The 115343-nt window shown below is 71.2% G+C and carries 101 protein-coding genes and 2 pseudogenes (1 of these 103 only partly in view); 54 read left to right on the top strand and 49 right to left on the bottom strand.

Translation table 11 applies throughout. The features are described 5' to 3' along the window. Window positions 1-384 carry the 3' portion of a transcriptional regulator gene (locus ACFW5B_RS09275; RefSeq protein WP_386435644.1) on the top strand. Its footprint begins 342 nt before the window's first position, so the window shows 384 of its 726 coding nt (coding positions 343-726); its start codon lies off the left edge, out of view; its stop codon occupies window positions 382-384. Between the two features lie 90 nt (window positions 385-474). On the opposite strand, the gene ACFW5B_RS09270 is transcribed toward ACFW5B_RS09275, so the two are convergent. Then, entirely contained in the window at window positions 475-2100 is a 1626-nt protein-coding gene (locus ACFW5B_RS09270) for a nucleobase:cation symporter-2 family protein (RefSeq protein ID WP_386435641.1), read from the bottom strand. Window positions 2101-2491: 391 nt separating this feature from the next. Here ACFW5B_RS09270 and ACFW5B_RS09265 point away from each other — a divergent pair, with 391 nt between their 5' ends. Genes ACFW5B_RS09265 through ACFW5B_RS09255 form a run of 3 tightly spaced genes read left to right on the top strand, consistent with a single transcriptional unit; the run spans window position 2492 to window position 6670 of the window. Further along, window positions 2492-4894, top strand: a complete 2403-nt coding sequence (locus ACFW5B_RS09265) for an FHA domain-containing protein (protein WP_386435638.1) — start codon at window positions 2492-2494, stop codon at window positions 4892-4894. A gap of 16 nt (window positions 4895-4910) precedes the next feature. Then, window positions 4911-5636, top strand: a complete 726-nt coding sequence (locus ACFW5B_RS09260; protein WP_386435636.1) for a hypothetical protein — start codon at window positions 4911-4913, stop codon at window positions 5634-5636. Continuing rightward, the gene (locus ACFW5B_RS09255; protein ID WP_386435634.1) at window positions 5633-6670 is read left to right on the top strand and encodes a serine/threonine-protein kinase; all 1038 of its coding nucleotides are present in this window, start codon (window positions 5633-5635) and stop codon (window positions 6668-6670) included. The genes ACFW5B_RS09260 and ACFW5B_RS09255 overlap by 4 nt, the downstream gene beginning before the upstream one ends. 13 nt (window positions 6671-6683) lie before the next feature. Here the strand turns inward: ACFW5B_RS09255 and ACFW5B_RS09250 are convergent, their stop codons facing one another. Continuing rightward, the gene (locus ACFW5B_RS09250) at window positions 6684-8069 is read right to left on the bottom strand and encodes a streptophobe family protein (RefSeq protein ID WP_386435631.1); all 1386 of its coding nucleotides are present in this window, start codon (window positions 8067-8069) and stop codon (window positions 6684-6686) included. A gap of 378 nt (window positions 8070-8447) precedes the next feature. Here ACFW5B_RS09250 and ACFW5B_RS09245 point away from each other — a divergent pair, with 378 nt between their 5' ends. Both ACFW5B_RS09245 and ACFW5B_RS09240 read left to right on the top strand, forming a co-directional pair. Further along, a complete protein-coding gene (locus ACFW5B_RS09245; protein WP_386435628.1) occupies window positions 8448-9713 on the top strand; it encodes a DUF6777 domain-containing protein in 1266 nt (421 codons plus the stop codon). Between the two features lie 230 nt (window positions 9714-9943). After that, complete coding sequence (locus ACFW5B_RS09240) at window positions 9944-11119, top strand: Ig-like domain-containing protein (protein ID WP_386435625.1); 1176 nt, start codon at window positions 9944-9946, stop codon at window positions 11117-11119. An 80-nt stretch (window positions 11120-11199) separates the two neighbouring features. Here the strand turns inward: ACFW5B_RS09240 and ACFW5B_RS09235 are convergent, their stop codons facing one another. After that, window positions 11200-12258 (bottom strand): aldo/keto reductase, encoded by a 1059-nt coding sequence (locus ACFW5B_RS09235; RefSeq protein ID WP_386435622.1) that lies wholly within the window; start codon window positions 12256-12258, stop codon window positions 11200-11202. Between the two features lie 216 nt (window positions 12259-12474). Continuing rightward, window positions 12475-14532, bottom strand: a complete 2058-nt coding sequence (locus ACFW5B_RS09230; RefSeq protein ID WP_386435620.1) for a phosphocholine-specific phospholipase C — start codon at window positions 14530-14532, stop codon at window positions 12475-12477. Window positions 14533-14758: 226 nt separating this feature from the next. On the opposite strand from ACFW5B_RS09230, the gene ACFW5B_RS09225 reads away from it, so the two are divergent. Then, window positions 14759-15661, top strand: coding sequence for a class I SAM-dependent methyltransferase (locus ACFW5B_RS09225; RefSeq protein WP_386435617.1), 903 nt, complete (start codon window positions 14759-14761; stop codon window positions 15659-15661). Window positions 15662-15751: 90 nt separating this feature from the next. Here the strand turns inward: ACFW5B_RS09225 and ACFW5B_RS09220 are convergent, their stop codons facing one another. The 8 genes from ACFW5B_RS09220 to ACFW5B_RS09185 form a co-directional block, all read right to left on the bottom strand. Continuing rightward, entirely contained in the window at window positions 15752-17047 is a 1296-nt protein-coding gene (locus ACFW5B_RS09220; protein ID WP_386435614.1) for an MFS transporter, read from the bottom strand. Next, entirely contained in the window at window positions 17044-18276 is a 1233-nt protein-coding gene (locus tag ACFW5B_RS09215) for a PLP-dependent cysteine synthase family protein (protein ID WP_386435774.1), read from the bottom strand. Before ACFW5B_RS09215 ends, ACFW5B_RS09220 begins: the two co-directional genes overlap by 4 nt. A 675-nt stretch (window positions 18277-18951) precedes the next feature. Continuing rightward, on the bottom strand, window positions 18952-19407 hold the full coding sequence (locus tag ACFW5B_RS09210) for a hypothetical protein (protein WP_386435611.1): 456 nt from the start codon (window positions 19405-19407) through the stop codon (window positions 18952-18954). 125 nt (window positions 19408-19532) lie between these two features. After that, on the bottom strand, window positions 19533-20093 hold the full coding sequence (locus ACFW5B_RS09205) for an ATP-binding protein (RefSeq protein WP_386435608.1): 561 nt from the start codon (window positions 20091-20093) through the stop codon (window positions 19533-19535). Window positions 20094-20233: 140 nt separating this feature from the next. After that, window positions 20234-22387, bottom strand: coding sequence for a xanthine dehydrogenase family protein molybdopterin-binding subunit (locus tag ACFW5B_RS09200; RefSeq protein WP_386435605.1), 2154 nt, complete (start codon window positions 22385-22387; stop codon window positions 20234-20236). Window positions 22388-22414: 27 nt separating this feature from the next. After that, window positions 22415-23410 (bottom strand): FAD binding domain-containing protein, encoded by a 996-nt coding sequence (locus ACFW5B_RS09195; protein WP_386435602.1) that lies wholly within the window; start codon window positions 23408-23410, stop codon window positions 22415-22417. Then, on the bottom strand, window positions 23407-24000 hold the full coding sequence (locus tag ACFW5B_RS09190; protein ID WP_386435599.1) for a (2Fe-2S)-binding protein: 594 nt from the start codon (window positions 23998-24000) through the stop codon (window positions 23407-23409). Before ACFW5B_RS09190 ends, ACFW5B_RS09195 begins: the two co-directional genes overlap by 4 nt. Window positions 24001-24110: 110 nt before the next feature. Beyond that, window positions 24111-24497, bottom strand: a complete 387-nt coding sequence (locus tag ACFW5B_RS09185; RefSeq protein WP_386435596.1) for a hypothetical protein — start codon at window positions 24495-24497, stop codon at window positions 24111-24113. 240 nt (window positions 24498-24737) lie between these two features. On the opposite strand from ACFW5B_RS09185, the gene ACFW5B_RS09180 reads away from it, so the two are divergent. Further along, window positions 24738-25556, top strand: a complete 819-nt coding sequence (locus ACFW5B_RS09180; protein WP_386435593.1) for a lipase family protein — start codon at window positions 24738-24740, stop codon at window positions 25554-25556. A 52-nt stretch (window positions 25557-25608) separates the two neighbouring features. Here ACFW5B_RS09180 and ACFW5B_RS09175 read toward each other — a convergent pair whose 3' ends face one another. Then, the gene (locus ACFW5B_RS09175; RefSeq protein WP_386435771.1) at window positions 25609-25935 is read right to left on the bottom strand and encodes a VOC family protein; all 327 of its coding nucleotides are present in this window, start codon (window positions 25933-25935) and stop codon (window positions 25609-25611) included. After that, window positions 25899-26045 (bottom strand): annotated as a pseudogene (locus tag ACFW5B_RS09170) (isochorismatase family protein); the annotation flags it as partial. The gene ACFW5B_RS09175 and the pseudogene ACFW5B_RS09170, both read right to left, overlap by 37 nt. Before the next feature lie 348 nt (window positions 26046-26393). On the opposite strand from ACFW5B_RS09170, the gene ACFW5B_RS09165 reads away from it, so the two are divergent. The 3 genes from ACFW5B_RS09165 to ACFW5B_RS09155 all read left to right on the top strand — a co-directional run bounded on the left by ACFW5B_RS09165 (window position 26394) and on the right by ACFW5B_RS09155 (window position 29631). After that, window positions 26394-27587: a serine hydrolase domain-containing protein gene (locus tag ACFW5B_RS09165; RefSeq protein ID WP_386435591.1), complete on the top strand. Its 1194-nt coding sequence runs from the start codon at window positions 26394-26396 to the stop codon at window positions 27585-27587. A 281-nt stretch (window positions 27588-27868) separates the two neighbouring features. Next, a complete protein-coding gene (locus tag ACFW5B_RS09160; RefSeq protein WP_386435768.1) occupies window positions 27869-28120 on the top strand; it encodes a hypothetical protein in 252 nt (83 codons plus the stop codon). Between the two features lie 506 nt (window positions 28121-28626). After that, the gene (locus tag ACFW5B_RS09155; RefSeq protein WP_386435765.1) at window positions 28627-29631 is read left to right on the top strand and encodes a PP2C family protein-serine/threonine phosphatase; all 1005 of its coding nucleotides are present in this window, start codon (window positions 28627-28629) and stop codon (window positions 29629-29631) included. Window positions 29632-29687: 56 nt separating this feature from the next. Here the strand turns inward: ACFW5B_RS09155 and ACFW5B_RS09150 are convergent, their stop codons facing one another. Together ACFW5B_RS09150 and ACFW5B_RS09145 are read right to left on the bottom strand one after the other, a co-directional pair. Continuing rightward, window positions 29688-30581 (bottom strand): alpha/beta fold hydrolase, encoded by an 894-nt coding sequence (locus tag ACFW5B_RS09150; protein WP_386435588.1) that lies wholly within the window; start codon window positions 30579-30581, stop codon window positions 29688-29690. A gap of 192 nt (window positions 30582-30773) precedes the next feature. Further along, window positions 30774-32450, bottom strand: coding sequence for a CocE/NonD family hydrolase (locus tag ACFW5B_RS09145; RefSeq protein WP_386435585.1), 1677 nt, complete (start codon window positions 32448-32450; stop codon window positions 30774-30776). A gap of 217 nt (window positions 32451-32667) precedes the next feature. Here ACFW5B_RS09145 and ACFW5B_RS09140 point away from each other — a divergent pair, with 217 nt between their 5' ends. Further along, window positions 32668-33867 carry a hypothetical protein gene (locus tag ACFW5B_RS09140; protein ID WP_386435582.1) on the top strand — a complete coding sequence of 400 codons (1200 nt, stop codon included), beginning with the start codon at window positions 32668-32670 and terminating at the stop codon, window positions 33865-33867. 68 nt (window positions 33868-33935) lie between these two features. Here the strand turns inward: ACFW5B_RS09140 and ACFW5B_RS09135 are convergent, their stop codons facing one another. After that, window positions 33936-35054: a YihY/virulence factor BrkB family protein gene (locus ACFW5B_RS09135; RefSeq protein ID WP_386435579.1), complete on the bottom strand. Its 1119-nt coding sequence runs from the start codon at window positions 35052-35054 to the stop codon at window positions 33936-33938. Between the two features lie 18 nt (window positions 35055-35072). On the opposite strand from ACFW5B_RS09135, the gene ACFW5B_RS09130 reads away from it, so the two are divergent. After that, a complete protein-coding gene (locus ACFW5B_RS09130; protein ID WP_386435576.1) occupies window positions 35073-36716 on the top strand; it encodes an acyl-CoA dehydrogenase family protein in 1644 nt (547 codons plus the stop codon). Between the two features lie 67 nt (window positions 36717-36783). Here ACFW5B_RS09130 and ACFW5B_RS09125 read toward each other — a convergent pair whose 3' ends face one another. Then, entirely contained in the window at window positions 36784-37203 is a 420-nt protein-coding gene (locus ACFW5B_RS09125; RefSeq protein WP_386435573.1) for a hypothetical protein, read from the bottom strand. A gap of 291 nt (window positions 37204-37494) precedes the next feature. Here ACFW5B_RS09125 and ACFW5B_RS09120 point away from each other — a divergent pair, with 291 nt between their 5' ends. Next, window positions 37495-38787 carry a GAF domain-containing protein gene (locus ACFW5B_RS09120; RefSeq protein ID WP_386435570.1) on the top strand — a complete coding sequence of 431 codons (1293 nt, stop codon included), beginning with the start codon at window positions 37495-37497 and terminating at the stop codon, window positions 38785-38787. 266 nt (window positions 38788-39053) lie between these two features. Here ACFW5B_RS09120 and ACFW5B_RS09115 read toward each other — a convergent pair whose 3' ends face one another. From ACFW5B_RS09115 to ACFW5B_RS09105, 3 genes are all read right to left on the bottom strand, one after another. Then, window positions 39054-39842: a phosphotransferase gene (locus ACFW5B_RS09115; RefSeq protein WP_386435567.1), complete on the bottom strand. Its 789-nt coding sequence runs from the start codon at window positions 39840-39842 to the stop codon at window positions 39054-39056. Next, complete coding sequence (locus ACFW5B_RS09110; RefSeq protein WP_386435564.1) at window positions 39839-40750, bottom strand: radical SAM protein; 912 nt, start codon at window positions 40748-40750, stop codon at window positions 39839-39841. The genes ACFW5B_RS09115 and ACFW5B_RS09110 overlap by 4 nt, the downstream gene beginning before the upstream one ends. Before the next feature lie 782 nt (window positions 40751-41532). Continuing rightward, window positions 41533-41727, bottom strand: a complete 195-nt coding sequence (locus ACFW5B_RS09105; RefSeq protein ID WP_386435562.1) for a hypothetical protein — start codon at window positions 41725-41727, stop codon at window positions 41533-41535. A gap of 153 nt (window positions 41728-41880) precedes the next feature. Between ACFW5B_RS09105 and ACFW5B_RS09100 the strand changes: the two genes are divergently transcribed. The 15 genes from ACFW5B_RS09100 (at window position 41881) to ACFW5B_RS09030 (ending at window position 55326) form a co-directional block, all read left to right on the top strand. Next, window positions 41881-42987 (top strand): helix-turn-helix domain-containing protein, encoded by a 1107-nt coding sequence (locus ACFW5B_RS09100; protein ID WP_386435559.1) that lies wholly within the window; start codon window positions 41881-41883, stop codon window positions 42985-42987. Between the two features lie 220 nt (window positions 42988-43207). Continuing rightward, window positions 43208-44068, top strand: a complete 861-nt coding sequence (locus ACFW5B_RS09095) for an LLM class flavin-dependent oxidoreductase (RefSeq protein WP_386435556.1) — start codon at window positions 43208-43210, stop codon at window positions 44066-44068. Window positions 44069-44224: 156 nt separating this feature from the next. Then, a complete protein-coding gene (locus ACFW5B_RS09090; RefSeq protein ID WP_386435553.1) occupies window positions 44225-44896 on the top strand; it encodes a class F sortase in 672 nt (223 codons plus the stop codon). Between the two features lie 125 nt (window positions 44897-45021). After that, window positions 45022-45621: a GNAT family N-acetyltransferase gene (locus ACFW5B_RS09085; protein ID WP_386435550.1), complete on the top strand. Its 600-nt coding sequence runs from the start codon at window positions 45022-45024 to the stop codon at window positions 45619-45621. A gap of 92 nt (window positions 45622-45713) precedes the next feature. Beyond that, entirely contained in the window at window positions 45714-45797 is an 84-nt protein-coding gene (locus ACFW5B_RS09080) for a putative leader peptide (RefSeq protein WP_350257049.1), read from the top strand. A gap of 214 nt (window positions 45798-46011) precedes the next feature. Then, window positions 46012-47709, top strand: a complete 1698-nt coding sequence (locus tag ACFW5B_RS09075; protein ID WP_386435547.1) for a nitrite/sulfite reductase — start codon at window positions 46012-46014, stop codon at window positions 47707-47709. Continuing rightward, a complete protein-coding gene (locus ACFW5B_RS09070) occupies window positions 47706-47909 on the top strand; it encodes a hypothetical protein (protein ID WP_386435544.1) in 204 nt (67 codons plus the stop codon). The genes ACFW5B_RS09075 and ACFW5B_RS09070 overlap by 4 nt, the downstream gene beginning before the upstream one ends. Continuing rightward, a complete protein-coding gene (locus tag ACFW5B_RS09065) occupies window positions 47906-48595 on the top strand; it encodes a phosphoadenylyl-sulfate reductase (RefSeq protein ID WP_386435540.1) in 690 nt (229 codons plus the stop codon). Before ACFW5B_RS09070 ends, ACFW5B_RS09065 begins: the two co-directional genes overlap by 4 nt. 23 nt (window positions 48596-48618) lie before the next feature. Beyond that, the gene (gene cysC / locus ACFW5B_RS09060; RefSeq protein WP_386435538.1) at window positions 48619-49152 is read left to right on the top strand and encodes an adenylyl-sulfate kinase; all 534 of its coding nucleotides are present in this window, start codon (window positions 48619-48621) and stop codon (window positions 49150-49152) included. Continuing rightward, window positions 49149-50093 carry a sulfate adenylyltransferase subunit CysD gene (gene cysD / locus ACFW5B_RS09055; protein ID WP_386435535.1) on the top strand — a complete coding sequence of 315 codons (945 nt, stop codon included), beginning with the start codon at window positions 49149-49151 and terminating at the stop codon, window positions 50091-50093. Before cysC ends, cysD begins: the two co-directional genes overlap by 4 nt. Before the next feature lie 2 nt (window positions 50094-50095). After that, a complete protein-coding gene (locus ACFW5B_RS09050; RefSeq protein ID WP_386435533.1) occupies window positions 50096-51451 on the top strand; it encodes a sulfate adenylyltransferase subunit 1 in 1356 nt (451 codons plus the stop codon). A 212-nt stretch (window positions 51452-51663) separates the two neighbouring features. Next, a complete protein-coding gene (locus tag ACFW5B_RS09045) occupies window positions 51664-52773 on the top strand; it encodes an aliphatic sulfonate ABC transporter substrate-binding protein (RefSeq protein ID WP_386435531.1) in 1110 nt (369 codons plus the stop codon). A 41-nt stretch (window positions 52774-52814) separates the two neighbouring features. Further along, a complete protein-coding gene (locus ACFW5B_RS09040; protein ID WP_386435528.1) occupies window positions 52815-53645 on the top strand; it encodes an ABC transporter ATP-binding protein in 831 nt (276 codons plus the stop codon). Next, a complete protein-coding gene (locus ACFW5B_RS09035) occupies window positions 53632-54543 on the top strand; it encodes an ABC transporter permease (RefSeq protein ID WP_386435525.1) in 912 nt (303 codons plus the stop codon). The genes ACFW5B_RS09040 and ACFW5B_RS09035 overlap by 14 nt, the downstream gene beginning before the upstream one ends. Window positions 54544-54546: 3 nt before the next feature. Continuing rightward, a complete protein-coding gene (locus tag ACFW5B_RS09030; protein ID WP_386435522.1) occupies window positions 54547-55326 on the top strand; it encodes a sirohydrochlorin chelatase in 780 nt (259 codons plus the stop codon). A gap of 22 nt (window positions 55327-55348) precedes the next feature. Here ACFW5B_RS09030 and ACFW5B_RS09025 read toward each other — a convergent pair whose 3' ends face one another. The 4 genes from ACFW5B_RS09025 to ACFW5B_RS09010 all read right to left on the bottom strand — a co-directional run bounded on the left by ACFW5B_RS09025 (window position 55349) and on the right by ACFW5B_RS09010 (window position 60321). Then, window positions 55349-57016 (bottom strand): glycoside hydrolase family 13 protein, encoded by a 1668-nt coding sequence (locus ACFW5B_RS09025; protein WP_386435519.1) that lies wholly within the window; start codon window positions 57014-57016, stop codon window positions 55349-55351. A gap of 133 nt (window positions 57017-57149) precedes the next feature. After that, complete coding sequence (locus tag ACFW5B_RS09020) at window positions 57150-57998, bottom strand: carbohydrate ABC transporter permease (RefSeq protein WP_386435516.1); 849 nt, start codon at window positions 57996-57998, stop codon at window positions 57150-57152. Then, window positions 57995-58999, bottom strand: a complete 1005-nt coding sequence (locus ACFW5B_RS09015) for a carbohydrate ABC transporter permease (RefSeq protein ID WP_386435508.1) — start codon at window positions 58997-58999, stop codon at window positions 57995-57997. The genes ACFW5B_RS09020 and ACFW5B_RS09015 overlap by 4 nt, the downstream gene beginning before the upstream one ends. Continuing rightward, entirely contained in the window at window positions 58996-60321 is a 1326-nt protein-coding gene (locus tag ACFW5B_RS09010; protein WP_386435505.1) for an extracellular solute-binding protein, read from the bottom strand. Before ACFW5B_RS09010 ends, ACFW5B_RS09015 begins: the two co-directional genes overlap by 4 nt. Window positions 60322-60470: 149 nt before the next feature. Here ACFW5B_RS09010 and ACFW5B_RS09005 point away from each other — a divergent pair, with 149 nt between their 5' ends. Both ACFW5B_RS09005 and ACFW5B_RS09000 read left to right on the top strand, forming a co-directional pair. Beyond that, window positions 60471-61502, top strand: coding sequence for a LacI family DNA-binding transcriptional regulator (locus ACFW5B_RS09005; RefSeq protein ID WP_386435502.1), 1032 nt, complete (start codon window positions 60471-60473; stop codon window positions 61500-61502). A gap of 167 nt (window positions 61503-61669) precedes the next feature. Continuing rightward, window positions 61670-62920, top strand: coding sequence for a DegT/DnrJ/EryC1/StrS family aminotransferase (locus tag ACFW5B_RS09000; RefSeq protein WP_386435499.1), 1251 nt, complete (start codon window positions 61670-61672; stop codon window positions 62918-62920). A 56-nt stretch (window positions 62921-62976) separates the two neighbouring features. On the opposite strand, the gene ACFW5B_RS08995 is transcribed toward ACFW5B_RS09000, so the two are convergent. Next, window positions 62977-64149, bottom strand: a complete 1173-nt coding sequence (locus ACFW5B_RS08995) for an acyl-CoA dehydrogenase family protein (protein WP_386435496.1) — start codon at window positions 64147-64149, stop codon at window positions 62977-62979. Between the two features lie 78 nt (window positions 64150-64227). Beyond that, on the bottom strand, window positions 64228-65412 hold the full coding sequence (locus ACFW5B_RS08990; protein ID WP_386435494.1) for a CaiB/BaiF CoA transferase family protein: 1185 nt from the start codon (window positions 65410-65412) through the stop codon (window positions 64228-64230). A 136-nt stretch (window positions 65413-65548) separates the two neighbouring features. On the opposite strand from ACFW5B_RS08990, the gene ACFW5B_RS08985 reads away from it, so the two are divergent. Together ACFW5B_RS08985 and ACFW5B_RS08980 are read left to right on the top strand one after the other, a co-directional pair. Further along, window positions 65549-66601 (top strand): LysR substrate-binding domain-containing protein, encoded by a 1053-nt coding sequence (locus ACFW5B_RS08985; protein ID WP_386435491.1) that lies wholly within the window; start codon window positions 65549-65551, stop codon window positions 66599-66601. Next, window positions 66598-67434, top strand: a complete 837-nt coding sequence (locus tag ACFW5B_RS08980; protein ID WP_386435488.1) for an alpha/beta fold hydrolase — start codon at window positions 66598-66600, stop codon at window positions 67432-67434. Before ACFW5B_RS08985 ends, ACFW5B_RS08980 begins: the two co-directional genes overlap by 4 nt. Before the next feature lie 12 nt (window positions 67435-67446). Here ACFW5B_RS08980 and ACFW5B_RS08975 read toward each other — a convergent pair whose 3' ends face one another. After that, window positions 67447-68313: a dienelactone hydrolase family protein gene (locus ACFW5B_RS08975; RefSeq protein ID WP_386435485.1), complete on the bottom strand. Its 867-nt coding sequence runs from the start codon at window positions 68311-68313 to the stop codon at window positions 67447-67449. A gap of 345 nt (window positions 68314-68658) precedes the next feature. Between ACFW5B_RS08975 and ACFW5B_RS08970 the strand changes: the two genes are divergently transcribed. Genes ACFW5B_RS08970 through ACFW5B_RS08960 form a run of 3 tightly spaced genes read left to right on the top strand, consistent with a single transcriptional unit; the run spans window position 68659 to window position 71402 of the window. Next, a complete protein-coding gene (locus tag ACFW5B_RS08970; RefSeq protein ID WP_386435482.1) occupies window positions 68659-70242 on the top strand; it encodes a zinc ribbon domain-containing protein in 1584 nt (527 codons plus the stop codon). Window positions 70243-70268: 26 nt separating this feature from the next. After that, a complete protein-coding gene (locus tag ACFW5B_RS08965; RefSeq protein WP_386435479.1) occupies window positions 70269-70640 on the top strand; it encodes a hypothetical protein in 372 nt (123 codons plus the stop codon). Window positions 70641-70694: 54 nt separating this feature from the next. Beyond that, window positions 70695-71402, top strand: coding sequence for a hypothetical protein (locus tag ACFW5B_RS08960; protein WP_386435476.1), 708 nt, complete (start codon window positions 70695-70697; stop codon window positions 71400-71402). Between the two features lie 84 nt (window positions 71403-71486). Here ACFW5B_RS08960 and ACFW5B_RS08955 read toward each other — a convergent pair whose 3' ends face one another. Then, on the bottom strand, window positions 71487-72878 hold the full coding sequence (locus ACFW5B_RS08955; RefSeq protein WP_386435473.1) for an MFS transporter: 1392 nt from the start codon (window positions 72876-72878) through the stop codon (window positions 71487-71489). Between the two features lie 55 nt (window positions 72879-72933). On the opposite strand from ACFW5B_RS08955, the gene ACFW5B_RS08950 reads away from it, so the two are divergent. The 3 genes from ACFW5B_RS08950 (at window position 72934) to ACFW5B_RS08940 (ending at window position 74192) form a co-directional block, all read left to right on the top strand. Next, a complete protein-coding gene (locus ACFW5B_RS08950) occupies window positions 72934-73464 on the top strand; it encodes a CGNR zinc finger domain-containing protein (protein WP_386435470.1) in 531 nt (176 codons plus the stop codon). 106 nt (window positions 73465-73570) lie between these two features. Beyond that, a complete protein-coding gene (locus ACFW5B_RS08945; RefSeq protein WP_386435468.1) occupies window positions 73571-73705 on the top strand; it encodes a hypothetical protein in 135 nt (44 codons plus the stop codon). A 28-nt stretch (window positions 73706-73733) separates the two neighbouring features. Next, window positions 73734-74192, top strand: a complete 459-nt coding sequence (locus tag ACFW5B_RS08940; protein WP_386435465.1) for a hypothetical protein — start codon at window positions 73734-73736, stop codon at window positions 74190-74192. A gap of 189 nt (window positions 74193-74381) precedes the next feature. On the opposite strand, the gene lipA is transcribed toward ACFW5B_RS08940, so the two are convergent. Beyond that, window positions 74382-75344 carry a lipoyl synthase gene (lipA, locus tag ACFW5B_RS08935; RefSeq protein ID WP_386435462.1) on the bottom strand — a complete coding sequence of 321 codons (963 nt, stop codon included), beginning with the start codon at window positions 75342-75344 and terminating at the stop codon, window positions 74382-74384. A 515-nt stretch (window positions 75345-75859) separates the two neighbouring features. Between lipA and ACFW5B_RS08930 the strand changes: the two genes are divergently transcribed. Together ACFW5B_RS08930 and queC are read left to right on the top strand one after the other, a co-directional pair. Then, window positions 75860-78754 (top strand): AAA family ATPase, encoded by a 2895-nt coding sequence (locus ACFW5B_RS08930; protein WP_386435460.1) that lies wholly within the window; start codon window positions 75860-75862, stop codon window positions 78752-78754. Between the two features lie 202 nt (window positions 78755-78956). Beyond that, entirely contained in the window at window positions 78957-79673 is a 717-nt protein-coding gene (queC, locus tag ACFW5B_RS08925; RefSeq protein WP_386435457.1) for a 7-cyano-7-deazaguanine synthase QueC, read from the top strand. A 94-nt stretch (window positions 79674-79767) separates the two neighbouring features. Here queC and ACFW5B_RS08920 read toward each other — a convergent pair whose 3' ends face one another. The 8 genes from ACFW5B_RS08920 to ACFW5B_RS08885 form a co-directional block, all read right to left on the bottom strand. Further along, window positions 79768-80472, bottom strand: coding sequence for an HAD family hydrolase (locus tag ACFW5B_RS08920; protein ID WP_386435454.1), 705 nt, complete (start codon window positions 80470-80472; stop codon window positions 79768-79770). Further along, the gene (locus tag ACFW5B_RS08915; protein ID WP_386435451.1) at window positions 80472-80993 is read right to left on the bottom strand and encodes a phosphoribosyltransferase; all 522 of its coding nucleotides are present in this window, start codon (window positions 80991-80993) and stop codon (window positions 80472-80474) included. Before ACFW5B_RS08915 ends, ACFW5B_RS08920 begins: the two co-directional genes overlap by 1 nt. After that, a complete protein-coding gene (locus tag ACFW5B_RS08910) occupies window positions 80990-82045 on the bottom strand; it encodes an adenylosuccinate synthetase (protein ID WP_386435449.1) in 1056 nt (351 codons plus the stop codon). Before ACFW5B_RS08910 ends, ACFW5B_RS08915 begins: the two co-directional genes overlap by 4 nt. Then, complete coding sequence (gene purB / locus ACFW5B_RS08905; protein WP_386435446.1) at window positions 82030-83415, bottom strand: adenylosuccinate lyase; 1386 nt, start codon at window positions 83413-83415, stop codon at window positions 82030-82032. The genes ACFW5B_RS08910 and purB overlap by 16 nt, the downstream gene beginning before the upstream one ends. After that, window positions 83412-84560: an IMP dehydrogenase gene (locus tag ACFW5B_RS08900; RefSeq protein WP_386435443.1), complete on the bottom strand. Its 1149-nt coding sequence runs from the start codon at window positions 84558-84560 to the stop codon at window positions 83412-83414. Before ACFW5B_RS08900 ends, purB begins: the two co-directional genes overlap by 4 nt. A 53-nt stretch (window positions 84561-84613) precedes the next feature. Next, window positions 84614-85201, bottom strand: a complete 588-nt coding sequence (folE, locus tag ACFW5B_RS08895; RefSeq protein ID WP_386435440.1) for a GTP cyclohydrolase I — start codon at window positions 85199-85201, stop codon at window positions 84614-84616. A 17-nt stretch (window positions 85202-85218) separates the two neighbouring features. After that, window positions 85219-85869, bottom strand: a complete 651-nt coding sequence (locus tag ACFW5B_RS08890; protein ID WP_386435438.1) for a 7-carboxy-7-deazaguanine synthase QueE — start codon at window positions 85867-85869, stop codon at window positions 85219-85221. Between the two features lie 118 nt (window positions 85870-85987). Continuing rightward, window positions 85988-86353, bottom strand: a complete 366-nt coding sequence (locus ACFW5B_RS08885) for a 6-pyruvoyl tetrahydropterin synthase family protein (protein ID WP_386435436.1) — start codon at window positions 86351-86353, stop codon at window positions 85988-85990. Between the two features lie 555 nt (window positions 86354-86908). On the opposite strand from ACFW5B_RS08885, the gene ahcY reads away from it, so the two are divergent. Next, window positions 86909-88345: an adenosylhomocysteinase gene (gene ahcY, locus ACFW5B_RS08880; RefSeq protein WP_386435433.1), complete on the top strand. Its 1437-nt coding sequence runs from the start codon at window positions 86909-86911 to the stop codon at window positions 88343-88345. A 101-nt stretch (window positions 88346-88446) separates the two neighbouring features. Continuing rightward, window positions 88447-88980 carry a cupin domain-containing protein gene (locus ACFW5B_RS08875; RefSeq protein ID WP_386435430.1) on the top strand — a complete coding sequence of 178 codons (534 nt, stop codon included), beginning with the start codon at window positions 88447-88449 and terminating at the stop codon, window positions 88978-88980. 35 nt (window positions 88981-89015) lie between these two features. Here the strand turns inward: ACFW5B_RS08875 and ACFW5B_RS08870 are convergent, their stop codons facing one another. Both ACFW5B_RS08870 and ACFW5B_RS08865 read right to left on the bottom strand, forming a co-directional pair. Further along, a complete protein-coding gene (locus tag ACFW5B_RS08870; RefSeq protein WP_386435428.1) occupies window positions 89016-90302 on the bottom strand; it encodes a helix-turn-helix domain-containing protein in 1287 nt (428 codons plus the stop codon). Window positions 90303-91025: 723 nt separating this feature from the next. Continuing rightward, on the bottom strand, window positions 91026-92273 hold the full coding sequence (locus tag ACFW5B_RS08865; RefSeq protein WP_386435425.1) for an MFS transporter: 1248 nt from the start codon (window positions 92271-92273) through the stop codon (window positions 91026-91028). Window positions 92274-92392: 119 nt separating this feature from the next. On the opposite strand from ACFW5B_RS08865, the gene ACFW5B_RS08860 reads away from it, so the two are divergent. From ACFW5B_RS08860 to ACFW5B_RS08840, 5 genes are all read left to right on the top strand, one after another. After that, window positions 92393-93400, top strand: a complete 1008-nt coding sequence (locus ACFW5B_RS08860) for a LacI family DNA-binding transcriptional regulator (protein WP_386435422.1) — start codon at window positions 92393-92395, stop codon at window positions 93398-93400. 471 nt (window positions 93401-93871) lie between these two features. Next, window positions 93872-95140 carry an ATP-grasp domain-containing protein gene (locus ACFW5B_RS08855; RefSeq protein WP_386435419.1) on the top strand — a complete coding sequence of 423 codons (1269 nt, stop codon included), beginning with the start codon at window positions 93872-93874 and terminating at the stop codon, window positions 95138-95140. A gap of 315 nt (window positions 95141-95455) precedes the next feature. Continuing rightward, window positions 95456-96787 (top strand): helix-turn-helix domain-containing protein, encoded by a 1332-nt coding sequence (locus ACFW5B_RS08850; protein ID WP_386435417.1) that lies wholly within the window; start codon window positions 95456-95458, stop codon window positions 96785-96787. 166 nt (window positions 96788-96953) lie between these two features. Beyond that, the gene (locus tag ACFW5B_RS08845) at window positions 96954-97820 is read left to right on the top strand and encodes a fumarylacetoacetate hydrolase family protein (protein WP_386435414.1); all 867 of its coding nucleotides are present in this window, start codon (window positions 96954-96956) and stop codon (window positions 97818-97820) included. A 61-nt stretch (window positions 97821-97881) separates the two neighbouring features. Next, window positions 97882-98655, top strand: coding sequence for an SDR family oxidoreductase (locus ACFW5B_RS08840; RefSeq protein ID WP_386435411.1), 774 nt, complete (start codon window positions 97882-97884; stop codon window positions 98653-98655). A gap of 145 nt (window positions 98656-98800) precedes the next feature. Here ACFW5B_RS08840 and ACFW5B_RS08835 read toward each other — a convergent pair whose 3' ends face one another. Then, entirely contained in the window at window positions 98801-99835 is a 1035-nt protein-coding gene (locus tag ACFW5B_RS08835) for a hypothetical protein (RefSeq protein WP_386435408.1), read from the bottom strand. A gap of 345 nt (window positions 99836-100180) precedes the next feature. Here ACFW5B_RS08835 and ACFW5B_RS08830 point away from each other — a divergent pair, with 345 nt between their 5' ends. From ACFW5B_RS08830 to ACFW5B_RS08820, 3 genes are all read left to right on the top strand, one after another. Continuing rightward, window positions 100181-101071, top strand: coding sequence for a phytanoyl-CoA dioxygenase family protein (locus ACFW5B_RS08830; RefSeq protein WP_386435406.1), 891 nt, complete (start codon window positions 100181-100183; stop codon window positions 101069-101071). Window positions 101072-101294: 223 nt separating this feature from the next. After that, entirely contained in the window at window positions 101295-102401 is a 1107-nt protein-coding gene (locus ACFW5B_RS08825; RefSeq protein WP_386435403.1) for a histidinol-phosphate transaminase, read from the top strand. 152 nt (window positions 102402-102553) lie between these two features. After that, a complete protein-coding gene (locus ACFW5B_RS08820; RefSeq protein ID WP_386435401.1) occupies window positions 102554-103876 on the top strand; it encodes an MFS transporter in 1323 nt (440 codons plus the stop codon). Window positions 103877-103916: 40 nt separating this feature from the next. Here ACFW5B_RS08820 and ACFW5B_RS08815 read toward each other — a convergent pair whose 3' ends face one another. Then, on the bottom strand, window positions 103917-104531 hold the full coding sequence (locus ACFW5B_RS08815; protein WP_386435398.1) for a LysE family translocator: 615 nt from the start codon (window positions 104529-104531) through the stop codon (window positions 103917-103919). Window positions 104532-104681: 150 nt separating this feature from the next. Between ACFW5B_RS08815 and ACFW5B_RS08810 the strand changes: the two genes are divergently transcribed. Further along, the gene (locus tag ACFW5B_RS08810; RefSeq protein ID WP_386435395.1) at window positions 104682-105584 is read left to right on the top strand and encodes a LysR family transcriptional regulator; all 903 of its coding nucleotides are present in this window, start codon (window positions 104682-104684) and stop codon (window positions 105582-105584) included. A 35-nt stretch (window positions 105585-105619) separates the two neighbouring features. On the opposite strand, the gene ACFW5B_RS08805 is transcribed toward ACFW5B_RS08810, so the two are convergent. Continuing rightward, window positions 105620-106711 (bottom strand): glycosyltransferase family 2 protein, encoded by a 1092-nt coding sequence (locus ACFW5B_RS08805; protein WP_386435392.1) that lies wholly within the window; start codon window positions 106709-106711, stop codon window positions 105620-105622. Window positions 106712-106938: 227 nt separating this feature from the next. Further along, window positions 106939-108108, bottom strand: a complete 1170-nt coding sequence (locus ACFW5B_RS08800) for an FAD-dependent oxidoreductase (protein WP_386435389.1) — start codon at window positions 108106-108108, stop codon at window positions 106939-106941. Window positions 108109-108353: 245 nt separating this feature from the next. On the opposite strand from ACFW5B_RS08800, the gene ACFW5B_RS08795 reads away from it, so the two are divergent. Further along, window positions 108354-108959, top strand: coding sequence for a TetR/AcrR family transcriptional regulator (locus ACFW5B_RS08795; protein ID WP_386435386.1), 606 nt, complete (start codon window positions 108354-108356; stop codon window positions 108957-108959). Window positions 108960-109108: 149 nt separating this feature from the next. On the opposite strand, the gene ACFW5B_RS08790 is transcribed toward ACFW5B_RS08795, so the two are convergent. The 4 genes and pseudogenes from ACFW5B_RS08790 to ACFW5B_RS08775 form a co-directional block, all read right to left on the bottom strand. After that, a complete protein-coding gene (locus ACFW5B_RS08790; protein ID WP_386435384.1) occupies window positions 109109-110701 on the bottom strand; it encodes an MFS transporter in 1593 nt (530 codons plus the stop codon). Next, complete coding sequence (locus ACFW5B_RS08785) at window positions 110698-111282, bottom strand: TetR/AcrR family transcriptional regulator (RefSeq protein WP_386435381.1); 585 nt, start codon at window positions 111280-111282, stop codon at window positions 110698-110700. Before ACFW5B_RS08785 ends, ACFW5B_RS08790 begins: the two co-directional genes overlap by 4 nt. A gap of 179 nt (window positions 111283-111461) precedes the next feature. After that, window positions 111462-112667, bottom strand: a complete 1206-nt coding sequence (locus ACFW5B_RS08780; RefSeq protein WP_386435378.1) for a S8 family peptidase — start codon at window positions 112665-112667, stop codon at window positions 111462-111464. A 446-nt stretch (window positions 112668-113113) separates the two neighbouring features. Continuing rightward, window positions 113114-113434 (bottom strand): annotated as a pseudogene (locus ACFW5B_RS08775) (sugar ABC transporter substrate-binding protein); the annotation flags it as partial. 77 nt (window positions 113435-113511) lie between these two features. On the opposite strand from ACFW5B_RS08775, the gene ACFW5B_RS08770 reads away from it, so the two are divergent. Continuing rightward, window positions 113512-114402 carry an aminoglycoside phosphotransferase family protein gene (locus ACFW5B_RS08770; protein ID WP_386435376.1) on the top strand — a complete coding sequence of 297 codons (891 nt, stop codon included), beginning with the start codon at window positions 113512-113514 and terminating at the stop codon, window positions 114400-114402. 52 nt (window positions 114403-114454) lie between these two features. Here ACFW5B_RS08770 and ACFW5B_RS08765 read toward each other — a convergent pair whose 3' ends face one another. Next, complete coding sequence (locus tag ACFW5B_RS08765; RefSeq protein ID WP_386435373.1) at window positions 114455-115174, bottom strand: exonuclease domain-containing protein; 720 nt, start codon at window positions 115172-115174, stop codon at window positions 114455-114457. Window positions 115175-115343 lie beyond the last annotated feature (169 nt).

The following is a 115343-nucleotide window of genomic DNA, read 5'->3' as shown; positions in this document are numbered from 1 at the left end:
GACTACCGGCAGACCAAGGCGCTGGTGGAGGCGCTGGGGCTGTCGCTGCGGAAGCTGATCGGGGTGATGGGCCGGGACGAGGAGCTGTCCGGGCATCTGCGGGCGGCCATCGACGGGCGCTGGAAGTCGCATGTCGGGCCGGTCGCCAAGATCACCACACTGAACAAGACACGGGTGAGCGACGCGCTGCGCACGATGCACGCGGAGTTCGCGGAGTTCTCCGAGCGCTACATGGGGCATGTGGTGGCGCGGAACGACGACTCCCGGCTCAAGGAGGTCGCGGCCGAGCGCTCGGCGTATCTGCGGCGGCTGGTCGACCACTTCTGGGATCTGATCGGGGAGGCGGGCGAGGCGCCGCCGTTCAACACCGTGCCCACCTACTGACGGAGGCCGGTGCGGCACCGGCGAAAACGGGCGGGGAGGGAGCCGGATGTCCGGTTCCCTCCCCGCCCGTTGCCCTTGCCGTGGGCGGACTCAGCGGCCGGGGGCTCCCCAGTCCGGGCCGCCCTGCGGGTGCTGCGGGCCCGGAGCGTGCGGCGGGGCGGGACGGTGGGGCGCCTGCGGGGCGTACGGGTCGGCCGGTCCGGGTGCGCCGTACTGCTCGTGCGGGCCTGCCGCTGCGGGTGCGCCGTACTGCCCGTGCGGGCCCGCCGGTGCGGGGGCACCCGGTGCGGGGGCACCGAACGGCTCGTGGGTGTCCGCCGGTTCGTCGGCCTCGATCTCGTCCCAGTCGATCTCCATCGTCGTGCGGCGGGTGAAGACGTTGAAGAAGAGGTTCAGCAGGACGGCGGTCAGACTGCCGAGCGTGATGCCGCTGTTGAGGACCGCCCGGACGTCCTCGGGCATCCGCTCGAAGAACGGCGCGACCGCCTGCGGCAGCAGCGCGGCGGCGAGGCTGACCGCGAGGATCAGGGCGTTGCGCTCCTCGCGCAGGTCCACCTTGCCGAGGATCTGGATACCGACCGCGGCGACCATGCCGAACATCGCGATCGCGGCACCGCCGAGCACCGGATGCGGAATGGCGGCCACCACACTGCCCGCCTTCGGCAGCAGTCCCATGACGATCATGAAGCCGCCGGCCGCGACCACCACGAAACGGCTCATGATCTTGGACATACGCACCAGGCCGATGTTCTCGGCAAAGGCCACATAGGGAAAGGAATTGAGGATTCCGCCGAGGACGGTGGCGACACCGTCGGCGCGCAGGGCATTGGCGACCGTGCTGTTGTCGACCTTTTTACGGGTGATCTCCCCGATGGCGTAGACGTCTCCGGTGGTCTCCACCATGGTGATCAGCATGACGACGACCATGGCGATGATGGGGAAGACCTCGAACTTCGGCATTCCGTAGTGGAAAGGCGTGCTGACGCCGAACCAGTCGGCGCTCTGCACCCCGCTGAAGTCCACATCGCCGAGGAGCCAAGCGACGCCGGTACCGGCGACCAGGCCGAGCAGGACGGCGAGGCTGCTCAGGTAGGGCTTCCCGATCCGCACCACGACCAGGATGAAGAGCAGGGTGCCCAGCGCGTAGGCGAGGTTCTTGGTGTCGCCGTATTCGGGGTGCCCCTTCAACTGCGCACCGCCGGCCGCGTCCTGGAGCCCCTGGGGTATCAGGGTCAGGCCGATGACGGTGAGGATCGTGCCGATGACGATCGGCGGGAAGTACTTCACCAGCTTGCTGAAGAACGGCGCGAAGAGGAAGGTCGCGATGCCCGCGGTGATCACCGCGCCGTAGACGACGAGCAGACCGGCGGTGCCGCCGCCCGCGCCCAGCCCGATGGCGATCATCGGGGAGACCGCGGTGAAGGTGACGCCCTGGACCAGCGGCAGCCTGGCGCCGATCTTCCAGACGCCGAGGGCCTGGATGATCGAGGCGACACCGCAGGTCAGCAGGTCCGCGTTGATCAGATAGACGAGTTCCTCGCGGGAGAGACCCAGGGCGTTCCCGAGGATGATCGGGACGATCACCGCGCCCGCGTAGAACGCGAGGACGTGCTGGAATCCGTAGAGGGTGAGTTTGCCGACGGGAAGTACCTCGTCGACGGGGTGAGCCCGCTGCTGGGAGAACTGCTCGGGGTCGTGTCGGGAGACTCGTGCCATCTCTGCCTTGCCTTCGGGAGGTAGGTGAATAAGAAGGGACCGGCCCGTCGTGTCCCGGTGGGACGGACGGACCGGCTGGGTCTTACAAAGCCGACGTTCAGCGGTGTTACCGGCACCACGTAGCCCTGCACTGCATTGTGCGTCCCGGGTTCCACAGGACTTCTTCCGGCCGCGCGGCAAATTCCGGCATTTCCATGGAATTTGCTGGTGGGACCAATCGGGGCGTTCACCCTAGTTGACCTGTGCCCTTTCTCGCGAGTAACCGGTCGTATTCGCTCGGACAAAGGGTGATCATGCCCCGAAATGCCGTTTTGTTAAGGGGACTTCGGAGGCCCGGACCCGGCTCCGCGGAGAACAGGCGGAGCCCGGCCCACGGCCGTAGCATTTTGGTATGGCCGAGCGGCAGGACGCGCCCTCCGCGCCGGAACTCGTCATCGAGTCCGACGGCAGCACACAGGTGATGAGCCCCAGCCGCACCTACCACGTCGGGCGGGACCCCGCATGCGAACTCGTGCTGCACGACGCCCGGGTTTCCTGGCACCACGCGGTGCTGCGGACCAAGTCGGGCCACTGGACGGTGGAGGACGAGGACAGCACGAACGGCACGTTCGCCGACGGGCGGCGGGTGCACGAGACCGGGGTCGGGCCGGGCAGCGTCATCCGCTTCGGCAACCCCGCCGACGGGCCGTGTGCGGTGCTCTCCGGGGTGTCACCACCACCGGCGCCGCCCACTCCGCCCACTCCGCCCACGCCGTCGGCCCCGCCACCACCGGCGCCGCCGACCCGCGCCGAGCGGCCCTCCGCCGTCTCGCACCCGGCCGGCACCCATACCTTCCGGCAGCCCAGCTCCGTACGGCCGCTGCCCGCCGCCCGGACCACCCGGATCGGCCGCGCACCCGAGAACGACCTGGTCGTCGACGACCTCTCGGTCTCCCGCCGGCACGCGGAGCTGCGGGCCGGCGCCAAGGGCTTCGAGATCGTCGACCTCGGCAGCCACAACGGCACCTACCTCAACGGGCAGCCGGTGGACCGGGCCCCGATGATCCCCGGCGACATCGTCGGTATCGGCCACTCCGCGTTCGCCCTGGTCGGCGATGAACTCCAGGAGTTCATCGACACCGGCGAGGTCTCGCTGGACGTACAGGACCTGGCCGTACGCGTCGACAACGGCCGCAAGACGCTGATGGAGCAGATGACCTTCCCGGTGGGCGAGAAGACGCTGCTCGCCGTGGTCGGCCCGAGCGGTGCGGGCAAGTCGACCCTGCTCAACGCGCTGACCGGACTGCGCCCCGCGGACGACGGCACGGTGCTCTACGACGGCCGTGACCTCTACCGCGACTACGCCGAGCTGCGCCAGCGCATCGGACTCGTCCCGCAGGACGACATCCTGCATCTTCAGCTGACCGTGCGCCGGGCCCTCAGCTACGCCGCCGAGCTGCGCTTCCCCGAGGACACCGCCAAAGAGGAGCGGCAGGCGCGGGTCGACGAGGTGATCCATGAACTGGGCCTCGACCAGCGGGTGAACCAGCCGATCCACAGCCTCTCGGGCGGCCAGCGCAAGCGGGTCAGCGTGGCCCTGGAGCTGCTGACCAAGCCGTCGCTGCTCTTCCTCGACGAGCCGACCTCCGGGCTCGACCCCGGAATGGACCGCTCCGTGATGCATATGCTGCGCGGCCTGGCGGACGACGGCCGTACGGTCATCGTCGTCACCCACAGCGTGCTGAGCCTGGACGTCTGCGACCGGCTGCTGGTCCTGGCGCCGGGCGGCACCATCGCCTACTACGGACCGCCGCAGGAGGCGCTGTCCTACTTCGGGTTCGAGCAGTGGCCGGAGGCGTTCGAGGCCTTCGAGAACGACAAGGGCCGTGACTGGGCGGGGCGGTTCCGCGCCTCGCCGCAGCACCGGCGCTATGTCTCCGCGGACTCCCATCAGCCGCCGCGCGCCCCCGAGGCCCCGGCGGGCCCGGTGTCCGCGCCCAAGGCACAGAGCTGGGGCAGACAGCTGCACACCCTGGTCCGGCGCTATGCCGCGGCGCTGACCGCCGACCGGACCTTCCTGATCATCATGGTCGCGCTGCCGTTCGTGATGGGCGCGATGGCGCACGCCCTGGCCGGGTCCGCGCTCACCCAGGACTCGGCGGTCAACGCGCTGCTGATCCTGTGCGTCGGCGCGGTGCTGACCGGCGCCGCCAACGCGGTACGGGAGCTGGTCAAGGAGCGGACCATCTATCAGCGGGAGAGAGCCGTCGGCCTGTCCCGCTCGGCGTATCTGATGTCGAAGGTGCTGGTGCTGGGGCTCATCACGATCGTCCAGGCCGTGGTGCTGACCCTGGTGGCGCTGATCGGCGTCAAGCTGAACGCGCCCGGCGGCAAAGGGGTGTTGATGCCGCCACTGATCGAAATCACCCTCGCGGTGGCGCTGTTGGCGTTCACCGCCATGATGCTCGGCCTGTTCGTTTCCGCGCTGGTGCGGAAGGAAGAGGTCACCATGCCGCTGCTGGTGCTGCTCGCGATCGTCCAGGTCGTGTTCTGCGGTGCGCTGCTCAAGCTGAACGGGGTGCCCGTGCTGGAGCAGCTGGCGTGGCTGGTGCCGTCCCGGTGGGCGCTCGGGGCGATGGCGGGCACCATCGATCTGCACCGCATCATGCCGCAGGGCACCGCGGACCCGCTGTTCCAGCACAAGCCGGCGACCTGGCTGCTGAACATGGGGATGATGATCGTGCTCTCCCTGATTCTGGGCTTCGTGGTCACCAAGCTGCTGCGGCGGCACGAGCCAGAGATCATGCGCAAGTAGTGCCGAGGAGCCGTCTGTGACCTCTCCGGAATTCCTCCCCAGTCATGTCGTCCCGCCGGAGGGGATGGCGAGCTGGTCGGCGCCGGACACCACCCGGCCGTCGGCACCGCTCGATCCGCTGCTGCCGGTCCAGATCGTCGACCGCCGCGGCGACTGGGCCCTGGCGTTGTGCTCCAACGGCTGGTCGACCTGGGTCGACGGCCGGCTGCTGCTGGCCGTGCCGCGGGAACCGCCGGCCGCCCAACAGGGCGCCGCCCGGACCGCGGACCCCCGCCCACTGCTGGGCGCCGCGGAGGGTGAACTGAGCCGGTACCGGAAGCTGATCGAGGAGCTGGCCGCCGGACAGCTGGACGGCGAGTCGTTCAGCCGGCGCACCCGGGGCACCCGGCTGGGCGTGGTGGCCGACGGCGACGCGGTCTGGCTCTACGACGCCCGGCACGAGCGGTGGTGCTACTGCGACGGGGTGTCGCTGCAGACGTACGCGGTGACGGCGGGGCCGTCGTCACGGTCCGGGGAGCGTCCGGGGTCCGGGGCGGAGCCGGCGGCACCGGACCCGGCGGGAGGGGAAGCGGAGGTGCCGGGAGCGGCGGCCGATCCGCCGTCCGCCAGGGAACCCGGCCCGGAACCTGGCCCCGAGGCATCAGGTCCTCCGGAGGGGCCGCCCGCGCCGCCGCCGACCCGCGCGATGCACCCCGGTGAGCGGCCGCCCACGCCGCCGAACCCTGTGGGTGACATCCGGTGAACGGCGAGGACGGCCGGTCCCACGAGCGCTCCACCGCTCCCGACTCCTCGGGGCTGCGCGGGCGGCGGATCGCCGAGTACCTGCTCCAGGACGAGATCGGCCGGGGCGGGATGGCGGTGGTCTACCGTGCGGAGGACCTGCGGCTCGGCCGTACCGTCGCGGTGAAGCTGCTGGCGCCCGAACTCGCCCGGAACGACACCTTCCGGCAGCGCTTCGCCCATGAGTCGCGGGTCGCCGCGGCGATCGACCACCCGCACATCGTGCCGGTCTTCGAGGCCGGGGAGACCGAGGGCGTGCTCTTCATCGCGATGCGCTACGTCCAGGGGCGGGACCTGCGGGCACTGCTCGACCGCGACGGGCCGCTGTCCCTGGAGACCGCCTGCCGGATCGCCCTCCAGGTGGCCTCCGCGCTGGACGCCGCGCACGCGCACGACCTGGTGCACCGGGACGTGAAACCGGGCAACATCCTGATCGCCGAGGGCACCGACAGCGACCGCCCCGAACACGCCTACCTCACCGACTTCGGTCTGACGAAGAAGTCCCTGTCGCTGACCGGGTTCACCAGCGTCGGCCAGTTCGTCGGCACGCTGGACTACGTGGCGCCGGAGCAGATCTCCGGCCGCCCGGTGGACGGCCGCTGCGATGTCTACAGCCTGGCCTGCGTCCTGTTCGAGATGCTCACAGGGGCGCCGCCGTTCCGCCGCGACGACGACATGGCGCTGCTGTGGGCGCATCAGTACGACCCGCCGCCCGCCATGACACAGCTGCGGCCCGATCTGCCGGAGACGGTCGACGCGGTGTTCGCGCAGTCCCTGGCCAAGGCCCCGGAGAACCGCTACGAGACCTGCCGCGGTTTCGTGGCGGCGCTGCGCGCGGCCGGCCGGGCCACGGTCCCCCCGACGCCGGCCGGCACCCCCCAGCCCCACCCCATGACCCAGGTCGACGTCCCGGCGGACCCGGGCGGCCGGCGCAGCGCGGCGCCGCCGCCACCGCCACGCTGGGCGACCCCGATGTTCCCGGGCCGCGCGGGGTAGCGGGCGCCGGCCGTCACGGCTTCGGCGCCCCCGGCGGCTCCGGCGCCCCGGGCGGCTCCGGTGCCCCGGGCGGCTCCGGTGCCCCGGGCGGCTCCGGTGCCCCGGGCGGCTCCGGTACCTCACCCCGATGCCGTACGCCCCGCGCCGCCAGGCCGCCGAGGGAGCCCATCACCAGCCCCCAGACCAGGCCCACCCCCACCAGCCGGGGCAACTGGGGCTCCAGCGTGACCTCGCCGCCCAGGTCGCCGCCGAGGTCGCCGATGCCGATCACGGAGAGCCCGTAGTGGGCGGAGATCCGGGTGAGCAGACCGACGGCGAAGAGGGTGACCGCCAGTGCCACCGCCATCTCGGCCCCGTGCCGCCACGCGGGCCGCCGGACCGGGGAGCGGACCGCCGCGGTGAAGGCGGCGGCGAACAGCACCACGGCCGCCACCGCCACCAGCAGCCAGGCCCGCCGGTCGTGTTCGGCGAGTGACCCGAGGTCGAGGGTGCGCTGCCCGTGGGTGCGGAGCACCTGGTCGAGGAGGTTCGGCAGGGGCAGTCCCAGCGCCTTGTCGACATGCCCCACCCAGGCGCCGCCGGTGCCGATGCCCAGCGCCATCCAGGCCAGGTTGGGCAGCCCGAGGAAGATGACCGCGAGGGTCTGGGCCGGGCGGTCGTTGGTGATCAGCTCGACCACGCCGGCGACCAGCCCGATCACGGCGTAGCCGAGCAGCGTCAGCACCATGGCGAACGCGGGTGGCCGTACGGAGTCCTGATAGTGCAGCAGCCGGGGTGAGAGCGGGGCGCGGCGGGAGACGAGGAAGGTCAGCGCGAGCAGCGCCAGCACCCACAGCAGCCCGACGGCGAGCGTCGCGGGCACCTCGGCGCGGAAGCCGACGGTGGGGGTGGCGCCCAGCTCGCTGCCGATCTGCTCGGCGAGGTCGTTACCCACCGAGATCCGGAAGCTGTGCCGGGCGGCGAGCGAGACCAGCAGCAGAAGTACCAGCCAGCACACGGCCGTACGGGCGATCCTGGCGAGCAGCTCCCGGGTGCCGGCCACCGCCCGGTGGCGCAGCGGCAGCAGGAAGACGGCGGCGAGCGCCAGCGCTCCGGCGAGCGTGACCGACAGCGGTACGACGTCCAGGCCGGCCCGGGCCTCGGCGATGACCCCGGCGTCGCCGGACAGCCCCACCGAGCCGCCGGCCGCGACGAGCACGGTGGCCGCGACCACGGACGGGAACGCCCCGCCGGGGAGGTCCGCGGCGCCCGCCGCCCACAGGCCGATCACGGCGACCACGATCATGCTGACCATGCCCGCCACGGCCGCGCCGAGGGCCTGGGCCCAGGCCCGGACGGCGGGCGGTGCGCCATGGGAGCGGTCCGGGCCCGGGGAACCGGCTGACGCGGGGCCTCGCATCTGGCTCAACCTCTTTTCTGCCGGTCACGGGACCGCGGTACATACGGTCCCGCGGTGGGATGGCGCATGCGCCGACGGGCGGCGGAGGTGCTCCGTCCCCGCCGCGGAACACGCGTTTCCGTGCGACCACCGCAGGGACGGCATGCACGCCCCACCGTAAGCAGCGACGTGCCGCCCCGCTTGCGGACGGCGCAACCCCCGGGCACACAATGTCCTTGACATCGACAAACTCGGGCAAAATTCGCATAGCCGGATGGCCCACACGCGTCGGAAGAGGCACCCGTGACATCTCCCCCGCCGCCTGACAGCCACCCGACAGGACCGCCGTCGGGCCCGCTCTCCGGTACGCCGTCCAGTCCCGGGCACGAGCCGACCCAGGTGGGCTCCTGGCCCGGTCAGGCACAGCCGGAGGAGCCCACCGCGCCCGGTTACCAGCAGCCTCCGCCGGGCGGACCCGGCAAGGGCGGCGGGGGCGGCGGCGGAGGCGGCGGGGGCGGCCGCGGCGGAGGTGCCGGCGCCGGCGGGCCCTGGTGGAAGTCCGTGCCGCGGGTCGCGCTCATCGCGGGCGCGGTGGTCGTGGCCGTGGTCCTCATCATCGTCTTCACCCGTCCGGGCGGCGGCACCAGCGAGGTGTTCGCCCAGCCGGCCGCCTCCACCGGCCCGGACCCGGTCACCAAGTCGTCGGCGGCCGAGTCCGCTCCGCTCCCGTCCGCCACGCCGAGAAAGCCGTCCGGCGGCGGGCACAGCGAGTTCTCCGGCGCGACGCCCGGCCTCTACGGCGGTACCGAGAACAGCGCGAGCTGCGACGTCGAGAAACAGATCAGCTTCCTGTCCGGCGACGCCGCCAAGAACCGCGCGTTCGCCGGGGTCCTGGGCAAGCAGCCGAACGACGTCCCGTCCTACCTGCGGTCGCTGACGCCCATTCAGCTCACCTATGACACCCGGGTCACCAACCACGGCTTCAAGGACGGCAAGGCGACCACCTTCCAGTCGGTCCTGCAGTCCGGCACCGCGGTCATGGTCGACTCGTACGGCGTGCCGAGGGTGCGGTGCAAGTGCGGAAACCCGCTGACACCGCCGACGGCGCTCAAGGGGAACGTGAAGACCGTCGGCAGCCCGTGGCCCGGATACCAGTCCTCGAACTCGGTCGTCGTCACCCCCGCGAAGTCCAAGATCAAGGAATTCACGCTGCGCGACCCGAAGACGGGCACCTGGTTCAAGCGCCCGGCCGGCACCACCGGTTCCGAGGACCACCCGACGACCGCACCGCCCGAGACGCCCAGCGGGCCCGCGTCGTCCCAGCCCCCGCCGGGCCAGTCACCCCCGTCCGGCCAGACCAGCCCCGGGACCACCGAACAGCCCACCGGGGGCACCGGCACCTCGCCGTCGGAGACCGGCGGGACGGCGACCACCGGTGGCCCGACCGACACCTCCAACGGCGGCAGCACCGGGACCAGCACCGGCGAGACCAGCACGGGGACCACCGGCCAAAACACCACCGGCAGCAGCACCACCGGGAACACCACGGGCCAGAACACCACGGGAAACACCACCGGTGACCACACCACCGGGAACACGACCGGCGACAACACCACCGGCGGTCAGTCGGCCCAGGGCGGGGCCACCGGCGGCGGGTCCTCCTGACGCCGGGACACATCGGAGGCCATACGAGGCGGCGGGCGGCCGGAAGGCCGTCCGCCGCTCTTTCGCGGTACCGATATCGAACTGTGTCCTATTCCTTCGGTGCACGGAACAACCACTTCGGCGGACAAACCCTCTGCTAAGGCGGCGGGCGCATTGGCGGCCCTCGACGGCCACCCCTCACAGGGCCGGGCCCCGCCACTGCCTGTTGTTCTGCTTTGGAGGGAACCCCCGTGCACGCCGGACCACGTCGCCACTCCGCCCGGTTGATACCCGTCCTGACCGCGGCAGCCGCGCTGCTGTCCGCCTGCGGGCCCGGTACTGAAGCGTCGAAGGCGGACCAGCCGGCGGCCAAGGTGACCGTCACGCCGGCGGCCGGGAACTCCCCGGCCAAGCTCGGCTCGGAGATATCCGTACGGGCCGAGGGCGGCAAGCTCACCTCGGTCGAGGTCGAGAACGACAAGGGCGGCAAGGTCGCCGGAGAGCTGTCCGGCAACGGCGCGGCATGGAAGTCGGACGGCAAGGTCATGCCGGACACCACGTACACCGTGCGGACGAAGGCCAAGTCCGACGGGGGCAAGGAGTCCTCGGCCACCTCGAAGTTCACCACGGAGAAAGCCGGCAAGGTCAACAAGCTCACCAACACCCCGTCCGGCGGGCAGACGGTGGGCACCGGAATGCCGGTCTCCATCCTCTTCGACAACCCGATCGCGAAGGACCGGCAGGCCGAGATCGAGAGGGCGCTGAAGGTCACCACCGAGCCGAAGGTCGAGGGCTCCTGGGGCTGGGTCAAGGACTACTCCGGCAAGGACCGGATCGACTGGCGGCCCAAGGACTACTGGCCGTCCGGCACCAAGGTCTCCGTGAAGGGCGCGCTGTCCGGCATCAACTCCGGTGACGGCGGCTGGTTCGCCCGGGACTACAACTTCGGATTCCGCATCGGCGCCGACCACAAGGCCGTCATCGACGTCCCCTCGCACACCCTGACGATGTACGAGAACGGCAAGAACGTCGGCAGCATCCGCGGCTCCGCCGGTTCCCCGCAGGACCCGACCCGCGGCGGGGTGCACACCGTCCGCAGCAAGAACGCGGCCGAGACGATGGACTCCGCCACCATCGGCCACGGCAACGAGTGGATGCTGGACTCCAAGTGGGTCACCCACCTCACCGCGTCCGGGACCTTCCTGCACTCCGCCCCGTGGAACAAGTCGATCGGCGTGGAGAACAACAGCCACGGCTGCTTCGGCATGACCACCTCGGACGCCAAGCGGGCCTACGACTTCCTGACCATCGGCTCCACGGTCGAGGTGAAGGGCACCACCAACACCAACAAGACCGATGTCGGCAACGGCCTGGAGGTCTGGCAGGAGAACTGGCAGCAGTGGCAGCAGCGCAGCGCGCTGCGCTGACCCGGCCGGGCACCCCGCCGCGCTGAAGCAACCACCGGACGCCGCCGACCCGATCACCGGGCGGCGGCGTTCCGCGTGGGTCAGCGGATCTCGGTCGCCGTACGGCGGTAGGTGGAGCGCCGGTCGTCGATCTCGGCCCAGCGGTCGCCGTAGACGTTCTCGGTGATGCCCGGCTGCCGCAGGAAGTCGTGCGGGAAGCCGAGCGGCACCGCGCTGGTCCGGTCGAGCCGGGCCAGCGCCTCGGCGTCCAGCGTGACGTCGACGGCGCCGAGGTTGTCGCGGAGCTGGCTCTCCTTGGTGGCGGCGATGATCGGGACGATGTTCCCGGGCCGGCTGCGCAGCCATGCCAGGGCCACCTGTGCGGGGCTCCAGCCGCCCTGCTCGGCGACCTCCAGCACCGCGGTGACGGTCTCCTCCTCGTTGTGGTCCCGGGTGACGCCGCCGTCCACGCTGTCCAGACGGCCGGTCTCCCCGCGGCGGTACTTGCCGGTGAGCTTGCCGGCCGCGAGCGGCGCCCAGGCCAGCACGGCCAGATCGAAGGCGCGGGCCTGCGGGAGCAGTTCCCGCTCCGGTGTCCGCTCCAGCAGGTTGTAGCGCAGCTGCGAGCCCGCGAACGCGGTCCACCCGCGCAGCTCGGCAAGGGTGTTGGCCTGCGCGATCTCCCAGGCGGGCCAGTCGGACACCCCGACGTAGAGCACCTTGCCCGAGCGCACCACGTCGTCCAGCGCCCGCATCACCTCCTCCACGGGCGTGTAGTTGTCCCGGGCATGCACCCACAGGACATCGAGGTGGTCGGTGCGCAGCCGGTCCAGGCTCTCCTCCACCGACCGGACCAGGCTCTTGCGGTGGTTGCCCGCAGCGTTCACATCGCCCATGCGGGTCGCGCAGGTGTACTTGCTCGCCAGGACGAAGCGGTCCCGCCGGCCGTCGAGCAGCTCCCCGAGAATCCGCTCGGAGGCCCCGTCGGTGTAGTTGTTGGCGGTGTCGATGAAGTTCCCGCCCGCGTCGGCATAGAGGTCCAGAATGCGGCCGCTGGTGTCCTTGGCGGCGCCCCAGCCCCAGTCCTCGCCCATGGTCATGGCTCCCAGAGCCAGCTCGCTGACCCGCAGACCGGTCCTGCCGAACAGTGTGTAGCGCACGAGGTTCCCTTCGTTCCGCGACGGCGGTAAGTCGTGGGTCCACGCTAGGAGCTGGAGCGCACTCCAGGGCAAGGCGCGCGCCGTCGTGGTGCCCCCGGCGGGGGCCGCGCCGACGGCCCGTACGAAAGGCCGGGGCGCCCGCCAGGCCGGCGGGCGCCCCGTTCTCCGCCGGCGGGAACCGGCGGAATGAGCTTTGTGGAGCGGGCCGTTGGCCGCTCAGCCCGTGATGAGGGCCGGGTCGCTCACGCCCGGCTGACCGTTCTCCACATGGCCGGCGAACCGGCGCAGGAAGGTGCGGTCCGTGTCGGAGGTGACCGACAGGTCGTACCAGCGCTTGCTGGCGCGCAGGTCGAAGGAGTGCTTGACGGTGGCGCCCGCGCGGACCGGGAAGGTCTCGCCGGCGCCGCCGTAGGCCTGGGTGACGGTGAGGTGGCAGTCGGTGCGGCCGGGGTTGGTCAGGGTGAGTTCGACGCGGCCGGTGGTCGCGTCATGGCGGGCGGTGACCTCGGGGCCGGTCTTCTTGCCGTCGCCCTTGAAGGTGCGCAGGAAGCCGTTCGGGCCGAAGACGGTCAGGTCGTAGACACCCTTGGAGTGGGCGGTGTTCCAGGTGTCGGAGATCTGCTTGCCGGCCTCCGTGGTGTACGACCAGGGGCCGTCGGTGCGGTTGCCGGCGGTGACGGTGAAGCAGGCACCGGCCTTGTCACCACTCTTGAAAGTGAGGGTGTAGCGGCCGGTGTCGGCCGTCGCGGACCCGTTGACGAGCGGCTCGTACGGCAGCGGACGGGCGGGGCGCGAGCCCGGCTCCTGCTTGGGCAGCACCGGGTTGGCCGGCGGCTTCGGCACGTAGCTGTCGTGCCGCTCCTTGTCCGGCGGCTGGTAGCCGTCGGTGGCGGGGAGCGAGGCCGGCTTGGTGTTCTCCAGGCTGAAGTCGAAGGCGGCGGTCAGATCGCCGCAGATGGCGCGCCGCCAGGGCGAGATGTTGGGCTCGTGGACGCCGAAGCGGCGCTCCATGAACTGGATGATGGAGGTGTGGTCGAAGACCTGGGAGCAGACGTAGCCGCCGGTGCTCCAGGGGGAGACGACGATCATCGGGACGCGCTGGCCGAGGCCGTAGGGGCCGGCGGCGTACTTGGCGTTGCCGCCGAAGCTGTCGAGGGTGGTGTCCACGGTCGACTTGCCCTGGTCGGCGGAGGCCGGCGGGAAGGGCGGGAGGACGTGGTCGAAGTAGCCGTCGTTCTCGTCGTAGGTGATGAGCAGCGCGGTCTTGCTCCACACCTCGGGGTTGGAGGTGAGCGCGTCCAGCACCTGGGAGACGTACCAGGCGCCGTAGTTGGCAGGCCAGTTGGGGTGTTCGGAGAAGGCCTCGGGGGCGGCGACCCAGGAGATCTGGGGCAGCTTGTCGGCCTTCACATCGGCCCTGAGCCGGTCGAAGTAGCCGTCGCCCTGCTTGGCGTTGGTGCCGGTGCGGGCCTTGTCGAACAGCGGGTCGCCGGGCTTGGCGTCGCGGTACTGGTTGAAGAAGAGCAGCGAGTTGTCGCCGTAGTTGCCGCGGTAGGCGTCCTCGATCCAGCCCCACTTGCCGTCCGCGTCCAGGCCGTCACCGATGTCCTGGTAGAACTTCCAGGAGATCCCGGCCTTCTCCAGCCGCTCCGGGTAGGTCGTCCAGCTGTACCCGGCTTCCTCGTTGCCGAGGACCGGGCCGCCGCCCGAGCCGTCGTTGCCGACGTGGCCCGTGTACATGTAGTAGCGGTTGGGGTCGGTCGCCCCGATGAACGAGCAGTGGTACGAGTCGCAGATGGTGAACGCATCGGCGAGCGCGTAGTGGAACGGGATGTCCTTGCGCGTCAGGTGGGCCATCGTCCCGGCGGTCTTGGCCGGGATCCAGTTGTCGTACTTGCCGTTGTTCCAGGCCTTGTGGCCGCCCGCCCACTCGTGGTCCAGACCCTCGATGAACTGCATGCCGAGGTTCTCGGCGTCCGGGTGGTAGGGCAGCACCTCCTTGTCGCCGTCCGGCTGGTGCCAGACGGACTTCCCGCTGTCGAGGATGAGCGGGCGCGGGTCACCGAAGCCGCGTACGCCCTTCATCGAGCCGAAGTAGTGGTCGAAAGAACGGTTCTCCTGCATCAGCACGACGATGTGCTCGATGTCCTTGAGAGATCCGGAGCGTCGCTTGGCGGGGATGGCGGCGGCACGGGCGATGCTGCTCGACAGGGCCGAGGCGCCCGCGGTGGCGCCGGCTATCTGGAGGAAACGCCGTCGATTCAGTTCAGACATGGGCTGGGGAACCTCTTCGGGTGTGGGGGAGTTGGCGAAATGACGGGTGGTGTGCGGTTGTGTGTGGAGTGGTGCGGAACCACGGTTCAGCAGAGTGTTCCAAGAGGAACGAGTGCCAGGGAAGGGGGGGTGTCGCAGGTGTGACACATCGCGGTACGTGCGACGAACTTGCTGGTCGGGGACGCCGTACAGTCGGAACTGGAGCATTTCGGACAAGGAGGACGTGATGGGCCGGGGCAACGAGGGACAGGCGGACGGGGACGCCACGGAGCGGCCGCCGTACGAGGTCGCGGACGGCAACGCCGCACAGGCCGAGGCCTGGAACGGCGACAGCGGCCGGTACTGGGTCCGCCGGCGCGCACACCAGGAGAGGCGCTACGGCCGGCTCACCCCGCGGCTGCTGGCGGCGGCCGGAATCCGGGCGGACAGCCGGGTGCTGGACCTCGGATGCGGCAGCGGCGGGACGACCCTGGAGGCGGCGCGGGCCGCCACCGAGGGCACGGTGCTCGGTGTCGATCTGTCCGGGACGATGCTGGCCGAGGCCCGGAAGCAGGCCGCGGCGGCCGGACTTGCGCAGGTCGCCTTCGCCCAAGGGGACGCTCAGGTCCATGACTTCGGGGACGCCGCGTTCGATGTCGTGATCAGCCGCTTCGGGTTGATGTTCTTCGCCGATCCGGAGGCCGCCTTCAGCAATCTCGCCCGCGCCCTGCGCCCCGGCGGCCGGCTGGCCTTCCTGTGCTGGCGGGATCTGGCGCAGAACCCGTATCTGACCGTGCCGTTCGGGGCCCTCGCCCCGTATGCGGGACAACCGGACTTCGGCGCTCCGGGCGAGCCGGGGCCCTTCTCGCTCGCCGACGCCGGCCGCATCACGGCGCTGCTGGAGGGCGCCGGATTCGACGGGATCTCGGTCGGGGCGGTCGACGAACCGATGTGGATGGGCGCCGACGAGGACGACGCCGTGGCGTCCCTGACCGCGATGCCGCTGGCGCGGAAGATGCTGGACCAGCTCGGCGACGAGGCGAGGAAGAGCGCGCTCACCGCGCTCCGGGACACCCTGGCCGCCCACCGGGGCGAGGACGGCGTCAGGCTCGGCTCCGCGGCGTGGCTGGTGACGGCCGGACGGCGGTAAGGGGCCCGGCACTCCCCCACCGGGCCCCCTCCCGTACGGGACGGAGGTGGCCCTCCCCACCCCGAGGGGCAGGGAGGGCCACCCGCCGGATCAGCCCATCGCCGCCGCCGGCCGGCCGACCGCGGCCAGCCGGCCCGTGCGGTGCAGTCCGTACAACGCGGCACTACAGCCCAGGCCCAGCGCCAGGAGGGCCATCCAGGGCAGCGCGGGCACGCCGGCCGACCGGGAGGCGTCCAGTGCGGCACCGGTGAGCAGATTGCCGAGGGTGATGCCGATCCCGCAGATGGTGTTGTAGAGCCCGTAGTGGGTCGCCACCAGGCGGTTGCCGGACAGCCGGACGATGGTGTCCATCTCGAACGGGTAGGTGATCATCGTCCCGAGGGCGAGCAGCAGCGCACAGAGCGCCGGCGGGACGGCCGCCAGGGCCCAGCGGCCGGGGCCGCCGGCCGGCACCGGCAGCGCCGCGGCGGCCAGCAGCGGGACGAACGCCAGCCCCATGGTCAGCAGGCCCCGGGCCAGGGCGCGGCCCGCCGTCATCCGGGCCTTGCACCAGCGGGTCACCCTGGTCTGCCCCAGGATGGTGCTCAGCCCGGACACCGCGAACAGCCCGGCCACCGCCGCGGTGCCGAACTCCCCGTCGCCGCCCAGCCGTCGTACCTCCAGCGGCAGCGCCAGATAGACCTGGAACGACAGCACATACGAGCCGATCATGGCTCCGGAGAACAGCAGGAACGGCGGGTTGGCCAGCACCTCCCGCCACTGGGACAGCAGCCCCGTCCGCCGGGTGGCGTCGTCGGCTGGCGCGGCCTCGTCCCCGCGGGCCGGCAGCGCGCGGATCTGCACGACGCTCAGGAACGCGAAGATGCCGGCCGAAACCAGGCAGGTGACCCGGAAGTTGACGCCGGTGAGCACCATCCCCACCAGCGGACCGAGCAGGATGCCCGCCTGGTAGAAGACGTTGAACAGGGCGAACGCCTCCAGCCTCCGGTCGCCCGCCGCGGCGGCCAGATAGGCCCGCACCGCCGGGTTGAACAGTGCGCCGGCCAGCCCGGTGGCCGCGGACGCCGCCAGCAGCGCGGGCAGCGAGTCCACCAGCCCGAGCGTGGCGAACCCGAGCGTCCGCAGCACACAGCCGGCCACGATCAGCGGCTTGTAACCGAACCGGTCGGCCAGTGTGCCGCCGACCAGGAACATCCCCTGCTGGCTGAAGTTGCGGACCCCCAGCACCAGCCCGACCAGCCAGCCCGCCAGGCCGAGCGTCCCGGACAGATGCGCGGCCAGATAGGGCATCAGCATGTAGAAGCCGAGGTTGATGGTGAACTGATTGACCATCAACATCCGGGCGCTGCGGTCGTAGGAGCGGAACTGGGTCAGCATGCCGGTCACCGGACCTCCCGCGTGCCGTGGGCGGCGGTGTCGCCGGACGGGTCCTGCGCGCCGGCCGGAACCGCCGCGCCGTCCTCCGCGCGTGACGCAGCCGCCGCTCCCGACGGGCCGAGCGGATCGACGACCTGCGCGCACCGGCTCCAGGTGGTGACCTCCCGCTCCCCCAGCCGGCTGAGGGTCTGCGGCTCGTCCGCGGGCGGGGAGTCGAGCAGGTGGTGGGCGGCGCAGTACTGGTCGTCGTACACGGTGCTCAGGTAGCGCTGCGGTCCGTCGGGGAAGACGGCCGCGATACGGGTGCCGGCCGGCTCGGTCCGGCTCAGCCAGCCGGCGACCAGCGCGACCGCTCCGACGCTCCAGCCGCCGGTGGCGTAGTGCGAGGACGCCAGCGTGCGGCAGGCCCAGACGGCTTCGCCGGGTGCGACCCAGTGCACCTCGCTGAACTGGTCGTAGGCGACATTGCGCGGATAGATGCTCGATCCCAGCCCGCGCATCAGCCGGCTCCGCGCGGGCTGTCCGAAGATGGTCGAACCGATGGTGTCGACGCCGACGAGCCGCAGCTGCGGGTAGAGCTGGCGCAGCACCCGGGACACCCCGGCGGAGTGCCCGCCGGTGCCCACACTGCACACCAGGACGTCGATATGGCCCAGCTGGGAGGCGAGTTCGAGAGCGAGCGGCAGATAGGCGGTGGTGTTGTCGGGGTTGTTGTACTGGTCCGGGCACCACGAGCCGGGGTGCGCCGCGAGCAGTCCGCGCACCCGGTCGCGGCGGGCCTGCTGCCAGCCGCCGCTGGGGTGCGGCTCGGCGACGATCTCGACCTGTGCGCCGTACGCGGTCAGCAGCCGGGTCATCGAGGACTCCAGTCCGGGGTCGGTGACCAGGCTGACCGGGTGGCCGTGGACCATTCCGGCGAGCGCCAGGCCGAGGCCCAGGGTGCCGCTGGTGGATTCGATGATCCGGGCGCCGGGCTGCAACTCGCCGCGGGCGCGGGCCCGTTCGACCATGTGCAGTCCGGGCCGGTCCTTGATGCCGCCCGGGTTGCGTCCTTCGAGCTTGGCCCAGAAGCCGCGGCCGGGCGGGGTGAGCGGCTCGGAGATGTGCAGGACGGGGGTGTTGCCGACCAGGCCGGGGATGCCGGAGGCGGGGGCCGGGCCCGGCGTCGGGGCGGTGGGGATGGCGGGAGAAGGGCTGGCGGGAGAGACGGAGCGGGCCGCCGTGGGCAGAGAGTTCATCATGGGCTCTCGTTCGGTGGTGAGGGATGCAGGGGCGCTCATCTCGCGCCGGCCGGGGTGGCCGGACGCGACGGCGGGCTCCTATATCCGGCACCGGCAGAGGGCCGCGAGAGTGGACCGGCCACCGCGTACCGGTCTGCGCCGCCCCGACCGGCTCCCCGCGGCCGGGCGCCGGCCGGCCACGGCGTGCACGGCCCCCGCGAGGACGGCGGGCGCCGCGGCCCCCTCCGCCCCGGTGGCGGGCCGGCCTTCCGGGAGATGCCCGGACCGGCCGGGCGCACAGGTGGAGTCGTGATGCCCGTCGTCCGCCCCGGCGGTCGCCCGGTCGGGCACGACGGCCACGGACACGGACGGGCCCGACGACACCGCCGCCACAACGGGCGCCCGGTGATGACTGTCGGCACACGGGAGCACCATGGCCAGCAGTCCGGCTACCAGGAGCAGCAGGACGGCGGGGCGCCTACCGGGGCGGGGGCGGGAGCGACGTAAGCGGGCGCCACCGGGCTCGTAGGAACCGGTCAGGAAGCGTGGGGCACTACGGAAGAGGGGACGAAAGGGACGGCACAACGGGACGCGGAACGGCACAGGTTCTCCGTGAGACCGCCGTCGCGGCGGAGCGGCACACGCTCACGGGCGGACGGCATCGGCAGGGGCGATCCGGAGTCGGCCGGAAATCTAGACCTGCTGCACGACGGACTCCGCCGCACCACGCAACGGAGGCAGGGCGGCGCGGCCGCCCGCGAACGCCCCGGAACGGCCCTGCGTGGGCGGCTGCCAGGAGGAAACCGCGGAGGGAGTGGGGCACGGCAGCGCCAAAGCGGCGCCCTGCTGCGGCTGGCCCGACACACACAGCTCGTCGGAGTGCTGCCCGGGGTCGTCCGGCTGGCCGGAGTGACCTGAGTGGCCTGGGTGTTCGGGGGCGAGCCAGGTGTCGTGCTCCGCCACGACGGCGGACGCCGCGACCGGCAGGGCGTTCACCAGATGGCCTTCGGCGGTCTCGGCCCGCGCCCCGTGCGCGACCAGCACGCTGATCAGCAGGGCGGCCAGCCACAGCACGCGCAGCGGAACCGCTGAACCGCGGCTCCACATCCTGCCGTTGGCCGGGCTGAGGGCCGACCTGACCGTTGCCATGGCGTGATCGTAACCGTGACGGACGGCCGATGCCGGTATCCCCGCGCCCACCGGTGCATCTCAGCGGCGAGGCGCGAGCGGGGTGTCCGCGCCTCGCCGGCTTCCTTGACGGTGTGCCCGGCCGGCTACACCGCGGTGGGCACCGCGGACGAGACCGCCGGCGCGGCCTCGGTCGCGGCCGCCGCGGCGGATTCCGGCACGGGCTCGACGAGCGGCTCGACCGGTACGGGCGGGGGAACCGCCGGCTGGCCCTTCGCGTCGGGCACGCTGCGCAGCGGGGTGCGGCTGGTCAGCGGCGCCTTGCGGGCCGCCTCGACGCGCCGGGTGAACCAGATGACCTTGCCATCCGGGGTGCCGCAGGTGCCCCAACTGTCGCTCAGTGCCGCCACTCTGGAGAGCCCCCCGCCGCCCGCGCTGAGCAGCTTCGGCAGCCGTGGCCCCTGGTCGGCGACGGAGGCCGTGAGATGACGGCCGGTCCAGCGGAGTTCGACGACGCACGGGGCGTCCGGGCCGATATGGCGATGGACGTTGGTCAGGAGTTCCGCCACTCCCCGGCACACGGGCGGGATATGCAGCTCAAGATCCCAGTACCGCAGGTGCGCGGCCAGGATCCGCCGGATCTGCGGCACGCGCTCCGCCGAAGCATGCAGTTCGACCGTGTAGTGCCGGTCGCCGGGAAGTGTCATGTCGTGGCTCCTCACCGCGAGGCTCACGCCCTTCACCTCGTTGGACCAACGAACCCCGAAACACGAAGAGTGAGCATTAATCACGTATGGGTCATTTGTCATGGTGACCCGGCGGGACGGGTTCCGCAACTGATCTTGGTCTATCGGAGTCCGCCGGTCCGGTCCGCTCCCGGCCGGTCCGGCAACCGCGGCAGCAGCTTGTCCGGGGTGAGCGGGAGGTCGCGCAACCGGACTCCGGTGGCGTGCCACACGGCGTTGGCGAGGGCCGCCGCGGTGCCGACGATGCCGATCTCCCCGATGCCCTTGCTGCCCATGGGGTTGAGGTGCGGGTCCTCCTCCTCCAGCCAGTACGCCTCGATCCGCGGGACGTCGGCGCAGGCCGGGACGTGATAGGCGGCCAGATCACGCTCCGCGAAGTCGCCGAACGCGGGGTCCAGGCCGCTGCCCTCCATGAGCGCCATCCCCAGGCCCATCGTCATCCCGCCGATGAACTGGGAGCGCGCCGTACGGGAGTTGAGGATGCGGCCGGCGGCATAGACACCCAGCATCCGCCGCATCCGGACCTCTCCGGTGACGGTGTCGACCTGCACCTCGGCAAAGGTGGCGCCGAAGGCGTGCCGGGCGTACGGGGAACGCCGGGACGTCTCCTGACGGGTGTCGGCGGCGGCCGTGAGCCCGTCGGCCGGGAGCGGTCCGACGTGGTCCCGCAGCCGGTGCCGCAGCTCCGTACAGGCCTTGTGGACGGCCCAGCCCCAGGAGGCGGTGCCCGCGGAGCCGCCGGCCAGCATCGCGGGCGGCAGATCGCTGCTGCCGATCTCGATGTCGATCCGGTCGTCCGGCACGGCCAGGAGGCCGGCGGCGAGCTGCGCGAGCACGGTGCGGGCACCGGTGCCGATGTCGGTGGCGTTCACCCGGATGCGGTAGCTGCCGTCGGCGGCGGCGTGCGCCTCGGCGGAGGTCGGGGCGATGAGGACGGGGTAGGTGGCGGCGGCGACACCGGTGCCCAGCAGCAGAGCGCCCTCCCTGCGGACGCCCGGCCGCGGGTCCCGGGGCAGCCAGCCGAAGCGCTCCGCGCCCTCCCGCAGACAGCCGACCAGATGCCGGCTGCTGAAGGCGCGGTCGCTGTCCGGCTCGGTGTCCGGTTCGTTGCGCATCCGCAGGTCGACGGGGTCGATGTCCAGGAGGACGGCGAGTTCGTCGACCGCCGACTCCAGTGCGTACATCCCGGGCGCCTCGCCCGGTGCGCGCATCCAGGACGGTGTCGGTACGTCGAGCGGGACGACGCGGTGCACGGTGCGGCTGTTCGGCGAGGTGTACATGACGCGCCCCGGGACCGCGGCCTGCTCGACGAACTCGGTGACGGTGGAGGTGTGGGTGGCGATCTCATGGGCGAGGGCGGTGAGCACACCGTCGTCGCCCGCGCCGAGGCGCACCCGCTGCACGGTGGGCGCGCGATGGCCGACGACCGCGGCCAGCTCCCGGCGCGGCAGGGACAGTTTGACCGGGCGCCCGGTGTGGCGGGCGGCCATCGCGGCCAGCACGACCTGGGGACGGGGCGTCCCCTTGGAGCCGAAGCCGCCGCCGACGTGCTCGGAGAAGACGGTGACCTCGCTGGTGTCGAGCAGGAACAGCGCGGCGAGGTCCTCGCAGACCCGGGTGGCGCCCTGGCTGGAGTCGTGGACGGTCAGATGGCCGTCGTTCCAGCGGGCGGTGGAGGCGTGCGGCTCCATGGGGTGGTTGTGCAGCGGGGGCACGGTGTAGGTGGCGTCGAGGGTGACCGGCGCGGCCGCGAACGCCCCCTCGAAGTCGCCGCGTTCGCGGGTGCCGGGATAGCCGCCGTTGGCGGTCTCCGCGTCGTACAGCCGCGGATGACCGGCGGTCAGCCGTACGTCGTGCGCCTCGGTTGCGTAGCTGACGCGGACCGCAGCGGCGGCGGCGCGGGCGGTTTCCAGGCCGTCGGCGACGGCGAGGGCGACATACCAGCCGCGGTGCGGCACCCGGTCGTCCTGGAGCAGCGACAGTGTCGGGTCGTCGGTGGCCGCGAGGCGGGGCGCGTTCTCGTGCGTCAGCACCGCGTACACCCCCGGCAGGGCGAGCGCCGCCGCGGTGTCCACGGCGGTGACCCGGCCGCGGGCGACGGTCGCGGGCACCGGCCAGGCGTAGGCGCAGCCCGGCGGGGTGTGTTCGGCCGCGTACCGGGCGGTGCCGGTGACCTTCTCCCGTCCTTCCCGGCGGACGAACGGGGCGCCCAGGGGGTACGGGGGCGGGCCGAGCGGGAACGAGTCGGGGCTCATGGCGCACGTCCTTGGGTCGGGGCCTCGTCAGGGGGTGTCGGCCGGGGCGGCCAGACCGGCCAGCACGTCGACGGCCAGGTTGCGGGCGAGCACGACCTTGAAGCCGTTGTCGCGGAGCGGCCGGGCGGCGGCGAGTTCGGCGTCGGCGGCGCGGGCGAAGGTGTCCTCGGTGGCGGGCGCGCCGTGCAGCACCTCTTCGGCGGCGCGGGCCCGCCACGGCCGGTGCGCGAGCCCGCCGAACGCGAGCGCCGCCCGTTGCACGGCCCCCTCCCGCACCTCCAGTACGGCGGCGACGGAGACCAGGGCGAACGCGAACGAGGCGCGGTCGCGGGCCTTGCGGTAGCGCGAGCGCGCGCCCGGAACCGGCGGCGGCAGCCGGACGGCGGTGAGGAGTTCGCCGGGCCGGATCACGGTGTCCTGCTCCGGGCGGTCACCGGGCAGCCGGTGGAAGCCGGTCACCGGCACGGTGCGCTCCCCGTCGGGGCCGTGCAGCTCGACCTCGGCATCCAGGGCGGCCAGCGCCACCGCCATGTCGGACGGCTGGGTGGCGACACAGTGCTCGGAGTGACCCAGTACGGCGAGGTCGCGATGCACCCCTTCCAGGGCCGGGCAACCGGTGCCCGGGGCGCGCTTGTTACAGGGCTTGGTGATGTCCTGGAAGTACAGACAGCGGGTGCGCTGGAGCAGATTGCCGCCGGTGGTCGCGATGTTCCGCAGCTGCCCCGAGGCTCCGGCCAGCAACGCCTGCGACAGGGCCGGGTAGCGGTCGCGGACGGGAGCCGCCGCGGCGAGATCGCTGTTGCGGACCATCGCGCCGATCCGCAGCCCGCCGTCCGGCAGCTCCTCGATGCGGTCGAGCGGCAGCCGGGTGACGTCGATGAGCAGCTCGGGCGTCTCCACACCGAGCTTCATCAGGTCGACGAGGTTGGTGCCCCCGCCCAGGAAGCGGGCGCCGGGCTGCCCGGCCGCGGCCCGTACGGCCTCCTCGACGCTCGTCGCCCGCAGATAGCCGAAGGGTTTCATCGCGCCGCCTCCTGGCCACCGGCCGGGCCGCCGACGTCCCGGACCGCTTCGACGATCCGCGGATAGGCGCCGCAGCGGCAGAGGTTTCCGCTCATCCGCTCGCGGATCTCGTCGTCGGTCAGCTCGACCGGGGCGCCGGAGGCCGCGGTGGGCGGGGTGACATGGGACGGAAAGCCGGCTGCCACTTCGGCCAGCGCGCCGACGGCCGAACAGATCTGGCCGGGGGTGCAGTAGCCGCACTGCAGGGCGTCCCGCTCCAGGAAGGCCTGCTGCAAGGGGTGCAGCCGCTCCCCCTCGGCCAGGCCCTCGACGGTGGTGAGCTGCCGCCCGTCCTGGGCCACGGCCGGCAGCAGACAGCTGTTGGCCCGCCGCCCGTCGACGAGCACGGTGCAGGCCCCGCACTGGCCGTGGTCGCAGCCCTTCTTGGCGCCGGTCAGACCGAGGCGTTCCCGGAGCAGGTCCAGGACCGTGGTCCGGTGGTCCACGGTCAGCGTCTGGGTCACTCCGTTGATGTGCAGCACCACCGAGGACCGGTGGGCGTCCGCCGGCGGCGGGCCACCGGTTTCCGCCGGATGTCGGGTCGACTCCACGCACTCGTGCCTTTCCGTGCGGGCCGCGGGGACGGTGCGGCCGGGTGAGCCGGGACGTAGTCCCGGGTGGCCGTGGGGCCTCGCCCCTTCAGAGGTACGGGCCAAGCCTGCTAGCGGGTCTCCAGCCGTAGTTCGACTTCCTTCTCCTGGTCACCGGCGGCCGTCCCGAGGACGTGCACCGTGAACGCGGACTCCAGGCCCTTGCACAGCTGGTCGACCGCCCAGTAGCCACCCTGGAGGCTGACCAGGACGGGCGCGGTCAGCCGGCGGGGCTCGGCCGCGGCCTTGCGGTCACTCACATCGAAGGTCGAGGTCCACACGGTCGACCCCGCCCCGGCCACCTCCTCGGGCACATCGTCCGCCGCCCGGTCGGAGCTGAAGGAGGTACGCAGCGCACTGAAGACGGCGTGCGCGTCCTGCGTCGCGCAGCTCTCCAGCTCCACCATCACCTCGGCCGATACGTGGTCCGCGTGTGCCGCCTGTTCCGCGCTGTTCACTGTGGGGGCCTTTCCGCTGTGGGCCTTGCTCCGGGGGCTGAACGCTTCCAGGCTCGCCCCGCGGCCCGGTGTGTGCGACCGGAGGCACGAACGAGTGGTTTGAACGGGCGGCAACGGCACGGCACCCGACCGGGAGATTACGCTGTGTAGTCAGCGCGAGCGTTCCGTGATCGGAGCTGCCTCACGCGCAGCGCTCGGCCCTCGCAGCAGCCACCGTCGACCCAGCCAGAGGAGCCCTCGTTGACCAGCGCCACGATCGACCAGAAAGCCACCGGCTACACCGTCCGCCATGCGCTCTGCATGGCGCGCGCCTCCGCGCTCGCCTACCAGGACGAGCAGACCATCGACGCCACCGCCCGGCAGTGGGGCTTCGACCGGGTGCGCCACCACCACACCACGTTCCGTCCGCCGTTCCCGCTGGAGGACACCCAGGCGTACACCCTCGGCGGACACAGCATGATCATTACTGCCTTCCGGGGCACGGAGCCGGCAGAAGTGCGCGACTGGCTGTCCGACGCCACCACACCACCGTGCCCCGGCCCCGGCGGCAAGGGGTATGTCCACTACGGCTTCGGCGAGGCACTGGAGGCCGTCTGGCCCCAGGTCCGCGCCGCCATCGACGCGTTCCGCGACAACCGCCAGACGGTCTGGTTCACCGGCCACAGCCTCGGCGGGGCGCTGGCGATGCTGGCGGGCGCCCGGCTGCATTTCGAGGAGCCACATGTGACGGCCAACGGCGTCTACACCTTCGGCCAGCCGCGCACCTGCGACCGGCAGCTGTCCAAGGAGTTCAACACGGCCTTCTCCGACCGCATGTACCGCTTCGTCAACAACAACGACATCGTGCCGCAGCTGCCCCCGGAGCCCGCCTTCCACCATGTCTCCGCGCTGCGCTACATCGACGCACAGGGCGCCATCCACCACACCATGCCGCTGCTCAGCGGCCTGGTCGACCGCGCCCAGGGCCTCACCGCCGACCTGCTCGCGCCCGCCTCCGACGGCGTCCGGGACCACTTCATGGACGCATACGTCAACGCCCTGGAGAAGAACCAGAACTGACCGTCCGGGCCGGTCGCTGCCCCTGACCCGGCCGGGCCCGCCGCCGCCCCGGTCAGGCGACGGGCCGGGTGAGGTTGACCGCGTTCCCGTCCGGGTCCTGGATGTGGGCGACGCGCTGCCCCCAGGGCATGTCGTTGGCCGGGCCCAGCACCTTCCCGCCGAGCGGCTCGACCCGGTCCAGCAGGGCGTCGACGTCCTTGACGGCGATGCTGAGCAGAATCCGGACCGGGGCGCCGGTCTCGACGCTCCGGTCCGCCACGATGCCCAGCTCCGAGCCACCGATCCGCAGCCCGACGAAGAAGACCGGCCCCTCCTCGGGCACCCGGGTGCACTCCTCGGCACCGACCAGCCCGGCGTAGAAGGCCTGCAGCCGCTCCAGATCATGTCGCGGGTGGCGTGAGCATCATGCGGCAGGACGACCCGGAAGTCACGGTCCAGCGCCGTACGGGCGGTCGCGCTGACGCATATCTGGGAGAGCACCCCACAGAGCACCGGATCCTCGCGGGCCGGGCGGTTCCTTGATCTCCGGCACGGCGGAAACCGGCCGGCCACCCGCCGGCCTCGGCCCTCTTTCCCCGTCGCCTCCCCTCGCCCGGCTGCTCCCCTCCCCCGCCTCACCTCCCCGTCCGTCCCCGCCGCCGGACACGCGGCGCTGAGCCGTCCGGCCGCACATCGTTGCCACGGGCACCGACCTGGACGGATCATCCGATACGGATACGGAACGCCGTGAGCACGGACGCGGATGCGACAGACGCAGCGGATACAGCGGCTGCGGCCAGATGTGACCGGTGCGGCGGAACGGGATGACCGCACCGGGACGACGCGAGGAGAGCCACCGTGGAGCCAGCCACCGTCAACGGCCACTGCGCACCGGGTTTCACCGGCGTACGGGACGCGTTCGAGCGGAATTTCCGTGAGCACGGCGACGTGGGCGCGGCGGTCGCGGTGACGGTGGACGGCGAGGCGGTGGTGGACCTGTGGGGCGGTCACGCGGACGCGGCCAGGACCCGCCCCTGGGAGCGCGACACACTGGTCAATGTCTACTCGACGTCCAAGGGAATGACGGCGCTGTGCGCCCATCTCCTCGCGGACCGGGGCGAGTTGGACCTCGATGCGCCGGTGGCCCGTTACTGGCCCGAGTTCGGGCAGGCCGGCAAGGAGGACATACCCGTGCGCTGGCTGCTCAGCCACCGGGCCGGTCTGATCGCGCCCCGTGAGCCGCTGCCCGCGGAGCACGCCTACGACTGGGACCGGGTGTGCGCCGTCCTGGCGGCCACCCCGCCGTGGTGGGAGCCGGGCACCGCACAGGGCTATCACGCGGTGACCTTCGGCTACCTCGTGGGCGAGGTCGTACGGCGGATCACGGGGCAGTCCCTCGGCGCGTTCCTGCGGAGCGAGATCACCGGGCCGCTCGGCGCCCGGGTGTTCATCGGCACCCCGGCCGAGGAGCACGCCCGCTGTGCCGACATGGTCGGGCAGCTGGACGAGGCGCGGCTCGCCGAGCAGTTCCCCGGTGCGCCCAAGCCGCCCTACCGGTCGCTCGCCGACCATCCGCTGACCGTCGTGATGCTCGCGCTGACGTACATCCCGACCGGCGATGTCAACAGTGCCGCCTACCGGTCGGCCGAGATCCCGGCGGGCAATGCGCATGCCGGTGCCCGCGGCCTGGCGACGGTGTACGGCGCGCTGGCGGGCGGCACGCTCGTGGGGCCCGGCACCCTGGAGGCGATGCGCCGGTCGCAGAGCCTGCCGGGCGAGCGCGATCTGACGATCGATGCGCTCGCCCCGGCCGGGTACGAGCACCGCTGGGGCCTGGGCTACATGCTCAACCAGCAGGGCCAGGCGGGCCCCAACCCCCGGGCGTTCGGGCACGGCGGCGCGGGCGGCTCCTTCGCCTTCGCCGATCCGGAGAACCGGCTGTCGTACGCGTACACCATGAACAAGTACGGCGGCGGCACGACAGGCCAGGACCCGCGGAACGCCGGGCTGGTCAGGGCGGTGTACCGGGCGCTGGAGCAGCAACGGAGCTGATGCCGGGCCGCACGGGGGGGCGGCAGGCATGCGCACCCGTACGCAGCGGGCAGTGCGCCGTGTGCGACGCTCCCCAAGGCGCCATGGTCCGCCGCCAGTCCCCTCTGGTCCCCTGCCGGCCCCCTGCCTCGGCATCGTGCCTGGTGGCGGACGCTGCGGCGACCGCCCCGCGGTTCGGAAATCCGGGCCCGCCATCGTCGTTGCCGAGCGCAATAATGGGAGATGCGGCATGCATCCGGCCTGGCGCGAGCGCCGTGGCCCGGGGAAAGGGCGTGGTGATCATGGAACGGGACACCGAGACGGTTCACGAGGCGTATGCGTTCGTCTGTCTGCACTGCGGGCACGGCTGGGAAGAGGAGTACGAGATCCGGCACACCACGGATCTGGCCGGCCACCGGCGGGCGGACTACTTCGCCCGGGGCGTCCGTGTCGCCTCCCCGCTGACCCGTGCCGACTGCCCCTCCTGCAACCGCGGCCCGATCCGGATCCTGCGCCCCGGCCGGGTGAACTCGACCCGCCCCTACCTCGCCTGATCCCCGCTCCCGGGGAAAATGCTGACCTGCTGTCACCATCCTTTGCGCAGGCGGCAGTTGGGAAATGGTGCCGAGGTGGCCTCGGTGGTCGGTCAGGCCTGTCACAGGGTGGCGGGCCGCAGGTCGCGGGTGCACGGAAGGCGGAGCGCGTCGGCGATCTGCGATGCGGTGAAGCCGGCGAATCCGGCCTCGCCGGGGGCCGTGCGCGGATGTCCGGCCACGGCCGGCGCGGCAGCGCGCTCCGGTCGCCACCCGTCCGCCACCCGTCCGCGACCCCGCCGCGCGGGCCACTGCGATTCGGTAACAGCGCGCATTCGAGGTATTTCGGTACGGCATATGTTGCATATGCTCAGGTCGGTGGCCGGGGAGCCGCTTTCGGACATCCGATGGCCGACGGCCCTCTTGCCCGATCCCTTCACCTGACACCGTCGGAGAGCATCTTGGCCCTGGAGAACGAGGAGCGACGCACCGGCTCCCGTGTGCTGGCCGTGCTCCCGTACGCGGTCATGGCCGTGGTCACCGCGGTCGATCTCACCGCGGGTCCGGGTGTCGGGCTTCTGCCCCTGGTGTCGCTGGGACCGGCGTTCGCGGGGCTGGTCGGCGGCTGGCGGCGGACGGCCGTGGTCGGGCTGACGGCGTTCGTGCTCTGCCTCGGCCTGGGGGTCTACAACGGTCTGTTCGAGACCCGGCGCGGTCTGACCGCGCTGCTGACGGTGGCCGGGGTGACCGCGGCCGGGGTGGTCGCCGCGGTGATGCGACAGCGTCGTGAGGCGGAGCTGGCCAGCGTCCGGTCGATCGCGGAGGTCGCTCAGCGGGTGCTGCTGCGCCCCGTGCCGCGCGGTGCGGGCCCGCTGCGGATCGCGGTCTCGTACACCTCGGCGGTGGCGGAGGCCCGGATAGGCGGTGATCTGTACGAGGTGGTGACCTCGCCCGCCGGGGTGCGGATCATCGTCGGCGATGTGCAGGGCAAGGGCCTGGAGGCGGTGGAGAGCGCGGCGGTGGTGCTGGGGGCGTTCCGGGAGGCGGCGCACGACGAACCGGATCTGCCGGCCGTCGGCGCGCGGGTCGAGCGGGCGCTGAACCGCCATCTGTCCGGCGAACGGTTCGTCACGGCGGTGCTCGCCGAGATCGGTGACGGGCCGCATGCCACGCTGCTGAACTTCGGCCATCCGGCGCCACTGGTCATCCGCCCCGACGGCGAGGTCGGCTTCGCCGCGCCGCCCGACCGCGCGCTGCCGCTCGGCCTCACTCTGCACGGCGCCACGGCCCCGGCCCCCTACGACGTGCCGTTCACCCCCGGCGACCAGCTGCTCTTCTACACCGACGGGGTCACCGAGGCCCGGGACGCGGCGGACCGCTTCTACCCCCTCGACGAACGTGCCGCACTGCTCAAGGACCCCGACCCGGAGGCCGCGCTGCGCTCGGTGCGCGAGGACCTGGTCGAGCATGTCGAGGGGCCGATGCACGACGACGCGGCGATGCTGCTGGTCCGCTACCGGCAGGGGCACTGACCGCCGGCCGCGTTTCTGCGGCGGAGCTGCTCGGTTCTCCCTGGACCCGGGGAGGCTCAGTTCTCTACGGGACCGCCCGCACCTCCCTTCTCAGCGGGCCCGGCGGCGAGATGGCCGAGGAGGGCGGCCAGCACCGGGGCCGGGCGTTCCACGTTGAGGAGGTGGGCGGCGCCGGGCAGTTCGAGCAGTCTCGCGCCCGCGATGCCGTCGGCGAGTTCACGGGCGTGGGCGGGCGGAGTGGCCGGGTCGTCGAGGCCGGCGACGACGAGTGTGGGGGCGGTGATCCTGGCCAGGCCGGCCCGTAGGTCGTAGGCGGCGAGGGCGTCGCAGCAGGCCGCGTAGCCGGCCGGTGTCACCGACCGGCGCACCGCGTCGACCAGGGCCGTGGCCTGCGGGGAGCCGGCGAAGGCCGGAGTGAACCAGCGGCTCGGGGCGGACTCGGCGATGGCGCCGAGGCCCGTTTCCCGCACCAGCGCGGCCCGTTCCCGCCAGCCCGCGGGCTCACCGAAGCGTGCGGAGGAGGAGATCAGGGCGAGCGAGGTGATCCGCTCGGGGTGGTGCGCGGCGAGCCAGGCCCCGACGGCGCCGCCGAGCGAGATCCCGGCGCAGGCGAACCGGTCGATGCCGAGGGAATCGGCGAGCTGGAGAAGCAGTCGGGCCAGGCCGGGGACGGTGGCGGTGGGATCGGTCCCGGCACCCAGCACGTCGACGGGCGTGCCGCCGTGGCCGGGGAGGTCCCAGCGGATGACGCGGTGGTGCCGCGCCAGGGAGGAGAGTTGGGGGTCCCAGACGGCGAGCGAGGCGCCGAGCGAGGGCCCGAGGAGGAGCGGCGGGGCACCTTCCGGGCCGGCCACGGATTCCGGGCCGTCCGCGGATTCCGGGCCACCCACGGTTTCCGGGCCGTCCACGGTGTGGTGCAGGAGCGGGGTGGCGGTGGACGGCTGGGGCATGCGGACTCCTGTGGCGCTCGGGGCGTTCCAGTGTGCGGCCCACGGGGGTGCCGGCGGGGGCCGGGGGTGACGTTCGTCCGCAACGCTCCGGGCTGCCGCGTCCGCACGGCGGGCGGACGCGGCGGGCCGGCCGTGGTGCCCGATCCCAGCCAGTCGTGGCCGCGATGAAGCAGCACCCCCTGTGGACTTCCCCTACGAGCTGCCCTGAGGAAGCGCCAGCGCCGACCCTGCGTGCAGGGTGAGCTGTACCGGTACGAGGCGGGTGGCCTCGACCGACGATTCCCCGGTGCCGGGACTGCGGGCGTAGCGCGGATGGGCTCCGCCGCTGATCTGGAGGCGCACCCGGTGACCGGCGGCGAAGCGGTGGGCGGTGGAACTCATCGGCACGGTGACCTCCGAGGGGGTCTGCCCGGTCGTCCGAATCCGCACCAGACCGTCGCAGACATTGGTGGACCGGCCCCGCTCGTCCACGTCGCAGAGGCGGGTGAAGACCTCGGCGTGGCCGGTGTCCGTGGCGATCCGCAGCCGCGCGACGACCGGTCCGAGGACATCGACGTGCTCGGTCAACGGCGGCCCGGTGAAGGTCAGCACGTCCTCCCGCGCCTCCAGGGAGGTGTTGTCACTGACACCGGCGCCGCGGGAAACCGACGGCCCGCCCACGGACGGGGTGGGATCGGCCGGGTCGTAGCGGAAGGTCGCCAACGGGCCTTCCTCCACCGGGGTTTGCGGGCTCAGCGTCCCGTTCGCCGCGGGGAACCAGGTGGTGGTGGCGGGGGCGGGCGGCCAGTCGTCGAGGTCCCGCCAGGCGTTCTCGCCGCCGACATGGACCCGTACGGGGGCGGGGCGCAGCCCGGCGGGGTCGCCGCACAGGTGCGCGCGCAGCCAGGCGAGGCTCTCGGCGAAGACCTCGGGCCAGCCCTGTTGCATCGCGGAGGTGTGTGTCCAGGGGCCGACGAGCAGGGTGGACTCACATCCGGCCCGCCGCAGCCGGGCGAACTGCTGGAAGGTCTGGCCGGCCAGCCCGTCGTTCCACCCGGTGATCAGAGCGGTGGGCACGTCGAGCCGCTCCGCCGCCCCGGCCACGGACGCACCGTGCCAGTACGGGTCGTCGGCGTCCGGGTGGGTCATCGCCCCGTCCAGCCACGGCAGTTCTCCGAGGGCGGGCACATACGCCCCGCGCAGTGGCAGCGCGCCGGTGATCTTGCGCATGCGGCGCTGGAGGCGCAGCGCCGCCCGCGCGAGGGGCAGCATCCCCCGGTGCTGGTAGGTCATACCGACGCCGACGGCGAGGGCGTTCTCCAGGAGGAACCCGCCGCCCGCGTGGAAGAGGGCGTGCGGATCGTGCAGACCGATCTGCACCACCATCGCCTTCAGCTCCGGCGGCGGGTCGAGGGCGAGCGCCCACTGCACATAGCCCAGATAGCTGGGGCCGATCGTGCCCAGTGTTCCGTTGAACCAGGGCTGCTTCCGCAGCCAGGCCACGGTGGCCTGACCGTCGGCGGCCTCATTGCGCCACAGGTCGAACCGGCCGCCCGAGCCTCCGGTGCCGCGACAGCTCTGCAGGACCACGTGGAAGCCCTGTTCGGCGAAGAGCACGCCGAAGAGGGGTGACCAGGGCAGGCCCCTGCCGTAGGGCGAGCGCACGAGAAGGGTGGGGAAGTCGCCCTCCGTACGGGGGAAGTAGTGGTCCGTACGCAGCGGGCTGCCGTCCGCGCCCGGCACGTCGAGCCCCGGCTCCCAGCCGGCATCGTGCTGTCTGGCCGGGAGCCCGCGCCAGCTCGCCCGCATCATCCGCGAGGACAGGGGCGGTTTCCCTGACGGCGGGGCCCAGTTGGACCTCGGTACGACGTCGTGCGTGTGCGGCGTCATGGTTCCCCTCCATTAATTCTCGTACGTTGCACGAGAATACGTGACGGGTGCCCGGCTTCCGCAACTCCCGCCACCGGCAAGGGGCATGGCAGGGGCTGCGGATGACGGCACCCGAGCCCCGACCCCCTCCGCCACAACGGCCGGAAACCGTCGCATTACCTCACCTTTCCCTGGGGAGTTAAGGGCGGATCTCAACACAGTGCAATCAGGGGGTTACGTGGGGTTGGGAAAGCAGTTCGAGGCGGCGTCGAAGCGTTGGGAGGAGATACACCGTCAGCTGACGGACGGAACGGTCGGGCTGGCGGCGCTGCACGGCGATCTCGTGCAGAGCCGCCAGAAAATCCTGGAGGCGGTGCAAGGGGGTGTCACCGGGTTACGCGAGGAGAACCGGGAACTGCGCCGCCGCCAGGAGAAAATGCTCGCCGGCCTGGGCGAGATGAGAGACGAGCTCCGCACGGTGCGGCTGGAGATCGCGCAGGCCCTGCGCCCGTCGCCGCAGACGCCGCAGACGCCGCAGACGCCGCAGACGCCGCAGACCGAAGCGGATGCGCCCGACAAGCCTCCGACCGGTTCTGGAGCACCGGCCGCGGCGCCCGAGTCACCAGGCGATTCCGCCGACGACATCGCGACCGGTGCGGCGGCGGATTGCACCGGCGTCACCGAGAGCAGCAGTGAGGGCGTCGTCCCCCCGTCAGCGTCGGCGGGCAGTGACGACCACGAGGAGGGGCACATGGACCAGGCCGATAGCGAACCCGCGCAGGGGCCCGCGCAGGATTCTCAGCCAGCCGGTGAGGACGAGCTGAAGGGGCGGATCGAGGCGGCTTACCAGGGGGCCGCTCCGCCGGTTCGACAGCCGAGCCCGGCGCCGGACTCCGCGGCCGGCCCGGCCACGTCGCCCGCCGCACCGTCCGCCGCATCGCCCTCCGCACCGCCCGCCGCGCCCGACGACGGAGCGCAGGCACGGGCGGCGGAGGTCGCGCATGGTGTGCTGCTCATGAAGGCCGCGGGTGTCGCCTCCGCCGAGTTGGTGCTGCACCGGGACACCTGGGAATTCCTGACGTCCCTGGCGGTCGGCCAGCCGCACTTCCGGACCCCGCCCACCGTGGAGGACGCGCAGGAGGGACGGGTTCAGACGGCGCTCTCGGGGCGCTCGCTCATCGCGGTGCTGATCTCGCTCTGGGAGACACGCGCCAACGCATCGGTCCTCCAGGCCGACTGGGCCCTGGCGACGACGGCCTACCACCGGATCGCGGGCCGGCTGGGCACCGTCACCGGCTCGGGGCGCACCATCCGCATCGTCCTCGACGACGGCATCGGGCACGCACCGCCCGCCCCGGACGGAGCGGCCGGTCCGACCGGACAGGACGGGAAGAGCGGAGGGGACGGCAAGAGCGGACGCGACGGGCAGAGCGGATAGGGAGAAGAGGGCGAACAGAGTCGACAGGGCAGGCCGGGCGGCCACAACACGCCCGGCCGCCCGTCGGCTCAGTCCCCGCGGGTCCCCTCACCGCCCCGGCCCTCACCCCGGCCGGGCCCACCGCCGTCACCGCCCCGTTCACCGCCGTCCCCCTCACCATCGCCATCACCGTCACCCCCCTCACCGCCCTCACCGTCGCCATGCCCGGCCCCCGCTGCCGCCCCGCCCTTGGCTGCCATCCGGCGGGCGATCTCCTCGCGGGCCGCGGCCGTGGCGACCGAGGGCCAGACCCGGTCGAGTGAGGCGTTCATCGCGGCGCCGACCAGGACCGCGAAGGCGGATACGCCGATCCACAGGAGGACGGCCACCGGGGCGGCCAGGGAGCCGTAGATGGTGGGGCCCTCGACCGTCGAGGTGAGGTAGAGACGCAGCAGGAAGCTGCCGAGCAGCCACATGCCGAGGGCGGCCACCGCACCGGGAATGTCCTCCGGCCAGGGCGAACGGACCGGTACGGAGGCGTGGTAGAGGGTGGTCAGGAAGGCGACCGACAGGAGCAGGACGACCGGCCAGTACAGCGCGCGGATGATGTGCTCGCTGGCCGGCAGCCAGCTCACGACGGTGTCGGGGCCGGCGACCATCAGCGGCAGCGCGACGGCGCCGACCAGCAGCGCGGCGAGGTACAGCACGAAGGCCAGCAGCCGGGTCTTGACGATGCCGCGCCGCCCGTCGAGCCCGTACATGATGGTGATGGTGTCGACGAAGACGTTCATCGCCCGGGAGCCGGACCACAGGGCGATGGCGAAGCCGAAGGAGATGACGTCCGGGCGGCGGCCGGTGAAGACGTCGTTGAGCAGGGGGCGGGCGATCTCGTTCACGCCCTTTTCGGACAGCACGGTGCCGGCGCCGTCGAGGATGCGCTGCCGGACGTGGTCGATGGCGTCGTGGCCGATCCAGGCGTCCGTGTAGCCGAGCACGCCCAGGAGTCCCAGGATCAGCGGCGGCAGCGACAGCAGACTCCAGAACGCGGCCTCGGCGGCCAGACCGGTGACCCGGTACTTCATGCAGGAACTGACGGTGTCCTTGAGGAGGAGCCAGGCGAGCCGACGCTTGGAAACGTTGCGGTAGAGGGCTCGGGCCTTGGTCAGACGGCCCGCGGCCCGCTCGGTTGGTTCGTTCTCCGGCTGCACCTCCTTACCGTATCCGGCATGGCAGCCACCACTCACACGGTCACGAACCAGCCCCCGCCGCTGGTCGGCTACGACGTCTTCGCGAACGACCCGGCCCTCACCGAGGGCATCACCCGCTACATCGCCGCCGAGCGGCTCGACGAGGTACGCGAGGACCTGGGCACCCTGGGCAAGGCGGCCGGCTCCGCGCACGCCCGGCACTGGGCCGAACAGGCCGATACCCATCCCCCGGTGCTGCGCACCCATGACCGCTTCGGCCACCGCATCGACGAGGTCGAGTTCCACCCGGCCTGGCACCGGCTGCTCGGCCACGCCGTCACGGCCGGCCTGACCGACGCCTGGTCCCGGCCGGACGGCCATGTCCGCCGCACCGCCGGTTTCCTCGTATGGACCCAGGCCGAGGCGGGGCACGGCTGCCCGGTGTCGATGACCCATGCGGCGGTGCCCGCGCTGCGCGCCGAGCCGGAGCTGGCGGCCGAGTGGGAGCCGCTGCTGACCTCCCGGGTGTACGAGCAGGAGCTGCGGCCGGTCGCCGAGAAGGGCGGCGCGCTGGTCGGGATGGCCATGACGGAGAAGCAGGGCGGCAGCGACGTACGGGCCAACACCACCCGCGCCGAGCCGCTGGCCGCGCCCGGTGAGTATGTGCTGACCGGGCACAAGTGGTTCTGCTCCGCGCCGATGTCGGACGCCTTCCTGGTGCTGGCGCAGGCGCCCGGGGGGCTGACCTGTTTCCTGCTGCCGCGGGTGCTGCCGGACGGCAGCCGTAACGCCTTCCGCATCCAGCGGCTCAAGGACAAGCTCGGCAACCGCTCGAACGCCTCGGCCGAGGTCGAGTTCGACGGGCGGACCTGGGCGCGCCGGGTCGGTGAGGAGGGGCGCGGGGTGGCCACCATCATCGAGATGGTCGCGGCGACCCGGCTGGACTGTGTCAGTGCGTCCGCGGCGGTGATGCGGCAGGCGGTGGCGCAGGCGGTGCACCACAGCGCCCACCGGGAGGCGTTCGGCGGCCTGCTGATCGACAAGCCGCTGATGCGCAATGTGCTGGCCGACCTGGCGCTGGAGTCGGAGGCGGCGACCACGCTCGCGCTGCGGCTGGCGGCGGCGTACGACGGCGGCACCGAGCGGGACCGGCACTTCCTGCGGCTGGCGGTCCCGGCGGCGAAGTACTGGGTGACCAAGCGGTGCACGCCGATGGTGGCCGAGGCGCTGGAGTGCCTGGGCGGCAACGGCTACGTCGAGGAGTCGGGGCTGCCGCGGCTGCTGCGCGAGGCACCGCTCAACTCGGTCTGGGAGGGCGCCGGCAATGTGCAGGCACTGGACGTCCTGCGGGCGCTGCAGCGCGAGCCGCAGGCGCTGAACGCGTTCCTGACCGAGGTCGGGGAGGCACGGGGCGCGGACCACCGGCTGGACCGGGCGATCAGGGGGATGCTCACCGAACTCGCCGACCTGGAGGGCATCGAGGCACGGGCCAGGCGGCTGGTGGAGCGGATGGCGCTGGTGCTGCAGGGTTCGCTGCTGGTGCGGCACGCACCGCCCGAGGTCGCGGACGCGTTCTGCGCCTCCCGGCTCGGCGGCGACGCGGGCGCGGCGTTCGGCACACTGCCGCACACCCTGGATCTGGCGGCGGTGGTGGAGCGGGCACGGCCGATCGTCGGGCGCTGAGCCGCGCGGCCGCGCCGTACGCAGGTCAGGGAGCGGTGCCGCGCCGACCCGGCACCGCTCCCCGGTCTCAGGGGGTGCCGGGGCGCTCCGGCGGTTCCGTGGTGCGTCCGCGCAGCGCCGCGTCGATGGCCACGACGATGTCGCCGTCCGGTGCGTCCGGCGGGAAGGCGAGCAGCACACCGCGGGCCTCGTAGTAGCGCAGCACCCGGCAGGCGTCATCCGCGCCGCTCCACTCCGGGCCGTGCAGCAGGACGACAAGGTCGGCGAAGGCCAGCGCGGGCAGCAGACCGCCGGTGCCGGCCACCCGGTCGAGGAGCTGCGGGGCACCGTCGACGACATAGCCGTCGGCGGGCAGCGGCTGACGCCTGATCAGCAGGTCGACGGCGGGTATCCGGGGAATCCCGTAGTGGTCCGCCAGCCGGGCCGCACGCACGATGCGTACGCCCTCGTCCGATCCGATCACCACGACGCGCGGGGCAGCGGCCATCCTGGTGGGTCCCCTCCCCGCACTGCCGGCATCACACACGGCGGCCGATGGCATCCCAGGCCACTACCGGGGGTTCCCCGACGGGTGACCGGCGAACCCGCGGTGGCGGGGCACCATCGGCCGCTGCGCCCAGATTCCCGGGAACGCGTCATGGGCCACAACGGTTGCATTCCGTTGCAGTGCGCCGGTACGGACCTGGACAATGGCCCTTCCAGGACTGCCTGGTGACGGCAACTGCCTGGTGACGGCACGAGGGGCGCGGCCCCGGGACAGTGCACAACGGAGAGCAGCGTGAGCGACAGACCGATCGACGGTGCCATCGGTTCGGCCCAGGACATCCGCGTGACCGCACACCGCCTCGCCACGATCCGGGAGGCGGTGCTCACGGGCGGCGGGACACCGTCCGACGCCCCGTCCGACGCGCCCCGCCCGCTCATCGGCGAATCCTGGCGCCGGGTGCAGGTCTCGGGCGTGGACCCGGACCGCGACCAGCCGCAAACCCCGCTGCCGGTCGCGGAGTTGGAGCACCGTCGGCAACTGTCCCGGCTGTCCCCGGTGCTGCCGGTGCTCAACGAGGGGCTGCTGGCGGCGGCCGACGCGGCGCAGCAGATCATGGTCGTCACCGATGCCGAGGGCCGGGTGCTGTGGCGGGAGGGCAGCGCGCCGGTCCGCCGGATGGCCGACCGGCTGGGCTTCGACAAGGGCGCCGACTGGACGGAGGGCGTCGTCGGCACCAACGCCATCGGGACCGCGCTGGTGGCCCGCCGGCCGGTGCTGGTGCACTCCGCGGAGCACTTCGTCCGCACCCACCACGCATGGACCTGTGCCGCGGCGCCGCTCCACGACCCGCGCGACGGGCGGCTGTTGGGCACGGTGGACGTCAGCGGCCCGGCGCCCGGCTTCCACCCCACGACGCTCTCGCTGGTGTCCGCGGTCGCCCGGCTCGCCGAGGGCGAGCTGCGCACCCGCCATCAGCTCACCCTGGAGCGGCTGCGGTCGACCGCGGCGCCGGTGCTGGCGCGGATCGGCGGCCGGGCGCTGGCCGTCGACCCGCACGGCTGGGTCGTGGGGGTGACGGGCCTGACCCCGCCGGACCGGGTGGCGCTGCCCAAGTCGCCCGAGGCCGGGCCGCTCTGGCTGCCGCGCTACGGCATCTGCACGCTGGAGCCGCTGCCCGGCGGCTGGCTGATCCGGCTCGGGCGGCGGGAGCCGGACACCGGGCCGAGCCGGGTGGTGCTGGACGTCAGCGGCCGGGACGGTTCGACGGTCACCGTCAGCGGACCGGCCGGCAGCTGGTCGCACGAGCTGAGCCCGCGCCACGCCGAGCTGCTGTTCGTGCTGGCCGCGCATCCGCAGGGGCGCAGCGCCGCCGAACTCGCCCGGGACCTGTTCGGCGACGACAGCCGTACGGTCACGGTGCGCGCTGAGCTGTCCCGGCTGCGGCGCCACCTCCCGAGTGTGCTGGCGCACCGGCCGTACCGCTTCACGGACGGGGTGGAGGTGGAACTCCGGCTGCCACCGCAGCCCGTCCATCTGCTGCCACAGTCGATGGCACCCGCGGTGGCGGCGGCGCGGCGGGGGTGAGGGAGCGGGCAGGGCGGGGGTGGCCGGTGGGGTGACGGGGCGGCCGGCGCGATCCGGAGGAGCAGCCGGGCGGGGCCGAGGGACCGCCGGGCGGCCGCGCGGGCCGGGTGGTGATGCAGGCCGATGCCGGGGGTCAAGCGTGTCGGCTCCGAGGAACACCCGTCGGTCACCGGCTGGTCCAAAGGACGCGCCCCCACCCTGGAAGCAGGATGGGGGCGCATCTTTGCGTTCCTGCTGGCTCCGTCCAGCAGGACAGCATCCGTGACCTATCGCGCGCGGTGGTCCACCCACGCTTGTGCTGCGTCCGCCATCGCACCGAGCCAGGACGCGTCCGGGTTGCGATCGGCGAAGGCACGGTTCATGCGTGCGGTGGCTGCGGCGAACGCGTCGATTGCCCGCGTGTCCGCATCGGTCCACCCCTTGCAGCTACCCGCCCAGTGCTCGGCCGACTCGGGCGTGTGTCCGGCAGCGATGAGCTGCACGATCAGGCACGATGGGTCGATAAAGGCGGCCCCGTGAGTTGGCCATGACCAGTCGACCGCCCACGCCCGCCCGTACCCCATCATCAGGTTGTCCGGGTTGATGTCGGTGAACAACAGCGTCTTACCCCGGAACAGTTGGGTGTCAGTCTCGTCTGCGAAACGGTCCCAACGCGTCTCCTGCCATTCGTCGGCCTCGCCGGGGAGTGGCAGTTCCCCGATTTGTTCGACGATGCCGACGACATCGGGAAGATCGCGGGATTCGGGCGTGAAGTCCGACGCTCTCCCCTCAATAACCTCGAAGCCGAGAGCGATCCACTCGTCATCCGCGGCGTGCCACTGCAAAGCCGGTGAGACGGGTCGAACGTACGGATTCACCAGCCGTTCCCGAATGATGGAAGCGCGCCGGCCTCCTGGACTGTTCCGGCAGGCTTTGACGAAGACAGGGCCTTCGTCGCAGGTGACCAGAGCCGTGACGTCAGAACCGTTCCCTCGCGCGGTCGGCTGAACCTCGTGCTGTTCACCGGTGTACGGCCGAACCAGCGTCCACAGGGCATCGTTGTCGATGGGGCTCAACTCCTCGGGCTACACGAACTGCTGGGATACCCCGGAGAGCACTCACCGTCGCCCACGGGGCCACAGCTGCCGCTGCTGTCGCCGCTATTGTCGTCGTCTTCATCCCCGCCCCGACCGACCGCGCGCCGGATGGACTTCGTGGCCTCGCTCATGGCGGTGCCGTTGAGGATAGAGCCCAGGGGGGCGCCCTGGACGTTGCCGACACCCATCCAGGTGGAGAAGACGCACGGCGCCACCTCGCCCGTGGGGCTGATGACGGCCCGGCCGGTCCCGCACCGACCGCAGAGGCTGGTGGCCTCCGGGGCCTGGCCCCCGGCTCCGCGCCCAAAAGGGCGGACGTGGTCGACAGAGATGCGGCTGACTCCCATCGCCATAAGGTCCTCGCGGGCCTCGTCGACCCGCTGCCCATGGCCGCCGTCGATGATGCCGACCCGCAGCGGAATGCCCAGCACCGCGGCCCGCTCGATGTTGCCGCGGGTGCGGGCGTGAGAGGGCCGTCCGGTCACCGCGTTGTGCTGCTCGGCCTGGTCCGAGTAGTACGAGGTGGCCAGACTCACACCGTCGCGCTGGAAGACCTCCCAGCACTCGTTGGAGACGTGCACCAAGTTGCTGTACACCTCGACGTGGAGACCGACGTTCAGCGTATGGTCCACCAGCTCCGCGAAGTGCGGGTGCATGGTGGGCTCGCCACCGATGAACTGAATCCGCTCGACGCCGCACGCGGCGGCCTGGTCCAGGACGTTGAGCCAGTTCTCGCGGCTCATGCTTCCGTGCGTCCCGTCGGGCCCCGACGCGTTGTAGCACTGCTTGCACGCCAGCTGACACTTCCGTGTCAGGTCCAGCCACAGCAGCTTCGTCGCGGTCTGCTGCTCGGTCGGTAATGCTGACTCACTGGAGATCGTTGACACTGTCGTGACTCCTTCTCGTGTGATCGAGCACGTGCTTCCCATCACCCGCCTCAGGATGTGTCACCGCTGAGCGGGAGCCTGTACGGACCTCCGGTAACCCTCCACTCGGGTCTCGCACTTCGTTCTTGTGCGGGTCGCCTGGACGCGGCGGGGTGTGCGCCCAGGCGACCACTTCCACACCCCGGCGGGTGGCGTTGCCGGTGGTGCGGGGCTCCCCGGACCGGACCACTGCACGGGGATGTCGTGTGGCCGGGCCGGGGCGTCTATTTCCTCTTGTGCCGACGCTTCCACCAGAGCGTCCTGCCCTCCGTCTCCACGTGCGCGTAGTGGAGCCCCTTGTGCCGGTGTCTCAGCTCGCAACGCGCCCACCTCTGGTCGGGCTCGCAGACCTCAACTTGGTGGTAGGCGAACATCTGCACCTCGGCCCGGCTGGGCCGCAGCGATTTCCTGACCGGGCAACGCCTTTGACGAGGGCCAGGAAACATATGGTCAGGCAAGGGCCACATAGGCGGATTCCTCGAATACGGGGCGTCCCTTCCCCGCGCAGATGGCGCACGAATCCGGGCACGCCGGCACTTGCTCAGTGGCTGGGATGTGGATGATTCCGTCACGGGTGGCGACGAGCGGTGGACGCTCACGTTCTCCGTGCGTGTGGGCATCGACATGGCCCCAACGCAACACGTCCGTGCAGGCCGCGGCCAACTCGTTATCGCACGCGCCCCATGCGCGACTCCAGCCCCGGTTCAGGGCGACGCACAGGTCGCAGCGGACGAGAAGCCGAGTCATGTGGACTTGGCGCAGACGCCGGCCGCGGCCTTCTCGTCCCCGGTCGCCAGCCGGAGCGCTCGTCTCTGGGCCGACCACTCCGTGCCACCGCCGACCGGACGAAGCTGCACCTCACCCCAGCGTTCGTCCATCACCACGCCGACCTTGGCGCGGGCCTCGTCCCACACGTAGGCCCCCACTCGGTACGTCACGTCAACATCTCCCCTACGGGCCTCATTGCCTCATCGGTGGAGTAACCATCCCGCGACGCTGCGTGTCCAGCCAGTGGCATTCTTAGGGGCAAGTGCACAGAGGCGGCGCCCAAGTTGCTCCAGCAGGGGCAGCTATAGGGGCAAGATGGGCTGATGGCTATCGGGGACTTGATCAGAGGATTGCGCGAGGCGCGAGGATGGAGTCAGGGCAGGCTGGCAACCGCACTCAACGATCGGCATGGCACTTCGCTGACCCGGGAGTACATCAGCCGCTGGGAATGTTCCAAGGTGGTGCCGGGTGACTTCTATCTGGCTTGCCTGTCCTCTGTACTGGACGTACCTCTAGCCGTCCTTGAGGGTGAAGTGAACCGACGCAACTTCCTCTTCCATGCCGCGGCCACCGCCATAGCCCCAGTGGTGGCATCCGACCTACTCACCAGTGGCTTCGCCGCTCGCCTCCAAGGCGGTCCGAGCGCCGACGACTGGGAAGGCAAACTCTCCACCTACGGCACCGAGTACATGTCCTTGGGCGCCGGCGACATCCAACGCCGCGTTTCCGGTGAACTCGTCGTAGTGCAACAGCAATTGGACGATCCCCGTTTGTGGTCGGTGGCCGGCCGGTTGATGACCTTGTACGCCAAGACGTTCCCGGGCAGCGACGGCAGCAAGGCCGTGTCGTGGTACCGGATGGCGGCCCAGGCGGCAGACGAATCCGACGACGAGCAAACGCGGGTGTGGGTACGCGGCCGGGCAGCCATCGCACTCGGCTACGAGGGCGCCTCACTGGGCGTTGCTGACATGCTCGCCGACCAAGCGATCGCCATCAGCGGCAAGCGGCCGTCCCTCGGACTTCTCAACGCCGTCATGGGCAAGGCGCACGCTGCCGCGATCCGGGGAGATCACGCCCAGGCGCGGAATCTGCTGGCCGATGGGCGGCGAGCCTTCGACTCCGCCGCTTCCTACGAGCAGACCTCTGACTACGCCGTGCCGTACTGGCGCATGAACGTTTTCACGTCCCTTTTGGCTGCCCGACTCGGTGACGAGAAGACTGCCGTTGACGCCCAGGACGCTGCGCGGCGGGAGCTACCAGCAGAGCTGCCTCGGTTTGCCACTCACCTTGAGATGCACCGCGGGCTCATGCTCGCCCGCTCGGGCGACAAGGCCGGCGGTGTTGCCTACGCTCGTGCCGCGATGGAGGCTCTGCCCCCCGAGAAGCACAGCCTGACGCTTCGCATGCTCATGGAAGAGATTGAGGCGTAGAGGGTCATCGGCGCCGGGCGAGCCATACGACGGGCGGAAAAACCGGATGCGGTGCCGTACGGCCCGCTCGTAAGGTGACGGTGCTCTGAAGCAGCTCTCCAGAAGGACGTCGCAGAACGGGAGCAGCCCCGCGCGAAATGCCCGCGCGGAGCCGAATGAGCGGGCGACACGACATTCCGTGATCACGCATGCCCGCATGCCCTTCTGGAGGACACCCACCATGTCCGTAGGCCTTGGCCTTCCCATCGGCGATCCCGCACAGCTGCTGAGCTGGGCCCGGCGCGCCGAAGCCACCCCGTTCAGCACGATCGCCCTCCTCGACCGGCTGGTGTTCGGCAATCCCGAGCCCCTGGTCACGCTCGCCACCCTGGCCGGCGCCACCTCCCGCATCCGGCTGCAGACCGAGGTGCTGCTCGCCCCGCTGCACCGTACGGCGCTGCTCGCCAAGCAGGCCGCCACGCTCGATCTGCTGTCCGGCTCCCGCTTCACCCTCGGCATCGGTATCGGCGGACGCGACGACGACTATCTGGCCACCGGGGTCGACCTGACCACCCGCGGCCGACGGCTCGATGCGCAGATGGCGACCCTGCGCCGGCTCTGGTCCGGTGAGCCGCTCTCCGAGGACGTCGGCCCGATCGGCCCCGCACCGGCCCGGCCCGGCGGGCCCGACGTACTGTTCGGCGGTTTCGTGCCCGCCGCGCTGGAGCGGGTGGCCCGCTGGGGCGACGGCTTCCTCGGCGCCGCGGTGCCGCCCCCGTACATGGACGGACTGTTCCGTCAGGTGGAGGACGCCTGGGACCGCGCCGGACGTACGGGCCGGCCCCGGCTGGTGGCCCAGGTCAATGCCGCGCTCGGCCCGCAGCCGACCCTCGACCGCGCCCGCGCGGAACTGCGCGCCTACTACGCACCGCACAGCTACACCGACCACGTGGTGAACGGTCTGCTCACCTCGGCGGCGCAGATCCAGGAAGCGGTGGCGGCGTTCCGCGCGATCGGCGCGGACGAGGTGATGCTCTACTGCTGGTCCCCTGATCCGGACCAGGTCGAGCGGATGGCCGGTGCCGTGTTCCACGGTGCGTAGCCGGCCGGTTGAGGGCCGCGCGGCGGCGGGTGCACGGCCGGGGCGCCCCGGCCCGCCACCCGTTCGGCCGACTGCTGTCGCCGGCCGGCCGGGGCGGGCCTAGCGTGCCGACTGCGGACCGTGCGCTCCCGGGCGTGCGGCCACGGGAGGTGAGTGATGAGCCCGCCAGGCCCGCCGGAAGCGGCGCCCGAGGAGCCGGCGGCCCCGCGGCGGCCCCGGTGGGGTGTGCTGGCGCTGGTCGGTCTCGTCGGGCTCGGCATGGTGCGGCAGGGACTGACCGGTGAGACCGGCGGGCCGCCGCAGCCGGGAGCCGGGTCGGCGCTCTTCCCGGGCGACCTCCCGCCCGACGGCCCGCCACCGCCGCCGCTGCCCCGTTCCGCCCCGGCCCGGGTGGCGATTCCGTCGCTCGACGTAGCGGCCTCGCTGATGCCGCTGGGACTGGACGGGGACGGCGGGATCGCGGCCCCGCCGGCCGAGGACCCCGGGCTGGCGGGCTGGTACGCGGACGCGCCGACGCCCGGCGAGAACGGCACCGCCGTCATCGTCGGCCACGTCGACAGCCGCGGCGGGCCCGCCGTCTTCTACGGGCTGGGCGCCCTGGAGAAGGGCCGGACGATCCGGGTGACCCGCGAGGACGGGCGGACCGCGGTCTTCGAGGTCTACGGCATCCAGGTCTTCGACAAGCGGAAGTTCCCCTCCCGGAAGGTCTACGGCACCACCGGACGCCCCGAGCTGCGCGTCCTGACCTGCGGCGGCACCTATACGGCGGGCTCCGGGTACGCGGGCAACGTGGTGGTCTTCGCCCGGATGACGGGATCCGGGCGGTGAGACCCGCCGCTCCGCCGGTTCCGGAGCGGCGGGAACGCCCGTCGGGCCGGGGACGCCCCACGAAGTGAACCGGTGTCTCATGATGTGGGATACCTCCCCCGCCCCCGGTGTGATGTGCTGGCCCCATGAGCATCTCGGTCACCACCTGGCACCTTGAGCAGACCTCACCCGCCGATCTGTTCCCCGCCCAGGCGCCGCCTGCCGAACAGGGCGTCCGGATCGTCCGCGCCGAGGTGCCGTCGCCCGAATTCAGTCGCTTCCTCTACACGGCGGTGGGCGGGGACATCCGCTGGACCGACCGGCTGACCTGGCCGTACGCGCAGTGGGCGGAGTTTCTCGGGCGGCCGGGGACGGAGACCTGGGTGGCGTACGAGCACGGGACGCCCGCCGGGTTCGTCGAACTGGCGGCGGAGGCCGACGGCTCCGTGGAGATCACCTACTTCGGGCTGATACCGGCGTTCCGGGGGCGCCGGATCGGCGGACATCTGCTCACGTACGGGGTCGAGCGGGCCTGGGACCTGGCCGAGCGGTGGCCGGGGCGGGCGCCGGCCAAGCGGGTGTGGCTGCACACCTGCAGCAAGGACGGCCCGCACGCGATGGCCAACTACCAGCGGCGCGGCTTCCGGCTGTACGAGACCACGGTCACCGAGGAGGACGAGATACCGGCCCCCGGACCCTGGCCCGGCGCGGGTCCACTGACGGCCGGCCACACCGCCGGAGAGTGACCGACAGCACACCGTCTCGCCAAGCGGGACAGAGTTGTCCGAATACTGGATGGCGGTGGACTGGCCGGAGAGCGGCGTGCCAGGCTTCCGTCATGTCTCGAGCTGGAATTGCCTTGGTGAGTCGGCGGCACGTCGACCTCGGCCGCATGTCCAGCGCCATTTGTCGGGCGGGCTGAGGCTGCCTTCACCAGGGGCTTCGCCCCCTGAGCAGCACCCAGCAGCACCGCATTTCACGCCGTCCCCATCGTCGCGGACGCGCTGACACCCCTTTGACCCGCAGACCTCCCCGACGCGTTGTCACGCGCCGCCTTTCGGTGTGTCCGCGCAGGCCGTCGTGGTGTCCGGCGCCCGGTCCCGATCCCTTGAGCCCGCCCAGAAGGACGTACACCCATGGCCGCCTCCTCCGAAGTCCCCGCAGCTGCCACGACCCGCCGCAAGGCCGGACGCCACCGCGGTGAGGGCCAGTGGGCCGTTGGCCACTTCACGCCGCTCAACGGCAATGAGCAGTTCAAGAAGGACGACGACGGTCTCAATGTGCGGACGCGCATTGAGACGATCTACAGCAAGGCCGGCTTCGACTCGATCGACCCCAACGACCTGCGCGGGCGGATGCGTTGGTGGGGGCTCTACACCCAGCGCAAGCCCGGGATCGACGGCGGCAAGACCGCGATCCTGGAGCCGGAGGAGCTGGACGACAAGTACTTCATGCTGCGGGTCCGCGTCGACGGCGGGCGGCTGTCCGTGGCCCAGCTGCGCGCCATCGGCGAGGTCTCCGAGGAGTACGCCCGCGGCACCGCGGACATCACCGACCGGCAGAACATCCAGCTGCACTGGATCCGGATCGAGGACGTCCCCGCCATCTGGGAGAAGCTGGAGGCCGTCGGGCTCTCCACGACCGAGGCGTGCGGTGACTGCCCGCGCGTGATCATCGGTTCGCCGGTGGCCGGTATCGCGGCGGACGAGATCATCGACGGCACCCCGGCCGTCGACGAGATCCACGAGCGCTACATCGGCAGCAAGGAGTTCTCCAACCTGCCGCGCAAGTTCAAGACCGCGATCTCCGGCTCCCCCGTCCAGGACGTGGTCCACGAGATCAACGACGTGGCCTTCGTCGGCGTCGTCCACCCCGAGCACGGCCCCGGCTTCGACCTCTGGGTCGGCGGCGGGCTGTCCACCAACCCCAAGCTCGCCCAGCGCCTGGGCACCTGGGTGCCGCTGGACGAGGTCGCGGACGTCTGGGCCGGTGTCGTCGGGATCTTCCGGGACTACGGCTACCGCCGGCTGCGCACCCGCGCCCGGCTGAAGTTCCTGATGGCCGACTGGGGCCCGGAGAAGTTCCGCCAGGTGCTGGAGGACGAGTACCTGAACCGCAAGCTGGCCGACGGCCCGGCCCCCGAGGAGCCGGCGTCCAAGTGGCGCGACCACATCGGGGTGCACCAGCAGCAGGACGGCCGCTTCTACGTGGGCTTCGCGCCGCGCGTCGGCCGGGTCGACGGCACCACCCTCACCAAGGTCGCCGAACTCGCCGCCGCGCACGGCTCCGACCGGCTGCGCACCACCGTCGAGCAGAAGATGCTCATCCTCGATGTCGAGCAGGACCGGGTCGACGCGCTGGTCGCCGGACTGGAGGCGCTGGACTTCCAGGTCAACGCCTCGCCGTTCCGGCGCGGCACGATGGCCTGCACCGGCATCGAGTTCTGCAAGCTCGCCATCGTCGAGACCAAGGGCCGCGGCGCCTCGCTCATCGACGAACTGGAGCGGCGGATGCCGGACTTCCAGGAGCCGGTCACCATCAACCTCAACGGCTGCCCGAACGCCTGCGCCCGTATCCAGGTCGCGGACATCGGACTCAAGGGGCAGCTGGTCCTGGACGACGACGGCAACCAGGTCGAGGGCTACCAGGTGCACCTGGGCGGCGCGCTGGGCCTCGAACCCGGCTTCGGCCGCAAGGTCCGCGGGCTGAAGGTCACCGCGGACGAACTCCCCGACTACGTCGAGCGGGTGCTGCGCAACTTCGAGGCGCAGCGCGAGGAGGGCGAGCGGTTCGCCACCTGGGCGGCGCGCGCCGAAGAGGGTGCGTTGAAGTGAGTGAGCGCGCCGCGCCGTTCTACTGCCCGTACTGCGGGGACGAGGACCTGCGCCCCTCCGAAGACGGCACCTCCCGCGGAGAAGGCGCAGCCTGGGAATGCCGGTCCTGCAGCCGTGCGTTCCGGCTGAAGTTCCTGGGGCTGCTGGCCCCGGGGGCCACCGGCCAGTCCCCTTCCGCTTCCGACGGAGGTATGTCGTGACCACCACTGCCGACCTTCCGCACCTCGCCGAGCAGGCGGGCCGCGACCTGGAGGACGCGCCCGCCCTGGAGATCCTCAGGTGGGCCTCCGAGACCTTCGGTCCGCGCTTTTGCGTCACCTCCTCGATGGAGGACGCGGTCGTCGCGCATCTGGCCTCGCGGGCGTTCCCCGGTGTGGACGTGGTGTTCCTGGACACCGGCTACCACTTCCCGGAGACCCTCGGGACCCGGGACGCGGTGGCCGAGGTGATGGACGTCAACGTCATTGCTCTGACTCCCCGTCAGACGGTGGCCGAGCAGGACGCCGAGTACGGCCCGAAGCTGCACGACCGCGACCCCGACCTGTGCTGCGCGCTGCGGAAGGTCAGGCCCCTCGAAGAGGGCCTGGCCGGGTACGACGCCTGGGCGACGGGGCTGCGCCGGGACGAGTCGCCGACCCGGGCGAACACCCCGGTCGTCGGCTGGGACCCCAAGCGGCAGAAGGTGAAGGTCTCCCCGATCGCCCGCTGGACGCAGGCCGACGTGGACGCGTACGTGGCCGAGCACGGGGTGCTGACCAACCCGCTGCTGATGGACGGCTACGCCTCCGTCGGCTGCGCGCCCTGCACCCGCCGGGTGCTGGAGGGCGAGGACGCCAGGGCCGGCCGCTGGGCCGGGAGCAACAAGACCGAGTGCGGGCTGCACTGATGACAGAGCATCAGGAGATATCCATGACGGGCGCCACGATCTGGCTGACCGGTCTGCCGAGCGCGGGCAAGACGACCCTCGCGCACGAGCTGGCCGGCCGGCTGCGCGGCGAGGGCCACCGGGTCGAGGTGCTCGACGGCGACGAGATCCGCGAATTCCTGTCCGCGGGCCTGGGGTTCACCCGCGCCGACCGGCACACCAACGTCCAGCGCATCGGCTTCGTGGCCGAGCTGCTGGCGAGCAACGGCGTCAAGGCGCTGGTTCCGGTGATCGCGCCGTACGCGGACAGCCGCGAGGCGGTGCGCAGGCGCCACCAGGCCGAGGGCACCGCCTACCTGGAGGTGCATGTGGCCACGCCCGTCGAGGTGTGCTCCGAGCGGGATGTGAAGGGCCTGTACGCCAAACAGGCGGCGGGCGAGATCTCCGGGCTGACCGGCGTGGACGACCCGTACGAGGCCCCCGAGTCGCCCGATCTGCGCCTTGAGTCGCACACCCAGACCGTGCAGGAGTCCGCGGCGGCGCTGCACACGCTGCTCACCGAAAGGGGACTGGCATGACCACCATCGCTGCCGTGACCGGGAACGCCGGGGACAGCGACAGCCGCTACGCGCTGTCGCACCTGGACGCCCTGGAGTCCGAGGCGGTGCACATCTTCCGTGAGGTGGCGGGGGAGTTCGAGCGGCCGGTGATCCTGTTCTCCGGCGGCAAGGACTCCATCGTCATGCTGCACCTCGCGCTGAAGGCGTTCGCGCCGGCCGCGGTGCCGTTCTCGCTGCTGCACGTCGACACCGGGCACAACTTCCCCGAGGTGCTCGACTACCGCGACCGCACGGTGGAGCGGCACGGGCTGCGGCTGCACGTCGCCTCCGTGCAGGACTTCATCGACCGCGGTGAGCTGCGCGAGCGCCCGGACGGCACCCGTAACCCGCTGCAGACCGTCCCGCTGCTGGACGCCATCGAGACGGGCCGCTTCGACGCGGTCTTCGGCGGCGGCCGCCGGGACGAGGAGAAGGCGCGCGCCAAGGAGCGGGTGTTCTCGCTGCGTGACGAGTTCGGCGGCTGGGACCCGCGCCGGCAGCGCCCCGAGCTGTGGCAGCTCTACAACGGCAAGCACTCCCCCGGTGAGCACGTCCGGGTCTTCCCGCTGTCCAACTGGACCGAGCTGGACGTGTGGCAGTACATAGCCCGCGAGAAGATCGAGCTGCCCGCCATCTACTACGCCCACGAGCGGGAGGTCTTCGCCCGTAACGGCATGTGGCTGGCGCCCGGTGAGTGGGGCGGCCCCAAGGACGGCGAGAGCCTGGAGACCCGGCAGGTGCGCTACCGCACCGTCGGCGACATGTCCTGCACCGGCGCCGTCGACTCCGACGCCGACACCATCGAGGCCGTGATCGCGGAGATCGCCGCCTCCCGGCTCACCGAACGGGGCGCCACCCGGGCCGACGACAAGATGTCCGAGGCCGCCATGGAGGACCGCAAGCGCGAGGGGTACTTCTAACGATGAGCACCACCCAAGATGTTGAGAGCGTCATCGACGCCGGTGCGACCTCGCTGCTGCGGTTCGCCACCGCCGGATCCGTGGACGACGGCAAGTCGACGCTGGTGGGCCGGCTGCTGCACGACTCCAAGTCGGTGCTCGCCGACCAGCTGGAGGCCGTCGAGCACGCCTCCCGCAACCGCGGGCAGGAGGCACCCGACCTGGCGCTGCTGACCGACGGGCTGCGGGCCGAGCGCGAGCAGGGCATCACCATCGATGTCGCCTACCGCTACTTCGCCACCCCGCGTCGCCGCTTCATCCTGGCGGACACCCCGGGGCATGTGCAGTACACCCGCAACATGGTCACCGGCGCCTCCACCGCCGAGCTGGCCGTGGTGCTGGTCGACGCCCGCAACGGCGTGGTCGAGCAGACCCGCCGGCACGCCGCGGTCGCCGCCCTGCTGCGCGTCCCGCACGTCGTCCTGGCCGTCAACAAGATGGACCTGGTCGACTACGCCGAGCCCGTCTTCGCCGCCATCGCCGAGGAGTTCACGACGTACGCGGCCTCGCTGGGCGTCCCGGAGATCACCGCGATCCCGATCTCGGCGCTGGCCGGCGACAACGTGGTGTCGCCGTCGGCCAACATGGACTGGTACGGCGGCCCGACCGTGCTGGAGCACCTGGAGACCGTGCCGGTCGTCGCCGACCCGTCGGACGACCCCGGCCGCTTCCCGGTCCAGTACGTGATCCGTCCGCAGACCGCCGAACACCCCGACTACCGCGGCTACGCGGGCCAGGTCGCCTCCGGTGTGCTGCGCGTCGGCGACGCCGTCACCGTGCTGCCCTCGGGCCGGACGAGCACCATCGAGGCGATCGACGCGCTCGGTGAGTCCGTGGACGTGGCCTGGGCGCCGCAGTCGGTGACCGTCCGGCTCGCCGACGACCTGGACATCTCGCGCGGCGACCTGATCGCGCCGACGGCCACCGCGCCGGGCGTCTCGCAGGACGTCGAGGCGACCGTCTGCCATGTGGCGGACCGTCCGCTGACCGTCGGGCAGCGGGTGCTGCTCAAGCACACCACCCGTACGGTCAAGGCGCTCGTCAAGGACATCCCGTCCCGGCTGACCCTCGACGACCTCTCCCAGCACCCGGCGCCCGGTGAGCTGGCCGCCAACGACATCGGGCGGATCGTGCTGCGCACGGCTGAGCCGCTGGCGCTGGACGCCTACGCCGACTCCCGCCGCACCGGCTCGTTCCTGCTGATCGACCCGGCCGACGGGACGACGCTGACCGCGGGCATGGCGGGCACCGCGTTCGCCGAGGCGGCCGAGGAGACTGCCCAGGCCGAGGCGGCGGACGACGAGGGATGGGACTTCTGAGCATGCTCAAGGACGTGTTCTCGACCTTCGCGAAGGAGGGCGGCCGCATCGGCAGCGGCGCCCTGGGCAGCGGGCAGGGCGGAGTCGGCCGATGTGTGCGCTGACGATGCTCCGCTCCGTTTCCACCGCACCACCCTTCCGAAGATCCACAGCTTCGCCGGGCGCGCCGTAGAGGGCGCGCACCGCCCGGCCCTCCGAGAGGACCTCCTCCCGTGTCTGCCGTTCGACACCGCCTGCTGGCGGCCACCGCAACCGTCCCGCTGCTGATCGCGGCGCTGGGCGCCTGCGGCTACGGCTCCGAGGCCAAGAAGGACACCTCGGCCGGCGTCGCCCCCAAGGGGCCGAAGACCGATGGGCTCGACCACCTGACGATCGGGTACTTCGGCAACACCACGCACGCCACCCCCCTGGTCGGACTCCAGAACGGCACGTTCCAGAAGGAACTGGGCGGCACCGAGGTGAAGTCCTCCGTCTTCAACGCGGGCCCGCAGGAGATCGAGGCGCTCAACTCGGGCGCCATCGACATCGGCTGGATCGGCCCCTCCCCCGCCATCAACGGCTATGCGAAGTCGCACGGCAAGAGCTTGAAGATCATCGGCGGTTCGGCCTCCGGCGGTGTCTCGCTGGTGGTCAACCCCAAGAAGGTCAAGGGCCTGGGCGACCTCAAGGGCAAGACGATCGCGACCCCGCAGCTGGGCAACACCCAGGACGTCGCGCTGCTCAACTACCTGTCCGGGAAGGGCTACCGGGTCGACCCGACCACCGGCAAGGGCGATGTCACCGTCCAGCGCACCGACAACAAGGTGACGCCCACGGTCTTCCAGCAGGGCGGCATCGACGGTGCCTGGGTGCCCGAGCCCACCGCGTCGAAGCTCGTCGCCGAGGGCGGCAAGACGATCCTGGACGAGAAGAAGCTGTGGAAGGACGGGAAGTTCGTCATCACGAACATGATCGTCTCGCAGAAGTTCCTCAAGGAGCACCCCAAGGCCGTCGAGGCGGTGCTGCGGGCGTCGGTGAAGACCAACGCCTGGATGCGCTCGCACCCGGCCGAGGCGAAGAAGGCCCTCAACGACAAGCTCGCCTCCTCGGGCGTCGCCGGCAAGGCCCTGCCGCAAAACGTCATCGACCCGGCGTTCAAGAACGTCGACATCACCGATGACCCGCTGGCCGCCACCCTCCGGGAGGAGGCCGACCACGCCGTCAAGGCGGGCCTGCTCAAGAAGCCCGGCCTGAAGGGCATCTACGACCTCACCCTGCTGAACAAGGTGCTCAGGTCCGAGGGCCGGCCGACGGTCGACGACGCCGGACTCGGCAGCAAGTAGCCCCCGCCCGCAGCACCGCACTCCCCCAGGAGGTGACACCGATGACGACCACCACGCTCACCGAGCAGCAGCCCGCCACGGCGGACCCGGGCACCACCGTGCCGTACGCGGCCCGCATCGACCATGTCTCGAAGTCGTTCGGCCGCACCGGCGCCCAGCAGCATGTCCTGGACGACATCAGCATCGATGTGGCGCCCGGCGAATTCGTCTGCCTCCTGGGGGCCTCGGGCTGCGGCAAGTCCACCCTCCTCAACCTGGTGGCCGGCCTGGACGCTCCGTCGGCCGGCACCATCGAGACGCCGGGCGGCCGGCCGGCCCTGATGTTCCAGGAGCACGCACTGTTCCCGTGGCTGACCGCGGGCCGCAACATCGAACTGGCGCTGCGGCTGCGCGGGGTGCCGCGCGCGGAGCGCCGCGAGGAGGCCGAGCGGCTGCTCGAACTCGTCCGGCTCAAGGGCGCCCACGGCAAGCGGGTGCACGAGCTGTCGGGCGGCATGCGGCAGCGGGTCGCCATGGCCCGTGCGCTCGCCCAGGACAGCCAACTGCTGCTGATGGACGAGCCGTTCGCGGCGCTCGACGCGATCACCCGGGACGTGCTGCACGACGAGCTGACCCGGATCTGGCGCGCTGCGAACGACAGCGCCGCCGGCGCGGGCAACCTCTCGGTCCTCTTCGTCACCCACAACGTCCGCGAGGCCGTACGGCTCGCCGAGCGGGTGGTGCTGCTGTCGTCCCGGCCGGGCCGGATCGCCCGTGAGTGGCGGGTGGACATCCCGCAGCCGCGCCGTATCGAGGACGCCGCGGTCGCCGACCTTTCCATCGAGATCACCGAACAGCTCCGTGGGGAGATCCGCCGCCATGGCCAGCACTGAGACCAAGGACCCGGCCACCGCCGGCGAGGCCACCGACGAGACCGGCGACATCGCCGGACTGGAGGCCGGGCTCGACGCCCTGGAATCCAGGGTCGTCGACCGGCAGCCGTGGCTGCGCACCGTCGTCACAAAGGCGTTCCCCCCGCTGGTCGCCATCGCGCTGGTGCTCGCCCTGTGGCAGCTCGCCTACCACTTCGAGCTCAAGCCGCACTACCTGCTGCCGAGCCCCGTCGACGTGGGCCGCTCGCTCCAGCAGAAGTGGCTGGAGGGCACGCTGCTGAGCTTCGTGTGGACCAGCGTCTCCCGCGGCGCGCTCGGCTTCGTGGCCTCGGTGGGCATCGGCACGGTGCTCGGGCTGATCGTCGCCCGGGTCAAGCCCGTGCGGGCGGCGATCGGGCCGATCCTGAGCGGGCTGCAGTCCCTGCCGTCGGTGGCCTGGGTCCCGGCCGCGATCATCTGGTTCGGGCTGAGCGACGCCACGATCTACGCGGTGGTGCTGCTCGGCGCGGTGCCGTCCATCGCCAACGGGCTGGTGGCCGGGGTCGACCAGATCTCCCCGCTCTACCTGCGGGCGGGCCGCACCATCGGCGCCACCGGTCTCGCCGGGGTCCGGCACGTCCTGCTGCCGGCCGCGCTGCCCGGCTACATCGCCGGGCTCAAGCAGGGCTGGGCGTTCTCCTGGCGTTCCCTGATGGCCGCCGAACTCATCGTCAACGCGCCCGATCTGGGCACCGGACTGGGCCAGCTGCTGGAGCAGGGCCGGGAACTCCAGGACATGTCCTGGGTGCTGGCCGCGATCCTGCTCATCCTCATCGTCGGCATCGGCATCGAGCTGCTGATCTTCGCCCCGGTCGAGCGCCGGGTGCTGCGCAGCCGCGGCCTCCTCGTGAAGAGCTGACCCATGGACACCCGCCCCACACGCCCCACGCTTCTGGTCGTCGCCCACGGCAGCCATGACCCGCGGCACGCGGCGACCGTCTCCGCGCTCTGCGCGCGGGTCCGGGCGCTGCGGCCGGGGCTGCGGGTCGAGGTCGGCTACCTCGACTTCAACGCGCCCCGGGTGCCACGGGTGCTGGAGCGCCTGGCGGCCGAGGGGACGCGGGAGGTGGTGGCGCTGCCGCTGCTGCTCACCCGGGCCTTCCACGCCAAGTCCGACATCCCGGCGGTACTGCGGGAGGCGGCCGCGCGGCTGCCGCTGCTGACCATCCGCCAGGCGGATGTGCTGGGCCCCTCGTCCCTCCTGACCGCCGCGCTGGAGCGCCGGCTGGAGGAAGCCGGGCTGCGGCCCGGCGACCGTCGCTCGACCGGGGTCGTGCTGGCCGCGGCGGGCTCCTCGGACCCGGAGGCGAGCGCAGTGATCGCTCAAATCGCGCGGGAGTGGTGGCGCACCGCTGGTTGGTGCGCCGTGCGTCCTGCGTTCGCCTCCGCATCTCTTCCCCGCACCGCGGACGCCGTGCGGGAGCTGCGCGCCGAGGGGGTGCGGCGGGTGGCGGTCGCCCCGTACGTGATCGCTCCCGGGTTCCTCCCGGACCGGATCGCGGCCGGTGCCCGCGAGGCCCGCGCCGACCTCCTCGCCCCGGTCCTCGGCCCGGCGCCCGAGCTGGCCCGGCTGCTGCTGCGGCGCTACGAGGCGGCGGTCCGGGCGGACGCCCGAGGGGACCTGGCGGCGCTGAGCGCCTGAACAGGTCCCCGGGCGCGGCGGTTCAGCGCGTGGTGCGCAGCCAGACCGTGGTCCACGGCGGCAGGGTGTCGCCGGTGACCGGTGCGGAGCTCAGCAGCAGTTCACCGGGCGGCAGCGGCCGGGGCTCACCGGACAGGTTGGCGACGCACTCCCAGCCGCCCGAGCGGCGGAAGTGCAGCACGTCCCGGCCGGCCCCCGGGCTGTCGTCGGCCCATTCCAGCGCCTCGTCGGCGATCATCCGGCGGCGGGTGGCCAGCGCGGTGCGGTAGAGCTCCAGGGGGGCGGACGCCACGCCCTGCTGAGCCTCGACGGACAGCTCGCCCCAGCCTGCGGGCTGCGGCAGCCAGGAGCCGCCGCTGCCGAAGCCGTACGCGCTGCCCTCCCGCCGCCAGGGCAGCGGCACCCGGCAGCCGTCCCGCCCCTTGAGCCGGCCGCCGCTGCGGGTCCACACCGGGTCCTGAAGGCTGTCGCGGGCGAGGTCGGCGACCTCGGGCAGGCCCAGTTCCTCGCCCTGGTACACGTACGCCGAGCCGGGCAGTGCCAGCATCAGCAGGGTGGCGGCCAGGGCCCGGCGCAGGCCGAACTCCCGGTCCAGGGCGGGTTCCCGGCCGTCGGAGAGCAGCCAGGCCTCCTCGTCGCGGCCGTCCGGGAGGCCGTAGCGGGAGGCGTGCCGGATCACATCGTGGTTGGAGAGCACCCAGGTCGCGGTCGCCCCGGCGGCCCGTGCGCCGGCGAGCGCGGTGTCGATGGAGGAGCGCAGCTCCGCCGCGTCCAACGAGGCCCGCAGGAAGTCGAAGTTGAAGGCCTGGCCGAGTTCCTGCGGTGTGGCGTAGGCGGTGCGGCGGGAGTTGCGCACCCAGGCCTCGGCGACGGCGACCCGGGGCGGGTCGTACTCGTTGAAGACCTTGCGCCACTCCCGGAAGATGTCGTGCACCGCGTCGCGGTCCCAGAAGGGGTGGCTGCCGTCCTCGGGCAGGTCCTCCGGCCGGTAGTCGACGACGGTGCCGGTGTCGCGGAGCGGCGCGGCCAGGTCCTTCGCCAGGCCGTGGGCCACATCGACCCGGAAACCGTCGACTCCGCGGTCGGACCAGAAGCGCAGGGTGTGCCGGAAGTCGGCGCGGACCTCGGGGTTGTCCCAGTTGAAGTCGGGCTGTTCGGGGGCGAAGAGGTGGAGGTACCACCAGCCGTCCGGCAGCCGGGTCCAGGCAGGGCCGCCGAAGCAGGAGACCCAGTCGGTGGGCGGCAGTTCACCGTGCGCGCCCTTGCCCTCGCGGAAGACGTAGCGCTCCCGCGCGGCGGAGCCGGGTGCGGCGCGCAGCGCCTCCTGGAACCACACGTGCAGGTGGGAGGAGTGGTTCGGGACGATGTCCACCATCACCTTGAGGCCCAGGCGGTGGGCCTCGGCCACCATGGCGTCGAAGTCGTCGAGGGTGCCCAGCCGCGGGTCGACATCGCGGTAGTCGGCGACGTCGTAGCCGCCGTCGGCCAGCTCCGAGGGGTAGAAGGGGCTCAGCCAGACGGCGTCCACGCCCAGTTCGGCGAGGTAGGGGAGCCGGGACGTCACCCCGGGGAGGTCGCCGATGCCGTCACCGTCGGAGTCGGCGAAGCTGCGCGGGTACACCTGGTAGACAACGGCCTGCCGCCACCAGTCGGTGGTGTCGCGGGCGGGGTCGAGGTGCTGTGCGGTCACGTGGAGGCCTTTCGGGGCGGGAGGGGACGCATGGGGGCGCCTCCCGGCGGTAGCTGGGGCAGGGGTACGGCGCGGCGCCGGGTCGGGCGGTGCGGCGGGGACGGCCCGTCGGGGCCCGGCGGGGAGGCCGGGGTCATCCCTTCACCGCCCCTGAGGTCATGCCCGAGACGATCGAGCGGCGGAAGATCAGGACCAGGACGCCGATCGGCAGGGTGGCCGCCACGGCCCCCGCGAAGAGCGTCCCGTAGGGGACGGTGTACTGGCTGGTGAAGAGGGCGATGCCGACCGGCACGGTGCGGTGGCCGTCCTCGCTGTTGAAGGTCAGCGCCAGCAGGAACTCCGCCCAGGTCGCGGTGAAGGTGAAGATGCCCGCGGTGAACAGGCCCGGCCGGGCCAGCGGCGCGATCACGGTCAGGACGGTGCGCAGCGGCCCGGCGCCGTCGACGGTGGCCGCCTCCTCCAGCTCCCGGGGGATACCGGCCAGGTAGTTGCGCATGATCCAGATGGCGAACGGCAGATTGAGCGCGACATAGGGCACGATCAGGCCCGCGTAGCTGTTGAGCAGTCCCGCCTGCCGCTCCAGCAGGAACAGCGGCACGACCAGCGCGATCGGCGGGAAGACGGACAGCATCAGCAGTGCGGTCATGATGGCTCCGCGGCCGCGCAGCGGGGTGCGGGCCAGTGCGTAGCCGGCGAAGAAGGACAGCCCCAGCACGGCGGCGGTGGAAACGGACGCCACCACCACGCTGTTGAGCAGATAGCGGCCGATGCCGTTGCGGATGAACGCCTCCGCGTAGTTGCCGAGCGTCGCCGACTGCGGTACCAGGCTGGGCGGGGCGGCGCTGATCTCGCCCGGTCCCTTGAAGGACGAGGAGAGCATCCAGTACAGCGGCAGGGTCGACAGCACGACGATCGCCAGACCGCCGAGGTTGACGGCGTTGAGGTACCGGCGGATACCGGTCTCGGGTGCACGGCGGCTCATGCCCGCCCTCCTTCGTCGGCCTGCGTCCGGAAGACCCGCAGGAAGAGCAGACAGCAACCGATCACGATGACGGCGGTGGTGGTGGCGACCGCCGCGCCGCGGCCGATGTCGAGGTTCTGGAACAGGGTCTTGTAGCCGAGGATCGCCAGGGATTCGGTGGCGGTGCCCGGTCCGCCCTGGGTCAGCACGAACGGCAGGTCGAAGATGCCGAAGGCCTGGAGGATGCGGAAGAGGACGGCGATGGCCATGATCGGCCGCAGCTGCGGCAGCGTCACCTGCCAGAAGGTGGTCCAGGCACCGGCGCCGTCGATCTCCGCCGCCTCGTAGACATCGCCGGGAATCAGCATCAGCCCGGCGAGGACCACGATCGCGACAAAGGGCGTGGTCTTCCAGACGTCGACCACCACCATGGCGCCCATGGCGGAGGCGGGCTGCCCGAGGATGTCCGGCTGGCTGCCGAGGATCTGCTCGAAGAGCCACGTGAGCCCGCCGTAGGTGCCGTTGTAGAGATAGCCCCACAACTGGGCGGCGACGACATTGATCAGGGCCCAGGGCAGCAGCAGGACCGCCAGCACCCCGCCGCGGGCCGCCCCCAGCCGTTCCAGCACGAGCGCCGCCGCAGTACCGAGCACCAGCTCCAGCAGCACGGTGACGACGGTGAAGCCGAAGGTGAAGAGGAGCGCATGGCGCCATTCCGGGCTGCTCAGCACGGCGGCGTAGTGGTCACCCGTCAGGGACGAGAGACGGAACCCGCCGTATTCCAGGCGCACATCGGCGAAGCTGAGCAGCACCGAGAAGAGCACGGGGAAGACCGTCACGGCGGCGATGGTCAGCAGCGCCGGCGAGGCGAACAGCCAGCCGGTGCGGGCCTGCCCGCGGCGGCTCACCCGGGCCGGGCCGCCGCCGCGCGGTGCAAGTCCGCCGCCCGGTCCGGCCGGCCGCGTGGCCGGACGCCGCGGAACGGTGCCGGAGGAGGTCGCGGAGGAGGTAACGGCATTCACAGGGCCCTGCCTTCCAGCGCGGTCCGGACATCGGCGCGGGCCGCGCGCACGGCCTCGGCGGGCGAGGTCCGGCCACCGGTCACGGCGTTGGCCTGGGTGTAGAGCGCCTTGCTGACCTGGGGGTAGTACGGGGTCTGCACCGGCCGGGCGACCAGCCGCAGTTCCTTGGCCCGCAGGAGCGTCGGATCACCGGCCCGGCGGGCCTCCGGCCGGGTCAGTACCTCATCGAGTGCCGGAATCACCCCGGCGTGTTTCAGCAGGATCATCTGCGCCTCCTCTCCGGCGCAGAAGCGGGCGAAGGCGACCGCGGCCCCGAGGTGCTGGGAGTTGGGATTGACGAAATTGCTCCAGCCACCGGCGCAGCTCACGCCGCGCGGGCCGTCGCCGTCGAAGCCGGGGCGGGGGACGACACCGACCCGGCCGGCCACCTTGGAGACCGAGCGGTCGGCCGCGTTGCCCCAGGCGTAGGACCAGTTGCGCAGGAAGACCCCGCGGCCGCCGGTGAAGGTGTCCTGCGAGTCCGCCTCCGCGTAGGTGGTGACCGTACGGGGCGTGACACCGGTCTCGGTGAACTCCCGCATCAGCGCGAAGGCCCGCTCCGCACCCGGCCCGTTGAGCGCCACCCGGCCCGCTTCGTCCAGTACGGGGGCCTGGGCGTCGGCCAGGAACTCGGTGACGTTGCAGGTCAGCGACTCCGATACGGAGGCCTGCCAGAGAAAGCCGTAGGCGGCGTCCCCGGCCCGCTGGATTCTGCGCGCCGTGCGCAGCAGCTCCTCCCAGCTGCGGGGCACCGGCAGACCGTGCTTGGCCAGCAGGTCCTTGCGGTAGTAGAGGAAGGCGCTGTCGGTGAAGAAGGGCAGCGCGTACACCGCTCCGCGGTACTCGCTCACCCGCCGCAGCGCCGCCGGATAGTCCGCCCAGAAGTCCTTGGGCAGCAGCGTTTGCACAGGCAGCGCAAGGGAGTTGGCGCCGAACTGGGCCGGCCAGGTGGTGTCCCCGAGGTAGACGTCGGGGGTGGGTGAGGCCCCGGCGAGCTGGGTGGTGACCGCGGCGCGGTTGGCGTCGGTGGTGCTGAGGGCGTTCGACTTCCGGACCCGGAGGTGCGGGTTGCGGCGCTCGAAGGCGCGGATGATCAGGTCGGCCACCACCGGGCCGTTCCGGGAGGGGATTTCGGACACCCACCAGACGAGGGTGGCCGGGGTACGCGGGACGTGGGCAGCCCGGGTCAACAGGGTGTCCAAGGGCTTGCCCGCGCAACCGCTGGTGAGCCCGGCTCCGGCGGCGAGACCGCCCGCGAGCAGGGTTCTGCGGCTCAAGGCCATGAGTGCTCCTCACGTCTTGCCTGTCTTCGATGACAGCGCTTGCAGGCTAGAAGTGGCCTTGTCGTCAGGTCAACGGCTGGTGAGCAACGGATTTCTCCGGGAATTCTGCTGGCAACGCTGTCATCATCTTTTTGTGCTAGCGTCCCGGCATGTCCTCAGCTCGGAGCGAGGCCACGATGGCCGATGTGGCCCATCGGGCGGGGGTTTCGGTATCCACCGTTTCGCGCACTTTGCGCGGACTGTCGACGGTCTCGGACGGCACCCGCGCCCGGGTGGAAGCGGCGGCCCGCGAGCTCTCGTTCGCGATCACCCGCAGCGCCTCCAGTCTCGTGACCGGCCGCACCGGACGGGTCGCCGTACTCACCCCGCACCTGGAAACGTGGTTCCTGAGCGCGGCGCTGGCCGGTATGGCGCCCGCGCTGCGCGAGGCAGGTCTCGACCTGCTGGTCTACAGCGTGGCCGATGTGCGCGAACGCGCCGATTTCTTCGACCGGTTGCCCGCCCGCCGCAATGCCGACGCCCTGCTCGTGGTGAGCTTCGCCCTCTCCCCCGCCGAGCGGGCCCGGCTGGACGATCTGGGCATGCCGCTCGTCTTCGTCAGCCAGCACGCCGACGGCCGCCCCAGCGTCTATGTCGACGACGCGGACGCCGCGCTGCGCGGCACCCGCCATCTGCTCAATCTCGGGCACCGGCGAATCGCCTTCCTCCAGACGTCCGACGAGACCGGCTTCACCTGGAGCAGCAAGAACCGGCTCGCCGGGCATCTGCGGGCCCTGGCGGAGGCGGGTGTGGGGCACGACGACGCGCTGGTGATGAGCGTGCGCGGCTGGAAGGGCAGCGGGATGGGCGCGGCGGTGGGCCGGCTGCTGAGCCTCCAGGACCCGCCGACCGCGCTGTTCGCCGAGACCGACGATTTCGCGTTCCGGCTGCTGGCGGCGCTCCGGGAGGCCAACGTCCCGGTACCCGGACGCGTTTCGGTCATGGGCTTCGACAACCACGTCATGGCCGGGGTCCTGGGTCTGACGACGCTGGCCCAGCCCGCCGCCGAGATAGGCCGCACCGCGGTCCGGCTGGCCCGCGCGGTGATCGACGACGCCGACGGCGCCCACCAGCGGCACATCGTCCTGCCGACCGAACTCGTCCCCCGCGGCAGCACGGCACCGCCACCGGCGGGCAACTGAACCCGGGCCGTCCGCAGCGCCGTGGCGTCCGGCACCGGTCCCCGGCCGGCGGAAGCTGACCTAACTGACCTTGCTGACCGCCGCTGACCCTTCACCCACATCCCCCTTCTCGACTGTCATAGGACTGCACCTCTCCGGGTGCACCAGAGACGACCTGGGGGAAACAGATGCTGGACAAGAGTTACGTCGTGCCCTGGGAGAAGCGGGGCAGCCTGTCCACCGACGCCGAGGCGGCCGTGCTGGCCGAGCTGGTCCACGAGAGCACGCCGCTCCCGGCCGGCACCCGCCGCGAACGGTTCGAGCACTCCTTCGCCGAGTCGGTCGACAGCCGGCACGCGGTCTCGGTGAACAGCGGAGCGGCCGCCCTCCAACTGGCGATCGGGATGCTCGACCTGGCCCCCGGCGACGAGGTCATCGCCACCCCGCAGACCCACCGCGCCACCGTCCAGCCGCTGCTCGACCACGACGTACGGGTCCGGTTCTGCGATGTCGACCCCACCACCCTCAACCTCGACCCGGTCGCGCTGGAGGCGCTGATCACCCCGCGCACCCGGGCCCTGCTGCTGGTGCACTACGGCGGCTGCCCTGCCGAGATGGACACCGTCATGGCACTGGCACGGCGCCACGGCTTCCTCGTACTGGAGGACTGCGTACATGCGCTGGGCGCGCGCTACCGCGGCCGCAGCGCCGGGTCACTGGCGGACATCGCCACCTTCGGCCTCCGGAACACCCGGACCAGCACCGTGCTCGGCGAGGGCGGGCTCATCACCTGTGACCGGGACGACTGGGCGGAGCGTCTGTACCGGCTGCGCGCCCACGACCCGGACGCCCGCACCGCGCACCCCCGGCCGCAGCCGGCCGGGCTGCCGGGGACCGCGTACGCCGCCCCGCTCCGGGACGCCGGCTCACGGCGGCTGCCCGGGAGGGACGCGACGATGCCGGAGGCGGTCGCGGCCCTCGGACAGGCCCAGCTCGCCTGGGTCGACACCGCCGGGGCGAAGCGGCGCGCGCTGGCCGGGCGGCTGGACGAGGTGCTCGCCCGCTACCCGTTCCTCACCCCGCAGTCGGCGCCCGCGCACAGCACGCACGCCTACCACCTCTACACCTGCTTCGCCGAGCACCAGGAGCTGCGCGACCGGCTGGTGCTGGCCCTGGACCGCAGGGGGGTGGAGATCCAGCTGCGGTACTTCCCCCAGCATCTGCTGCCGCAGTGGCGGCACCGCGGGCACCTGCGCGGCGAATGCCCGGTCGCCGAGCGCAGCTGGTTCGAGTCGCAGCTCAATCTCCCCTGCCATACCCAACTGACGCACAGTCAGCAGGACTACCTCATCGAGGCGTTGGACGGGTCACTGGCCGAACTGAACGGCACCCCGACGGCCCCGGCGCCGGTGCCCGCGGCGATCTGCGGAGGGGCGTGACGGGGACGGGGGTGACGGGGGCCGGTGTGACCGGGGCAGGGATGCCATTCCGCCGCTCACTGTCCCCCGTCCAGGCCCCCGCGCTCGACGAGCTGCCCGGCGATCACCTTGCGCTGGATCTCGTTGGTGCCCTCGCCGACGATCATCAGCGGTGCGTCACGGAAGTACCGCTCGACGTCGAACTCGGTCGAGTAGCCGTAACCCCCGTGAATGCGCACCGCGTTGAGGGCGATCTGCATGGCGGTCTCGGAGGCGAACAGCTTGGCCATCCCGGCCTCCATGTCCACCCGCCGGCCGGCGTCGGCCTCGCGGGCGGCGTGCAGGGTGAGCTGGCGCGCCGCCGAGAGGGAGGTGGCCATGTCCGCCAGGTAGTTGCCGATCGACTGGTGCTGCCAGATCGGCTTGCCGAACGACTCGCGCTCCTGGGCATAGGCGAGCGCGTCCTCCAGCGCCGCCCGGCCGACGCCGAGGGCCCGTGCGGCGACCTGGAGCCGGCCGGTCTCCAGGCCCCTCATCATCTGGGCGAACCCCTTGCCCTCGACGCCGCCGAGCACCGCGTCGGCCGGTGCGCGGTAGTCGTCGAAGGAGAGTTCACAGCTCTCGACGCCCTTGTAGCCCAGCTTGGGCAGATCGCGGGAGACCGTCAGACCGGGCCCGTGCTCGACGAGGAGGATCGAGATGCCCCGGTGCGCCGGGGTGGCGTCGGGGTCGGTCTTGCACAGCAGGGCGATCAGCCGGGAGCGCCGGGAGTTGGTGATCCAGGTCTTCGCCCCGTTGACCAGGTAGCCGTCCCCGTCGCGGCGGGCGACGGTGCGCAGGGCCTGGAGGTCGGAGCCCCCGCCGGGTTCGGTCAGCGCCATGGTGGCCCGGATCTCGCCGGTGGCCATCCGCGGGAGGTAACGGGACTTCTGCTCCTCGGTGCCGTGGTGCAGCAGCAGTTTCGCGACCACGGTGTGGCCGCCCATGGCACCGGCCAGGCTCATCCACCCGCGGGCGAGTTCCTCGGTGAGGAGCACATAGCAGGGTGTGGAGACCGGCGTGCCGCCGTACTCCTCGGGGACGGCGAGGCCGAAGATCCCGAGGTGCTTCATCCGCTCGATGAGCGCCGCGGGGTAGGTGTCGGTGTGTTCGAGTTCCCGGACCACCGGTTTGACGTCCCGGTCCACGAAGTCGTGCACCGTGCCGACGATGAACCGCTCGTCCCCGGAGAGGATGTCGAGAGTGCCCATGCTGCGCTGCTCCTTGCTGACGGTCGTGGGGGGTTCGGCCGGACGGCGTGCGGTGCGTCGCCCCGGCCCGCTCGCGGCTCAGATGACGCGGTCGGCGCGGAGGCCGGCGATCTCGGCGGCGTCGAGTCCCAGCCCGGTCAGGATGCTCTCGGTGTGTTCGCCGACCGCGGGGACCGGGTCCATCCGCGTGCCGGTGCCGGCGAGGTCGGCCGGCGGCAGCAGCGCCGGCACCGTACCGCCGGGAATCCCCACGTCGCGCCAGCGGTCCCGCTCCCGGAGCACCGGGTGGTCGAGGAACTGCGCGACGCCGTTCACCCCGGCGTTGGCGATGCCCGCGGCGTCCAGCGCCGCCATCGCCTCCCGGCTGTCCGACCGCCGGAACCGCTCGGCGACGATCGCGTTCAGCGCGTCCCGGTGCCCGACCCGGTCCGGGCCGGTGGCGAACCGCGGATCGTCCACCAGGTCCGGGCGCTCCAGGAACCGTTCGCACAGGGCGGCCCACTCGCGCTCGTTCTGGATGGAGAACAGCACCTCCTGGCCGTCGCCCGCGGTGTAGGCCCCGTACGGAGCGATGGTCGCGTGCTGGGTGCCGAGCCGCGGCGGCTGGGTGCCGCCGAACCGGGTGTAGTAGGCGGGCTGGCTCATCCATTCGGCCAGCGCCTCGAAGAGGGAGACCTCCACGGCGCGGGCGACACCGCTGACCGCCCGGGTATACAGGCTGGTCAGGATGCCCGAGTAGGCGTACATCCCGGCGGCGATATCGGCGACCGACACCCCCGCACGGGCGGTCTCCTCGGCGGTTCCGGTGAGGGACACCAGACCGGTCTGGCACTGGACGAGCAGGTCGTACGCCTTGCGGTCGGCCCAGGGCCCGGTGGTGCCGTAGCCGGAGACGGTGCAGGGGATCAGCGTGGGGAACCGCGCCCCGAGCGAGGCCGCGTCCAGATCCAGCCGGGCGGCGGCGCCGGGGGCCAGGTTCTGTACGAACACATCGGCGCCGGCCAGCAGTTGTTCCAGGATGTCCCGGCCGCGCGCCGACTTCAGGTCCAGGGTCAGGGACTCCTTGGACCGGTTGAGCCAGACGAAATAGCTGGACTGCCCCTGCACCGTGGTGTCGTACCGGCGGGCGAAGTCGCCTTCCTGCGGGCGCTCCACCTTGATCACCCGGGCGCCGAGGTCCGCCAGTTGACGGGTGGCGAAGGGCGCCGCCACGGCCTGCTCGACGCTGACGACGGTGATGCCGGAGAGCGGAAACTCGGTCATGCGGGGACCTCCAGGGGCCGGGGGAACACGGCGGCCCGGCGGCTGCGGGAAGCATGCGGCCGGACTCCGGGTGAGCATTACCTGAGCAGTGGCATCATGAAGCCTCATGGCAGGCCCGGTGTCATAACGAGTGTTGATGGTGCCATGCCGGGTACGGATGGCCGGTCAGGAGCGGACGGTGGACGTCAAACAACTCAAGGCGCTGGTCACGGTGGCCGAGGTCGGCAGCGTGACCAGGGCGGCGGAGTTGCTGCACCTGGTCCAGCCGGCCGTCACCCGGCAGATCCGGACACTGGAGCAGGATCTCGGGGCCACGCTCTTCGAGCGGACCCGGCACGGCATGCGCCCCACGGAGGCCGGGCTGGTCATGGTGGAGCGGGCCCGGCGCGCCCTGACCGAGCTCGACCGGGCCCGCGCGGAGATCCAGCCGGCTCCCGGGGTGGTGACCGGCATCGTGACGCTCGGCCTGCTGGAGAGCACGGCCGATCTGCTGGCGGCGCCGCTGGTGTCCGCGCTCGCCCGTGAGCATCCCGGCATCGAGCTGCGCCTGATGACCGCGTACTCCGGCCATCTCCAGCAGTGGCTGGACGCCGGCGACCTGGACCTGACGCTGCTGTACAACCTGGACAGCACGCCCTCGCTGAACGCCCACCCCCTGCTGCGGGAGAACCTCTGGGTGGTCGCGCCCCCGTCCGACGGCCTGCGCCCCGACCGCCCGGTCCCCTTCGCGCAGGCGGCGGAGCACCCCCTCGTCATGCCGGCGGCCGGCCACGCCCTGCGCACCCTGATCGACGCCGCCGCGCGGCAGGCGGACGCCACCCTGGACGTGGCCGTGCAGACCAACTCCCTTCGCGTGCAGAAGCAGTTGGTGCGCGCAGGTCACGGCTGGACCGTGCTGCCCGGCGTGGGCATCGCCGACGATGTCGCGCACGGGACGCTGAGCGCCGCGCCGCTGTGCGCACCCGACGTGTGGCGCTCGATCGTCCTCGGCACGCCGCGGGCGGGGCGCACCCCGCCGGCCGTCGAGGCCGTCGCCCGGGAACTCACTCACCAGGTCAACTCCGCTATACAGCACGGCACATGGCCCTCCGCGCAGCTCCCCGCGGCGGCGCCCCGACAGCCCGGCCGGCGGGCGCAGCCCGGTGACCCGCGGACCACTTCGTCCAGGAAGACCCGAGGAACGGCATGACCGACCACGCCCAGCGGCTGAACGCCTCGACCCACGCCCCGGACGGCACCGTCCTGGCCTACCAACGGCACGGCTTTGGACGCCCGTTGGTGCTCCTTCCCGGGCAGGCGAACAACCACCACTGGTGGGACGGTGTGCGTGCGGACTTCCACGCCACCCACGCCACGCTCACCATGGACTACCGCGGCACCGGAGCCAGCGGCAAACCCACCGGGAACTACTCCACCCAGCTGTTCGCCGACGACGTGATCGCCGTCCTGGACGCCCTGGAGATCGAGCAGGCCGATGTGTACGGGACCTCCATGGGCGGCCGCGTCGCGCAGTGGCTCGCCGCCCGCCATCCGCACCGGGTCCGCCGCCTCGTCCTGGGGTGCACCTCACCCGGCGGCCCCCATGCACAGGAACGGGACGGCTCGGTACGGCGCGCCCTGGCCCAGGCCGACCCGGCGGCCTCGCGGCAGGCCCTGCTCGACCTGATGTACTCCCCCGCCTGGCTGGCGGAGCACCCCGGCCCGTACACCACGCTCGGCGACCCCGGGATGCCCCCGCACGCCCGCCGGGGCCACCTCGTGGCCAGCAACGAGCACGACGCCTGGGACGCTCTCCCGCGGATCACCGCCCCCACCCTGGTGCTGCACGGCGAGCAGGACCGGCTCACCCCCGCGGCCAACGCGCCGCTGCTCGCCGACCGCATCCCCCGGGCCCGGATGCACCTCTTCCCCACCGCCCGCCACGCCTACTTCCAGGAGTGCCGCGCCGAGGCGGGCTCCCTGGTCAGTTCCTTCCTCGCCGCCCCGCCCGACCGGCCGTTCCCGCCGGACGCCCACGGCTGACCGCGCCGGACGTCACTCACCGCCCTCGGCGGCCGGTGCCTCCGCCGCCGCCCCGCGGTGCTGTCCGAGCAGACGCGTACGGAACAGGCCGAGCACCTCGTCCAGCGCCGCGCGGGTCGGCTGGCCCGGCTCGTCGACGAGGTGCTCGGTCAGGACGGAGTGCGGCGCCCTCACGGCATCCGGATTGGCGGCGGAGTCGTCCAACTCGACGGCGGTGAACGCGTCGCCGAGTTCGCGGCGCAGAAAGGCGAACCGGTCGCCCGGCACCAGCCGGTCGCCACGGAACCGGAGCCCGACGACCCGCAGGCCCTCGCGCTCACACCGCCCGCGGACGGTGGCGAGCTCCTCGGCGGAGATGTCGATCCTCCCGGCCCGGCTCCGGGTGACGGCGACCGGCAGCGACGGCTGGGACAGGACCGGGGCGAGCAGGCGCTCATCGGCGGCCATGGCCAGCGCGAAGCCCCCGGTGAGGCACATGCCGACGGCCCCGACGCCGGGACCGCCGCACCGCCCGTGCTCGTGCGCGGCCAGGGCCCGCAGCCAGGTCACCACCGGGGAGGACTTCCCGGTGGCCAGCACGGTGAACTCCCGGCTCACACACACCTTCCCGATGGACGAGGCCATATAGAGCCCGGCCCTCAGCCGGCCGATGTGTGCGGCGTCGGCATCGCGGCCGGGCTTGCCGAAGAGCACCGGCAGCACGGCGGTACAGCCGAGGTCGGCCACCCGCGCCGCGAACTCCAGCACCTTCGGTGTGATCCCCGGTATTTCCGCCAGCACGATCACGGCGGGCCCGGTGCCCCGCCGCAGAATCCGGTGGGTGGTGCCGTCGTGGGTGAAGGTGCCACGGTCGAAACCGGTCAGGTCGTGATCTGCCATGGATACCACCGCTTCGGTCGGTCACTGCTGAGGACTGGTCAGGTGCCGCGCTCCGGCCAGGGCACCTCGCCCCCCGTCCGGCGCCGCTCCCGCGCGACACTACCCAGTGGACAGCTTTCACGGAGCCCCCATCAGCCCCCCTGATCGGCTCAACTGCCCCACGAACAGCGGCAATCGGCCATCACCCGGGCCGCTCCCCCACCACCTCACCCACGGGTCGACATCCACCCCGACCATGATTCTGTAACGGTCCAGCCTCAAAGAGTGACAGCGACATTTGCTCAGAATGCTCTTGTGGTGCACTGAGCGCACGTGAGCGCGGCTCACGTGCGTAGGGGGGAAGCGATGACGGATTCGACGACATGCCCCGGATGTGGCCGGGGCACCGCTCCGGACGCCGCGTTCTGCAGCAAGTGCGGTACGGCCGTGCAGGACGGCGCGACGACCGCGACGCTGCCGCAGCAGACGGCCGATACTCCACCACCCGCCTCGGCCGCGCCCGGCCGGGCCGCCGCCCATCGCACCACCGTGCCGCGGTGGGGCAACGGCCGGCACCTGACCCGATACCTGTGCGCGGCCGCCTACCTGGACCGCGCCTACGCCGGATCGCTCATCAAACAGGTCGCCGCCGAACCCCATCTGGGAGTGGCGGCGGCCCCGGGCTGCGACGTCCCCGTGGTGCTCCGGCACGCTTATCTGGCCAACGCCCGCCGGCACGGCCGGGACCTCGTGCTCACCGTTCTGCTCCTGCTGGCCCTCGTGTTCACCTTCTGGGTCGGCGACGGCGTCATCACCCTGCTGGTGCTCCTCCTCTCCTGGGTGACGGTGTTCTCCTTCGAGCTCTCGACGAAGTACGGTCGCCACCTCCAGAGCCTGCGCCCGGACCGGTTCAACCCGGCGGACGCGCCGCCGCCGCTCAACAACGCCATCGCGGGCCGCCTGCGCCAGATCGGCGCGTACGCCGACGGGAACGTCACCACCTACAGCGGCTATTCACCGTTCATCGGCTATGGCTCCGAACTCGACTCGTGGTCCCTGACGTTCGATGTCACCACACCGAGCCAGCCGGGTGGCGAGCCGCAGGAATTCGATGTCACCGAGCTCTACACCCATATCGCCGAACGCGTCGGCACCCTGTCGCTGCCCTGCCTGGAAATCGAGGAGCGGCTCTTCGCCGACGGCGCGACCATTCTGGCGGACACCCGCTTTCTGCCCGATCCGCTCGGCCGGCCCGTACCCCGGATTCCGTTCGATCAGATGGACGCGCTGAAGCGGACGCCCGAGGAAGGGGCACGCCCTTATCTGGCCGTGCACTCCACCGGCTGGGGCGGCGAGCTGGTCACCTCGCTCTTTCTGCGCTTTGTGCGGTCGGACTCCAATCTCTTCGTGGAGGCCGTCCCGACGGTGCTGTTCCCGCTGCTCGACCGCTACCGGGTCATCGACACCCTGATGCCCCGCCCGCCCGCGCGCGAGGTCGCCACACTGGTCTCCAAGACGGCGATCAGCACCTTCTTCATCCTGCTGGCCTCCCCCGTGCGGGCCATCGCGGGATTCGCTCCCGACCACTGGATGTCCCGCCGGATGCGCCGTCAGAACAAGCTGATCACCAAGCTGCGCAGCTTCGACTACGGGGCCCGGATGAGCGTCCGCCGGGAGGCCGCGTCCCTCCGTCACCACCGCCATTTCCAGAAGTCCGACAGCAGCATGGTCCTGAAGACCGTGGAAAAGCGGGTCCTGGACGCGCTCGTCGAATTCGCCGAAGAGCACGACATCGACGCGGGCGAGCTGATCGAGCGCCAGCAGGCCATCATCAACAACGGCATCATCGCGTCCAACGGAGCACGGGTGGATTCCAGCTCGGTGGCCTCCGGTGACAAGTCCCGTGCGATGAACATTCTCAACAAGCTCCCCCGGATCAAGCTGGACTGACAGCAGAAAAGGAATGAGGAATCCGCATGCGCAGAAATGACGGGATCATCGCCACCGGTGGCTCGAACGTCGTCGGCAACGCCGTCGCCAGTGGCAAGAACGCCAAGGCGGAGGTCCGGGACAGCGGTCTGACCCACTACGGCAACGGGCAGCAGCCCTCGTCGGAGGACCTCGGCACGCTGCTCACCCAGCTGATCGACGAACTCGGCCGGTCCGAGCACCCCGAGCGGGACGACCTGATCGAGGCCGCCGAGGACGCACGCGAGGAAGCCACCGCGGAGACCCCGCGCAAGGGGAAGCTGAAGGTGTTCGCCAGGGCGCTGGTGGCCGCGGTGCCGGGGTTCACCGCCCTGGCCTCCCTGGCGGTGGCGATCGAAGAGGCGGTCAAGGGGCTGTAGCCGGTCCGACGCACGGGCCGGGTCCAGGAACACGACGGACGGGGGGAGATGACCATGCCGTCCTGCACACATTGCGGCGCGCTCGATGAGGGTGCCGCCACCACGCTCTGCCCGAGCTGCGGTATGCCGCGGGAGGGCGGCGCCCCGGGGACCGGCACCGGCCGGCCCGTCGCGGACACCGGCCACGGCTACGTCCGGGTGGGGACCACCATCCTCCCGCTGTGGCTGCTCTGGCTGATGGCCGCGCTGGTCGTGGCGGGCGTCGTGGCCGCCGTCGTCCTCTCCTCGTCCACCGGCTCGTCGTACGACGGCGAGACGATCGGCATCAGCTCCTCGCCCACCCCGACCCCCGACCCGGCCATCGGCTCCCTGCCGCCCACCGGCCTCACCTCCTCCCCGCCCAGCTACTACGAGTCGCCGCCGCCGACCGACTTCACCTCCCCCACCCCGGCGGACACCTCGCCGTCGCCCGAGAGCGCGAGCGCGGTCGTGGAGGAGTACTACCGGGACATCAACGCCCGGGACTTCTCGGCGGCCTGGGACCTCGGCGGCAAGAACATCGGCGGCACCTCGTACTCACAGTGGAAGTCCGGCTTCGACTCCACGGCGGCCATCGAGCTCAGCGCGGTGGACGACGGCAGCTTCGGACAGGTCAGCGCCGTCCTCCACGCCACCCAGACCGACGGTTCGGTACGGGTCTTCCAGGGGACCTACACGGTCTCCGACGGCGCCATCATCCGCGCCGCCATCAGGGAGAGGTGACGACGCCGGGGGCCGGGGGGCTCCTGCTGACAGCCGCCCCGCGGGCACCCGGAGGCGCGGCCCGGGACAGGACGGCGCCCCCCTTCACACGGCCTGTACCGGTCCCACCGCAGGGCGTTGTGGCCTGAGCAGCCGGAGTGCGAGGCCGCCGCTCGCCAGTCCGATGGCGGCGGCGACGGCGAACACGGCGGTCAGACCAGGGGCGTAGGACGCCTGCCCGTCGCTGCCGCCGGAGAGGGGGGAGCACTGGTGGAAAACGGAACCGAGCACGGCGATGCCCAGGGCGAGGCCGAGTTGGCGGGCGCAGTTGGCCGCGGCGGAGGCGACTCCGCTCTGTGCCGCGGGCGCGCCGGCCATGGCGACGGACGGCAGGACCGGCGACACGATGCCCGCACCGATCCCGGTGACCACCAGGCCGGGGAGCAGCGCGGCCCAGGACGACACGGCGCCGGTCGCCAGCAGGAGGACATTGCCCGCTCCGACGGTGAGCGCGCCGCCGCCGAGGGTCCGGTGCGCGGGCAGCCGGTGCAGCGCACTGCCGGCCACGGCCGAGGTGGTGATGAAGGCCACCGGCTGCACGGTGATGACCAGGGCGGTGGCCAGCGCGCTGAGCCCCAGGCCGTCCTGGAGCCAGAGGGAAATGACCGGCAGCGCCCCGAATGCGGCGAGGTAGTAGCCCAGGGCCGCGACCAGGGTGCCGTTGAACTCCCGCTTGCGGAACAGGGTCAGCGAGATCATCGGGGCGCTGCCGGCGCGTTCGGCGAGGAGGAACACCACGAGCATCGACGCCCCGACGACGAACCCGAGCACGGCCGAACCGGACGACCACCCCTGCTCACCCCCGCGGATGATGCCGAAGGTGATGCCGAGGGCAGCCAGCGTGAAGCTGACGATGCCCAGGTAGTCGATGCGGGTGGCGGTGGTGGTGTCATCGGTCAGTACCGCCGCGGAGAGCGCCACCGTGGCAAGGCAGAGCGGCACTCCGCCGTAGAAGATCCACTGCCAGGACAGGAACTGCGTCAGGATGCCACCGGCGACGTTGCCGACCCCCGCCGCGGCACCGGCGACCGCACCCCAGACCGCGAAGGCCACGCCCTTGTCGCGCCCGGTGTACGTCAGCCCGATGAGCGGCAGCAGCGTCGAGAACATCGCGGCACCGGCCAGTCCCTGTACGGCGCGTGCCGCGATCAGCACACCGACGTCGGCCGCCGCACCGCAGGCGAGGGTGGCGACGCCGAAGACCGTGAGGCCGGTCAGGTAGAGACGTTTGCGGCCCAGGTTGTCGCCGAGTGATCCCATCCCGAGCAGCAGGCCGGCCAGCGCGAGGGTGTAGACATCGATGATCCATTGCAGGGAGCCGAAGTCGGCGTGGAGGTCTTGGGCGATCCCGGGAAGCGCCACCGTCACGATCGTCGAGTAGACGAGTAACAAGAACGTTCCCGAGCAGGTGGCGACCAGCGGCAGCCAGATGCGCATCAGCGGTTCCTTCCGAGGACGGGAGTGACTCGCCACAGCCTGCTGTAATGGGCTTATGCAGCAGAACCCTTACGGGGAAGATCCCGTACGGCTGATCACCGGCCTGGCGGCCGAACCGCCCCGCTCCCCCGGGGAGTTCGCCGAGCGCTGTGCCGCGGCGGGCATGGCGATCGACCGGCCGGTGAGCGACGCCGACCTGGCGGAGATCCTGGAGTTCATCCCGCGCTGGCTCGCAGTGGTCGATGCCGGCACACCCCGGCAGCGGGCGGCCGCGCTCAACGACCTGCTGACGGCTTCCGCGAGCCACCCCCGGCTCACCGACCATGCCGACGGCGGCTGGCACCTCCACTACCGCGACGACGGCCTGGGCCTGGCCGGCGTGGTGCGGGCCGTGGTCAGCGTCGGCACCGCACTCCACCTCACGGGACGCGGCATGGACCGGCTCGGCCGCTGCGCCCTGGCCGAGTGCGCTCGCGTGTACGGCGACTTCACCCGGGCCGGCCGGCAGCGCTACTGCTCCCATGCCTGCGCGAACCGCGACGCCGTACGCCGCTTCCGCACCCGGCGCGCGGAAAGCCGGCCATGAGCCGGGCGGCCGGGGGGATGCTGTCCGTATGGGGCACCCGTAACGGCTCCGTACCTCGCCCTACCCCGCCGGACCCCCGGTATGGCGCGAGAGGGAAGATGGCGCCATGGCAAATTCCGCAGGAGCCAAGGCAGTTGTCATCGGGATCGGTGCGCTGGGCGTGGTCGCCGCGCTCGCCGTGCTGTGGATTTTCAGCCTCTTCGCCGCGCTCGTCTTCGGCTGGCCGCCGCTCGGGCCGTGAACGGATGTCGAAGTCTGAGGGAGATGACATGTCCGCCCCGTGGGAACGAGTGATCTGTTCGCCCGAGTGCCCTTGGCGGGCGCAGCGTGCCCTTGTCGCGGCGCTCTGGCACTACACGACCGCGCCGATTTCCGGGCACTTCTGGGTGCGTGGCTGCATTCCGGATCTGGACGGGGCGGCGGTGACCGTCGCGCTGTGGGCCGGGCCGGCGGCGCGGGAGAAAAGGAACCTCTTCTTTTCCGTTCCCTTCGTGTCCGGTGAGCTGCCCGTGGCGGCGACACAGGTCGTCACCGGACTGATGCGGCTGAGCCGGGGAACGCACATTTTCGGCACCACCGGCCGCCGCTTCGACGGCAAGCCCGTCCTCAACGGCAGCAGGCTGGTCGAAGGGCGCCCCGCGGCATGCCTCTGCGCGAAAGCCGGCGAACCGGAAGGGCCGCGGGCCTTCTACTTCGAGCGGCCCGGACAGCTGAAGCAGTTCCACTGAGCGTACGGACGGTCTACGCACGGTCCGCGTCGAAGTGGACGAGCGGCTTGATGATGCCGTCCTCTTTCGACGCCATCATCCGGAAGGCCTGTTCGATCTCGTCGACACGCCTCCCGCCCGTGAACCGCGGCGGCCCCGGTGTCCGTCCGGCTCGGGGCCCGGGGCCGCCGCGATGTCGGGCCGGGACGCTCACCCCCGCAAGGCGAGTGCCGAGCCGCGCCGTTCGACGGCCTGCCGGTAGAGGCGGCCGGCGCGGTAGGAGGAGCGGACCAGCGGGCCGGACATGACGCCCGCGTAGCCGATCTCCTCGGCTTCTTCCTTGAGCTCCACGAACTCGGCGGGCTTGACCCAGCGGTCGATGGGGTGGTGGCGGACCGACGGGCGCAGGTACTGGGTGATCGTGATCAGCTCGCAGCCCGCGTCGTAGAGGTCCTGCAGCGCCTGGCTGATCTCCTCGCGCTCCTCGCCCATGCCCAGGATCAGGTTGGACTTGGTCACCAGTCCGGCCTCGCGGGCCTTGGTGATGACCTCCAGGGAACGCTCGTAGCGGAAGCCGGGGCGGATGCGCTTGAAGATCCGCGGGACCGTCTCGACGTTGTGGGCGAACACCTCGGGGCGGCACGAGAAGACCTCGGCCAGTGCGGCCGGCGCCCCGTTGTAGTCGGGGGCGAGCAGCTCCACTTGGGTGCGCCCGTCCTTGCGGTCCGCGGTCATCGCGTGGATCTGCCGGACGGTCTCGGCGTAGAGCCAGGCGCCGCCGTCCGCAAGGTCGTCGCGCGCGACGCCGGTGATCGTGGCGTAGTTGAGGTCCATCGAGACGACGGACTCGCCCACCCGGCGCGGCTCGTCGCGGTCCATCTCCTGCGGCTTGCCCGTGTCGATCAGGCAGAAGTCGCACCGGCGGGTGCACTGGTCCCCACCGACGAGGAAGGTGGCCTCGCGGTCCTCCCAGCACTCGAAGATGTTGGGACAGCCCGCCTCCTGGCAGACCGTGTGCAGACCCTCGTCCTTGACCAGCTTCTGGAGGTGGTTGTACTCGGGTCCCATGGTCGCCCGGGTCTTGATCCACTCGGGCTTGTGCTCAATGGGGGTCTGGCTGTTCCGGACCTCCAGGCGCAGCATCTTGCGTCCGTCGGGTGCGACAGCGGGCACGTTCGGTACCTCTCTTTGCAGGGGGGTGATGCGCGACGCTTTGGGCTTCGACGGGGTCAGGCTACGCCCAGGCGGTGATCGCGACCGGTGGGATTCGGACCGGTCGCGATCACCTGCCGGAGCAGTTCGGGCGTGGCTTCCGGGGTGCGCGTGATGCGTTCGCAAGTCGGCGGGACGAAGCGCCTCAGGCCCCGCGGGACGCATTGCCATACCGTAGGCGCGGTCGGTCATTTCCCTTGGTTCCAGGGCCACTTCGACGTGTGGCGCACAGCCGCCGAGCGCCCTGATGGCCGTCGGCACGGTGACCGGAAACCGATGTTTGCGAAGCCGGCCTGCCGCGCCGACGGGAGGGGCGGATCGCGGTGGACGCGTGCCTCGGGGCGGATGACACCGATGTCGCGTTGCCTGTTTGCCTCTTATGAAGGGCAATGGCCAGGTCGTTCAAATTGCCGTCGTTGTGAGCACACAGTTGGTGCTGGAGGGGAAAGAGCAGTGACTTGTGACAGAGGAGCTTCATGCATCGCACAGACGAGGGGCTGCACATGTGCATGACGGGGCGTCAGAGTGAGATGCGCCTGCTCGGCCAAGCCCTGGAGGAGTGCGCCCGAGGCGAAGCGGTCCGCTTTCTCGTGACCGGAGAACCCGGGATCGGGCGGACCGGCCTGCTTCGCGCGTTCTCGGCCTCCGCCCGTGCTCAGGGGTGTCACACCATCGACCTGGTGTGCTCGCTTCACGACCGCAATCATCCGCTCGGCCTCGCGCACCAACTGGCCGGGAAACTCGCCGCTCTGCTGCCGGAGGCGCACAGCTGCCGCACGGCCATCGAAGCGGCCCTGTCGTCGCCCGGGGACCGCACGGGCCCGCCTGCATCGCCCCGGGCGGACACCGGCGATTTGCTCCCGCTGGTCCTGACCGCCCTCGCGGAGCTGGCGTCCGGCGCGTCCGTGGTCATCGGTCTGGACGACGCCCACCAGGCCGACACCGCATCGCTGGAACTCCTCCGGCGCGCGCTGCTGCCCCCTCATCTCACACGCGTGCTCCTGGTGGCCTCCGTGCGGGACGGCGAGCGCGGGGGTGGTCCCGGCGAGCGCCACGAGCTGCTGGTCGGTGCCCGGCACCTGCGGCTGGCGGGGCTCACCCAGGCACAGGCCGCCACGCTGCTGCGGCGGACGCTGCACCGCACTCCGGCGGCCGAGGTCGTGGCGGAGTGTCACCGGGCCTGTGCCGGGAACCCGTTCATGCTCACCGAGGTCGCCCGCGTCCTGCGCGACCGTCCGGCGGACACCCCCGGCCGGGCACCGGCCGCCGCCCTGCGGCCCGCCGCCGTCGCGGACTTCATCGGGACCCGGCTGGCACGGATCGACCCCAACGCCGCGAAGGTGGCCACCGCCATCGCGATCGCGGAGACCGAAGCGGCCGCGAGCCCGCTCCTCGTCAGCCATCTCAGCGGACTGTCGCTGGCCGAGACGCTCGCCGCGGTCGATCTGCTGGTCTGTATGCACCTGGCCGGGGACAGCGACAAGCTGTCGCTGCGCCATCCCGTCGTACGCCGTGCACTGCTGGGCCGGATGACCCTGATGGCGCGCAACGCCGCGCATCTCGCGGCCGCCACCTACCTCCACGGCAAACAGGCCCCGGCCGAGCAGATCGCCGGTCATCTCACCGCGTCCACGGTGCCGCTGGACGACTCCTGGCCGGTCGCGGTGCTGATGCGGGCCGGGCGGACGGCACTCGCCGCGGGGGAACCCCGCAGAGCCCGGCGTTACCTGGAGCACGCCGTACAGACGGCATCGGGCGAGGCCCGCCGGGAGGCGCTGCTCCGGCTCACCGACGCCACCATGGCGATCAACCGGGTCCACGGCATCGACGAGGCGATCAGGACCCTGGAGGAGAGCACGGACGACGCGCTCCGCCTCCCCCTCCTGGCGCGGATCAGCACCGCGCTGTACCTCGGATTCCAGCCCGGCGAGGCGGCGCGGACGACCATCACCGCCGGTCCCGTGTGGGCCCGCCTGTCCGGCTGGCACCAGGTGCACCGCATGCTCGACTGCCTGAACACCTACCCGCTGCCGTCCGCGGCCCAGATCGGCGCGGAGCGCCTCGCGCCGAAGGGGCACAGGCTGGGCAGACCCACGGCTGCGGACGCCGACTTCTGCGGAGCGGCGCAGGCAGCCGCCGCGGCGCTGGTCATCGGCGCCCTGCGCAGTCACCTCGACGGCGGCCGGCCGGCCGACGCGGTGAGACAGGCGCAGGAGGCGTTACGGGCCGACACGGGTCTGTGCCTGCATCCGGTGCTGAAGCTGATGGCGCTGATGGTCCTGACGTGGAACGGCCGGGACGCGGCCGTGGCGGCGCACCTGGAACGGCACGAGGACTGTGCGCGGTGCCATGAGCACCCGCTGCACCGGACGCTGCTGCTGCCGGTCACCGCGCGGATGGCGCTGCTGCGCGGACGGCTGCGGGCGGCCCACGACGAGCTCAGTGAGTGCGTGGCGGCCATCGTCCACCACAAGACGCGGTACCAGCACCCGCTGCTGGTCTGGGTCGTGGGGATGCTGGCGGAGGTCCAGCTCGCCATGGGGCGCGGCGACGAGGCCCGCGCGCTGCTGCGGGAGCACGGCTGTCTGGGCAGCCTGCCGCCGGGCTGGCTCTACCGGGACGTGTGGCTCACCCGTGCCCGGCTGCGGGCCGACAGCGGCGATCTGCCGGGCGCCGCCCGGGACTTGGCCGAGGCCTGGGGCCCGGACGGCCCGTCGGGTGCCACCGGCGGCAGCCATGCGTTCCTGCACGCCGCCGACCTGCTGACCCAGCTGGGACGGGACGAGGAGGCCCGGGACGCCGCGGGCCGGCTGCTGCGGTCCGCGGAGGCCGCGGACACCGCGCGGGAACGCGGCATCGCCCTGCGGGTGCTCGGTGCCCTGCCGCACGTCCCCGAGGGCGAGAAGCTGCTGCGTGAGGCGGTGCGGCTGCTGACCGAGGCGGGCGCCGACCACGACCTCGCGCATGCCTGTGCCGATCTGGCCTGCCTGTTGTTCGACGAAGGGCACCACGATGAGGCGCTCACCCAACTGAGCACGGCGCTCGAACTGGCCGACCGGTGCGGCGCACGACCGCTCGCGCGGCGGCTGCGGCAGCGGCTGGCGGCGGCCGAGGGGCGGTCCGCCGGCCGTTCGCCGCTGGGCGGTGTCCTGAAGCTGACCAAGCGGGAGAAGCAGATCCTGATCGACGCCGTGCGGGGGTCGACCAACGAACGGATCGCGACCACGCTGCACATCACCCGCCGCACGGTGGAGCTGCATCTCTCCAGCGCCTACCGGAAGCTCGACATCACCGGCCGCAAGGACTTCCCGCATCTGTTCCGTACGGCCGGTCTGTGGCCGCTGCTGGTCGACTCCGCCGGCTTCCACTGACCGGGAGGCGCCGCCCCGCTCCCCCGCCCGGCGGCCCGGCCTCTCGGAGTCCTTCCGGCACCCCTCGGTATCCGCCCGGACGCTTTACGGCCCGCGCCGTGATGTCCCGCGCCCCGGCCGCCACCACGATGTTCGGAGATAACCGGCCGCACGGCCGCATCCCGCGGACGTTCCGCATTCCTTCTCCTTCCGGAGGTTTCTGATGGCTCAGGACGACACTCGCTCGGATCCGTTCACCGCAGTCGTGGTGCTGTCGGGAGGCATGGACTCCACGGCGCTCATGGCGCACTACGCCGCCCTGCACCACTCGCTGATCGCCGTCACCGTCGACTACGGGCAGCGTCATCACCGGGAGATCGAATCGGCCCGCGCGGTGGCCGCCCACTACGGTGCCAAGCACCATGTGGTCGATCTGCGGAGCTTCGGCTCACTGCTCACCGGGTCGGCGCTGACCGACGATGAGGTCACGGTCCCCGACGGGCACTACGCGGAGCAGTCCATGCGGGCCACCGTGGTGCCGAACCGCAACGCGGTGCTGGCGAACGTCGCGGTCTCGATCGGCGTCGCGCACCGCGCCGCGGTGGTGGCCCTGGGCATGCACGCCGGGGACCACTTCATTTACCCCGACTGCCGGCCGCCGTTCGTCAACGCGCTGCGGGAGCTGGTCACGGTGGCCAACGAGGGCTTCGCCATTCCCCGGGTGGAGGCGCCGTTCATCGAATGGTCCAAGACCGATATCGCCACGCACGGCACCCGGCTCGGCGCTCCTCTGGAGCTCAGCTGGTCCTGCTACAAGGGGGGCGACCGGCACTGCGGGACGTGCGGGACCTGCTACGAACGCCGGGAGGCGTTCCGCAATGCCGGACTGCCCGACCCGACCGACTACCTCGATGACGTGACCGAGCACGCGGCGCCCTGACACCCCTCGCCCGCCACAGGCGGCGATACACGACGACGGACCGGGCTCCCCTCAAGGAGCCCGGCCCGTCGTCGTTGCCGGTCCGCCGCGCGGCTCAGGTCACCCGCTCCCGCCCGAGCACCAGCGTGCCCAGGTCCGCGGCGGACGTCAGCAGCACGTCCGGCCCGTCCGGCTGCCCCTGGGGAGGCAGCGTGCCGCCGTTGCCGGTCCGGACGCCGACGACCACGGCCTCCAGGCGGCGGCCCAGCGCGACATCGGACGGGGTGTCCCCCACGACGTAGAGCCGGTCGCCGGGCGCATGACCGAGTTCGGCCAGTGCGCGCCGGGCCAGCTCGGTCTTGCAGTCGGCGTCAGGGGTATCGCCCTGCCGGGCCGTCAGATCGTCCCGGGTCAGCACCGGACCGAAACAGTCCAGGACCGCGTGCCGCCCGAGCAGGCCGACCGTGGCTTCGGTGCCGACCCAGGAACTGACCAGCGCGAGCCGCACGCCCGCGCCGGACAGCGCGGTCAGCATCGGCACCACCCCTGGATACAGCCGCCCGTACGGCATGTACCGGCGGACCACCTCGTCCACGCGGTCCTTGACCCGGACCGAGCCGATGCGCAGCGCACCGGTCGTGATCGCGGACCAGTAGGCGAACCCGAGGATCTCCTCGCGGGGCGGCGGGATCACCCCCTGGTGCCGGTGCAGATCCAGGATGAAGCGGTGGAACATGTCATAGAAGTCCAGCAGGGTGCCGTCCCGGTCCAGGACGACCGTGGCCGGCGCGGCGCTCTCCGCCTGATCGAGCATGCTCATCACGCCCGCAACGGTACGGCGAGTTCATGGGCGCCGGGCGGCGTCTCCCAGGGGAAGACCGTCCAGTCGTCCACCTCGGTGGCCTGGTAGTCGGCGGTGCTCGCCGCGCCCAGATTGCGGACCACCACAGCCGTACGGACCTCGGCGGCACCGCGGTCCAGCATGGTCTGCTTCGCCAGGGCCATGGTCCCGCCGTCGCCCATGATGTCGTCGACCAGCAGCACCCTGGAGCCGTCCAGCGGGCGCTCCGGCACCACGTACTGGAGCACCGCCTCACCGCGCCCGCTGTAACGGGAGTTGGAGGAGTTACGGGGAATGCCCAGGATGCGGAAGTCCTCGACGCCCAGCAGGTTCGACAGGGCGATGGCCGGCGGCAGCCCGCCCCGTGCGATACCCGCCACCAGCGTGGGGGCGAAGCCGTCGGACCGGATGTCCTCGGCCATCCTGTCGAGCATCCGGCCCATGGTCTCCCAGCTGATGGTCAGCAGCCGGTCCCGGCGCCACATCGGAGTCGCGTTCATCGGTTGCCTCCCACACCCGTCGCCATGTCACTGTCCGTGCCCGCGGGCTGTCCGTGCCACCGCTCGATGACATCGGCGGTGCCCGGGCCGGTGCCGATCAGATCGACCGGCAGACCCAGCCCCTTCTCCACCCGCGCCACGAACGCCGCCGCGGCCTCGGGCAGTTCGCCGGTGCGCAGCGCGCGGCAGGACGCGTCCACCTGGTCGAGGAAGGTGAGCGCGATCCGCGTGGGGCGGTTGACGCGGACCGCGTCCCGCGCCTGGTCCATGTCGAACGTGCCGGCCCGGCGCCGTCGCCCGGTGACCGTGCCGTACTCCACGATCCCCAGGCGTTCGGCCTCCTCCTCGCTCATCTCGGTCGGGAAGGGGCCGGCGCCGACCCGGGTCGGATAGGCGCGGAAGACCAGCACCACCTCGTCGATGGCGGTCGGCCCGAGCCCGGCGTCCGCGGCGGCGGTACTCGCCGTGCTGTCCTTGCCGACGGTGTACGGATACGTGCCGTACAGCACCGAGAGGCCGAAGCCGTTGGTGCCCTCGACATGCACCCGGTCGCCCGCGTCGACCGCGTCGTTCACCTCCCGCACGGTGTCCGCCAGATACGGGGCGAGGGCCGGGATGTCCTCGGCCCGGCGCGCCGAGCGCATCGCACGGGCCGCCAGCGCCGGACCGTGCCCGCTGCCCGTGCTGCGCACCCGCTCGCTGAGGACGGTGTCCGCCGCCTCGGCGCTCACATGGCCCGGGTCGATGACGGTGGCGCGGTAGTCCACCCCCACCCGGTCCCGCGCGCCGAACTCCTCGATCTCCCGCAGCAGCACGTCCGGCCGGACCAGCACCCCCGCGCCCAGCAGGAGCCGGGTACCGGGGTGGATCACCGCACTGGGGAGCTGGCGCAGCTTGAGGGTGCGTCCGCCGTGCACCACCGTGTGCCCCGCGCCCGGCCCCAGCCCGGCGCGGACCGCCACCGCGGGTTCGTCCCGGACCGCCAGATAGCTGGAGATCTTTCCCTTGGCCTCGTCACCCCACTGGCCACCCACGATCACTGTGCCGGGCATGTCAGCGCTCCTTCCGACGTCTTGCCGAGTGCCGCTTCGGCCCGGCGTACGGTCTCGTCCGTCAGGCGCTCGCAGAAGCCGATGTCCGTGGACGCTCCGGCCAGCGACGCGATCTCCTGCGGGGGCAGTACGGCCGTCACCGACGGGTCGTCCGAGAGGACCGCCACCAGGTCGCGTTCCTCCTGGGCGGCGGTCGCGCTGGCCCGCTGAAGGAGCCGGTAGGCGTCGAGCCGGTCGGTGCCGCGGTCGACCATGGCCAGCAGGACCGCTTCGCTGAGATGGCTGTTGCGGGAACGGTCGAGGTTCTCCTGCATCCGGTGCGGAAAGACCCGGAGGTCTTCCAGCACGGCGGTGGTGGTGGTGAGCATCTCGTCGAGCAGCACACATGCCTGCGGAAGCGTGAAGCGCTCGTTGGCGGAGTTGGCGAGATCCCGCTCGTGCCAGGTCACCACGTTCTCCAGCGCCGGTCCGACCAGGGACCGCAGCAGCCGGGCGAGGCTGCAAATACGCTCGCTGCGCACCGGATTGCGCTTGTGGGGCATCGCGGAACTGCCGATCTGGTCGCCCTCGGCGAAGGACTCGGCCAGCTCGCCGATCTCGGTCCGCTGGAGATTGCGGATCTCCGTCGCGAGGTTGTCCAGGCACGCCGCGGTCAGCGCCGTCCAGCAGACGAACTCCGCCATGCGGTCCCGCGCCACCGCCTGGGCGCAGATCTGGGGCTCCGGAAGGTTCAGCCGGGCCAGCACCGCACGCTGCACCTGGAGGCCCTGGGACCCCAGGCCCCCCAGCGAGCCGACGGCGCCGGCGATCTTGCCCATGACGGCGCGGCCGCGCAGCTGCTCCAGCCGCTCCAGACAGCGGGTCAACTGGTCGAGGATGACGGCGAGTTTGAAGCCGAGGGTGACGGGCTGGGCGTGCTGGCCGTGGGTACGGCCGATCATCACCTGCCGGCCTTCCTTGGCGATCTGCCGGTTCAGCACCCCGATGACGGCGCGCAGCCGTTCGCCGAGGATGCCGATCGCCTCGTCGAGCTGCAGCGCCAGGGCGGTGTCGATGACATCGCTGCTGGTCACGCCGTGGTGCACATAGCGGCCGTACGGAGCGCAGGTCTCCGCGAACTCCTGTACCACCGCGTACAGTTCGTGCCGGCTCATCGATTCGATCGCGGCGATGCGGTCCAGGTCGCAACGGTGGGTGCGGGAGCGTTCCTCGATCACCTCGGCCGCCTCGGCCGGGATCACGCCCAGCTGTCCCTGCACCGCGGCCAGCGCGCCTTCCACCCGTACGAACAGCTCGTAGCGGCGGCGGTCGCCGAGCAGCCGGCGCATCTCCTCGCTGCCGTAACGGCCCGACTCCCAGGGGCTCGTCATCCGGTGGCCTCCTTGGCGTAGTCCAAGGCCTCCTGCTGCGTGCGCTCCAGGGCGTGCGGCCGGCTCTCCGACAGACCGGCCGGCGTCACCCGGATGAACTCGGCCTTCTCCCGGAGCTCGGCCAGCGTGTGGGCACCGGAGTAGCTCATGCCCGACCGCAGACCGCCGAGGAACGGCCGCAGCGTCGCGGCCAGCGTCCCCGAGTGCGCGAAGGTGGCCTCGACCCCCTCCGGGGTGTACTCCTCCAGTTCCGCACGGCTGACCGCTTCGCCGCGGGCCCGCTTGAGGGTGAGCCGCATGCCGAAGGTGACGAAGCCGGTGCTGACCTTGACGCGGCGGCCGTCCCGTTCCACCAGCCGTGCCTCGCTCTCGTCGGCTCCGGCCAGGGCACTGCCGAGCATCACCGAATGGCCGCCCGCCGCAAGGGCCTTGACCACATCGCCGGGGGCCTTGATGCCACCGTCCGCGATGATCGGGGTGCCCGTGCGGGCCGCCTCCTCCGCGCAGTCGAGGACGGCGGTCAGCTGCGGCACCCCGCTGCCCGCGACGATCCGGGTGGTGCAGATGCCGCCCGGACCGATGCCCACCTTCACCGCGCCGGCACCGGCGTCGATCAGGTCCCGGGTGGCGGCGGCGGTGGCGACGTTCCCGGCGATCAGCGGGGTCTGCGGGAACCGGGCGCGCAGCTTCTCCACGGTGTCCAGCACATAGTCCGCATGGCCGTGCGCCACGTCGGTGACCAGCACATCCGCGCCCGCCTCGACGAGCAGGGCGGCCCGCTCCAGATAGTCGTCGGTCACCCCGATCGCGGCGCCGACGCGCAGCCGCCCCGACCCGTCGACGGTGGCGGTGTCCGTCCCCTCGGGGACGGCCGACGCCTTGACCGCGGCGACCTCGGCGGCCTGGTCCTGGGCGGTCTGCATCCGGTGCACGACACCGAGTCCCCCGGCGAGCGCCATCGCCACCGCCATCCGCCGGCCCGTGCACCAGGGGGTGTTGGCGGACAGGACGGGTACCCGCAGGGATATCCCGGCCACCAGTTCCGTGCTGATGTCGGTGGCCGCACGGCTCACCACCGAGGTGCGCTGCGGTACCAGCAACACGTCATCCAGGCTCAGCCCGGTACGGATCTCACGAATCGCCACGTGCCTGCTCCTCCGATCGTGGACGGCTGTCATTTCTCATGTGCGTGCCTGACTTACTTGCGTGCCTGGAAAACCGTCGCCACGAGTTCCTGGCGGGCCGGGCCGTACTCCTCGAAAATTCCCGAGTAGGCGGCAGACGTCATGGCCGCCGGGGTACGGATGCCGCGCATGCTCATGCACAGGTGCTCACCCGTGGCGATAACCGCCACATCCACCGAACCGGTCACCTTGGTGACCTCGTCCGCGATATCGCGCACCAGGCGTTCCTGCACCTGGAGCCGGTGTGCGTGCCGATGGGCGATCCGGGCGAATTTCGACAGCCCGAGCACCTCGCCGTGCGGCCGGTAGGCGATGGTGACCGCGCAGGAGAACGGCAGCAGATGGTGCTCGCACAGCGACCACACATTGATGTCCGAGACCATCACCATCTGGCCCTCGGTCTGCAACGGGAAAAGGGTGTCCACGGCCCCCGCGTCATACCGTGAGAACTCCCGCCACCATCGGGCGAATCGCGCCGGGGTGTCCTTGAGTCCGTCCCGCTCGGGATCCTCACCGATTTCGACCAGCAGCCGGCGTGCGATGTCCTCCAACGGGTCCGGGGAATCCGCCGCGCGTGCCTCGTTGAGGACATCCAGTTCCATAGCTCCGCTCACTGTGCTCACACACCTCTCCGGTCGCCCCAGACGGCAACATGCAATCGAGTGGTCAGGTTCCAGCCTCGTGCCACGACCTCATCGCCCAGATCGGCGAGGTGCCGGCCGACCTCCGCCGGCAGCTGCCCCTCGGGCATGATCCATACGGGTTCCGTGCCGTACCGTTCGACGGCGGAGGCCACTTCATCGAGGTCGCCGGTATTGCGGCAGACGAATTTGAAAGCCGTTCCCGGCACCGCCGCGAGTGCGCGGAGTGCTTCCGGGACCAGCCGGCGCGATTCCGGGTCCCCCGAATGCGCCAGTTTGGGCGAGACGTTGAACCGGACCCCCAGGCTCACCAGATCGTCCCGCGGGACCACGGTGCCGTTCGTCTCGATTTCGATCTGCCGCCCCGCGGCGGTCAGTTCCCGGATCAGGGGGAGCATCCGGCGCTGCTGGCTCAGCGGTTCCCCGCCGGAAATCACGATCAGGGGGACGTCGTAGTCGAGGAGTTTGCGCAGCACCTCGGCCCAGGGCATGGGCGTCAATTCCTGACGGGGGTCATAGGCGACCCCGGAATCGGCCGTACCGGTCCAGTCCCAGGTATAGGGCGTGTCACACCAGCGGCAGGACAGATTGCAGCCGCCCAGCCGGACGAAGGCACAACGCCGGCCCATGGAAGGCCCTTCACCCTGCACGGTCCTCAAGTGGGGCCGAAGATCTCATTCACTACGAGCTTCGGTCCCACCGCGGCATCACCTCCCCGGCGTGCCGCCGTCAGGGGCTTGTCGCCCGTCACGGCCGGTACTCCGCCCACGTCTTGGCGGTCTCGGACACCCGCACCGCACTGAGCTGGGGATAGTGCGGCAGCCAACGCTCGTACAGCCACTGCGACAGGTTCTCGGCGGACGGATTGCGGTCGGTCAGCACCTCATTCAGATGCCGGTGATCGACCTCGCTGTCCAGCCACCGGCTGAACTGCTGGAGGTCGCCGTAGTCCCGGACGAAGCCCGCCTTGTCCAGGCCGTCCGCCGGCGCCGAAAGCTCCAGCTCCACCACATAGTTGTGTCCGTGCATCCGGCCACAGGGGTGTCCGTCCGGAAGTTCGGCCAGCTGATGGCTGGCCGAGAAATGGAACTCCTTGGTGATCCGAAAAGCCATGTGCACCCTCCTGCTCAAGTAGGACCGCGCCTCACATCAGGTCGTGGTGGACGCTCATCGGGAGCGCCGGTCCCATGGTGTATTCGGCCTCGCAGCGGCACATCACGGCCATGACCGTGACCCTGGCCGGGGCATACCGAGACACCGCCGAGGGGGTACCGAATCAGCGCCGTGCACCGGGCCGGACACCGCGTTGCGGCACGCCGCGGCGGGTGGACGGGAAAGGCCCGGCTCCCGCGCATTGCCCAAAGGCCCTTGTCCGGAGGAAAAGCCCCTGGCATGGCGTGTCGCCCGTTGCCCCGAACAGGAGACACCGCTCAACTGCTGTTCTTGAAAGCAGAGTTGAGGGAAACTCGGTGGGCGAATCATGCGGAACACCACCGGGCCGGTCCTCATGACGGCACCGCCGTTCTCAAGCCGCCTTGGATTTCGCCGGCTGCGGCGTCCCGGGCACACCGGTCCGACGCCCGCCTCGTCTTCATGACGGCTCTGCGGATTGCTCTCCCTGGCGAAGGCCGACCCGTGCCTTCCCCCCCACACACGACAGGAATTCCAGTGACGAGCACAGAAGCTACGGATCTCCAGATCGCCGATATCACCCTGGCCGCGGCGGGACGACGGGACATCGCCATGGCCGAGCACGAAATGACCGGTCTGATGGCGCTGAGAGCGGAGTACGCAGGCCGGCGGCCACTCGCCGGTGCCCGCATCAGCGGATTCCTCCATCTGACGATTCAGACAGCCGTGCTGATCGAGACGCTGACCGCGCTGGGCGCGGAGGTCCGCTGGGCGGGCTCCAACCGGCTCTCGACCCAGGACCGTGCCGCCGCGGCCGTGGCCGTCGGCCCCGACGGGGGCCCGGGTGTCCCGGTGTTCGCGTGGAAGGGCCAGAGCATGACGGACTTCTGGCGGTGTGCACAGCACGTACTGGCCTGGCCGGACGGGTGCGGCCCCAACATGCTGATGGACGACGGCGGGAGCCTCACGCTGCTGCTGCACCAGGGCGTGGAGTACGAGAAGACCGGAACCGTGTCGCTGGACGAGGAATCGGCGGACCCGAACGAACGGGCCATGCTGGACGTGGTCAAGCGCATGGCGGAACACGACGCCTCCTACTGGAGCACGCTCGCCGCGAATGTCCGCGGAGCCAGTGAGCAGACCACCACCGGCACCACCGTCCTGCGCCGGCTCGAAGCGCAGGACGCGCTGATGTTCCCCGCGATCAGCGTCAACGATTCGGTGACCAAGTCCAAGTTCGACAACCGCTACCAGTGCCGGCAATCGGTGGTCGAGGCGCTCAAGGCGGCGACGGCCACCCAGATCGGCGGCAAACTGGCCGTGGTGTGCGGTTACGGTGACGTCGGAAAGGGGTGCGCCGACGCGCTGCGGGCACAGCTCGCCCGGGTCGTGGTCACCGAGATCGACCCCATCTGCGCCTTTCAGGCAGCCATGGACGGCTTCCTGGTGGCACCCCTTGAGCAGGTGGTCGGCGAAGCCGACATCGTCATCACGACAACGGGCTGCGCGAATGTCATCACCGCGGAGCACCTGGCCCGGATGAAGCACCGGGCGATCGTGGGGAACATGGGGCATCTGGACACCGAGATCGATGTCGACGCCCTGGCCCGGATTCCCGGCATCCGCAAGGTGCCGGCCAGGCCGCAGGTCCACGAGTGGGCCTTCCCCGACGGTCATTCGGTGATCGTGCTGTCCGAGGGCCGGCTGATGAATCTCGGCAACGCGCCCGATCACCCCAGCTTCGTGATGTCGAGCTCGCTCTCGAACCAGGCGCTGGCACAGCTCGAGCTGTACACGAACACCGGTGGCTATGCGCCCGGGGTGCACCATCTGCCCAAGCTCCTCGACGAGAAGGTGGCACGGCTGCATCTCCCCGCGCTGGGCGCCGAACTGACCGCACTCACCCCGGCACAGGCCGGCCAGCTCGGGGTGGCCGTCGGCGGGCCGTACAAGCCTGAGAACTACCGCTACTGAGGGCGTCCCGCCGGCCCGGCCGCCACCCGGCCGGGCCGGCGTCCGCGGGCCCTCGGCCCCGCATCCCGCCCGCTGCCGCCGCACCACGAAAGAGGTACGAGATGTCACGGCCCGCACTCACGGTCCCGGATCTGATCGAGCATTTCGGGCTGGAACCCCTGCCGCTCGAAGGAGGCTTCTTCCGGCCCACCTGGACCGCGCCGAAAGAACGGGACGAACGGCCCGAGGGCACCGCGATCATCGCCTTACTCACCGCCGAGGACGAGCAGTTCTCGGCGATGCACCGCTTACCGGTCGACGAGATATGGCACTTCTATCTCGGCGATCCCATCGAGCTTCTGCTGCTCCATCCGGACGGGAAGGACCGCACGGTCGTGCTCGGTACGGACGTCCTGGCCGGGCAGCAGATACAGATGTGCGTCCCCGCGGGCACCTGGATGGGCGGCCGGGTCCGCGACGGAGGCGAATGGTCCTTGTTCGGCTGCACCATGGCGCCCGGCTTTGTCTTCTCCGACTATGAAGGCGGGGACGCCGAGGAACTGTGCGTGCGCTACCCACGGGCCGCGGCGCAGATCAGGAGCCGGTGCCGTCCCGGTGTCCCGCTCCGCGTGGAGAACGGCAAACCGGCCGGCTGACCGGCGTCTTCAACCACGGCACCGTTTCCGGGAATTCAGCAGGAGCCGGCCCCCTGCCCCGCGTAGGTGGCGAGAGGGGTGTCGTGTCCGGCAAGTTCCCGCGCAAAGCCCTTCACGGTCTTCTCGAAGCGGTATTCTTCGCGTGAACTGCGGTGCAGCAGATGGATATCCGCCAGCGAGTCGAGGACCCGCCGTGTCCGGACGATATCGACCCCCAGCATTTTCGCCGCCTCGGAGACCGTGACGACGTACCCCGGACAGCCGCCGAGAAGCCGCAGAGCGCGGGCGGCTTCCGGCTGGAGGGAGCGGTACGAGCCCGACAGCGCGGTGTACATGTCGCTGGTCTCGTCATGTGTGGTACACAGATACTTGAGCAGCGATTCCGAACCGCATCGTTCGCACAGCTCCAGGCCGTCCACCATTTCTCGCTGCTCGACGGCGATGCGTACGGTCAGGGGCAGATAGCGGCATTCACAGCATGGGTCTCTTTCCAGAGGCAAAGGCGTTCCCGCGAGACGGGACAGCAGTCCGCTGCACTCACTCCCGGACAGGTACGGCACCGTGATGCGGTGGGCGCCGTCCCGGGTGACCAGACCGGTCAGCCGACTGCGGCTGGTGATCACGGCCATGCACTGGGGCGAGGCCGGCAGGAGCGGGCGCACCTGTTCCGCACCGGCCGCGTTGTCGAGGACGATCAGTACACGTTTTCCCGTCAGCAAACTGCGGTAACTCGCAGCGAGATCGTTCAACTCCCCCGAGAAATAGCCGGGCGCGGCACCCAACGCGGTCATGAAATTCCGTAACACCTGACGGCTGCTGGCCGGCCGCCCGGCCAGGCTGAATCCCTGGAGATCCGCAAACAGCACTCCGTCCGGAAAATGGCTCCGGACCCGGTGGCTCCAGTGCACCACAGTGGCCGTTTTTCCTACTCCCGCGGCCCCTTCCACCACCGTGGCCACGGCTTGTCCGTCGCGCTGCCGATGGACCTCGGCGAGCAAGGCGTCCAGTTGCCCGAGGGGTTCTTCCCGGCCGGTGAAATCAGCAATGCTCCGGGGAAGTTGAACGGGGCTGACGGTGCCACTGCGACGCCGTGGAGAACGCACGGCCAGGGCGAGAAGGCTTCCCTTCGCACCCAGCGCTTCGTCGCACAACCTCACCAGCCCCTCGGCCGGTTGCTTCTTGCCGGTTTCCACCCGGCTCAAGTGGCTTCTGCTATAATTCACGAGTCGCGCCAAGTCACCCAGGGACATCCCGCGTTCTTTGCGTAAGATTCGCAGTGACGAGCCGAACGAGGCACCCACAGAAGTTATTCGCTTCGTCATCCGCCTTCTCCATGCCGATGAATCCAACGGCGCCTAGAGTTTCCGTGGAGGAGTCGCGCCGGGCCCTGTGCGCTCTGCTCAGACAGTGGCCATCCGGGCAACCGCCCCGCTGCACACAGGACAAACTTCCGGCGAATAGCGGTCACACTGAACAAATTTAGACAGCAAAAAGTGCATCAACGCGGAATGCGGCCGGCCCCCTTTCCCCTCTGAGCGAGCCCACAGCGACGGGGCCCTGAGCCGGCCACCGGGGTTCGACAAACACGCGGTCACGTTTCCGCCGTCTATGGCGACGTCATATTCGTATTTGATCACACCTATGCGCCACTGGACATGGTGCGATCGGTGTTTGTCCGGAACCGGCGGTTCGGGTCAGTAAGGACCCACCCGGCCCTTGCGGGCGGCGGCGATCCCCGTTCACGCGCCCGCCGGGCCCCCTTGCCTGCGTCACCGGAACCGGCCGCACCGACCCCGGTCTCCCGGCGGCCGGCTGGGGCCTGACCCCGGGGAGCGGGGAGGGCCGAGAGGCAACGGCGTCACCGTGCGTCCCACGTCATGGAACCGCGTTCGGCCGGCAGCACCTCCCGCCCCCTGGCGCACCCCGCCCACCGCCGCGGTCGAAGAGCCGCTCCGATCGCCGCCGCCCGGCGATCGGAGCGGCTGGTCACCGTCCCGGCACGGGGCCGGCACCCACCGGATCACACGGCATTCCGGGCACGAACGTCATACCTCCGAAACGGCGTTGGCATCGGATGGGGAAGGAGTAGCGTGTTTATTTTGGGGTGATGGCATGTGGTTTGTGACCACGAAGAATCGGCCACACACCCAGAGCACGGCGAGGGCCGCGAAACCTCCGCCGCCCGCGACGGCGAAGCTCGCCCCGCTGGAACCGTACTGCGCGGCCGACCCGGCCACGGCCGTGCCGGCCGCGACGCCCACGCCCAGGGCGGTCACCACCCACGAGAACGCCTCCGTCACGGTTCCGGACGGGGCGACCCGGTCGACGACGACGAAGCCGCAGGCCAGTACCGGTGCGAAGAAGACCCCGGAGAGCGCGGCGAGGAAGATCATCCAGGGGAGGCCGGGCGTGAGCATCAACGGCAGGTAGCAGAGCGCCAGTCCGGCGGTCAGCGGACGCAGCCGCTGTTCCGGGGTCCCGGGCCAGGTCCTCGATCCGTAGACGAGACCGCCCACCAGTGCGCCCAGGGAATTCGCCGCCAGAATCCAGGCGGACACCGGGCCGGCACCGTGCTCGTCCCCGTAGGCGACCGCGGAAATCGAAACGGCGCCCAGGGAGACGCCGACGAACAGCACCGACCCGAGCAGGACCAGCAGTGGGGACGAGCGCAGCGCACCGAGCCAGTGCGCGGTACGGGGCGCCGCGCGCCAGCGCCGGGACGGTCCGGCGGTGACCACGACCATCGTGCCGGCCACTCCGATGAGTCCGGTGGCGATCAGGGCGGCTTCCTCGGAACCCACCGCGATCAGGAACGTCACCAGCAAGGGCCCCGAAGCGAAGAGGATTTGCTGGGCTGCGGCGTCGAGTGCATAAGCGGCCTGCACCCGCTCCTCGCTCCGGAGCAGTCCGGGCCACAGGGCGCGCATGCCGCCTTCGAGCGGCGGGGCCGCCAGCCCGGCCAGCGCGACCCCGGCGGCGGCGAGGGGCAGCGATGTGCATCCGACGGCCGCGAGCAGCACGAAGCCCGCGGCGGAGAGCAGCGCGCCGAGGGCCATCACCCAGGTCTGACCGCGCCGGTCGACGGCCCTGCCGAGCAGTGGCTGCCCCACGGCCACCGTGACACCCCAGAGCGCGGCCAGCGCCCCCGAGAGACCGTATCCGGCACCCTCCGAACGGAGGAACATCAGGATTCCCAGCGCGGCCATCCCGTGCGGTAACCGTCCGATGAGGGTGCCGCCGAGTAATCGGACCACATGCCGGGTGCCCAGCAGGCTCCCGTAACCGTTCCCCATGTCCCACCCTTCGGCCGGAGACGGGCCCGCGGCCGTAGTACGTATAACTTCCCTGCGATGTCTACCATGTTGGGGACGAGCGGTCCACCCGCCCAGACTCCGAGAGAGGATGCGCCCCCGTGGCGAACAGAGCACGGCCCACCTCACGGGACGTGGCCCGGGAGGCGGGCGTGTCGCAGGCGACGGTGTCGCTCGTGTTCGGTGAGAAGTGGCACGGCCGGGTGTCGGAACGGGTCGTCGGGAGGGTGCGGGAGGCCGCACGCGCGCTCGGGTACCGGCCGAACCTCGCGGCCAGGACCCTGCGGACCGGGCGGACGAAGACCGTGCTGCTCGTCGTCCCGGCGCTCACGAATGAGTACTACGCGCGGCTGTACCACGGTGTCGCACGGGTCGCGGCCGAGCACGGCTTCGGCGTGGTGCTGTATCCCTCCCCGTCGGACGGGGGGCCGGCGCGCGATCCCTTCGTCTCGGCACGGGCCACTCTGGACGGAGTGCTCGCCTCGTCCATGGCCTCGGAGGTGCTGGCCGCGTTCGAGGGGGACGGGATTCCGCTGGTGATGCTCGACAGCGATCCGGCGAACTCGCGGGCCGCCGCGACGGTCAACCTCGATGTCGTGGACGGCATCCGCCAACTGGCCGCGCATCTGCTGTCCCTCGGCCACCGTCGCATCGCCCATATCGCGGCCGGGCTGGATTCCTGGACGTTCGCCGTGCGGTCCCGGACCCTGGCGGACGCCCTGGCGGGGACGGGCGCGGAGCTTCGGACCGAGTACGCGGAGCTCACCATGGACGCCGGACGGCGGGCAGCCGAACGGGCCCTGCGCGCCCCGGAGAGCCGGCCCACGGCGCTGCTGTGCGACTTCGATCTGCTCGCCGTCGGCGCCCTGAAGGCCGCCCGGCAGCTCGGTCTCCGGGTTCCGGAGGACGTCTCGGTGACCGGATTCGACGATCTGACGATCGCGGTGGCGGTGGCACCGGAGCTGACCACGGTGCGGCTTCCCGCCGAGGAGGCCGGCGAGCGGGGCATGCGCACGCTCGCCTCCGTACTGGACGGCGGTCGGCCCGGTAACCCGGCCCCCGTGCCGGTCTCCCTGGTGGTCCGCGGCTCGACCGCCCCGCCCGCATGAGCCGCGCCAGGATCGGCGCGGGCCGGCGCACTTCCTGACCAGGGCGCCGACGGCTCCCCGGCGAGCGGCAGTTTTCCCGCAAGAGGCAGTTTCGACGGCAGTTCAAGTTGCCTCTCAGCGGCACCCGTTGACGCTTGTGGATCATCTGGATGAGCTGCCAGACTTCGTGCGGGCTTGGGGCGGTCAGCTAGAGCGTGCCTCTGGCGGTTCCGGCCAACTTTCCCTTCGGACCGGCCAGTTGCGGAGGGGTGCGCGCACACCCCGACCTGGCCCCGGAAATTCACCGACCGCCGACTCCGGCTGACATTCACCTTCGCGTCACCGGCATCGCTGTGCCCAGGGATGCCCGGCCGGCGCGGGAAAACGGTGGGCGACGGCACATCGCGGTCCACGACGAACCGCCATGCCCCGTCGGCCGCAGTGCCCCGTGGGCCGGCCCGTCACCCGACAGAACGGAAGAGGAGATCAGCCATGACCACGTCACTGAAGGGCACCCGGGCTGTTTTACTGCTGGACCCGGTGCGCAACGGTGCCCACTTCAAATCCGTCACACGCCGCCGCGGCCTCGCCGTCGTCTCGGTCTACACGATGCCGCGGCAGCATGTCGAGAGCCGCTGGCCCGACCACGCGGACGGCGATGACGCCGGGTTCTACGCGGATGACGCCGGCCAGATCCTGCACGGGGTCGAGAGTCTAGGGGTGGAGCTGGTGGCGGTGGTGGCCGCCTCGGAGTCCGCGGTCCACCTCGCCGACGTCCTGGCGGACAAGCTCGGCCTGACGGGGAACGACCTCGCGCTCTCGCCCGCGCGCCGCAACAAGGCTGCGATGCGGGCGGCGGCGCTCGACGCCGGTGTGCGCATCCCCCGGTTCGCGCTCGTCGAGGACCCGGCCGGGATCGCACCGGCCGCGGCCGGCATCGGGTTCCCGGCCATCGCCAAGCACACCACCGGGGGCGGCTCGCACGGGGCGCGGCTGCTGAACTCGGCCGAGGAGGCGGCCGACATCTCCGGCCTCGCGCGACGCGACCACTTCGGGCGGGAGGTCGAGGAGTGGCTCGTCGAGCAGTACGTCCGGGGCCGTGAACTCGCGGTGAACTGTTTCAGCCATGACGGTGAGCACCAGGTCATCGACGTCTGGGAGTACCGGCAGCCCGACGACAGCGACTACGCGTTCCCCTACTGGGAGCTGATGCAGCTCGCCGAGGACGACCCCGACCGGCAGCGCGCGGCGGACTTCGTCGGCGAGGTGCTGACCGCGCTCGGTGTCCGCCTGGGCCCCAGCCACACCGAGGTGAAGGTCGCCGCCGACGGGGTGTACCTCATCGAGATGGGCGCCCGGCTTCCCGGTGGCCCGTTGACGGAGCAGTGGCTCGCGCACAGCGATCTCGACCCGTTCGAGCAGACCCTGGACTGCTACCTGGGCAATCGCCCCGCCTGCCTCGAGACCCCGCCGCGCTTCGACGCGCTCATCGGGAGCAGCGTGATCCGGAACGAGGGCCCGGCGGGGGTGCTCACCGAGATCCGCGGTATGGAGGAGCTGCTCCGCAAGCCCGGTGTGGACAGCGTGGCCTCGGTCTACGCACCCGGTGATGTCGTCCCGGTCACCGACAGCACCAAGACCATCCCGCTGTTCATCTCCCTGGCGGCGCCCGACCGTCCGGCGCTCCTCGACCTCATGGCCTGGGTGCGCCGGACGGTGGAGCTGGTGATCGAGCCGGCCACCGACTCGCGTGACACCTGACTCCGCGTCGTCGTGCACCCGGCCCCGGAGTCACCGGGGCCCGGCACCGGGGAATTCGGTGGCGTTCCGTGGGCGGACCGGTGTGCGCGGCAGCCCGTTCACACCTCCGAAGGCGGGAGATACGACACCCTAAGATGTTGTCCGCTCTGTTCCGTGGGATCCAGATAATGGGCTCGGAGACGCTGTGTTTCCTGATATGTCAGTGCTCGGTCACTGTCCCTTCTTACGGCCCGACGCACCCCACGGCTCCGTGCTCCGCCGGCCACGCATCACGACGACGCAGGGCGGCACACCTGATACGACAAGGGGGAAGGTTTGATTCAGGAGGCGTTGGGCGACAGCCGCGACACAGCGGAATTAGGGTCACGAATACGCGCTCTCCGATTAGCGGCCCGGCTGTCGCAGAAGCAACTCGCAGACTTCAGTACGCTCAGTGTGCGGGCCATACGCGACATCGAGAACGGCCGGGTGAAACAACCCCGCAAGGACACTTTTCAGCTGCTCCGCAAGGCACTGGATCTGAGTGCGAGTGAGTGGGACACACTCAAGGAACTCATTCCCCGCGGCGTACCCGATACCGACCGCGCCGCGCCCGCCGGCCCGGAGCCACTGGGCCCTCCGGCGGCCAACGGCCCGATTCTCGGGCGGGACGACGAACTGGCCACTCTGCTGAAGCTCTTCGGCGTGGAGCACCGCCGTCTGATCACCCTCACGGGGATCGAGGGCGTCGGCAAGACCCGTCTGGCGCAGGAGCTGGCGCGGGCGCTGTACCAGCGGGAGGGCGCCTCCGTCCTGTGGGTCGCGATGGCCGACGAACCGCGGGGGTGGCTCAGACAGGAGAGCGCCGCGGCAGCCGTCTCCGCGCGGATACGTGAGCTGGTCCACGCCGATCACGACGGGGTGCGGCAGGTCGGTGAACTGATCGGCGACCGCGACACCCTGCTCGTACTGGACGGCGTACGGCGGCCGGGAGAGCTGACGGGCCTGGTCCCGCTGCTGCACCGGGAGTGTCCACGGCTGCGGGTGCTGATGACGGCGCGAAGCGCCCTGGGGGCGGCCGCCACGTCGGTGTTCCCGTTGGCACCGCTGCCCGTACCGCACGCCGACCCGCACCCGCGGGAGGCCCATTGGGAGCGGAACGCCTCGGTGCAGGTCTTCCTCACCTATGTACAGCAGACGCGCCACGCCTTCCGGCTGAACGGCTCGAACGTCACCGCGGTCGGCCAGATCTGTAGCGCGCTGGACGGACTGCCGATGGCCCTGGAACTCGCCGCGCGATGGAGCCTCATCTATTCACCGTGGCAGCTCGCCGAGCAACTGGCGGCCGATCCCCTGATGGTGACCCGGCTTCCCGAGGGCTGGGAATGGGGCGAGCCAGGCCTCTTCCAGTCCGTACGGGAAGCCCTCAAGGAACTGACACCGCGCCAGCGGGCTTTGCTGGATGTGATGGCGCGGCGTCGCGGATATTGGACGATGGGGGAGGCGGCCGAGTCGGCCGGGATCGATGTCAGCGAATCCGCCGGCGAGATGTACACCCTTCTGATGCATGGTCTGCTCCGCCGGACGGACTGCGCGGACCAGACGTTTTTTGAGTCTTTGAACATTGTGCGTTTCCTTCAGAACGGCCAGGAGGTGGAGGCGGCCTGACCGGCTGCCCTCGGAGCTCGCGTCCCCGGTCCGTCGACCGGGCCGCGCCACCGACACCGACGAATGCCCGCACAAGCAAGCCGGAATCAACTCCCTGAACCCGCACACCGTTTATTGGCATGCCTGGTATGAACGCCCGTTACATGAAGAGGAATGAGGAAACATCGTGCGACTCTGTACTCTGCGGACCGCCGACGGGGAAGACGTCGGAATCGCGGCGGATGACGGCATCGTGCTGGTGAGCACGCTCAACAAGGTGCGGGGAACGGAATACGGCCCCACGCTCCATGACATCGTCGTCCACGATCAGCGGGACGGGCTGGCGGCCGCGATGGCGGATCCGGCCGTACTCGCGACCGCGATTCCCGGCACGGACCTCGACTTCGCCCCTCTCTACCGGAACCCTCCGAAGCTGTGGGGCGTGGGGCTGAATTACACCCGGCATGCGGACGACCTCGAGGTCACCCAGCCGGACGGGGTGCCCGGGTCCTATATGAGACCCGCTTCCACCGTCATCGGATACGGCGACGACATCGTGCTGCCGCACCAGTCGGAGCGTGTCACGGCGGAGGCCGAGCTGGGGGTCGTCATCGGCGCGACCTGCAAGGACGTCCCGGCGGCCGAGGCGAAGTCGGTGATCTTCGGATTCACCACGCTGCTCGACATGACCGCTGAGGACGCCATCCGGATCAACCCCCGCTACATCCCGTGGTCCAAGGCATTCGACACCTTTTGCAGCCTCGGCCCCTGGGTGGTGACGCCCGACGAGATCCCCGATCTCTCCGCGATTCGCATATCGACCGTGGTCAACGGGGAGACGATCGCGACGAACCAGGTGTCCGCCATGATGTGCGACCCGTATTGGCAGGTCGCGTACTTCTCCGGAGGCATGGTGCTGGAGGCGGGTTCGGTCATCGCCACGGGCACCCCGGGCGCGGGGGTCATCCAGGACGGCGACGTGGTGGAGGCGCTGGTCGAAGGGGTCGGCAATCTGCGCAACCAGGCCCGGCACGCGTCGGCCGCCCGCCGGTAACGGTTCGTTCCCGGCCGGCGCCCGCCGGCCGGTCACCCCCAGTCCGGAGGAGGCTGAATCAGTGGATCTCGGCATCGAAGGGAAGACCGCCGTCGTGTGCGCCTCGACGTCGGGCCTGGGCAGAGCGACGGCCGAGGCGCTGGCGGCCGAGGGCGCGCGGGTGGTGGTGTGCGGCCGGCGCAAGGAAACGGCCGAGAGCGTGGCCGCCGGCCTGCCCCGGGCCCTCGGGGTGGGCGTGGATCTGCTGGCACCCGACGGCCCCGAGGCCGTGCTGTCCGCGGCGCGGTCCGCCTTCGGGCCCGTGGACATTCTCGTCCTCAACGGGCCGGGCCCCCGGGCGGCCCGGGTCACCGAGATCCTCCCGGAGGAGCTCGGGCCGTGCGTCGACTCCCTGGTGACCGTCCATCACCGTCTGGTGTCGCAGGTGCTCGGGCACATGCGCGCGCAGCGGTGGGGGCGCATCCTCGCGATCGGGTCGAGCGCCGTCGCCGCCCCCATCGGTGACCTCGCACTCTCCGGCATCGGGCGCACCGCGCTCGCCGCCTATCTCAAGATGCTGGCGACGGACGTCGCGGCGGACGGGGTCACGGTCAACATGCTGCTGCCCGGCCGTATCTCCACCGACCGGGTACGGCAGCTCGACGCCGCCCGCGCGACCCGGTCGGGGCGGGACGTCGCCGCCGTGCACCAGGAATCGGCGGAGCGGATTCCGATGAACCGGTACGGCGGGCCCGCGGAGTTCGCGGCGGTGGCCGCGTTCCTGTGCAGTGCGTCCGCCTCTTATGTGACGGGAAGCGCGGTGCGCTGTGACGGCGGACTTGTGCCGGCGCTGTAGTTCCCGTGCCGCCCGGCCGTGTTCCTTACGGCCGGGCGGTAACACGGGCGCGGCCCGGGGCGGTCGCGCGGGCCGGGTGCCCGCTGACCGCCCCGGGCCGCGCCCGAGCCCGCGTACCGCCCGGAGGGGGCGGCGCGGGGCCGTCCTACTCGGCGCCGAGGGTCGCGGCCGTCTTCATGACCAACTCCTCGGTCGGCCGGGCCCGTTCGACCTCCGCCACCGCTGCCATCAGCTCGAAGACATCGACGTCCTGTGCCTCGGCACACCGGCTGATCAGCGGGAAGAAGCTGGAGTGCGTCTGGCTCAGGCCGCCGACGAGCTGGTACGTCCGGTCGTCGTGCAGCCGGGAGAGGGGCCGCACCGCGTCCTCGCTCAGCCGGCCCAGGGCGCGGTAGTCGTAGGCGGCTCCGGCGCCTTGCGCCCACAGGATCGTGGCGAACGCCTCGGTGACGGCGTTCCCCGCGCCCCGGCCGATGCCGTCCAGGGTGGTGTCGATGTACTTCGCCCCGCCGCTCGCCGCAGCGAGGGCGTTCGCGTTGGCCAGCCCCAGGTTGTCGTGGCCGTGGAAGCCCAGAGGGGCATCGACCCGGTTGCCGACGTGGTGGAACAGTTCGCCGACCTCGGACGGCAGATAGCCGCCCACCGAGTCGACCAGATAGACCCCGTCGGCCCCGTACTTCACACACTGCTGGGCCGCCTCGACGACACCGTCCGGGCCGAGCAGGTTGGTCTTCATCAGATTGGCGAAGACCGTGAGGCCCAGCTCCTTGGCGAGCTTGATGAAGCTCTCCGCGGGCGTCACGTCGGTGATGTCCACGCCGACGCGGACGAAGTGCATTCCTGCCGAGGCGGCCTGGCCGAGGTGGTCCAGCGCGGCGATGCCGGGGATGCAGAACATGCCCCAGGCCGCGGTCTCCAGGGTGCCGGCCGCGAGGTCGAAACACCGCTTGTCGGAGACCAGGGTCGGCTTGGACAGGGCCTCGGCGGCGTTGAGCCCCAGTCCGTGGCCCAGTTCGATGAGGCGTATCCCCGACTTCTCAAGGCCGGCCAGAACGCTCTTGATGGTCTCTTCCGTGAATTGAAAGTCCACGGAGTAACTGCCGTCCCTGAGTGTGCAGTCGAGAATCTCGACCGCGTTCAGATCTGCGTTGCTTACGGTCTCATGCGGCAAGATCGGCATCTCACACCTCAGAAATCAGAGATCGCGGCCAACAAGGCGAGATCGATGACACACCCGTGTCACAGCGGGAAGAATTATTCCGGTTTGCAGCTCCGCCCTCTGGGGTCTCCCGCGCAATGTTCCGCCGGGAGGCTGCATTATTCGAGATTACCGCCGATGCGGGCATCCGGGGCGGCAGAACTACCGGCAGAACGGGGGCAGGCGGAAATGTGAAAGTGCCCCCCAATACCGGCAGATGACCCTTGTGACCGCTGAGATCAGGGTGCCAGAATCCGTACGAAGGTTCGTTGAGGAATGATTCACGTTCGGCCGCGCGGCCGAGATATCTGGAAGAGATGGGCAGTAATGGGAAACGTCCTCACCAAGGCTCAGATCGAATCCTTCCGAGAGAACGGGTTCTGCGTCGTACAAGGCATCTTCGATGACCACGTCATCGAAAAGGCCCGCGGTATCGTCGATAACCTGCTCTCCTCCCCCAGCCTCGCCGACCTGGCGGAAGCGGAACCGGAGGACAGCTCCAAGGCGCGCCGTATCTGGGCTCCCACGGCCCGGGACAAGGTCTTCGTGGACATTGCGGAGGACTCCCGGCTGATCGATGCCGTGGCACAGCTGATCGGCGACGACGTCGTCCTCCAGTACTCGAAGCTGAACGTCAAGCCGCCGCAGGTCGGCAGTGTCGTCGACTGGCACCAGGACTTCGCCTACTACCCGCACACCAACCAGGATCTGCTGGCCACACTGATTTACCTCGACGATGCGACGCGCGAGAACGCCTGCCTGCGGGTGGCGGCGGGCTCCCACCGTCAGGGGCTCCTCAGCCATGAGGTGGACGGGTACTTCGGCGGCAAGATCACTTCGCTGACGGACGTCGGTGTGGACGAGTCCACCGTCGTCGACTGTGAGGGGCCCGCCGGCTCGGTGGTCTTCCTGCACCCGCTCGTGGCGCATTCCTCGGAGAAGAACCTCTCCGACAGGTACCGCCGGGTGTTCATCCCCGCCTACCGCGCCGCCGACGCCTTCCCCATCTACTACGGCCCGCACGCCGCACACAACGAGCCCAACGCGAAGCTGCTGCGGGGCAAGCCGGCGAAGGCCGCGCGCTGCGAGGGCGGTGCCTGGCCGCTCCCGATCGCGGCCGCCGAATTCAACTCCCTCTACCAGATCCAGGAAGGGGCGCACCTCAAGGACGGCGGCAAGGCGTCAACCGGCTACTTCGCCCACGAGGTCACCGTGTAGGACAGGCCGGCCGGGCCGAAGTCTCGGCCCGGGTGACGCCGCCCCTTTCGGTCCGGAGGCGGCATCACCGCCCTGTCGGCCGGCAGACCACCGTCCCCCGGGTGGCTGCCGGCCCTTGCCGGATCGGCGGCCCTGCCTGCCCCAGCAGCGTTTTCGCGGAGTTCCGTGCGACCCGCAGCCCGCTCCCTTCCCCCTGACTCCTCAACCGGAAAGCGCCGAAGGCATGACCCGAATCGACGAACTGCCCGTCCGGGACGAACTGCGCGGCATGACGCCGTACGGAGCGCCTGAGCTCGACGCTCCGGTGCGGCTGAATGTCAATGAGAGTCCCTACGCCCTGCCCGAGTGGCTGGCCGAGCGGATCGCCGAGCGGGTGCGGGAGACGGTCCGCGGCCTCAACCGCTACCCGGACCGCGACGCGGGGGAACTGCGCGCAGCGCTCGCCGCCTACCTCGGCCGCACCACGGGGCTCGCCGTGGACAAGACCCACATCTGGCCCGCCAACGGCTCCAACGAGGTCATCCAGCAGTTGCTGCAAGCGTTCGGCGGCCCCGGACGCACCGCGCTCGGCTTCGAACCGTCGTACTCCGTGCATCCGTTGATCGCCCGTGGCACCGGGACCGGCTGGATTTCCGTCCCGCGCGATGCGCACTTCGCCATCGACGTGCCGGCCGCGCGGGCGGCGCTCGCGGAACACCGCCCCGACATCGTCTTCCTCACCTCCCCGAACAACCCGACCGGCACCGCCGTCGCCGAGCAGACCGTCCTCGCCCTGTACGAAGCCGCACAGGCGGTGAAGCCGTGCCTGGTCATCGTGGACGAGGCCTACGGGGAGTTCTCGGGCCGCCCGCCGTTGGTGCCGCTGGTGGAGGGCCGGCCGCATCTGGTGGTCACCCGGACGATGTCCAAGGCCTTCGGGGCGGCGGGTCTGCGGCTCGGCTATCTGGCCGCCGCTCCCGCCGTGGTGGACGCCGTCCGGCTGGTCCGGCTCCCCTACCACCTGTCGTCCGTCACCCAGGCCATCGCCCTCACGGTGCTGGAGCACGCCGAGGTCCTGCTGACCTACGTCGAGCAGCTCAAGAGCGAACGCGCCCGCCTCGTCACCGAGTTGCGGGAGATGGGCTACGACATCACCGACTCGGATGCGAACTTCGTCCAGTTCGGGCGGTTCGAGGACAGCCACCGGGCCTGGGAGGCCCTGCTCGCCCACGGTGTGCTCGTCCGGGACAGCGGAGTACCGGGCCGGCTGCGGGTCTGTGCCGGCACCCCGGCGGAGAACGATGCCTTTCTGGCGGCTGCCCGCGCCGTCGTGAAGGAATGCGCCGACTGACGGAAGAAGCCCACAGCAGAAGCCGGCGGCCGGTGTTCACGGGCGCCGGGAGCGGACTGATCAGGATTCCGGCCGCAGGGCCGGCAGCAGAGCTCGCACCAGGGGAAGGCCGCACGCGTGTACCGCCCTGTGCAGAAGACGGAGAACGACACATGGGTACGGTAGCCACCTGGCGGGCCTCTTCGGCCGTGGTGCGTCTTTTGATGGTCAATCAGTTCGGCGTGATGCTGGGCTTCTACATGATCCTGCCGAATCTCTCCGCCTACTTGAGCGGTGACCTGGGACTCACCGCCGCCATGGTGGGACTGGTCCTCGGCGTGCGCACGCTGAGCCAGCAGGGGATGACGCTGTTCGGCGGGACCGCGGCGGACCGGTTGGGCTGCCGGTGGCTGATCCTCACCGGCTGCGCACTGCGCTCGGTCGCCTTCGTCATGTTCGCGGTGTTCGACTCGCTGCTCGGCATCATGACGGCAGCGGTGGTGACCGGTATCTCCGGTGCCGTCTTCACGCCCGCCACCCGGACCTATCTCACCCGCGCGGCCGGCGAGAACAAGCTGGCGGCCTACGCGCTGTTCAACATGGCGGGAAACACCGGCGCGCTGTTCGGCCCGCTGCTGGGCAGCGTGCTCCTGTTATGGGACTTCCAGGTGGTGGCGGCGGTCTCCGCCGCCGTCTTCGCCGTGCTGACGTTCGCCCAGGCGTTCATGCTGCCCGCGCAGCCGCGGGAGAAGAGCGGTCAGTCGGTGTTCGGCGACTGGCGGTATCTGCTGACGGACCGGCCGTTCCTGGTGTTCGTCGTCGCGGTGTCCGTGCTCTTCGTGGCCTACAACCAGCTGTATCTGCTGCTGCCGATGGAGATCACACGGGTGACCGGCAGTGCCGGCTCGGTCGGCCTCGTCTTCGCCGTCATGGCGGTGATCGGCATGGTCGGCAGCGTTCCCCTGGCGACCCGGGTCCCCCGGCGGCTGGGGCGGGGCCGTTCCATCGCGCTGGGAGTGGCGCTCTGTGGGCTGGCCTTTCTGCCCACGGCCTTCTCCGGCGTGCTGCAAGGAGGGCGGGCACTCGCTGGCGGCTTCTCCCTGGACTCGGTGCCCGGCATGCTCCTGGCGGCACTTCCGGTGCTCTCGGCGACCGCGATCCTGGCCTTCGGCCACACCATCGCGATATCGCTCTCCCAGGAAGTAGCGGTCTCCTATGCGCCGCCCGGTATGACCGGCACCTACATCGGAATGTTCTCCATGGCCGCCGGACTGTCGGCGGCGGGCGGCAACTTCTTCATCGGGTACCTCGCCGACCTGGGAAAACAGCATCACATGGCCTGGCTGCCCTGGTCGTTTTTGACCCTGCTCGGACTGTCCGCCGCCTGGGCCGTCTCCCGGATGCGGCACCTTCCCCAGCAGCCCGAGGACGTCCCGACGACGGTGGCGGCGAACCGTCCGCCGCGGGTGGAAGGCAGCATGCCGCGGAACGGCTGAGTGCAGGTGCGTGCTCGTGCCGCCGCCGTGCCGCCCTCCTTCAGAGCCCACTCGCCACCGCCACCCCCAATGCCAGCAGCACGAGGCCGGTGACGACGCTCAGCCGCTGTCGTACGGCCGGCCGGGACACCAGCGCCCGCCCCCGCACGACGGCCCAGGTGAGCAGCAGATACCAGCAGGTGTTGACCAGTACCCACACCACTCCCATCAGCACGCTGGACAGCAGGACCGGGCCTCGGGTCGTCACGAACTGGGGCAGTACGGAGATGGCGAACACGCCCGCCTTCGGATTGCCCAGCGCCGTGCCCAGCCCGGCGAGATAGGGGGCCCAGCCACCGGTGGCCGCCCCGTCCGCGGACGGCCCCGGAGCCTTGCGGACCGTCCGGAGGGTGTTGATCCCGAGCAGTATCAGCACCATCCCGCCCGCGATACGCACCACCTCGTACGCCCGGGGATCGGCCAGGAGCACCGCGGACAGCCCCACGGCGGCGGCGATGGACCAGAGCAGCAGACCCGAGGCGTTCCCGGCGATGGTGAGCCGTGCCCGACGGGGCCCGCCGTCCAGCGCCTGCCGGATCATCAGCGCCTGACCGGCTCCCGGGAGCATGGCCAGCAGCCAGGTGGTGACCAGGAACAAGGGCACGTGAGTGGGCACGTCGCAACTCCCTCGGAAAGGTGCGGGGACGGGTGAAGTGAGCGGACCCGGCGGGCCGTTGGGCCGGCGGCCCATGTCCTCCCACTGCATCAGCACGCGGCAATTTTCTGAAGGTTTGATCCCCTATCTCAGTAAGAGGCGCTACGAATCATGATTGAGACGCGGCAGGCGCGTTATTTCGTGGCCGTCGCCGAGGAACTGCACTTCGGCAGGGCGGCGGAACGGCTCCAGATGTCCCAGCCGCCGCTGTCCCAGGCGATCAAACAGCTCGAGCGCCAACTCGGCTGCGAGCTGCTGTACCGCACTCAGCGGTCGGTCGCCCTCAGCCCGGCCGGTGTTGCCTTCCTGGATCAGTGCCGGGCGCTGATCCGCCAGGCCGAGGACGCCGAGACCGCGGTCCGGCACGCCGCGACCGGCCGTGGCGGGCGGTTGCGCCTGGGTGCGGTGGCCTCGGCGTTCTCCTGGCCGCTGCCGTTCGTACTCGAACGTTTCCACGCCGCCGCGCCCGACATCGAGATCCGCACTCAGGAGATCGACACCCATGAGGCCGCCGCCGGTCTCCTCGACCGCACCCTTGACTGGGCGATCGTGCGCCAGACCGCCCCCGTGCGCGGCACCAAGGCGGCCTCGCTCTTCGTCGACCGGTTCGTCGCGGCCCTGCCCGCCCGTCACCCCGCGGCCGGCACCGACGTTCCGCTCGACCTCGCGGACCTCGCGGGCGACACCTGGGTGTGGCTGCACCGCCGCATCGCGCCCGATTATCACGACGCCATGGCCGCGATGTGCCGGACCGCCGGCTTCAGCCCCATCCCGGCCCACTGGGCGCGGTCGGTGACCTCACAGATCGCCATGGTCGAGTGCGGCCTCGGGGTCACGGTCGTGCCGGCGGCGGCCGCCGTGGTCCGTCCGGCCGTCAGATTCCGGCCCTTCAGCCACGGGACGGCGACCATCGAACTCACCGCCATGACCCGGTCCGGTCCCGAGCCCCTGGTCCAGCAGCTCACCGCACTCGCCACCCATCTGACCGCGTCCCGCCCCCCGTCACCGGCCTGAGCACCCCGCGCGCCCGGCCGGCGAGGCTGCGCCCCTCACCCCGCCCCGGTGAGCGCCCCCTTTACCGGGCGGACGTCGGCCCGCCCCTTCTCATAGACCGTGAGTCCACGCGCCAGGTGAAGCGGCACCAGCAGCAGTTCCACGATGAGGGCCTTCCAGGCGTAGATGAGGTTGACGGCCTTGGTGGCATAGACGCAGGGGATGTTGAACAGGACGGCTGGCAGGGGGAGTTTGCGGCGGTGGGCGGCGTAGAGGAGCGGTGGCAGTGTGAGCAGGAGTTCGGCGCCGGCCCACCAGGTGACGGCGAGGGCGGGTGAGGCGTCGGTGGTCGTCGCGACCAGGAAGGGCGTCGCCCACCACAGGGGTGCGGTGAGGATCTCCAGCAGGGCGAGGAGGACCCAGAGCGCCAATAGCGGTTTGCGCAGGATGAGTTGCCCGAGATGGAGACGGACGTTCTGACAGAAGCCGGCCATCCAGCGCCAGACCTGTTTGCGGAGGTAGGTGAGGTCTTCCGGGTCGGCGGCCAGGGCGACGGCGTCGGAGACATAGACCGCGCGTCTGCCCGCGATCTGCTGGGACCACGTGTAGTCCATGTCTTCCACGATGGTGCGCTCGGGGAAGCCACCGAAGGCCATCAGGTCGTCACGGCGGAAGACCGAGCAGCAACCCGAGCACACCATGGGGCTGTTGGCACGCGCCTGGATGGGGCGGTGCCAGTGGAAGCCGAAGAGATACTCGGTGGATCGGCCGCGCTCCCAGAGGGTGCGGGTGTGGCGGGTGCGGACCGTGCCCGCGGCGACCGTGACGCCGGGGTCGTCGAAGACGGGCAGGACGGTCTCGATGTAGTCCGGTGCGAGGACGGTGTCCGCGTCGACGGCCAGAACGAGGTCGGTGGTGCACTGCGGAAGAGCGTAGTTCTGCGCCTTGGCCTTGCTGCCGAGGTTGCGGGGCGGGCGGAGCACGCTCACTCCATGGGCCGCCGCCACCTCCCCCGTGCGATCGGTCGACGCGTCGTCCACGACCAGGATCCGGTCAGGCGGGACCGTTTGGGATGCGAGGGACTCCAGCGTGGCCGGCAGCCCCTCCTCCTCGTTGTGTGCGGGCACGATGACGGTGATGGTGTGCAAGTCGGTCTCCCCCGGTTGTGCGGATCGCGCTGACCATGACGGTGAGCAGTCCGATCACGCCGTAGACGATGGTGCTGATGCCGATGAACGGCAGTCCTCCGTGCATGTCGCCGACGGTAGGGGAGGATGCGCCCGGCGCGTTTCCGGAGGACTCCTCCTGTGGATAACCCACCCAACGAGGCTGATATGCGGGCCGGTTGGGGGCGGGAGATCGCGTCACCGGGACGTCAGTTGCCGGATGCGGGGTCCGAGTCAGGGCGGGTGTGGTCCGGCCAGAGGGAGTCGGGGAAACGGGCGTCGTCGGAGTCGGTGTCGGGCATGAGGGTGGCGAGCATCTGCTGGGTGGCCTTCGCGTTGTCGTGGGCGCGGGGCAGCATGACGCTCTCGTAGGCGTCGAGGGCCTCGTCGAGGGTGGAGTGACTGCTGACGGCCTGCGCGAGTTCGGCGCCGTCGAGCAGGGCGAGGTTGGCGCCGACACCGGCGGGCGGCATCAGGTGGGCGGCGTCACCGAGCAGGGTGATACCGGGGACGCGCTGCCAGGAGTGGGGCACCGGGAGGACGAACATCGGCCGGTTGAGGAACTCGCCCTCGTTTTCGCGCAGGATGTCCAGCAGGCTTTCGTCCCAGCCCCGGTAGCGGTCGAGGAGGCGGGCGCGTACGGATGCGGTGTCGGCGAGGTCGAGTCCGGCGTGCCAGTCCTCGGGGCCGCGGAACATGATGTAGCCGCGGACGTGCCCGTTGCTGTTGCGCTGGAGCACCAGGCTGCGGCCGCCCGCCTTGGCCGACATGGTGCCGGCGCCGACCAGTTCGGCAATGCCCGGGTGGCGGCGGTCGACGTCGTCGAAGTGGACCTCCACCATCGTGATGCCGGTGTAGTGGGGCTGGGCGTCGGAGAGCGCGGGGCGCACCCGGGACCAGGCGCCGTCGGCACCGACGACCAGGTCGAAGTCCTCGTCGGCGTGGTCGCGGTGGTGCAGCCGGACGCCGCCGCCGGGCAGCGGGGTGACGGCCTCCACGGGGTGGCCCCAGCGGACCGTGCCGGGCGCGAGGGAGTCGAGCAGGAGGGTGCGTAGCCGGCCGCGGTCGATCTCGGGCCTGCTCATATCACCCTCGTCGGCCCGGTCATGGCGTACCAGGGTCGCGTGCCGGTCGTACATGCGCCACTGCTGGCCTTCGGGCCGGGAGAGCGCGAGGAACCGGTCGAACAGCCCGGCCGCGCGCAGGGCGACCTGGCCGGTGTCTTCATGGATGTCGAGACTTCCGCCTTGCGCACGGGAGTTGGGGCCGGCCTCCCGCTCGAAGACCGTGACCGGGAGGCCGTGCTGCTGCAGCACGCGCGCGCAGACCAGGCCGCCGGGGCCGGCGCCGGTGATCGCGATGCGAGGGGTGGTGGACATGGGAGCCACTCTCCGTTCTGTGGATTCGGGTCGGTGGATCAGGTCGGTGGATCGAGGCAGGAACGGGGCAGGGTGGTGCCGCTCTGTTTCTTCTGATGGGCCAACGCCGCTACCGGCAGGCCGAGTTCAGGCACGCAGGCCGTTACTCACTCACAGAAACACAGCAGCTCCAAAAGTACAACTGATTCGACTTTTGATCCGATTGACTTTGCGATCGAATCCCGCCAAGGGGATACAGTGAAGGCATGGCCGAGACGACGACCGGGCGCCGCGAGCGCAAGAAAGCCCAGACCAGGCAGGCTCTGGCGGATGCCGCCCTGCGGCTGTTCACCGAGCGGGGCTTCGACAACGTCGGCGTCCGGGAGGTGGCGGAGGCGGCCGACGTCTCGCTGAGCACGCTCTTCAAGCACTTCCCCAGCAAGGAAGCGCTCGTCTTCGACCTCGACGCGGACATCGAGAGCGCACTGGTGGCAGCCATTCGCGACCGGGCGCCCGGTCAGTCCGTCCTGCACGCGCTGCGCGACCACTTGGTGCGTACGCGTACCGCCCTGCAGACCGACGACCCGCTCTTCGTCCTCGTCGATTCCACCCCCGCGCTCAGCGATTACGCGCGGCGCATGTGGTTGCGCCACGAGAAGGCGCTGGCCACTGCTCTCGCCGAGGCCACCGGGCCGGCCCCGGACGACCTGGCCGTCGTCGGCCTGGCCCGCTTCGCCCTGGAGATCCCCAGCCTGGCCCGTACGAGCGATGACCCGGCGACGGCCGTCCGTGACCTGTTCACCCTGCTGGAACGCGGCTGGGCCGGCACTCCCCTGGCGCGCCCGGAAGACCGCTCCGGCCAGGACGATTAGCCCCAACCGGAGGCCGCGTCACGCCCCACAGCCACCGGCGGCGGGGCGACCGGTCACCGGCCACCAACGAATGGCGACCAGCGGCCGGCGGCAGACGACCGGCCTCCGCCGCGAAGCCAAACAGCCCGCACACACACCGACTTGAGCGGTCACACCTCCGCGGCCTGCCGGTCGCGCCCGCCGGTCCCCGCCCCCGCGGGGCCGCTCACGGCCGCGCGGCCAGGGAGTCCGGCCGCCGCCAGTGCGCCCAGCGCCGCGACGGCCGCGAGGGTCAGGAGAGTGGGGCCCATCGCGGTGAGGAAGGCGTCGCCGGTCCAGTGCGGTCCGCCGGAGGGGTGGTCGCCGGTCGTGGTGGGAACCGCGGGTGTCGTGAGGGTCATGAGCATGGTGGCCAGGGCGACGCCCAGTGTCGGGCCGATGTTCATGGCCGTCTGCTGGAGGCCGCCCGCCACTCCGGCGTGGTCCGTGGGCGCATGGCGCACGATGACCGCGGTCGCCGTGACCATGACCGTACCGAAGCCGGCACCCAGCAGGAGGAATCCCCCGCTGATGGGCAACGCGGCGGATGTGCGGTCGAGTTGGGACAGCGTGAGAACGCCGAGAGTGAGCAGGGCCATCGCCGTCATGGTCGTCAGGCGGGGCCCGTACCGGCGCTGCAGTACGGCCGAGGCCGGAGCGCTCAGCACCATCAGGACGGCCAGGGGCAGCACCCGCAGACCGCACTCCAACGGGTCCATCACCAGCACGTCCTGCAGGAAGTACGTACCGATGAACAGCGTGCCGAACAGGGCCGCCGATGCGGAGAGGAGCACCGCGAGGGCGGCGGCGATGGTGGGCGAGCCGACCACGGAGGCCGGTATCAGGGGGCTCGCGGTGCGGCGTTCGTGGCGGATGAAGGCGCCGCCGACGACCGCTGCCGCCACGCCGCCCAAGACGGTGGCCGGGGTCCAGCCGGTATCCGGGAAGGCGACGAGGGTGTGCACGAGACACACCAGCGCCGACGCGAGCAGACAAGCACCCGGCAGGTCGAGTCCGGTAGCGGCGCGGAGGCCGGACGCCCCAGTGGCCCCGGCCGACACCGCGGAGGCTCCTGTGGCCCCGGCCGTCACTGCGGAGGTTCCCGTGGCCCCCGACGTGACAACGGAAGTCTCCCCCGGATCGGCCTCGGAGCCGGAACCGGACACCGGAACCCGGACGACCCACGCCAGTACGCCCATCAGACAGGCGGGCAGCACATTGAGGAAGAAGACGGATCGCCACCCCCACTGGGCGACCAGCGCACCGCCGAGGACCGGACCGGCGGCGGCCGCCAGCCCGATGCCGCTGGTGCGCAGGGCGAGCGGCATGCCGAGCCGGTCGGGCGGATAGGCGGCGCGGAGCATCCCCAGGGTGGCCGGTTGCAGCAGCGCGCCGAAGACACCCTGGGCCACTCGGAGTCCGATCACCCAGCCGGCACCGGATGCCAGGCCGATCCCCGCCGAGGTGGCGCCGAAGCCCAGGATTCCGAGGGCGAAGATCCGCTGGTGGCCGTATCGGTCACCGAGCCGGCCGGCGAAGACCAGCAGGCTCGCCACGGCGATGAGGTAGCCGGTACTGGTCCACTGGACCTGCCCGAACGAGGCGTGCAGATCCCGCTGGAGAGCCGGCTGCGCCACGGTCAGCACGGTGCCGTCCAGGGCGACGATCACCGCTCCGGTGACACTGCCGGTGAGGACGAGGCGTCGTCGGCGTCCGGCGGTCATCGGCCCTCCGGCCCGAGGTGGGCGTCGAGCGCGGCCCGGAGCAACGGCTCGACCTCATCGGCGCCCGTGGCCAGTTGCAGGCTGCCCCACCTCCACAACTGGGCAATGCCGTGCAGATTGCTCCAGAGAGCGCCCGCGACAACCGGCGGTGGCACCTCGGAGCGCGGCTGCGCCCGGGCGACGAGAGCGACGAGCACCCGGAAGAGCGGCAGGCTGGTGTCCCGCAGGCCGAGCTGATTGCTCTCCAGCAGGTCGTGACGGAACATCAGCTCGTACATCCCGCGGTGGGTCAGCGCGAAGTCGAGGTAGCCGCGCCCCAGGGACAGCAGCTGGGCGCGGGGGTTTGCCGACTGGTCGTCGAGGTGCTCCGCGACCGCGTCGCCCAGGTCGTCGAATCCCTGGCGGGCGATGGCGGACAGCAGGGACAGATGGGTCGGGAAGTACCGCCGCGGCGCCCCGTGGGAGACCCCGGCCCGGCGGGCGATCTCCCGCAACGACAGTGCCTGTACGCCCTCTTCGGTCAGCAGGTCGATACCGGCCTGCACCAAGCGGGCGCGCAGGCCCGCCTCTTGATCACTCATGGACACTGTCTACCGCATCGCGTAGACAGTGTCTACGCGGATGTTCCGCCCCCTTGGCCGCGAACGGCCGGCGGAGCCTCCCGGCCGAGGCGAGTCGCGGCACACGCAACGACGCCGGCCGCCGCGCCCCGTGGGGGCGAGCGCGGCGGCCGGCGAGTGGAGCTGAGGAAGTGAGGTGGTTACTCGACAACCTTCAGCAGCTTGTTGGGCGTACCCTCGCTCGGGTTCGTGATCTTGTCGGGCGTGGCACCGTCGGTCAGGGCCTTCGACACCTCGGCCGGCTTGGCGTCCTTGTGACCGGACAGGTAGACCGCGGCGGCACCGGCGACATGCGGCGTCGCCATGGACGTACCGGAGATGGTCTTGGTGGCGTCGTCGCCGGTGTTCCAGTCCGAGGTGATGTCGGAGCCGGGGGCGTAAAGGTCCACGACCTTGCCGAAGTTGGAGAAGTCGGACTGCTCGTCGTCCTTGGTGCTGGAGGCCACGGTGATGGCTTCCTTGACCCGCGACGGGGAGCCCTTGCCCGCGTCGGCGGCCTCGTTGCCCGCCGCGACGGCGAAGGTGACACCGGCGTCGATGGCCTTCTTCACGGCCGCGTCGAGGGCCTCGTCCACGCCGCCGCCGAGCGACATGTTGGCGACCGAGGGGCCCTTGTGGTTCTTGGTGACCCAGTCGATGCCCGCGACGACCTGCTCGGTGGTGCCGGAGCCCTGACCGTCCAGGACCTTCACGCCGACGATCTTGGCCTTCTTGGCGACGCCGTGCTCGGTACCGCCGATGGTGCCGGCGACGTGCGTGCCGTGGCCGTTGTCGTCCTCGGCCTTGTCGCTGCCGTCGACGGCGTTGAAGCCGTATGACGCCCGGCCGCCGAAGTCCTTGTGCTTGATGTGGACACCGGTGTCGATGACGTAGGCGGTGACGCCCTCGCCCGCGCTGTCGGGGTAGTTGTACTTCTTGTCGCCCTTGGTGTCCGCCTGGTCGATGCGGTCCAGGCCCCACGACGGCGGGTTGGCCTGGGCGGCGTCGATGTGGAACTTCTTGTTCTGGACGACCTTGTCGACGGCCGGGTCGGCCGCGAGCTGCTTGGCCTCGTCGGCGCTCAGGCCGGACGCCGAGAAGCCGTCGATGGCGGAGGAGTAGTTCCGCTTCACCTTGCCGCCGTACTTGGCGGCAAGGTCGCCGCTCTGCGCGGTACGGATCGACTTCTTCATCAGGACGATGTAGCTGCCGTTCACGGCGCCCTTGGCCTGGGCTCCGTAGATCTTGCCTTCAGCGGCCGGGGAGGCACCCGCGGTGACCGCGGTGACGGCGGCGATACCAGTGGCGGCAACAGCGGCGGATATCGCCGTGATGAGCCGCTTGTTGCTGGAACGCTTGTGAGCCATTGCGAGGATTCTCCTCGTTCGTGGTGTGGGGGGAAAGCGTTGCGCAATAGCCCGCGCAGACCGGAAGATCTACGTCGGGCTGGCTCGAAACCCTGTCTGATTGATGAGTTCAATTCAAGGCGAGCCGGGGCGTGTGAGATATGCAACAAGCCCCATGAAATAGGAAATGTTTCAGAAGTGGTCAAAGCGGTCCCGGAGTTGAACCGCAGGGGCTCAACTCCGTTTACGTGCAGGCAATAGAAGGTGATGCGGCAGTGAACGGGGGCCGGTGGAGGGGCACACGCAGCACCACACGCTCGGTCGCTGGAATGTGCCGGAGCGTGTTCAACACCCAATAAAAAATGCCCAGTTGGGGTCTGCCGGTGCGCTCGGAAACGCATGGAACGGCGCATGGAACGGCGGACTCCGACGAGGCCTGGTGGCCACCCCGTACGACACCGCGCGCTTCAGCGCTGAGAGCGGGCCAGAACCAGATTGCCGTCCTCGACGAGCCGCTTGCGCAGGGCATCCAGACCGATGGCGCCGCCGTAGTACTCCTGGAGGCCCGGAGTGGAAATCTTGTCCTTCCATTCCGGATATCCACGGACGGACCGGGCCGGGGCGGAATGCAGCGAGCCCGCCGGCGCGGTGCCCGTCGCCCCGTCATATCTGTCGGACCACAGCGCCGGGTCCTTGAGCGCTTCCTGACCCGTCGGCAGCAGCCAGTCCCCCAGGGCGAGCCGGACCATGTTCGGCGGGCTGAGAAAGAATGCGATGAAGGCCATCGCATTCCCCGGCAGGCCGTCCTGGGCCGGGGCCCGACCTGCGACACTGGTCGCGTACCGGCACCGCAGGAGGCACCCCGATGACCGAACCGAGCCCCGCCGCCTTCACGGAGGCGCGCGCCCGGGACGTGCTGGCCGCGGCCGGGCACCCCGGGGCGGCGGCCGATGCCGTGCTGCTCTCGCTCGGCGAGAACGCCGTCTTCGCCCTCGGCGACAACGGACCGGTCGTACGGGTGGGCCGCAGCGCCGAACTCCTGGAGCGGGCCGAGCGGGAGCTGGGGGTGGCGCAGTGGCTGGAAGCCGAGGGCGTGCCGGCCGTACGGGCCGCGGAGCCCGTGGCGACGCTGGCCGACGGGCATCCCGTGACCTACTGGCAGCGGCTCCCGGAGGCCGTCCGCCCTGCTGGTCCGGACGATCTCGCCGCGCTGCTGAAGCTCGTGCACGCGCTGCCGGAACCGCCGTTCGCCCTCCCCCGGCGCGAACTGCTCGGTGGCGTCGAGCGCTGGCTGCGGCTGGCCGGCGACGCCGTGTCGGCACCGGACGCGGAGTATCTGCGCGGACGGCGGGACGCCTTCGCGGCGGCCGCCACGGCGCTGGAACCCCATCTTCCGCGCGGCCCCATCCACGGTGACGCGCTGGCCCGCAACGTGCACATCGGGCCCGGCGGACCGGTGCTGGTCGACCTCGAAACCTTCTCCTCCGATCTGCGGGAACATGATCTGGTCGTGATGGCGCTGAGCCGCGACCGCTACGGCCTGCCCTCGGACACGTACGACACCTTTGTGTCCGTCTACGGCTGGGACGTACGGGACTGGGAGGGCTGCGCCGTGCTGCGCGGGTCCCGGGAGACGGCGAGCTGCGCCTGGGTGTCCCAGCACGCGCCCGGAAACCCGGCCGCGCTCAGGGAGTTCCGGCGCCGGATCGCCTCACTGCGCGAGAAGGACGCGACGGTGCGGTGGTATCCCTTCTGAGCGGGTCGGCCTGACTCGCCGGGCCCGCACGGCCCGGTCGGATCGCTGTCGCTCAGGCCCCGGCCTGGTACGGGATCAGCGGCCAGGCCGGCTCGACTATCGCCCGTGGGTCACCGGAGCGCCGCAAATACGCCTGGAACGAGGCGGCTTGTTCGGCGGCGGCCTGCTCCTGGAGGGTGTGCAGCGCGCGGGGTGACGGGACGGCGACGGCCGGGTACTTCTCCCCGATGCGCCGGGCGACCCCGGCCGCGGCCGCCGCGTCGGCGCCCGCTTCGTGTGCCCCGTCCAGCCGGACGCCGTAATGGCCGCAGAGGGCCTGGAGGGCACGCTTCCCCTTGCGGTAGCGGTCCACGTGCTTGTCCAGGACGAGGGGGTCGATGACCGGTGCGGGGTCGTGGCCGAGGCGTTCGGTCAGGGTCCGCAGGCCGTGGCGGCGGCATTCGCGGTCCAGGAGCGAGAGGTCATAGCGCGCGTTCATCACCACCAGGGGGATCTCCGCGCGCAGGGCTTCGGCCAGCGCCTCGGTGATTTCCTCTATCGCGGTCGCGGGCGGACGCCCGTGCTCCCGGACATATGCGGTGGAAATGCCGTGAATGGCCGCCGCCTCGTCGGGAATCGGCACCCCCGGATCGAGCAGCCAGGTCAGCGTCGCGGCCGGCCGGCCGTCCCCCTCCAGCCGGAGCAGCGCCGCGGTGACGATGCGGTCCTGCTCGACGTCGGTGCCCGTGGTCTCCAGGTCGAAACTGACCAGCAGCCCCTGATGCCAGCTCATGCCGAAACCTCGCTTCGCCCGGCCTCGCACTCGCTCGGCGCGCACCTCTCGATGATGAACTCGCTACGCTCGCTCATGCCGAAACCTCGCTTCGCCCGGCCTCGCACTCGCTCGGCGCGCACCTCTCGATGATGAACTCGCTACGCTCGCTCATGCCGAAACCTCGCTT

This window comes from Streptomyces sp. NPDC058773 (assembly GCF_042746015.1).
GTDB lineage: Bacteria > Actinomycetota > Actinomycetes > Streptomycetales > Streptomycetaceae > Streptomyces.
This window is presented reverse-complemented; position numbering and strand designations above follow the sequence as displayed.

Coding starts and splice junctions, on each gene's coding strand:
- ACFW5B_RS09270 (WP_386435641.1), bottom strand. CDS start 2,100: ATGGCACGAGTCTCCCGACACGACCCCGAGCAGTTCTCCCAGCAGCGG.
- ACFW5B_RS09265 (WP_386435638.1), top strand. CDS start 2,492: ATGGCCGAGCGGCAGGACGCGCCCTCCGCGCCGGAACTCGTCATCGAG.
- ACFW5B_RS09250 (WP_386435631.1), bottom strand. CDS start 8,069: ATGCGAGGCCCCGCGTCAGCCGGTTCCCCGGGCCCGGACCGCTCCCAT.
- ACFW5B_RS09230 (WP_386435620.1), bottom strand. CDS start 14,532: ATGTCTGAACTGAATCGACGGCGTTTCCTCCAGATAGCCGGCGCCACC.
- ACFW5B_RS09225 (WP_386435617.1), top strand. CDS start 14,759: ATGGGCCGGGGCAACGAGGGACAGGCGGACGGGGACGCCACGGAGCGG.
- ACFW5B_RS09215 (WP_386435774.1), bottom strand. CDS start 18,276: ATGAACTCTCTGCCCACGGCGGCCCGCTCCGTCTCTCCCGCCAGCCCT.
- ACFW5B_RS09210 (WP_386435611.1), bottom strand. CDS start 19,407: ATGGCAACGGTCAGGTCGGCCCTCAGCCCGGCCAACGGCAGGATGTGG.
- ACFW5B_RS09205 (WP_386435608.1), bottom strand. CDS start 20,093: ATGACACTTCCCGGCGACCGGCACTACACGGTCGAACTGCATGCTTCG.
- ACFW5B_RS09200 (WP_386435605.1), bottom strand. CDS start 22,387: ATGAGCCCCGACTCGTTCCCGCTCGGCCCGCCCCCGTACCCCCTGGGC.
- ACFW5B_RS09195 (WP_386435602.1), bottom strand. CDS start 23,410: ATGAAACCCTTCGGCTATCTGCGGGCGACGAGCGTCGAGGAGGCCGTA.
- ACFW5B_RS09160 (WP_386435768.1), top strand. CDS start 27,869: ATGGAACGGGACACCGAGACGGTTCACGAGGCGTATGCGTTCGTCTGT.
- ACFW5B_RS09155 (WP_386435765.1), top strand. CDS start 28,627: ATGGCCGTGGTCACCGCGGTCGATCTCACCGCGGGTCCGGGTGTCGGG.
- ACFW5B_RS09150 (WP_386435588.1), bottom strand. CDS start 30,581: ATGCCCCAGCCGTCCACCGCCACCCCGCTCCTGCACCACACCGTGGAC.
- ACFW5B_RS09145 (WP_386435585.1), bottom strand. CDS start 32,450: ATGACGCCGCACACGCACGACGTCGTACCGAGGTCCAACTGGGCCCCG.
- ACFW5B_RS09130 (WP_386435576.1), top strand. CDS start 35,073: ATGGCAGCCACCACTCACACGGTCACGAACCAGCCCCCGCCGCTGGTC.
- ACFW5B_RS09125 (WP_386435573.1), bottom strand. CDS start 37,203: ATGGCCGCTGCCCCGCGCGTCGTGGTGATCGGATCGGACGAGGGCGTA.
- ACFW5B_RS09100 (WP_386435559.1), top strand. CDS start 41,881: ATGGCTATCGGGGACTTGATCAGAGGATTGCGCGAGGCGCGAGGATGG.
- ACFW5B_RS09095 (WP_386435556.1), top strand. CDS start 43,208: ATGTCCGTAGGCCTTGGCCTTCCCATCGGCGATCCCGCACAGCTGCTG.
- ACFW5B_RS09090 (WP_386435553.1), top strand. CDS start 44,225: ATGAGCCCGCCAGGCCCGCCGGAAGCGGCGCCCGAGGAGCCGGCGGCC.
- ACFW5B_RS09085 (WP_386435550.1), top strand. CDS start 45,022: ATGAGCATCTCGGTCACCACCTGGCACCTTGAGCAGACCTCACCCGCC.
- ACFW5B_RS09080 (WP_350257049.1), top strand. CDS start 45,714: ATGTCTCGAGCTGGAATTGCCTTGGTGAGTCGGCGGCACGTCGACCTC.
- ACFW5B_RS09075 (WP_386435547.1), top strand. CDS start 46,012: ATGGCCGCCTCCTCCGAAGTCCCCGCAGCTGCCACGACCCGCCGCAAG.
- cysC (WP_386435538.1), top strand. CDS start 48,619: ATGACGGGCGCCACGATCTGGCTGACCGGTCTGCCGAGCGCGGGCAAG.
- cysD (WP_386435535.1), top strand. CDS start 49,149: ATGACCACCATCGCTGCCGTGACCGGGAACGCCGGGGACAGCGACAGC.
- ACFW5B_RS09050 (WP_386435533.1), top strand. CDS start 50,096: ATGAGCACCACCCAAGATGTTGAGAGCGTCATCGACGCCGGTGCGACC.
- ACFW5B_RS09040 (WP_386435528.1), top strand. CDS start 52,815: ATGACGACCACCACGCTCACCGAGCAGCAGCCCGCCACGGCGGACCCG.
- ACFW5B_RS09035 (WP_386435525.1), top strand. CDS start 53,632: ATGGCCAGCACTGAGACCAAGGACCCGGCCACCGCCGGCGAGGCCACC.
- ACFW5B_RS09030 (WP_386435522.1), top strand. CDS start 54,547: ATGGACACCCGCCCCACACGCCCCACGCTTCTGGTCGTCGCCCACGGC.
- ACFW5B_RS09020 (WP_386435516.1), bottom strand. CDS start 57,998: ATGAGCCGCCGTGCACCCGAGACCGGTATCCGCCGGTACCTCAACGCC.
- ACFW5B_RS09010 (WP_386435505.1), bottom strand. CDS start 60,321: ATGGCCTTGAGCCGCAGAACCCTGCTCGCGGGCGGTCTCGCCGCCGGA.
- ACFW5B_RS09005 (WP_386435502.1), top strand. CDS start 60,471: ATGTCCTCAGCTCGGAGCGAGGCCACGATGGCCGATGTGGCCCATCGG.
- ACFW5B_RS09000 (WP_386435499.1), top strand. CDS start 61,670: ATGCTGGACAAGAGTTACGTCGTGCCCTGGGAGAAGCGGGGCAGCCTG.
- ACFW5B_RS08995 (WP_386435496.1), bottom strand. CDS start 64,149: ATGGGCACTCTCGACATCCTCTCCGGGGACGAGCGGTTCATCGTCGGC.
- ACFW5B_RS08990 (WP_386435494.1), bottom strand. CDS start 65,412: ATGACCGAGTTTCCGCTCTCCGGCATCACCGTCGTCAGCGTCGAGCAG.
- ACFW5B_RS08985 (WP_386435491.1), top strand. CDS start 65,549: ATGGTGCCATGCCGGGTACGGATGGCCGGTCAGGAGCGGACGGTGGAC.
- ACFW5B_RS08980 (WP_386435488.1), top strand. CDS start 66,598: ATGACCGACCACGCCCAGCGGCTGAACGCCTCGACCCACGCCCCGGAC.
- ACFW5B_RS08975 (WP_386435485.1), bottom strand. CDS start 68,313: ATGGCAGATCACGACCTGACCGGTTTCGACCGTGGCACCTTCACCCAC.
- ACFW5B_RS08970 (WP_386435482.1), top strand. CDS start 68,659: ATGACGGATTCGACGACATGCCCCGGATGTGGCCGGGGCACCGCTCCG.
- ACFW5B_RS08965 (WP_386435479.1), top strand. CDS start 70,269: ATGCGCAGAAATGACGGGATCATCGCCACCGGTGGCTCGAACGTCGTC.
- ACFW5B_RS08960 (WP_386435476.1), top strand. CDS start 70,695: ATGCCGTCCTGCACACATTGCGGCGCGCTCGATGAGGGTGCCGCCACC.
- ACFW5B_RS08955 (WP_386435473.1), bottom strand. CDS start 72,878: ATGCGCATCTGGCTGCCGCTGGTCGCCACCTGCTCGGGAACGTTCTTG.
- ACFW5B_RS08950 (WP_386435470.1), top strand. CDS start 72,934: ATGCAGCAGAACCCTTACGGGGAAGATCCCGTACGGCTGATCACCGGC.
- ACFW5B_RS08945 (WP_386435468.1), top strand. CDS start 73,571: ATGGCAAATTCCGCAGGAGCCAAGGCAGTTGTCATCGGGATCGGTGCG.
- ACFW5B_RS08940 (WP_386435465.1), top strand. CDS start 73,734: ATGTCCGCCCCGTGGGAACGAGTGATCTGTTCGCCCGAGTGCCCTTGG.
- ACFW5B_RS08930 (WP_386435460.1), top strand. CDS start 75,860: ATGCATCGCACAGACGAGGGGCTGCACATGTGCATGACGGGGCGTCAG.
- queC (WP_386435457.1), top strand. CDS start 78,957: ATGGCTCAGGACGACACTCGCTCGGATCCGTTCACCGCAGTCGTGGTG.
- ACFW5B_RS08920 (WP_386435454.1), bottom strand. CDS start 80,472: ATGAGCATGCTCGATCAGGCGGAGAGCGCCGCGCCGGCCACGGTCGTC.
- ACFW5B_RS08915 (WP_386435451.1), bottom strand. CDS start 80,993: ATGAACGCGACTCCGATGTGGCGCCGGGACCGGCTGCTGACCATCAGC.
- ACFW5B_RS08910 (WP_386435449.1), bottom strand. CDS start 82,045: ATGCCCGGCACAGTGATCGTGGGTGGCCAGTGGGGTGACGAGGCCAAG.
- purB (WP_386435446.1), bottom strand. CDS start 83,415: ATGACGAGCCCCTGGGAGTCGGGCCGTTACGGCAGCGAGGAGATGCGC.
- folE (WP_386435440.1), bottom strand. CDS start 85,201: ATGGAACTGGATGTCCTCAACGAGGCACGCGCGGCGGATTCCCCGGAC.
- ACFW5B_RS08890 (WP_386435438.1), bottom strand. CDS start 85,869: ATGGGCCGGCGTTGTGCCTTCGTCCGGCTGGGCGGCTGCAATCTGTCC.
- ACFW5B_RS08885 (WP_386435436.1), bottom strand. CDS start 86,353: ATGGCTTTTCGGATCACCAAGGAGTTCCATTTCTCGGCCAGCCATCAG.
- ACFW5B_RS08875 (WP_386435430.1), top strand. CDS start 88,447: ATGTCACGGCCCGCACTCACGGTCCCGGATCTGATCGAGCATTTCGGG.
- ACFW5B_RS08870 (WP_386435428.1), bottom strand. CDS start 90,302: ATGACGAAGCGAATAACTTCTGTGGGTGCCTCGTTCGGCTCGTCACTG.
- ACFW5B_RS08865 (WP_386435425.1), bottom strand. CDS start 92,273: ATGGGGAACGGTTACGGGAGCCTGCTGGGCACCCGGCATGTGGTCCGA.
- ACFW5B_RS08855 (WP_386435419.1), top strand. CDS start 93,872: ATGACCACGTCACTGAAGGGCACCCGGGCTGTTTTACTGCTGGACCCG.
- ACFW5B_RS08835 (WP_386435408.1), bottom strand. CDS start 99,835: ATGCCGATCTTGCCGCATGAGACCGTAAGCAACGCAGATCTGAACGCG.
- ACFW5B_RS08830 (WP_386435406.1), top strand. CDS start 100,181: ATGGGAAACGTCCTCACCAAGGCTCAGATCGAATCCTTCCGAGAGAAC.
- ACFW5B_RS08825 (WP_386435403.1), top strand. CDS start 101,295: ATGACCCGAATCGACGAACTGCCCGTCCGGGACGAACTGCGCGGCATG.
- ACFW5B_RS08820 (WP_386435401.1), top strand. CDS start 102,554: ATGGGTACGGTAGCCACCTGGCGGGCCTCTTCGGCCGTGGTGCGTCTT.
- ACFW5B_RS08810 (WP_386435395.1), top strand. CDS start 104,682: ATGATTGAGACGCGGCAGGCGCGTTATTTCGTGGCCGTCGCCGAGGAA.
- ACFW5B_RS08800 (WP_386435389.1), bottom strand. CDS start 108,108: ATGTCCACCACCCCTCGCATCGCGATCACCGGCGCCGGCCCCGGCGGC.
- ACFW5B_RS08795 (WP_386435386.1), top strand. CDS start 108,354: ATGGCCGAGACGACGACCGGGCGCCGCGAGCGCAAGAAAGCCCAGACC.
- ACFW5B_RS08790 (WP_386435384.1), bottom strand. CDS start 110,701: ATGACCGCCGGACGCCGACGACGCCTCGTCCTCACCGGCAGTGTCACC.
- ACFW5B_RS08785 (WP_386435381.1), bottom strand. CDS start 111,282: ATGAGTGATCAAGAGGCGGGCCTGCGCGCCCGCTTGGTGCAGGCCGGT.
- ACFW5B_RS08780 (WP_386435378.1), bottom strand. CDS start 112,667: ATGGCTCACAAGCGTTCCAGCAACAAGCGGCTCATCACGGCGATATCC.
- ACFW5B_RS08770 (WP_386435376.1), top strand. CDS start 113,512: ATGACCGAACCGAGCCCCGCCGCCTTCACGGAGGCGCGCGCCCGGGAC.
- ACFW5B_RS08765 (WP_386435373.1), bottom strand. CDS start 115,174: ATGAGCTGGCATCAGGGGCTGCTGGTCAGTTTCGACCTGGAGACCACG.